This is a genomic window from Amycolatopsis stemonae, from assembly GCF_054781455.1.
Map to the genome: position 1 here is coordinate 723,851 of NZ_BAAGUJ010000001.1, position 111,215 is coordinate 835,065.

Annotated in this window: 111 protein-coding genes (2 of these 111 running past the window's edge); 55 read left to right on the forward strand and 56 right to left on the reverse strand. The window is 71.5% G+C overall.

Going from position 1 to position 111,215, the window contains the following annotated elements:
* Positions 1–527 carry the final stretch of a lipase family protein gene (locus ACYVLJ_RS03600; protein ID WP_460438004.1) on the forward strand. The gene continues 574 nt to the left of window position 1, outside the view, so the window shows 527 of its 1,101 coding nt (coding positions 575–1,101); its start codon lies beyond the left edge, outside the window; its stop codon occupies positions 525–527.
* A 48-nt stretch (positions 528–575) separates the two neighbouring features.
* On the opposite strand, the gene ACYVLJ_RS03605 is transcribed toward ACYVLJ_RS03600, so the two are convergent.
* The 6 genes from ACYVLJ_RS03605 to ACYVLJ_RS03630 are packed head-to-tail and all read right to left on the reverse strand — an operon-like array spanning position 576 to position 4,950.
* Positions 576–1,268, reverse strand: coding sequence for an urease accessory protein UreD (locus ACYVLJ_RS03605; RefSeq protein WP_460437734.1), 693 nt, complete (start codon positions 1,266–1,268; stop codon positions 576–578).
* Positions 1,265–1,954, reverse strand: coding sequence for an urease accessory protein UreG (gene ureG, locus ACYVLJ_RS03610; RefSeq protein WP_451968787.1), 690 nt, complete (start codon positions 1,952–1,954; stop codon positions 1,265–1,267). The genes ACYVLJ_RS03605 and ureG overlap by 4 nt, the downstream gene beginning before the upstream one ends.
* Positions 1,944–2,615 (reverse strand): urease accessory protein UreF, encoded by a 672-nt coding sequence (locus tag ACYVLJ_RS03615; RefSeq protein ID WP_451968788.1) that lies wholly within the window; start codon positions 2,613–2,615, stop codon positions 1,944–1,946. Before ACYVLJ_RS03615 ends, ureG begins: the two co-directional genes overlap by 11 nt.
* On the reverse strand, positions 2,615–4,330 hold the full coding sequence (locus tag ACYVLJ_RS03620; RefSeq protein ID WP_460437735.1) for an urease subunit alpha: 1,716 nt from the start codon (positions 4,328–4,330) through the stop codon (positions 2,615–2,617). Before ACYVLJ_RS03620 ends, ACYVLJ_RS03615 begins: the two co-directional genes overlap by 1 nt.
* Position 4,331: 1 nt before the next feature.
* On the reverse strand, positions 4,332–4,637 hold the full coding sequence (locus tag ACYVLJ_RS03625) for an urease subunit beta (RefSeq protein WP_460437736.1): 306 nt from the start codon (positions 4,635–4,637) through the stop codon (positions 4,332–4,334).
* Between the two features lie 10 nt (positions 4,638–4,647).
* On the reverse strand, positions 4,648–4,950 hold the full coding sequence (locus ACYVLJ_RS03630; protein WP_191306846.1) for an urease subunit gamma: 303 nt from the start codon (positions 4,948–4,950) through the stop codon (positions 4,648–4,650).
* Positions 4,951–5,238: 288 nt separating this feature from the next.
* Between ACYVLJ_RS03630 and ACYVLJ_RS03635 the strand changes: the two genes are divergently transcribed.
* Positions 5,239–6,387: a citrate synthase 2 gene (locus ACYVLJ_RS03635; protein ID WP_451968794.1), complete on the forward strand. Its 1,149-nt coding sequence runs from the start codon at positions 5,239–5,241 to the stop codon at positions 6,385–6,387.
* Positions 6,388–6,404: 17 nt separating this feature from the next.
* Here the strand turns inward: ACYVLJ_RS03635 and ACYVLJ_RS03640 are convergent, their stop codons facing one another.
* Together ACYVLJ_RS03640 and ACYVLJ_RS03645 are read right to left on the reverse strand one after the other, a co-directional pair.
* Positions 6,405–6,998 (reverse strand): TetR/AcrR family transcriptional regulator, encoded by a 594-nt coding sequence (locus ACYVLJ_RS03640; protein WP_451969854.1) that lies wholly within the window; start codon positions 6,996–6,998, stop codon positions 6,405–6,407.
* A 14-nt stretch (positions 6,999–7,012) separates the two neighbouring features.
* Positions 7,013–8,701 carry an SDR family oxidoreductase gene (locus ACYVLJ_RS03645; RefSeq protein WP_460438005.1) on the reverse strand — a complete coding sequence of 563 codons (1,689 nt, stop codon included), beginning with the start codon at positions 8,699–8,701 and terminating at the stop codon, positions 7,013–7,015.
* A 245-nt stretch (positions 8,702–8,946) separates the two neighbouring features.
* On the opposite strand from ACYVLJ_RS03645, the gene ACYVLJ_RS03650 reads away from it, so the two are divergent.
* The 5 genes from ACYVLJ_RS03650 (at position 8,947) to ACYVLJ_RS03670 (ending at position 13,880) form a co-directional block, all read left to right on the forward strand.
* Positions 8,947–9,786: an ABC transporter ATP-binding protein gene (locus ACYVLJ_RS03650; protein WP_451968796.1), complete on the forward strand. Its 840-nt coding sequence runs from the start codon at positions 8,947–8,949 to the stop codon at positions 9,784–9,786.
* Positions 9,783–10,592 (forward strand): ABC transporter permease, encoded by an 810-nt coding sequence (locus tag ACYVLJ_RS03655; protein ID WP_460437737.1) that lies wholly within the window; start codon positions 9,783–9,785, stop codon positions 10,590–10,592. Before ACYVLJ_RS03650 ends, ACYVLJ_RS03655 begins: the two co-directional genes overlap by 4 nt.
* Complete coding sequence (locus tag ACYVLJ_RS03660) at positions 10,589–11,746, forward strand: sensor histidine kinase (protein ID WP_460438006.1); 1,158 nt, start codon at positions 10,589–10,591, stop codon at positions 11,744–11,746. Before ACYVLJ_RS03655 ends, ACYVLJ_RS03660 begins: the two co-directional genes overlap by 4 nt.
* Positions 11,743–12,363 carry a response regulator transcription factor gene (locus ACYVLJ_RS03665; RefSeq protein ID WP_460437738.1) on the forward strand — a complete coding sequence of 207 codons (621 nt, stop codon included), beginning with the start codon at positions 11,743–11,745 and terminating at the stop codon, positions 12,361–12,363. Before ACYVLJ_RS03660 ends, ACYVLJ_RS03665 begins: the two co-directional genes overlap by 4 nt.
* A 176-nt stretch (positions 12,364–12,539) precedes the next feature.
* Positions 12,540–13,880: a serine hydrolase domain-containing protein gene (locus tag ACYVLJ_RS03670; protein WP_460437739.1), complete on the forward strand. Its 1,341-nt coding sequence runs from the start codon at positions 12,540–12,542 to the stop codon at positions 13,878–13,880.
* 45 nt (positions 13,881–13,925) lie between these two features.
* On the opposite strand, the gene ACYVLJ_RS03675 is transcribed toward ACYVLJ_RS03670, so the two are convergent.
* Entirely contained in the window at positions 13,926–14,243 is a 318-nt protein-coding gene (locus ACYVLJ_RS03675) for a hypothetical protein (RefSeq protein ID WP_451968804.1), read from the reverse strand.
* Positions 14,240–15,124 (reverse strand): hypothetical protein, encoded by an 885-nt coding sequence (locus ACYVLJ_RS03680; RefSeq protein ID WP_460437740.1) that lies wholly within the window; start codon positions 15,122–15,124, stop codon positions 14,240–14,242. Before ACYVLJ_RS03680 ends, ACYVLJ_RS03675 begins: the two co-directional genes overlap by 4 nt.
* A gap of 142 nt (positions 15,125–15,266) precedes the next feature.
* Between ACYVLJ_RS03680 and serC the strand changes: the two genes are divergently transcribed.
* Positions 15,267–16,391: a PLP-dependent aminotransferase family protein gene (gene serC, locus ACYVLJ_RS03685; protein WP_460437741.1), complete on the forward strand. Its 1,125-nt coding sequence runs from the start codon at positions 15,267–15,269 to the stop codon at positions 16,389–16,391.
* Here serC and ACYVLJ_RS03690 read toward each other — a convergent pair.
* The 6 genes from ACYVLJ_RS03690 to ACYVLJ_RS03715 all read right to left on the reverse strand — a co-directional run bounded on the left by ACYVLJ_RS03690 (position 16,384) and on the right by ACYVLJ_RS03715 (position 22,895).
* The gene (locus ACYVLJ_RS03690; protein WP_460437742.1) at positions 16,384–17,628 is read right to left on the reverse strand and encodes a glycosyltransferase family protein; all 1,245 of its coding nucleotides are present in this window, start codon (positions 17,626–17,628) and stop codon (positions 16,384–16,386) included. The genes serC and ACYVLJ_RS03690 overlap by 8 nt on opposite strands.
* A gap of 50 nt (positions 17,629–17,678) precedes the next feature.
* A complete protein-coding gene (locus tag ACYVLJ_RS03695; protein ID WP_460437743.1) occupies positions 17,679–19,205 on the reverse strand; it encodes an amidohydrolase family protein in 1,527 nt (508 codons plus the stop codon).
* A 174-nt stretch (positions 19,206–19,379) separates the two neighbouring features.
* The gene (locus ACYVLJ_RS03700) at positions 19,380–20,585 is read right to left on the reverse strand and encodes an ABC transporter permease (protein ID WP_460437744.1); all 1,206 of its coding nucleotides are present in this window, start codon (positions 20,583–20,585) and stop codon (positions 19,380–19,382) included.
* Positions 20,582–21,268, reverse strand: a complete 687-nt coding sequence (locus ACYVLJ_RS03705; protein ID WP_460437745.1) for an ABC transporter ATP-binding protein — start codon at positions 21,266–21,268, stop codon at positions 20,582–20,584. Before ACYVLJ_RS03705 ends, ACYVLJ_RS03700 begins: the two co-directional genes overlap by 4 nt.
* Entirely contained in the window at positions 21,265–22,359 is a 1,095-nt protein-coding gene (locus tag ACYVLJ_RS03710) for a peptidoglycan-binding protein (protein WP_460437746.1), read from the reverse strand. Before ACYVLJ_RS03710 ends, ACYVLJ_RS03705 begins: the two co-directional genes overlap by 4 nt.
* The gene (locus tag ACYVLJ_RS03715; RefSeq protein WP_460437747.1) at positions 22,356–22,895 is read right to left on the reverse strand and encodes a hypothetical protein; all 540 of its coding nucleotides are present in this window, start codon (positions 22,893–22,895) and stop codon (positions 22,356–22,358) included. Before ACYVLJ_RS03715 ends, ACYVLJ_RS03710 begins: the two co-directional genes overlap by 4 nt.
* 113 nt (positions 22,896–23,008) lie before the next feature.
* On the opposite strand from ACYVLJ_RS03715, the gene ACYVLJ_RS03720 reads away from it, so the two are divergent.
* The 3 genes from ACYVLJ_RS03720 (at position 23,009) to sepH (ending at position 25,854) form a co-directional block, all read left to right on the forward strand.
* Positions 23,009–23,671: a response regulator transcription factor gene (locus tag ACYVLJ_RS03720; protein ID WP_460437748.1), complete on the forward strand. Its 663-nt coding sequence runs from the start codon at positions 23,009–23,011 to the stop codon at positions 23,669–23,671.
* Complete coding sequence (locus ACYVLJ_RS03725; protein WP_451968822.1) at positions 23,668–24,819, forward strand: sensor histidine kinase; 1,152 nt, start codon at positions 23,668–23,670, stop codon at positions 24,817–24,819. The genes ACYVLJ_RS03720 and ACYVLJ_RS03725 overlap by 4 nt, the downstream gene beginning before the upstream one ends.
* A gap of 189 nt (positions 24,820–25,008) precedes the next feature.
* A complete protein-coding gene (sepH, locus tag ACYVLJ_RS03730; RefSeq protein ID WP_460437749.1) occupies positions 25,009–25,854 on the forward strand; it encodes a septation protein SepH in 846 nt (281 codons plus the stop codon).
* Here sepH and ACYVLJ_RS03735 read toward each other — a convergent pair.
* Positions 25,851–26,204: an MmcQ/YjbR family DNA-binding protein gene (locus ACYVLJ_RS03735; RefSeq protein ID WP_460437750.1), complete on the reverse strand. Its 354-nt coding sequence runs from the start codon at positions 26,202–26,204 to the stop codon at positions 25,851–25,853. The two genes, sepH and ACYVLJ_RS03735, sit on opposite strands and share 4 nt — an antisense overlap.
* A 57-nt stretch (positions 26,205–26,261) precedes the next feature.
* Between ACYVLJ_RS03735 and ACYVLJ_RS03740 the strand changes: the two genes are divergently transcribed.
* Positions 26,262–27,707: a hypothetical protein gene (locus ACYVLJ_RS03740; protein ID WP_460437751.1), complete on the forward strand. Its 1,446-nt coding sequence runs from the start codon at positions 26,262–26,264 to the stop codon at positions 27,705–27,707.
* Here ACYVLJ_RS03740 and ACYVLJ_RS03745 read toward each other — a convergent pair.
* A complete protein-coding gene (locus tag ACYVLJ_RS03745) occupies positions 27,704–28,315 on the reverse strand; it encodes a DUF2537 domain-containing protein (RefSeq protein WP_451968830.1) in 612 nt (203 codons plus the stop codon). The genes ACYVLJ_RS03740 and ACYVLJ_RS03745 overlap by 4 nt on opposite strands.
* Before the next feature lie 43 nt (positions 28,316–28,358).
* A complete protein-coding gene (locus tag ACYVLJ_RS03750; RefSeq protein ID WP_460437752.1) occupies positions 28,359–29,165 on the reverse strand; it encodes a TrmH family RNA methyltransferase in 807 nt (268 codons plus the stop codon).
* 211 nt (positions 29,166–29,376) lie between these two features.
* On the opposite strand from ACYVLJ_RS03750, the gene ACYVLJ_RS03755 reads away from it, so the two are divergent.
* The 6 genes from ACYVLJ_RS03755 (at position 29,377) to ACYVLJ_RS03780 (ending at position 35,182) form a co-directional block, all read left to right on the forward strand.
* Complete coding sequence (locus ACYVLJ_RS03755) at positions 29,377–30,876, forward strand: glutamate--cysteine ligase (protein WP_460437753.1); 1,500 nt, start codon at positions 29,377–29,379, stop codon at positions 30,874–30,876.
* Between the two features lie 16 nt (positions 30,877–30,892).
* On the forward strand, positions 30,893–31,489 hold the full coding sequence (locus ACYVLJ_RS03760) for a TetR/AcrR family transcriptional regulator (protein ID WP_451968836.1): 597 nt from the start codon (positions 30,893–30,895) through the stop codon (positions 31,487–31,489).
* Between the two features lie 73 nt (positions 31,490–31,562).
* Positions 31,563–32,222 (forward strand): biliverdin-producing heme oxygenase, encoded by a 660-nt coding sequence (locus ACYVLJ_RS03765; protein WP_460437754.1) that lies wholly within the window; start codon positions 31,563–31,565, stop codon positions 32,220–32,222.
* A 189-nt stretch (positions 32,223–32,411) separates the two neighbouring features.
* Positions 32,412–33,035 carry a superoxide dismutase gene (locus ACYVLJ_RS03770; RefSeq protein WP_003088226.1) on the forward strand — a complete coding sequence of 208 codons (624 nt, stop codon included), beginning with the start codon at positions 32,412–32,414 and terminating at the stop codon, positions 33,033–33,035.
* A gap of 102 nt (positions 33,036–33,137) precedes the next feature.
* Positions 33,138–33,947, forward strand: a complete 810-nt coding sequence (locus ACYVLJ_RS03775) for an arylamine N-acetyltransferase family protein (RefSeq protein WP_460437755.1) — start codon at positions 33,138–33,140, stop codon at positions 33,945–33,947.
* Positions 33,948–34,159: 212 nt separating this feature from the next.
* A complete protein-coding gene (locus ACYVLJ_RS03780; protein ID WP_460437756.1) occupies positions 34,160–35,182 on the forward strand; it encodes a hypothetical protein in 1,023 nt (340 codons plus the stop codon).
* On the opposite strand, the gene ACYVLJ_RS03785 is transcribed toward ACYVLJ_RS03780, so the two are convergent.
* Positions 35,179–36,435: an MFS transporter gene (locus ACYVLJ_RS03785; protein WP_451968845.1), complete on the reverse strand. Its 1,257-nt coding sequence runs from the start codon at positions 36,433–36,435 to the stop codon at positions 35,179–35,181. The two genes, ACYVLJ_RS03780 and ACYVLJ_RS03785, sit on opposite strands and share 4 nt — an antisense overlap.
* 113 nt (positions 36,436–36,548) lie before the next feature.
* Complete coding sequence (locus tag ACYVLJ_RS03790; protein ID WP_451968846.1) at positions 36,549–36,980, reverse strand: MarR family winged helix-turn-helix transcriptional regulator; 432 nt, start codon at positions 36,978–36,980, stop codon at positions 36,549–36,551.
* Positions 36,981–37,083: 103 nt separating this feature from the next.
* On the opposite strand from ACYVLJ_RS03790, the gene ACYVLJ_RS03795 reads away from it, so the two are divergent.
* Positions 37,084–37,644 (forward strand): hypothetical protein, encoded by a 561-nt coding sequence (locus ACYVLJ_RS03795; protein WP_451968847.1) that lies wholly within the window; start codon positions 37,084–37,086, stop codon positions 37,642–37,644.
* Here the strand turns inward: ACYVLJ_RS03795 and ACYVLJ_RS03800 are convergent, their stop codons facing one another.
* Positions 37,645–39,114, reverse strand: coding sequence for an NCS2 family permease (locus tag ACYVLJ_RS03800; protein ID WP_460438007.1), 1,470 nt, complete (start codon positions 39,112–39,114; stop codon positions 37,645–37,647). It lies immediately after the preceding gene.
* An 82-nt stretch (positions 39,115–39,196) separates the two neighbouring features.
* Between ACYVLJ_RS03800 and ACYVLJ_RS03805 the strand changes: the two genes are divergently transcribed.
* Positions 39,197–39,424: a DUF2530 domain-containing protein gene (locus ACYVLJ_RS03805; protein ID WP_451969860.1), complete on the forward strand. Its 228-nt coding sequence runs from the start codon at positions 39,197–39,199 to the stop codon at positions 39,422–39,424.
* Positions 39,425–39,440: 16 nt separating this feature from the next.
* Here the strand turns inward: ACYVLJ_RS03805 and ACYVLJ_RS03810 are convergent, their stop codons facing one another.
* Both ACYVLJ_RS03810 and ACYVLJ_RS03815 read right to left on the reverse strand, forming a co-directional pair.
* A complete protein-coding gene (locus ACYVLJ_RS03810) occupies positions 39,441–42,260 on the reverse strand; it encodes a sacsin N-terminal ATP-binding-like domain-containing protein (RefSeq protein WP_460438008.1) in 2,820 nt (939 codons plus the stop codon).
* Positions 42,241–43,788 (reverse strand): DUF3027 domain-containing protein, encoded by a 1,548-nt coding sequence (locus ACYVLJ_RS03815; protein WP_460437757.1) that lies wholly within the window; start codon positions 43,786–43,788, stop codon positions 42,241–42,243. The genes ACYVLJ_RS03810 and ACYVLJ_RS03815 overlap by 20 nt, the downstream gene beginning before the upstream one ends.
* A gap of 51 nt (positions 43,789–43,839) precedes the next feature.
* Here ACYVLJ_RS03815 and ACYVLJ_RS03820 point away from each other — a divergent pair, with 51 nt between their 5' ends.
* The 3 genes from ACYVLJ_RS03820 to ACYVLJ_RS03830 are packed head-to-tail and all read left to right on the forward strand — an operon-like array spanning position 43,840 to position 47,042.
* Positions 43,840–44,607 carry a glutaminyl-peptide cyclotransferase gene (locus tag ACYVLJ_RS03820; RefSeq protein WP_460437758.1) on the forward strand — a complete coding sequence of 256 codons (768 nt, stop codon included), beginning with the start codon at positions 43,840–43,842 and terminating at the stop codon, positions 44,605–44,607.
* A 49-nt stretch (positions 44,608–44,656) separates the two neighbouring features.
* Complete coding sequence (locus ACYVLJ_RS03825; protein WP_460437759.1) at positions 44,657–46,555, forward strand: MFS transporter; 1,899 nt, start codon at positions 44,657–44,659, stop codon at positions 46,553–46,555.
* Positions 46,556–46,565: 10 nt separating this feature from the next.
* Positions 46,566–47,042: a DUF2771 family protein gene (locus ACYVLJ_RS03830; protein ID WP_460437760.1), complete on the forward strand. Its 477-nt coding sequence runs from the start codon at positions 46,566–46,568 to the stop codon at positions 47,040–47,042.
* 3 nt (positions 47,043–47,045) lie between these two features.
* Here the strand turns inward: ACYVLJ_RS03830 and ACYVLJ_RS03835 are convergent, their stop codons facing one another.
* Positions 47,046–47,432, reverse strand: coding sequence for a cold-shock protein (locus ACYVLJ_RS03835; protein WP_086861937.1), 387 nt, complete (start codon positions 47,430–47,432; stop codon positions 47,046–47,048).
* 132 nt (positions 47,433–47,564) lie between these two features.
* Here ACYVLJ_RS03835 and ACYVLJ_RS03840 point away from each other — a divergent pair, with 132 nt between their 5' ends.
* Positions 47,565–47,801, forward strand: coding sequence for a hypothetical protein (locus tag ACYVLJ_RS03840; RefSeq protein WP_460437761.1), 237 nt, complete (start codon positions 47,565–47,567; stop codon positions 47,799–47,801).
* On the opposite strand, the gene ACYVLJ_RS03845 is transcribed toward ACYVLJ_RS03840, so the two are convergent.
* Entirely contained in the window at positions 47,737–48,402 is a 666-nt protein-coding gene (locus ACYVLJ_RS03845) for an HAD family hydrolase (protein ID WP_460437762.1), read from the reverse strand. The two genes, ACYVLJ_RS03840 and ACYVLJ_RS03845, sit on opposite strands and share 65 nt — an antisense overlap.
* A 95-nt stretch (positions 48,403–48,497) precedes the next feature.
* Between ACYVLJ_RS03845 and ACYVLJ_RS03850 the strand changes: the two genes are divergently transcribed.
* Both ACYVLJ_RS03850 and ACYVLJ_RS03855 read left to right on the forward strand, forming a co-directional pair.
* A complete protein-coding gene (locus ACYVLJ_RS03850) occupies positions 48,498–49,097 on the forward strand; it encodes a TetR family transcriptional regulator (protein WP_451968860.1) in 600 nt (199 codons plus the stop codon).
* Positions 49,094–50,062, forward strand: a complete 969-nt coding sequence (locus ACYVLJ_RS03855; RefSeq protein ID WP_451968862.1) for a R2-like ligand-binding oxidase — start codon at positions 49,094–49,096, stop codon at positions 50,060–50,062. The genes ACYVLJ_RS03850 and ACYVLJ_RS03855 overlap by 4 nt, the downstream gene beginning before the upstream one ends.
* A gap of 63 nt (positions 50,063–50,125) precedes the next feature.
* Here the strand turns inward: ACYVLJ_RS03855 and ACYVLJ_RS03860 are convergent, their stop codons facing one another.
* The gene (locus ACYVLJ_RS03860) at positions 50,126–50,689 is read right to left on the reverse strand and encodes a hypothetical protein (RefSeq protein ID WP_460437763.1); all 564 of its coding nucleotides are present in this window, start codon (positions 50,687–50,689) and stop codon (positions 50,126–50,128) included.
* Positions 50,690–50,850: 161 nt separating this feature from the next.
* Positions 50,851–52,509: an AMP-binding protein gene (locus ACYVLJ_RS03865; protein WP_460437764.1), complete on the reverse strand. Its 1,659-nt coding sequence runs from the start codon at positions 52,507–52,509 to the stop codon at positions 50,851–50,853.
* A 107-nt stretch (positions 52,510–52,616) separates the two neighbouring features.
* Here ACYVLJ_RS03865 and ACYVLJ_RS03870 point away from each other — a divergent pair, with 107 nt between their 5' ends.
* The 12 genes from ACYVLJ_RS03870 to ACYVLJ_RS03925 all read left to right on the forward strand — a co-directional run bounded on the left by ACYVLJ_RS03870 (position 52,617) and on the right by ACYVLJ_RS03925 (position 62,052).
* Positions 52,617–53,522, forward strand: a complete 906-nt coding sequence (locus ACYVLJ_RS03870; protein ID WP_460437765.1) for an SMP-30/gluconolactonase/LRE family protein — start codon at positions 52,617–52,619, stop codon at positions 53,520–53,522.
* Between the two features lie 29 nt (positions 53,523–53,551).
* Positions 53,552–55,165 (forward strand): AAA family ATPase, encoded by a 1,614-nt coding sequence (locus ACYVLJ_RS03875; RefSeq protein ID WP_460437766.1) that lies wholly within the window; start codon positions 53,552–53,554, stop codon positions 55,163–55,165.
* On the forward strand, positions 55,162–55,377 hold the full coding sequence (locus ACYVLJ_RS03880; protein WP_460437767.1) for a DUF2997 domain-containing protein: 216 nt from the start codon (positions 55,162–55,164) through the stop codon (positions 55,375–55,377). The genes ACYVLJ_RS03875 and ACYVLJ_RS03880 overlap by 4 nt, the downstream gene beginning before the upstream one ends.
* Positions 55,365–55,940 carry a 4Fe-4S single cluster domain-containing protein gene (locus ACYVLJ_RS03885; RefSeq protein ID WP_460437768.1) on the forward strand — a complete coding sequence of 192 codons (576 nt, stop codon included), beginning with the start codon at positions 55,365–55,367 and terminating at the stop codon, positions 55,938–55,940. The genes ACYVLJ_RS03880 and ACYVLJ_RS03885 overlap by 13 nt, the downstream gene beginning before the upstream one ends.
* Positions 55,937–56,374: a hypothetical protein gene (locus ACYVLJ_RS03890; RefSeq protein ID WP_451968873.1), complete on the forward strand. Its 438-nt coding sequence runs from the start codon at positions 55,937–55,939 to the stop codon at positions 56,372–56,374. Before ACYVLJ_RS03885 ends, ACYVLJ_RS03890 begins: the two co-directional genes overlap by 4 nt.
* Positions 56,371–57,561 (forward strand): hypothetical protein, encoded by a 1,191-nt coding sequence (locus ACYVLJ_RS03895; RefSeq protein ID WP_460437769.1) that lies wholly within the window; start codon positions 56,371–56,373, stop codon positions 57,559–57,561. Before ACYVLJ_RS03890 ends, ACYVLJ_RS03895 begins: the two co-directional genes overlap by 4 nt.
* A 33-nt stretch (positions 57,562–57,594) precedes the next feature.
* Positions 57,595–58,284: an ESX secretion-associated protein EspG gene (locus tag ACYVLJ_RS03900; RefSeq protein WP_460437770.1), complete on the forward strand. Its 690-nt coding sequence runs from the start codon at positions 57,595–57,597 to the stop codon at positions 58,282–58,284.
* 72 nt (positions 58,285–58,356) lie between these two features.
* Positions 58,357–58,854 carry a hypothetical protein gene (locus ACYVLJ_RS03905; RefSeq protein WP_460437771.1) on the forward strand — a complete coding sequence of 166 codons (498 nt, stop codon included), beginning with the start codon at positions 58,357–58,359 and terminating at the stop codon, positions 58,852–58,854.
* On the forward strand, positions 58,851–59,402 hold the full coding sequence (locus tag ACYVLJ_RS03910) for a DUF3558 domain-containing protein (protein ID WP_460437772.1): 552 nt from the start codon (positions 58,851–58,853) through the stop codon (positions 59,400–59,402). The genes ACYVLJ_RS03905 and ACYVLJ_RS03910 overlap by 4 nt, the downstream gene beginning before the upstream one ends.
* Before the next feature lie 14 nt (positions 59,403–59,416).
* Positions 59,417–60,877, forward strand: a complete 1,461-nt coding sequence (locus tag ACYVLJ_RS03915) for a hypothetical protein (RefSeq protein WP_460437773.1) — start codon at positions 59,417–59,419, stop codon at positions 60,875–60,877.
* A 51-nt stretch (positions 60,878–60,928) separates the two neighbouring features.
* Positions 60,929–61,678: a PhzF family phenazine biosynthesis protein gene (locus ACYVLJ_RS03920; RefSeq protein ID WP_460437774.1), complete on the forward strand. Its 750-nt coding sequence runs from the start codon at positions 60,929–60,931 to the stop codon at positions 61,676–61,678.
* Positions 61,678–62,052, forward strand: a complete 375-nt coding sequence (locus ACYVLJ_RS03925; RefSeq protein ID WP_451968886.1) for a YccF domain-containing protein — start codon at positions 61,678–61,680, stop codon at positions 62,050–62,052. Before ACYVLJ_RS03920 ends, ACYVLJ_RS03925 begins: the two co-directional genes overlap by 1 nt.
* Here ACYVLJ_RS03925 and ACYVLJ_RS03930 read toward each other — a convergent pair.
* Positions 62,049–62,849 (reverse strand): metallophosphoesterase family protein, encoded by an 801-nt coding sequence (locus ACYVLJ_RS03930; protein WP_460437775.1) that lies wholly within the window; start codon positions 62,847–62,849, stop codon positions 62,049–62,051. The genes ACYVLJ_RS03925 and ACYVLJ_RS03930 overlap by 4 nt on opposite strands.
* Before the next feature lie 37 nt (positions 62,850–62,886).
* Entirely contained in the window at positions 62,887–63,681 is a 795-nt protein-coding gene (locus tag ACYVLJ_RS03935; protein ID WP_451968889.1) for an HAD-IIA family hydrolase, read from the reverse strand.
* Positions 63,682–63,871: 190 nt separating this feature from the next.
* Between ACYVLJ_RS03935 and ACYVLJ_RS03940 the strand changes: the two genes are divergently transcribed.
* Entirely contained in the window at positions 63,872–65,644 is a 1,773-nt protein-coding gene (locus ACYVLJ_RS03940; RefSeq protein WP_460437776.1) for a multicopper oxidase domain-containing protein, read from the forward strand.
* A gap of 1 nt (position 65,645) precedes the next feature.
* Here ACYVLJ_RS03940 and ACYVLJ_RS03945 read toward each other — a convergent pair whose 3' ends face one another.
* The 5 genes from ACYVLJ_RS03945 to ACYVLJ_RS03965 all read right to left on the reverse strand — a co-directional run bounded on the left by ACYVLJ_RS03945 (position 65,646) and on the right by ACYVLJ_RS03965 (position 69,322).
* On the reverse strand, positions 65,646–66,713 hold the full coding sequence (locus tag ACYVLJ_RS03945) for a sulfate/molybdate ABC transporter ATP-binding protein (protein WP_460437777.1): 1,068 nt from the start codon (positions 66,711–66,713) through the stop codon (positions 65,646–65,648).
* The gene (locus ACYVLJ_RS03950) at positions 66,710–67,474 is read right to left on the reverse strand and encodes an ABC transporter permease (RefSeq protein WP_451969862.1); all 765 of its coding nucleotides are present in this window, start codon (positions 67,472–67,474) and stop codon (positions 66,710–66,712) included. Before ACYVLJ_RS03950 ends, ACYVLJ_RS03945 begins: the two co-directional genes overlap by 4 nt.
* A 61-nt stretch (positions 67,475–67,535) precedes the next feature.
* The gene (modA, locus tag ACYVLJ_RS03955; protein ID WP_460437778.1) at positions 67,536–68,345 is read right to left on the reverse strand and encodes a molybdate ABC transporter substrate-binding protein; all 810 of its coding nucleotides are present in this window, start codon (positions 68,343–68,345) and stop codon (positions 67,536–67,538) included.
* A 59-nt stretch (positions 68,346–68,404) separates the two neighbouring features.
* Positions 68,405–68,809: a TOBE domain-containing protein gene (locus tag ACYVLJ_RS03960; protein ID WP_451968895.1), complete on the reverse strand. Its 405-nt coding sequence runs from the start codon at positions 68,807–68,809 to the stop codon at positions 68,405–68,407.
* Between the two features lie 33 nt (positions 68,810–68,842).
* Positions 68,843–69,322: a MarR family winged helix-turn-helix transcriptional regulator gene (locus ACYVLJ_RS03965; protein WP_451968896.1), complete on the reverse strand. Its 480-nt coding sequence runs from the start codon at positions 69,320–69,322 to the stop codon at positions 68,843–68,845.
* Between the two features lie 151 nt (positions 69,323–69,473).
* Between ACYVLJ_RS03965 and moaA the strand changes: the two genes are divergently transcribed.
* From moaA to ACYVLJ_RS03980, 3 genes are all read left to right on the forward strand, one after another.
* Positions 69,474–70,481, forward strand: coding sequence for a GTP 3',8-cyclase MoaA (gene moaA, locus ACYVLJ_RS03970; protein WP_460437779.1), 1,008 nt, complete (start codon positions 69,474–69,476; stop codon positions 70,479–70,481).
* Between the two features lies 1 nt (position 70,482).
* A complete protein-coding gene (locus ACYVLJ_RS03975; RefSeq protein ID WP_451968900.1) occupies positions 70,483–70,743 on the forward strand; it encodes a MoaD/ThiS family protein in 261 nt (86 codons plus the stop codon).
* A gap of 940 nt (positions 70,744–71,683) precedes the next feature.
* On the forward strand, positions 71,684–72,313 hold the full coding sequence (locus ACYVLJ_RS03980) for a LysM peptidoglycan-binding domain-containing protein (RefSeq protein ID WP_451968901.1): 630 nt from the start codon (positions 71,684–71,686) through the stop codon (positions 72,311–72,313).
* A 102-nt stretch (positions 72,314–72,415) separates the two neighbouring features.
* Here ACYVLJ_RS03980 and ACYVLJ_RS03985 read toward each other — a convergent pair whose 3' ends face one another.
* The 4 genes from ACYVLJ_RS03985 to ACYVLJ_RS04000 all read right to left on the reverse strand — a co-directional run bounded on the left by ACYVLJ_RS03985 (position 72,416) and on the right by ACYVLJ_RS04000 (position 75,533).
* Positions 72,416–73,336, reverse strand: coding sequence for a molybdenum cofactor biosynthesis protein MoaE (locus tag ACYVLJ_RS03985; protein ID WP_460437780.1), 921 nt, complete (start codon positions 73,334–73,336; stop codon positions 72,416–72,418).
* Positions 73,333–73,803: a cyclic pyranopterin monophosphate synthase MoaC gene (gene moaC, locus ACYVLJ_RS03990; protein WP_086852742.1), complete on the reverse strand. Its 471-nt coding sequence runs from the start codon at positions 73,801–73,803 to the stop codon at positions 73,333–73,335. The genes ACYVLJ_RS03985 and moaC overlap by 4 nt, the downstream gene beginning before the upstream one ends.
* Before the next feature lie 53 nt (positions 73,804–73,856).
* Positions 73,857–75,248 (reverse strand): NAD-dependent malic enzyme, encoded by a 1,392-nt coding sequence (locus ACYVLJ_RS03995; protein ID WP_460437781.1) that lies wholly within the window; start codon positions 75,246–75,248, stop codon positions 73,857–73,859.
* 99 nt (positions 75,249–75,347) lie between these two features.
* Positions 75,348–75,533, reverse strand: coding sequence for a hypothetical protein (locus ACYVLJ_RS04000; protein ID WP_451968904.1), 186 nt, complete (start codon positions 75,531–75,533; stop codon positions 75,348–75,350).
* Positions 75,534–75,679: 146 nt separating this feature from the next.
* Here ACYVLJ_RS04000 and ACYVLJ_RS04005 point away from each other — a divergent pair, with 146 nt between their 5' ends.
* Positions 75,680–77,917: a helicase-associated domain-containing protein gene (locus ACYVLJ_RS04005; protein ID WP_460437782.1), complete on the forward strand. Its 2,238-nt coding sequence runs from the start codon at positions 75,680–75,682 to the stop codon at positions 77,915–77,917.
* On the opposite strand, the gene ACYVLJ_RS04010 is transcribed toward ACYVLJ_RS04005, so the two are convergent.
* The 6 genes from ACYVLJ_RS04010 to ACYVLJ_RS04035 all read right to left on the reverse strand — a co-directional run bounded on the left by ACYVLJ_RS04010 (position 77,914) and on the right by ACYVLJ_RS04035 (position 84,650).
* The gene (locus tag ACYVLJ_RS04010) at positions 77,914–78,831 is read right to left on the reverse strand and encodes a DUF742 domain-containing protein (protein WP_460437783.1); all 918 of its coding nucleotides are present in this window, start codon (positions 78,829–78,831) and stop codon (positions 77,914–77,916) included. The genes ACYVLJ_RS04005 and ACYVLJ_RS04010 overlap by 4 nt on opposite strands.
* 6 nt (positions 78,832–78,837) lie before the next feature.
* Complete coding sequence (locus tag ACYVLJ_RS04015) at positions 78,838–79,254, reverse strand: roadblock/LC7 domain-containing protein (protein ID WP_364452140.1); 417 nt, start codon at positions 79,252–79,254, stop codon at positions 78,838–78,840.
* A 379-nt stretch (positions 79,255–79,633) separates the two neighbouring features.
* A complete protein-coding gene (locus ACYVLJ_RS04020) occupies positions 79,634–80,242 on the reverse strand; it encodes a GTP-binding protein (protein WP_086676271.1) in 609 nt (202 codons plus the stop codon).
* Entirely contained in the window at positions 80,223–81,011 is a 789-nt protein-coding gene (locus tag ACYVLJ_RS04025; protein ID WP_451968911.1) for a DUF742 domain-containing protein, read from the reverse strand. Before ACYVLJ_RS04025 ends, ACYVLJ_RS04020 begins: the two co-directional genes overlap by 20 nt.
* Before the next feature lie 25 nt (positions 81,012–81,036).
* Entirely contained in the window at positions 81,037–81,498 is a 462-nt protein-coding gene (locus ACYVLJ_RS04030; protein ID WP_143168868.1) for a roadblock/LC7 domain-containing protein, read from the reverse strand.
* A 20-nt stretch (positions 81,499–81,518) separates the two neighbouring features.
* Positions 81,519–84,650 (reverse strand): sensor histidine kinase, encoded by a 3,132-nt coding sequence (locus ACYVLJ_RS04035; protein WP_460438009.1) that lies wholly within the window; start codon positions 84,648–84,650, stop codon positions 81,519–81,521.
* A gap of 726 nt (positions 84,651–85,376) precedes the next feature.
* Here ACYVLJ_RS04035 and ACYVLJ_RS04040 point away from each other — a divergent pair.
* The 5 genes from ACYVLJ_RS04040 to ACYVLJ_RS04060 are packed head-to-tail and all read left to right on the forward strand — an operon-like array spanning position 85,377 to position 89,863.
* A complete protein-coding gene (locus ACYVLJ_RS04040; RefSeq protein WP_451968914.1) occupies positions 85,377–86,384 on the forward strand; it encodes an ABC transporter substrate-binding protein in 1,008 nt (335 codons plus the stop codon).
* A gap of 12 nt (positions 86,385–86,396) precedes the next feature.
* Entirely contained in the window at positions 86,397–87,167 is a 771-nt protein-coding gene (locus ACYVLJ_RS04045) for an ABC transporter permease (RefSeq protein WP_451968917.1), read from the forward strand.
* Complete coding sequence (locus tag ACYVLJ_RS04050) at positions 87,164–87,997, forward strand: ABC transporter permease (RefSeq protein ID WP_451968919.1); 834 nt, start codon at positions 87,164–87,166, stop codon at positions 87,995–87,997. Before ACYVLJ_RS04045 ends, ACYVLJ_RS04050 begins: the two co-directional genes overlap by 4 nt.
* Positions 87,998–88,017: 20 nt before the next feature.
* On the forward strand, positions 88,018–88,881 hold the full coding sequence (locus ACYVLJ_RS04055) for an ABC transporter ATP-binding protein (protein ID WP_460437784.1): 864 nt from the start codon (positions 88,018–88,020) through the stop codon (positions 88,879–88,881).
* A gap of 19 nt (positions 88,882–88,900) precedes the next feature.
* Positions 88,901–89,863, forward strand: a complete 963-nt coding sequence (locus ACYVLJ_RS04060) for an ABC transporter substrate-binding protein (RefSeq protein WP_460437785.1) — start codon at positions 88,901–88,903, stop codon at positions 89,861–89,863.
* 16 nt (positions 89,864–89,879) lie between these two features.
* Here the strand turns inward: ACYVLJ_RS04060 and mdlC are convergent, their stop codons facing one another.
* From mdlC to ACYVLJ_RS04090, 6 genes are all read right to left on the reverse strand, one after another.
* Positions 89,880–91,466, reverse strand: a complete 1,587-nt coding sequence (mdlC, locus tag ACYVLJ_RS04065; protein WP_460437786.1) for a benzoylformate decarboxylase — start codon at positions 91,464–91,466, stop codon at positions 89,880–89,882.
* 81 nt (positions 91,467–91,547) lie between these two features.
* Positions 91,548–93,194 (reverse strand): S53 family peptidase, encoded by a 1,647-nt coding sequence (locus tag ACYVLJ_RS04070; protein ID WP_460437787.1) that lies wholly within the window; start codon positions 93,192–93,194, stop codon positions 91,548–91,550.
* A 169-nt stretch (positions 93,195–93,363) separates the two neighbouring features.
* Positions 93,364–94,326 carry a tetratricopeptide repeat protein gene (locus tag ACYVLJ_RS04075; RefSeq protein ID WP_451968927.1) on the reverse strand — a complete coding sequence of 321 codons (963 nt, stop codon included), beginning with the start codon at positions 94,324–94,326 and terminating at the stop codon, positions 93,364–93,366.
* Between the two features lie 46 nt (positions 94,327–94,372).
* Positions 94,373–94,585: a hypothetical protein gene (locus ACYVLJ_RS04080; protein ID WP_460437788.1), complete on the reverse strand. Its 213-nt coding sequence runs from the start codon at positions 94,583–94,585 to the stop codon at positions 94,373–94,375.
* 505 nt (positions 94,586–95,090) lie between these two features.
* Entirely contained in the window at positions 95,091–95,768 is a 678-nt protein-coding gene (locus ACYVLJ_RS04085) for a copper homeostasis protein CutC (protein WP_451968932.1), read from the reverse strand.
* 12 nt (positions 95,769–95,780) lie between these two features.
* The gene (locus ACYVLJ_RS04090) at positions 95,781–98,516 is read right to left on the reverse strand and encodes a sensor histidine kinase (RefSeq protein ID WP_460437789.1); all 2,736 of its coding nucleotides are present in this window, start codon (positions 98,514–98,516) and stop codon (positions 95,781–95,783) included.
* A 187-nt stretch (positions 98,517–98,703) separates the two neighbouring features.
* Here ACYVLJ_RS04090 and ACYVLJ_RS04095 point away from each other — a divergent pair, with 187 nt between their 5' ends.
* On the forward strand, positions 98,704–99,669 hold the full coding sequence (locus ACYVLJ_RS04095; protein ID WP_460437790.1) for an ABC transporter substrate-binding protein: 966 nt from the start codon (positions 98,704–98,706) through the stop codon (positions 99,667–99,669).
* A 6-nt stretch (positions 99,670–99,675) separates the two neighbouring features.
* On the opposite strand, the gene ACYVLJ_RS04100 is transcribed toward ACYVLJ_RS04095, so the two are convergent.
* Entirely contained in the window at positions 99,676–100,275 is a 600-nt protein-coding gene (locus ACYVLJ_RS04100) for an LppU/SCO3897 family protein (RefSeq protein WP_460437791.1), read from the reverse strand.
* Positions 100,276–100,337: 62 nt separating this feature from the next.
* On the opposite strand from ACYVLJ_RS04100, the gene ACYVLJ_RS04105 reads away from it, so the two are divergent.
* The 3 genes from ACYVLJ_RS04105 (at position 100,338) to ACYVLJ_RS04115 (ending at position 104,130) form a co-directional block, all read left to right on the forward strand.
* Positions 100,338–101,984, forward strand: coding sequence for a DEAD/DEAH box helicase (locus ACYVLJ_RS04105; RefSeq protein WP_460437792.1), 1,647 nt, complete (start codon positions 100,338–100,340; stop codon positions 101,982–101,984).
* 300 nt (positions 101,985–102,284) lie between these two features.
* Positions 102,285–103,046 (forward strand): DUF4253 domain-containing protein, encoded by a 762-nt coding sequence (locus ACYVLJ_RS04110; RefSeq protein ID WP_451968945.1) that lies wholly within the window; start codon positions 102,285–102,287, stop codon positions 103,044–103,046.
* A 238-nt stretch (positions 103,047–103,284) separates the two neighbouring features.
* Complete coding sequence (locus ACYVLJ_RS04115; protein WP_460437793.1) at positions 103,285–104,130, forward strand: DUF72 domain-containing protein; 846 nt, start codon at positions 103,285–103,287, stop codon at positions 104,128–104,130.
* Positions 104,131–104,241: 111 nt separating this feature from the next.
* Here ACYVLJ_RS04115 and ACYVLJ_RS04120 read toward each other — a convergent pair whose 3' ends face one another.
* A complete protein-coding gene (locus tag ACYVLJ_RS04120) occupies positions 104,242–107,040 on the reverse strand; it encodes an AfsR/SARP family transcriptional regulator (protein WP_460437794.1) in 2,799 nt (932 codons plus the stop codon).
* A gap of 72 nt (positions 107,041–107,112) precedes the next feature.
* Between ACYVLJ_RS04120 and ACYVLJ_RS04125 the strand changes: the two genes are divergently transcribed.
* Entirely contained in the window at positions 107,113–108,042 is a 930-nt protein-coding gene (locus tag ACYVLJ_RS04125) for an o-succinylbenzoate synthase (protein WP_460437795.1), read from the forward strand.
* A 4-nt stretch (positions 108,043–108,046) separates the two neighbouring features.
* Here ACYVLJ_RS04125 and ACYVLJ_RS04130 read toward each other — a convergent pair whose 3' ends face one another.
* Positions 108,047–108,175 carry a hypothetical protein gene (locus ACYVLJ_RS04130; protein ID WP_460437796.1) on the reverse strand — a complete coding sequence of 43 codons (129 nt, stop codon included), beginning with the start codon at positions 108,173–108,175 and terminating at the stop codon, positions 108,047–108,049.
* Between the two features lie 274 nt (positions 108,176–108,449).
* Between ACYVLJ_RS04130 and ACYVLJ_RS04135 the strand changes: the two genes are divergently transcribed.
* Both ACYVLJ_RS04135 and ACYVLJ_RS04140 read left to right on the forward strand, forming a co-directional pair.
* A complete protein-coding gene (locus ACYVLJ_RS04135) occupies positions 108,450–108,668 on the forward strand; it encodes a PspC domain-containing protein (protein WP_451968952.1) in 219 nt (72 codons plus the stop codon).
* A gap of 202 nt (positions 108,669–108,870) precedes the next feature.
* Positions 108,871–109,194: a hypothetical protein gene (locus ACYVLJ_RS04140; protein WP_451968953.1), complete on the forward strand. Its 324-nt coding sequence runs from the start codon at positions 108,871–108,873 to the stop codon at positions 109,192–109,194.
* Positions 109,195–109,261: 67 nt separating this feature from the next.
* On the opposite strand, the gene groL is transcribed toward ACYVLJ_RS04140, so the two are convergent.
* Together groL and ACYVLJ_RS04150 are read right to left on the reverse strand one after the other, a co-directional pair.
* Positions 109,262–110,890: a chaperonin GroEL gene (groL, locus tag ACYVLJ_RS04145; protein ID WP_003085442.1), complete on the reverse strand. Its 1,629-nt coding sequence runs from the start codon at positions 110,888–110,890 to the stop codon at positions 109,262–109,264.
* A gap of 224 nt (positions 110,891–111,114) precedes the next feature.
* Positions 111,115–111,215, reverse strand: the final stretch of a protein-coding gene (locus tag ACYVLJ_RS04150) for a serine/threonine-protein kinase (protein ID WP_460437797.1). The gene runs 1,381 nt beyond the window's last position; 101 of the gene's 1,482 nt are visible here — the last part of the coding sequence; the start codon falls outside the window, past its right edge — the gene reads right to left on this strand; it ends in the stop codon at positions 111,115–111,117.

Sequence of the window (111,215 nt, forward strand, 5' to 3'; positions counted from 1 at the left end):
ACGCACCTTCGCTGCACGTCGTCGGTGTCGCGGCGGGCGGGGTGCCGGCGGACCTGAACGCGGTGTTCCGCGCGAACGACGGCGGCGCGGCGTTCGGCCTGGTCCTGGGCGCGGCAACGGGTTTCGCGGCGGCGTACCCCGACGTGCCGTTCGCGTCGATCCTCAACGACCGCGGCCGCGAAGCGGTGGCCCGGGTGTCCCGGGCGTGCACGATCGAACTGGGCGCGGCGGCACCGTTCGCGCACCTGCAGGACTTCGTGACGGTCCCGGACCCGATCCACGAGCCGCACTGGCAAGCGCGGCTCGCCGCGAACCACCTCGGAACGGTGGCGCCGAAAGCCCCGGTGTTCCTGTACCACGGGACACTGGACGAGCTGATTCCGTTTTCCGTGGGCGAAGAGCTGCGCGACCGCTGGAAGTCGTTGGGCGCGTCGGTGACCTGGCAGGAATTCCCCCTGCTGGAGCACATCGGCGGCGTCTCGGTGGGTGGCCCGGTCGCGCTGACCTGGCTGGGCACGAAGTTCTGAGGCCTCCGCTCGCCGGAGACGGCGCAGGGGGCCTTCTCCGGCGAGCGGTCAGAACACCTTCAGCGCGGTGACGGCGTCGGGCGCCAGCGAAGTCGTGAGGGTGCCCCCGGCGGCGAGCGGCGTCCGGGACCACCAGTCACCCGAGGCCGGTGGGAGATCGGGGCCGCCGACCACCAGGTCCGTCGCCAGCACCCGGCGACCCGCCAGCACCGCCAAGCTCCCGTCCAGGTCCGAGCCGATCGACAACGTCTGCCGCAGCACCGGCACCGAACCCCGCGTGACGTGCTGGGACGTCGTCAACGACCCGGGACACTCGCCCGCGCGGCCCAGCACGAGCACTTCCCGTGTGTGCAGGTGGGCGTCCGACGCCACCTGCGCGCGGAACTCCGCCGTGTGCCGGGCGCGCGACGTGATCACCGTCGGCTCCGGCAGGAACTCCAGCGACCCGCCCGCCTCGACCACGACGTCCACTGTGGACACCGATGGCTCGCCGTGCAGGCCGGGCAGCGCCAAGGTCGCCGCCACGCCGGACAGCCGCAGTGAAGCGCCCGGGCCGACGTGCACCGTGAGCAGCAGTTCGTCGCCGCCCAGCGGCGAAGTCGCCGAGTTGACGAGGTGCACCACCGCCGTCGAGCCGGACCGGCGGCGCGGGAACAGCGTCAACGGCGCCATCGACCGGAGTTCGCGCAGCACCGTGCGCGTGCCGTCGAAGCACGCCGTCAACCGGGCGTGGGCCTTCACAGCAGGGAACGGACCCAGGCGGCCACGTCCGGCGCGTCCGGGGTGTCCACCAGGGACTGCGTGACGACCGGCAGGTCGCCGCGCATCCGGTGCGCGTCCGACGTCATCACGTCCATGTCCGCGTTCACCAGGTGCGCGATGTCGATCTTGTTGATCACCAGCAGGTCCGCGGTCGTGACGCCGGGGCCGCCCTTGCGCGGCACCTTGTCGCCGCCGGCGACGTCCACCACGAAGATCTGGCTGTCGGCCAGCCCGCGGCTGAACACCGCCGTCAGGTTGTCGCCGCCGCTCTCGATGATCACCAGGTCCAGGCCCGGGAACTTCTCCTCCAGGCGCTCGACCGCGTCCAGGTTCGCGGTGATGTCGTCGCGGATCGCCGTGTGCGGGCACGCTCCCGTTTGGACGGCCTCGATCCGCGCCGGGTCGAGCACCCCCGCGCGGCGCAGGAAGTCCGCGTCCTCGGTCGTGTAGATGTCGTTCGTGACGACCGCGAGGTTCACCTCGTCGCCCAGCGCTCGGCACAGCGCCGCGGTCAGCGCCGTCTTGCCGGAGCCGACCGGGCCGCCGATGCCGATCCGGTACGCGCGGCCCGTCGTGGGCGCCGCGTCGTAGTGGTCGGGTTCGGCGGCCGTCGGGTCGAAGTTGACCTCGTGGAAGTGACCGTGGCCATGGCCTTCAGCTGGCAAAGAGACGCACCTCTTCCTGGTGGTGCCGGGCGTGCGCCTCGGCGAACAGATCCAACGCGGGCGACCCCGGCGACGGCAGCGAGACCGGGTCGTCCCCGGCCACGGCCGCCGCTTCCGCCGCCACCGACCGCAGGTCGAGCCGGGCCACGACCGCGTTGACGGCGAAGGGATCCAGCCCCAGCAACCGCACGGCCGCGCTCGCCGGGCCACTCACCCCGAGGTAGGCGGCGGCCATCGCGGCGTCGTACGGCGACCCGCCCGCGACGCCGACGAGCGCGCCCAGCACGATCGGGTGGTGCGGACGCGGGGTTTCGGCCAGTAACGCGTCCAGCACCGGGGACGGCCAAGCGATCCGGCCCGCCCGCGCGGTTCCCCGGCCCTGCGCCCGCGAAGCTTCGCGCTGCGCGAGCGATGGAGTGCGCGCCTCCAGCTCACTGTCCAAAAGCGACCAGTTCCCGCGGGTGACGGCCGCGTGGGCCGAGGCGGCGGCGAACACCGCCGCCAGGGCACCCGCCGTGCGCAACCGGCCGGACAGGAACCCGGGCAGGTCGCGCACGGACGTCACGAGCCGCCGGGCGACGACTTCCTCCATCCCGCCACTGTGGACGTGCCCGCCGCCGGGGAAGCGGGAGTCCGCGAGGATCAGCGCCGAGAGGTCCATCAGAACAGGAAGTACCGTTGGGCCATCGGCAGTTCCGTCACCGGCTGCGGCTCGACGAGCTCGCCGTCGACGTGCACCGCGAAGCTGTCGGGCTCGACGCGGACGTCCGGCGTGGCGTCGTTGAGGACCATGTCGGCCTTGGTGCGTGCCCGCGTGTTCGCCACCGCGACCAGCGGTCGCGTGATGCCGAACGTCTCGCGCAGGCCGCTGTCCAAAGCGGACGGTGCGACGAAGTGCAGGCTCAGGGCCGCCCCGATGTTCGCGCCGAACATCGGCCGCGCCAGCACCGGCTGCGGTGTCGGGATGGACGCGTTCGCGTCGCCCATCGCCGCCCACGCCGGGAAGCCGCCCTTCAGCACCACGTGCGGGCGGACGCCGAAGAACTTCGGCTCCCACAGGACGAGGTCGGCGAGCTTGCCGACCTCGACCGAGCCGATCTCGGTCTCCATGCCGTGCGCGATGGCCGGGTTGATCGTGTACTTGGCGACGTACCGCCGGGCGCGGAGGTTGTCGGCCGCGCCGTCGCCCGGGAGTGCGCCGCGACGGCGTTTCATCACGTGCGCCGTCTGCCACGTCCGGATGATCACCTCGCCGATCCGGCCCATCGCCTGCGAGTCCGAGCTCATCATCGAAATGGCGCCCAGGTCGTGCAGGACGTCTTCGGCGGCGATCGTCGACGGCCGGATCCGGCTCTCGGCGAACGCGAGGTCCTCCGGCACCGACGGGTTGAGGTGGTGGCAGACCACCAGCATGTCGAGGTGCTCGTCGAGGGTGTTGGCGGTGTGCGGCCGGGTCGGGTTGGTCGAGGACGGCAGGATGTTCGGCAGCGAGACGACCTCGATGATGTCCGGCGCGTGCCCGCCGCCGGCCCCTTCGGTGTGGTAGGCGTTGATCGAGCGGCCGCCGATGGCGTCCACAGTGGACTCCAGGAACCCGGCTTCGTTCAGGGTGTCGGTGTGGATCGCCACCTGGACGCCCGATTCGTCGGCCACCGTGAGACACGCGTCGATGGCCGCCGGTGTCGTGCCCCAGTCCTCGTGCAGCTTGAAGCCGCCCGCACCGGCGGCGAGCTGCTCGCGCAGCGCCTCCTGCCGGACGGTGTTCCCCTTGCCCAGCAACAGGACGTTGACCGGGTAACCGTCCATGGCGGACAGCATCCGGCCGAGGTTCCACGCGCCGGGCGTCACCGTCGTCGCCTTCGTGCCCTCGTTGGGTCCGGTACCGCCACCGACCAAAGTGGTCAGTCCCGAGGCCAGCGCCGTGTCGACGAGCTGCGGGCAGATGAAGTGGACGTGGCAGTCGATGCCGCCGGCGGTGAGAATCTTGCCGTTACCCGCCAGCACCTCGGTCGACGGCCCGATGACCAGGGCCGGGTCGACACCGTCCATCGTGTCCGGGTTGCCCGCCTTGCCGATGCCGACGATCCGGCCGTCGCGCACGCCGACGTCGGCCTTGACGACACCCCAGTGGTCGAGGATCACCGCGCCCGTGATGATCAGGTCGGGCGCGCCCTCGGCCCGGGTCGCCATGCCCTGGCCCATGGATTCGCGGATGACCTTGCCGCCGCCGAAGAGCACCTCGTCACCGGAGCCGCCGGCACCCATCGAGCGGTCCTCGGTGACCTCGATCAGCAGGTCGGTGTCGGCGAGCCGGATCCGGTCGCCGGTGGTCGGGCCGAACAGCTCGGCGTAGCGCTCGCGGTCGATCTGCGGCATTTCAGAACTCCCCGGAGAATTCGGACCGCAGGCCCGGAACACGGCGCGCGCCGGCGAGTGGCACGAGATCGACTTCCCGTTCGACACCCGGCTCGAACCGCACCGACGTCCCCGCCGGGACGTCGAGCCGGCGGCCGCGGGCGGCGTCGCGGTCGAACTCGAGGGCGGGGTTGACCGCGGCGAAGTGGTAGTGCGAGCCGACCTGGACCGGCCGGTCGCCGAGGTTGCGCACGAGCAGCGTGACGCGCTCGCGGCCGGGGTTCAGCTCCACCGGCTCGGCACCGGGGATGATTTCGCCAGGATGCATTCGGCGTCCCTCACACGATCGGGTCATGCACGGTGACGAGCTTGGTGCCGTCCGGGAACGTGGCCTCGACCTGCACGGAGTCGACCATCTCGGGCACGCCGTCGAGGACCTGCGCCCGCGAGAGCACGGTCCGGCCGCTCGCGACCAGCTCGCTGACCGTGCGCCCGTCGCGGGCCCCTTCGAGGACGTGGTCGGTGATCAGCGCCACCGCCTCCGGGTAGTTCAGCTTGACGCCGCGGTCCAGCCGCTTCCGCGCGACGTCGGCCGCCACGTGGATGAGCAGCTTGTCGCGCTCCTGCGGGCTGAGGTGCATGCGCTAGGTCTATCACCCGGACCACGCGGCCGCCCGGTTCGGAAACACAGGTTTTACCTGGGCTTCGTCACACTGAGTGGCGAAAATTCTCCTGTGCGACGGCTCCGGTGACTGAATCGTTCTCGTAATCGTGACCGAAACCACCGCATCTTTCGATTGCCCCCCGGCGATCGAGGGAGCAAGGTCTATCCATCCGTGCGATGGTGCGCGCTTTCCGTGCGCTATTCCGTCCGCGCGACACCACCACCAAGACGGGGAAAAAAGCGCACCGAAAGGTTCCGCGAAACAGTGACTACCTCCACGATCAGCAAGCCACAGCCGTCCGGCCAACCCGACGACGGCTTCCGACCGGGTCTGGAGGGCGTCGTCGCCTTCCACACCGAGATCGCCGAACCCGACCGGGACGGCGGTGCGCTGCGCTACCGCGGCGTCGACATCGAAGACCTCGCCGGCAAGGTGACCTTCGGCGACGTATGGGGACTTCTCGTGGACGGCCGGTTCGGCCACGGCCTCCCGCCCGCCGAGCCGTTCCCGCTGCCGGTGCACACCGGCGACGTCCGGGTGGACGTCCAGGCCGCGCTGGCCATGCTCGCGCCGATCTGGGGCTACCGCCCGCTGCTCGACATCACCGACGAAGAGGCCCGTGAGCAGCTGGCCCGCGCCTCGGTGATGGCCCTCTCCTACGTCGCGCAGTCGGCGCGCGGCATCGGCCAGCCCGCCGTGCCGCAGACCCGCGTCGACGAGGCCCACTCGATCACCGAGCGGTTCCTCATCCGCTGGCGCGGCGAGCCGGACCCGGCGCACGTCAAGGCGCTGGACGCCTACTGGGTGTCGGCCGCCGAGCACGGCCTCAACGCCTCGACCTTCACCGCCCGCGTCATCGCCTCGACCGGCGCGGACGTCGCGGCGGCCATGTCGGGTGCCATCGGCGCGATGTCGGGCCCGCTGCACGGCGGCGCCCCGGCGCGCGTGCTGCCGATGATCGAAGAGGTCGAGCGCACCGGTGACCCGGCCGGCCTGGTCAAGGGCATCCTCGACCGCAAGGAACGCCTGATGGGCTTCGGCCACCGCGTCTACCGCGCCGAGGACCCGCGGGCGCGCGTGCTGCGCCGCACCTGCCAGGAGCTCGGCGCCGCCCGCTTCGAGGCGGCCGCCGCGCTGGAGCAGGCTGCCCTGAAGGAGCTGCGCGAGCGGCGCCCGGATCACCCGATCGAGACGAACGTCGAGTTCTGGGCCGCGGTCATCCTGGACTTCGCCCAGGTCCCGCCGCACATGATGCCCGCGATGTTCAGCTCGGCCCGCACCGCCGGCTGGGCCGCGCACATCCTGGAGCAGAAGCGCACCGGACGCCTGGTGCGGCCGTCGGCCAAGTACGTCGGCCCGGAGCCGCGCAGCCCCGAGGACGTCGAGGGCTGGGAACTGGTCACCAAGCACTGACCCCCTCGGAGAGGCCGTCACTTTCCCGGGAAAGTGACGGCCTCTTCGTGTGCGGTGGTCGCGCCGAGCATGGCCGTGAGCTGGTCGACGAGCCAGGTGTCCAGGGTTTCGCGTGGGACGCCGCCCTCCTGCAGCCAGCTCAGCAGCGCGCCTTCGACGACCGCCGTCCAGCAGCGCAGGGTCAGCGACAGCAGCGGTGACGGGTCCTCGACGCCGAGGGCGTCCAGGATCAGGGCCACCGCGCGGTTGCGGACCTCGTCGATCGCCGCGTCCGTCTCCGACGTCGCGATCACGGAACCAGTGCGCAGCAGGGCGATGTACCCCGCGCGGTAGTGGTCGGCGACGTCGATCAGGCCGCGGACGGCCCCCTTCAGGCGCGTTTCCGGCGGGCCTTCCTCGAGCCCGGCCAGGCCGTCGGTGAGCCCGTCGGTGACCGTGCGCAGGGCCTGCACTTGCAGTTCGCGCAGGCTGGAGAAGTACCGGTAGAACAGCGGCCGCGACACCTCGGCGCGCGCGACGATGTCGTCGACCGTGACCAGCTCCGGCGCCCGCGAGCCGAAGAGGTCGAGCGCGGCCCGGATGAGGTCGTCGCGGCGGGCCTGCGGCGACATCCGCCGCGGCCGGCTCACGGCGTCAGGTCCAGCTTCGCGGCCTGGCGGAGGAGACCGGGCGTCAGCCGCGAAAGGACCAGCGCGACCTTGGCCTCCGGTGTGGACGGTGCGATCGCGGTGTCCTTTTCCACGGCCCGCAGGATGTCCCTGGCGACGCCTTCCGGACCGAAACCCCGTCGGGCGTACAGCTTCGAGCTTTCCTTCTGCCGGCGCCGTTGCTCCTCTTCGGACACTCCGACGAACCGCGTCGTGTTCGTGATGTTCGTCTTGACGATGCCCGGGCACACCGCGGTGACGCCGATGTGGTGCGCGGCCAGCTCGGCCCGCAGGCAGACGCTCAACGTCAGCACGGCGGACTTCGTCGTCGCATAAGCTGTGAGGATCTTCGACGGCAGATAGGCGGCCGCGGAAGCCAAGTTGACGATCTGGCCGCCTTCGCCGCGCTCGGCCAGCATCGGCGCGAACGCGCGGCAGCCGTGGATCACGCCCCAGAGGTTGACGTCGATGACACGCTCCCAGTCCTCGACGGACGTGTCGAGGAACGGGCCGGACATGCCGATGCCGGCGTTGTTGACCACGATGTCCGGGACGCCGTGCTCCTTGCGGACCTGCTCGGCGAAGCGGTGCACGGCGTCGCCGTCACTGGAGTCCACTGTGTACTCGCCGAGGCCGTGACTTCCCAGCAGTTTCAGGGTTTCGGCGGCGCTCGCGGGGTCGATGTCGGTGACGATCACGTCGGCACCCTCGGCCGCGAAGGCGAGCGCGGTGGCGCGGCCGATCCCGCTGCCGGCACCGGTCACGACGACGAGCTTGTGCTCGAACTTCGTCGCTTTCGCCTGCTTGAGCGCGCGGCTTTCGACGCCGGTTTCGGCGTACTCGATCAGCTCGGCCGCGGCTCCCGCGACCACCGCGGGCTTGGCGCGGGTGACCCAGTGCGTCCCGACGATCCGGCGGATCCGCAGGTCCGGCACCCAGCGCACGACCTCGGTCTGCAGCGGCGTGGTGACGTAGGCGTCGCCGGTCGGGGCCAGGACCTGCACCGGGACGTCGGCGGGGCGCGGCGCCGGGCGGGAGAGGCGGGTGAACATGTTGGCGCGGTAGAGCTCGAGGCCGTGGATGCCGTCTTCTTTGTCCGGCCTCGCGGCGTCGGGTTCCATGCGCTGGATCTGCTTGCCCAGCAGGCCGGTGCGCCAGAGCAGCTGCGGGATGAGCGGGATCTGGAACGCGAGGATGTACCAGGAGTGGAGGAACTGGCTCAGGGCGTTCTTGAGGCGTTTCGGCGTCGGACGGGTGAGTTGCGCGCGGAACCAGGCGCCGGCGTGGTCGAGGCTCGGACCGGAGATGGACGTGTAGGACGCGACCCGCCCGCGCAGCCCGTCCCCGGTGACGGCGTGCCAGGTCTGGATGGACCCCCAGTCGTGCGCGACGAGGTGGACCTTCCCTTCGGGCTGGACAGCGTCGACGACCGCTTTGAGGTCGTCGGCCAGCTGGTCCAGCCGGTAGGACGAGCGTCCCGACGGCTTGTCCGACTGTCCGGCCCCTCGGACGTCGTAGGTGACGACCCGGTGGTCGTCCCGCAACTCGGCGACCACGCCGGCCCACATGGAGCTGTTGTCGGGATAGCCGTGCACGAGCACGACGGTGGGCCGGTCGTCCCGCCCCTCGACGTGCGCGGAGAGGCGGACACCGTCACTGGCGGTCACCCACTTGTGAGACATTCTGTCATGTTAGACAAGTTGTCAATAGCACGGTTCACTCGCGCGGCGGCTGGCGGCGGTCCGGCCTTCATGCATTCGCCGTGTTTTTGCTTGTATGACGGCGTTTTCGTGGTTCCACGGGAAACCACGGCTGGTCTGGGCATGGGTGGCCGTGTCCACCGATCGATGGACACCGGGATTCAGCTGAGCGTTGCTCCCGATCAAGCCGCCGCCGGACCAGGCTGTAACCCATGACCACAGCAGTGAGCGTGCGCGGCTTGCGCAAGCAGTACCCCGGTCACCTCGCGGTGGCCGGCCTCGACCTGGACATCGCCCAGGGTGAGGTCTTCTCCCTGCTCGGCCCGAACGGGGCCGGCAAGACCACGACCGTCGAGATCCTCGAAGGGCACCGGCAGCGCACCGCCGGCGAGGTCAGCGTGCTCGGTGAGGACCCGGGCAGGGCGGGCCGTGCCTGGCGGTCGAAGATCGGGATCGTCCTGCAGACCGCCAACGACGCCGCCGAGCTGAGCGTCGCCGAGACCGTGCGGCACTTCGCGAAGTACTACCCGGACCCGCGGGATCCCGACGAGGTCATCGAGAAGGTCGGGCTCACCGAGAAGGCCAGGGCGCGGGTCAAGTCGCTCTCGGGCGGGCAGCGGCGCCGTGTCGACGTCGCGCTCGGCATCGTCGGGCGGCCCGAACTGCTCTTCCTCGACGAGCCCACCACCGGCTTCGACCCCGAGGCGCGCCGGCAGTTCTGGACGCTGATCAGCGACCTCGCCGCCGAGGGCACCACGATCTTGCTGACGACCCACTACCTCGACGAGGCCGAGGCGCTCGCCGACCGCGTCGCGGTGATCGCGCGCGGGGCGATCGTCGCGCAGGACACGCCGCGGAACCTCGGGGGCCGCGCCGCCGCCGAGGCCACCGTGCGGTGGTCCGACGAACGCGGTGAGCACGCCGAGCGCACCGCGTACCCGACCAAGCTCGTGAACGAGCTCTCTGCTGGGGGTAGGGAGCTCGCCGGGCTGACCGTGACCAGGCCGAGCCTGGAGGACGTCTACCTGGACCTGATCGGAGACAAGGCATGACCACCCTCGCGCTGCCCGGCCCCCTGTCGCTCGGGCTCGCCCGCGGCGGCACCGAGCTGCGGCAGTTCTTCCGGCACAAGGAACAGGTGGTCTTCACCTTCTCCCTGCCCGCGGTCCTGATGATCCTGCTCGGGTCCATCCTGGACGGTCCGACCGCGCTCGAAGGCGTCACGTCCGGGCAGCTGCTGGCCGCCGGGATGATCGGCTCCGGCATCGTCTCGACGTCGTTCAACAGCATCGCGACCGGCGTCGCCGGCGACCGGGAAACCGGGGCGCTCAAACGGCTTCGCGGCACGCCCATGCCGCCCGCGTCCTACTTCGTCGGCAAAATGGTGCTGGTCGCGGTGTCCAGCCTGGCGCAGACCGTGCTGATGGTCGCCGTCGCCATGCTGCTGTTCGGGCTCCGGCTGCCGACCGCGCCGGACAAGTGGCTGACGCTGGTGTGGGTGTTCGCGCTCGGCATCGTCTCGTGCACACTGCTCGGCATCGCGATCAGCTCGCTCGCGAAGTCGACGAACGGCGCCGTCGCCATCGTCCAGATGCTGTACCTGGTGCTGCAGTTCATCTCCGGCGTGTTCGTCTCGCCGATCACGAACCTGCCGAAAGTTATGGTGGAGATCGCGTCGTTCTTCCCGTTGAAGTGGATCTGCCAGGGTTTCCGGTCGGTGTTCCTGCCGGACGCCGCGGTGAGGATGGAGATGGCTGGGTCATGGGAGCTCCCGCGGGTGGCGCTGGTGCTGGGGATCTGGTGCGTGGTGGGCGCGGTGCTCGCGCGGCTGAGCTTCAGGTGGACCGACGCGAGGTGAAGGACGCCTGGGACCGGTTCAACTGGCTCTGGGAGATCCTCTTCGCGGTCGCGTACGCGGCCACGACGACGCTGGTGCTGCTGGACGAAGCCGATCCGGTGCGCACCGTCGTCGCGGTCGGGGCGCTCACCGCGCTCGCGCTGACCTACCTGCTGTGGGGGCGGCGGGTGGTGCGCGACGACGGCCACCTCAAGCAGCGGTGGCTGCTGGCGGTGGTCGTCGTCGCGCTGGTCGCGGTCGCGATGTTCGCCGACACGACGTCCAGCTTCATCCTGTTCATGGTGTGCCCGCTGCTGTTCTCGACGCTCGGGTTCCGCCCGGCCGCGGTGCTCACCACGCTGGTGATCCTGCTGAGCCCGCTCTCGGCGATCGCCGCGGACGGGCTGAGGGGACCGGCGCTGCACATCCTGCTGCCGATGACCGCGATCCTCGTCGTGTTCGGGATCCTGTCCGGCAAGTTCATCCTGCACGTCATCGAGGAAAGCCGGGCTCGGGCCGATCTGATCGACCGGCTCGAGGAAAGCCAGGCCGAGGTCGCCCGGCTTTCCCGCGAGGCGGGCACCGCGGCCGAACGCGAGCGGCTCGCACGTGAAATCCACGACACGCTCGCCCAGGGCTTCACCAGCATCGTCACCCTCGCCGAAGCCATCGAGTCCGAACTGGACAGCGACCCGGCGGCGGCGCGGCGGCACGTCGAACTCGCGGCCCGGACCGCGCGTGAGAACCTCGCCGAGGCCCGCACGATGGTCGCCGCGCTGGCGCCTGCGGACCTCGCGTCCGGGTCCCTTGTGGACGCCGTCCGCCGCCAGGCCGACCGGCTCGCCGACGAGGCGGGCGTCGCCGTCCGGTACGAAGTGGACGACGCGCTCCCGGCGATCGGCATGGCCGGCGAAGTGGTCCTGCTGCGGGGCGCGCAGGAGGCGCTGAACAACGTCCGGCGGCACGCGGCCGCCTCGTCCGTCTCGGTGCGGCTGTCCGTTGTGGACGACGCCGTGCGGCTGTTCGTGCGCGACGACGGCGTCGGCTTCGACCCCGATGGCGTCAGCGGCTTCGGGCTGCGTGGCATGCGGTCCCGGGCCGAGCAGGTGGGTGGCACACTGAGCGTCCGGAGCGGCCCGAGCGGCACCGAACTCACCCTGGAGGTGCCGGCTTGATCCGCATCATGCTCGTCGACGACCACCCGGTCGTCCGCGAAGGCCTGCGCGGCATGCTCGAAGCCGAACCGGACCTCACGGTCGTCGGCGAGGCGGGTTCGGGCGACGAAGCCGTCGCGCTCGACCGCGTCGCGCAGCCGGACGTCGTGCTGATGGACCTGCGCATGCCGGGCCTCGACGGCGTCGGCGCGACGAAGCGGATCCTGCGCGAGCAGCCGGGCCGCCGGATCGTGGTGCTGACGACGTACGAGACGGACGCCGACATCCTTCGCGCGGTCGAGGCGGGAGCGTCGGGCTACCTGCTGAAGGACGCTTCGCGCGTGGAGCTGGCGAACGCGATCCGCGCGGCGTCGCGCGGCGAGACGGTGCTGGCGCCGTCGGTGGCCGGGAAGCTGGTCAACCGGGTGCGCAACCCGGAGCCGCAGCCCCTTTCGGCCCGGGAGGTCGAGGTGCTGCGGCTGGTCGCGAAGGGCGGAACGAACGCCGACATCGGCCGCGCCCTGCACATCAGCGAGGCCACGGTGAAGACGCACCTGCTGCGGGTGTTCGGCAAGCTCGGCGTGTCGGACCGCACGGCGGCAGTGACCACAGCAATGTCGAAAAACCTCCTGGGCTGACCCGAACCGGGCATCACACGTGATTGAGCAGGCATCACGCGTGATTGAACGGGCATCACGGCGATGCCTCTCCAATCACGCGTGATGCCTCTCCAATCACGTGTGATGCCCGGTTGCGCACGGCGGTGACGGGCCGGGACCTGCCTGGCCGGGGCGTGGGCGGCAGAATGCCAGGCATGCTTGAGTCGACCCAACACGCCCTGCTCCGCCGGATCGCCCACGAGCAGGCGGCCTGCCGGGCTCCTTCGCTCGTCGCCGCCGTCGTGCGGGACGGGGAGATCGTCTGGTCCGGGGGCCGCGGGCGCGTCGGCGGCGAGCGGCCCGGCACCGACACCCAGTACCGGCTGGGCTCGATCACCAAGACCCTCGTCGCGACGGCCGTCATGCGGCTGCGCGACGAAGGCCTGCTCGACCTCAACGACCCGCTCGAAAAGCACGTGCCCGGCACGCCGTTCGGCGCCGCGACCGTCGCGCAGCTGCTGTCGCACACCTCCGGCCTGACGTCGGAGTCGCCCGGGCTCTGGTGGGAGCGCACGCCCGGCGCCGACTGGGACGCGCTGGTCGGCAGCCTCGCCGAAGGCGCCACCAAGCACCGGCCCGGCGCGCGGTTCCACTACTCGAACGTCGGCTACGGCGTGCTCGGCGAGCTCGTCTCGCGCCACCGCGGCAAGGGCTGGCTCTCGGTGCTCGACGAGGAGGTCCTCGGCCCGCTCGGGATGACCCGCACGACGCCGCACCCGGTCGGCGCGCACGCCGACGGCTTCGCCGTGCACCCCTTCGCCGACGTCCTGCTGCCGGAGCCGAGCCCCGACGCCGGCGCGATGGCCCCGGCCGGGCAGCTGTGGTCGACCGCCACCGACCTCGGCCGCTGGACGGCGTTCCTCGGCGGCCACGGCGGCGGCGTGCTCGCCCCGGAGACCATCGACGAGATGCGGACCATGGTCACCGTCGACGACACCGACGTCTGGACGACCGGCTTCGGGCTCGGCCTGATGGTCGTGCGCTACCAGGGCCGCCGGCTGGCCGGCCACACCGGCTCGATGCCCGGCTTCCTCGCCGTGACGCTGGTCGACCCGGCCGCGCAGACCGGCGCGCTCGTGCTCACCAACTCGACGTCCGGGGTCGGCATCACCCAGCTCTGCCTCGACCTCATCACCACGACCGACGAGCGGGAGCCGCGCCTGCCCGCCGAGTGGCGGCCCGCCGCCGTCGACCCCGCGCTGCTCCCCCTCACCGGGCTCTGGCACTGGGGTCCGACGCCGTACCACCTGCGCGTCCAGGGCGACGGGCTGCTCCTGCTCGCCCCGGCCGAGGGCGCCGGGCGCAGCTCACGCTTCCGCGCGACCGGCCCGGACACCTACGTCGGCCTCGACGGCTACTACGCCGGCGAGACGCTCGTGGTGGGCCGGGACGCCGAGGGCGTCGCCACGCACCTCGACCTGGCCACGTTCATCTTCACGCGCACGCCGTACGACCCGGCCGCGCCGGTGCCGGGCGGCGTCGACGGCTGGCGCTGACCCGCCGGGCCCCGCTCACACCCCCAGGGCGGGTGAGCGGGGCCCTCAGGCCTGTGCGGCGGTCCCGGCCGAGAAGGCGACGGCGTCGGCGAACCGGCCGGCGATCCGCTTGCCCTCGCCCCAGTCGAAGAGGCCGAACTTGAGGTTCGTCATGACCGTGAGGGTCGAGCCTCCGGCCGCCGGTGCCACGGTCGCGGTGATCTCCTGGCCCCAGCTCAGCATGCTCATCCCGGTCCGGAACGAGACGAACCCGCGGTGCGCGTCGTAGAACGGGCCCTGCCCGCCGATCGCCGCGACGCCGGCCGGGAGCGCGTTCCACAACGCCTCGGGCGGCGCCGGGAAGCTGAGCTGCACTGTCTTCATGACCGGTGAGCCAACCAGGCGCCGTCCGGTGCGGGAACCGTGTTTTTACCCCCACCGCGGCGGTGGCCGATGACCCCGACGGCGTAGCTGCCGCCGTCCGGAAGGCCCGCGACGAGGTACTCCGAGGGCCAGCCGGCCAGCCAGAGCCGGCGTCGGTCCGCCAGTTCGGCGGCGACGTCGGGCGGTGTGACGGGCAGGTGGAACCGGATCCGGACGTCGCCCGGCAGAACCGCCCAGCCGTCCACCGGTTCGCCCGGGCGCACGTCGAACGACGCGGCCGCGACCGGCGTCCAGTGGTCGCTCGCGAGGCACCGGGCCGGGCCGGCCAGGTCCGACCGCCACGCCGCGAGCGCGAGCACGGCCACGCCGCCGGCCACCGGGACGAACCACGGCAGCCAGCCGCCGACCAGCACGATCGCCGCGACCTCGAGCGCGAGCACGAACGCGCCCGCCGTCCACGCCGCCGCGGTGGCGAACCAGAGGCGCCATCGCAACGCCGCGCGCCGGGTCTGCGGCCCCTTCGGCAGGAGACGGGCCAGGCCGTAAGCCGATCCGCCCAGGAAGGTCGCGGCGAACGCCCCGGCGTAGACGATGTCGGCGCCGTGCGGCGGGTGCAGCACCAGCGAGAAGACGACCAGGGCGTCGACGAGGAGCAGGCCAGCGACACCGGCCACGACGAGCACCCGGCGCCCCCGCGGCAGCTCACCCGTGAGCCACCACGGCAGCCGCCGGACGAACACGAGCACCAGGGTCACGGCCAGCGCGATCGGCAACGCGATCGTGGTCGTCGTCGTCCAGCCGCCCTCCGCGACCAGGTGCACGACGGCGATCCCGCCCAGGTTCCAGAACAACCACCACCGCGGCCGCCACGGCTCCTCCACCACTGCCTCCCCTCGCCGAGCCGAGGTGAAACTACCGACATCCCGGGCATGCCGGACAGCGGTTTTCCCAGCCCCGCTCCCACATACCGGACACTGGCGAACCGCCATCACCAGCCGCGTCCCGACCTGAGAGACTGGCCACATGACCGACGCTGAGTTGACCATCCCCGCAGACCTCAAGCCGGCTGACGGCCGCTTCGGCTGCGGACCGTCGAAGGTCCGCGCCGAGCAGCTGAGCGCCCTGGCGGAGTCCGGCTCCACCTACCTCGGCACGTCGCACCGGCAGAAGCCGGTCAAGTCCCTCGTCGGACGCGTCCGCGCGGGCCTGTCCGAGCTGTTCTCCCTGCCCGAGGGCTACGAGGTGATCCTCGGCAACGGCGGCACCACGGCGTTCTGGGACGCGGCCGCGTTCGGCCTGGTCCGCGAGCGCGCGCAGCACTTCACCTACGGCGAGTTCTCCTCGAAGTTCGCGACCGTGACCAGGGGCGCGCCGTTCCTGGCCGACCCGATCGTCACCAAGGCCGAGCCGGGCAGCGCGCCCGAGATCACCTACGAAGCGGGCGCCGACCTGGTCGGCTGGGCGCACAACGAGACGTCGACCGGCGTCGCGGTGCCGGTCCGCCGCCCCGAGGGCTCCGACGGCGCGCTCGTCGCGATCGACGCCACCTCCGGCGCCGGCGGCCTGCCGGTCAAGGCCGAGGACTTCGACGTCTACTACTTCGCGCCGCAGAAGTCGTTCGCCTCGGACGGCGGCCTGTGGGTCGCGCTGGCCTCGCCCGCCGCGGTCGAGCGGATCGGCGAGATCGGCGGCGGCGACCGCTGGATCCCCGAGTTCCTGTCGCTGACCACCGCGCTGGACAACTCCCGCAAGGACCAGACGTACAACACCCCGGCCGTCGCGACGCTGTTCCTGCTCGCCCAGCAGATCGAGTGGATGAACGGCCAGGGCGGCCTCGAGTGGACGACCTCGCGCACGAAGGACTCGTCGTCGCGGCTGTACGAGTGGGCCGAGAAGACGAGCTACACCACGCCGTTCGTGAAGGACCCGGACCTGCGCTCGCAGGTCGTCGGCACGGTGGACTTCAGCGACGACGTCGACGCCGCCGCGGTGGCGAAGGTGCTGCGCGCCAACGGGATCGTCGACACCGAGCCGTACCGCAAGCTGGGCCGCAACCAGCTGCGCGTCGGCCTGTTCCCGGCCATCGACCCGGACGACGTCACGAAGCTCACGCAGAGCATCGAGTACGTCGTCGAGCGGCTCAGCTGACCTGAGGCTCCTTGGAGGGGACCTTCACCGTCGTTCCGGCGAGGAAGGTCCCCTTCTTCACGCGCAGGCGAGGTGCGGCGAAGGCGGCCACGACCAGCAGTAGCACGCCGAAGAGTTCGTAGGACTCGGTGGCGAGCCACCAGAGGGCGGACGGCGCCGGGCGCGGGGCGAACCACATCGGGCCGACGATGAACAGCGTCAAGCCGGCCACGACGACGGCGCCGGACCACCAGCCGACCACGCGGTCCGTGCGCCGGGCGCGGACGCCGTAGTACCCGGCCAGCACCAGGATCGGCACGCACCACGTCCAGTGGTGGGTCCACGAAACCGGCGAGACGAGCAGGCCGCCGAGCGCGCACGCCGTCAGCGCGAGCACCGGCTCCGCGGCCCGCACGATGACCACCGCGACGACCGCCATCACGGCGAGCGCGGCCAGCACCCAGACGACGTTCCCGGCGGCATCGGACAACCCCGTGCGCGCGATCAGCCCGCGCAGCGACTGGTTGCCGACGTAGTCGCCGCCGCCGATGCGGCCGGCGTCGAACACCAGCTTCGTCCAGTAGGTCCACGACGCCGACGGCCGGATCACCCACAGCAGGGCGCCGGCCGCGACGAACCCGGCGACGACCCGCAGCGCGGACTTGAAGTCCCGGCGGAAGAGGAAGTACACGACGAACACCGCGGGCGTCAGCTTGATCGCCGCGGCCACGCCGATGAGCAGCCCCTTGGTCCGCTTGCGCTCGCCGGGGAGCAGGACGTCGAGCACCACCAGGACCATGAGCAGCGCGTTGATCTGGCCGAAGCCGAGCGTCGAGCGCACCGGCTCGAGCAGCGCGCCGGCGAGCTGCGCGCCGATCGCGACGAGCGCGGCCACGACCCGGCCGTTGCCCTTCGTCGCGTCGGTGAGCGAGCCGTTGAGCGTCGCGACGTAGAGGTACGCGACGACGCCGGTCGCGACGATCGAGGCGATGCTGACCAGCTTCATCGTCACCGCGAAGGGCAGCAGCGTGCCCGGCCAGAACGCGGCCGCGGCGAACGGCGTGTAGGTGAACGGCAGCAGGATCCGGTGGGTGGTCGGCACCCACGCGTCGTACGGCGAGCCCTGCTCGGCGAGCGCCTTCGCGCCGCCGAGGTAGACCTCCAGGTCGAGGCCGTCGAAGCGCTTCAACACCAGAACGAGGACGACAGCGGCGACTTCGAGCACGGCGAGCCCCGCCCAGATTTTCCGCCCCGACACGCCCTACCCCCACTCAGCACGGTGTTCGACCGGCCGAGATTACCGGGCGCTCAGCAGCAGCTGTGCACCGGCAAGCGCACTGACCTGCCGTTCATGGCGGTCAACGGCCGCTTCGCCGCCTCTTCGACGTCGGCCAGCATCCGGTCCAGCCGCGCCCGGCCGAGCACCCGCCCGGCGGTGACGACGGTGTCGATCCGGTGGACCGCGCGGATGTCGGCGAGCGGGTCCGCGTCGAGCAGGACCAGGTCGGCTTCCTTGCCGGGGGTGATCGTCCCGCTGGTCGCGGACCGGCCGAGGAACCGCGCGGCGTCCCGGGTCACCGCCTGCAGGGCGCTGCGCGGCGACAACCCGGCCTCGACGAGGAAGTCCAGCTCGTCGTGGAGGCTGAACCCCGGGAAGACGTACGGGTTGAGGCAGTCGGTGCCGCCGAGGAGGCCGACCCCGGCGCGGTGCGCTTCGCCGACGAGCCGCAGCTGGTCCTCGAAGTAGACGTCCTGCCGGGCGGCCTGCTCGGGCGTGCCGGGGGCGAGCACCGGGAGGCGGTCGGCCCAGTACTGGGAGATGTCCGGCGACACGTACTTGAGCCGCGGGTCGTGCGCGTAGGTGCTCACGGGCTTGGAGATCACCCGGTTGACGGCGAACGTCGGGCTCAGCCAGCTGTCCTGCGCCTTGAGCGCGGCGAAGTGCCACTCCGCGGCGGCCGGGTCGTAGGCGCGCGCCGCCTGCCGGTCGAGTTCCCGGGCGAGGTCGAAGAAGGCGCGCTTCGCGTTCGGGTCGAACGGCGTCGCGTCGAGGCGGGCGAGGAACTCGTCGCGCCGGCTCGACGTGGCGATCGGCAGGCCGAAGAGGTGCTCGAAGCTGCGCTGCCCGGCGGCCGCGGCGTCGGGGATCCGCAGCCGGTACGGCCAGTGCCCGGCGAACGGCAGGCCGTGGCGCCGGCACTCGTCGGCGATCGCCGCGAAGACGTCCCGCGGCAGGTAGAAGTAGACCTTCACGAAGTCGGAGCCCTGCGCGACGGCGGTCCGGACGGCCGCCCGTCCTTCCTCGGGGGTCGCCAGCTGGGTGACGGGCGGGCCGAGCAGGCTGACCGGGCCGTCGAGGATGGTGCTGCCGAGGACGACCCGCGGGCCGAGCAGCTCGCCGCGGAGGATCTTGGCGCGCGTGGCGCGGTTCTCGTCGTAGCCCAGCATCTCGCGGATGCCGGTGACGCCGTTGGCCAGGAACATCGGCGGCCACAGGTGCTCGTAGTCGAGGCCGTGGGTGTGCATGTCCCAGAGCCCGGGCACGACGAACCGCCCGCGGCCGTCGACGACCTCGGCGCCGGCGCAGGGCGGCAGCGCGGCGGTCGGCCCGACCCAGGCGATCCGGTCCCCGACCAGCACGACCGAGGTGTCCGGCCGGGCCGGGCCGTCGGTCCCGTCGACCACGGTGGCGCCGCGCACGACGACGACCCCGGTCCCGGCCGCGGCGGCCTCCTGGGCGAAGACCGCGGGCGCGACCCCCGCCGCGGCGAGCCCCGCCCCGGCCGTCGCCAGCCACCGGAGGAAGTCACGCCTGTTCGCCTCGACCCGCACCACGGCGATCGCCCCTCTCGGCCTCGGTCCGTCCGACATTCAACTCGGCGGCCGGGGGTTGGGGAATCTTCCACCGTGCTCTGTCGGAGACAACGCACAGCGAGAGGTAGCACGGCGCGTGCAGCGTGGTAAGCCCCGGAGGGTGCGGGCGACGACCCCGCACCCTCCGGGCCGGCGTCAGGCCAGCGCCTGCGTCGGCGCGAGCCGGGCCGCCCGGACGGCCGGGTAGGCCCCCGCGACCGCGCCGACCAGCGCCGCGACGCCGACCCCGCCGGCCAGCGCGCCCCACGGCAGCACCGCCGGCCACCCCTGGCTCAGCGCGTAGCCCGCGGTCACCAGCACGCCGACGAGGACCCCGGCGAGCCCGCCGAGCCCCGACAACAACACCGACTCCGCGAGGAACTGCCCGCGGACCTGGCGTTTCGTGGCCCCGAGCGCCCGGCGCAGGCCGATTTCGCGCCGCCGTTCGAGCACCGAGATGACCATGGTGTTGGCGACGCCGACCCCGCCGACCAGCAACGCGACCCCGCCGAGCCCCAGGAACAACGCGCTGTAGGTCGTGTCCGTCAGCTTCTGCGCGGCCAGCGCGTCCGACGGGCGGCGCACCTCGACCTCGTTCGGCGCCTGCGGGTTCAGCGTCGCGCCCAGCACCGAACGCACACTGTCCACTTGGGACTCCTCGGCGCGCACGTACACAGTGGACGGATGGCCGTCGAAGCCGAGCAGCCGCTTCGCGACGTCCCAGCCGACCAGCGCCGAGCGCTCGACCTCCGGCGCCAGGGGCATCGGCGCGAGGATGCCGACCACGGTGAACCACTGCGTGCCGATCAGGACCTGCGGCGGGCGCGCGGGGTCGACGTGGTCGATGCCGAGCCGGGCCGCGGCCTGCGAACCGAGCACCGTCACCGGGTAGTCCCGGTTCCCCGGCGCGAGGAAGGCACCGGCCCGGACCTTCCCGCCGAGCACGCCCAGCAGGTCCGGCTTCGCCGCGTACACGGCGAGCCCGGACGTGTCGTCCGGCGCGATCTTGTCGCTGCGCCGGACGCTCGCGGACGTGTGCCCGGTGCCGCTGGCCGCCTGCACCGGCCCGATCCGCCGGGCCATCGGGACGGCGTCGTCGGGCAGCACGGCGTCCTTCCCGAACAGCGTCTGCCCCGGCCCGGCGGTGAGCAGGTTGGTGCCGAGCGCGGCCAGCCGGTCGTGCAGGGCCTGCGCGCCCGACGCCGGGATCGCCAGCACCGCGACCATCGCCGCGACGCCGATCGCGATGCCCAGCGCGGAAAGCACCGCGCGCACCGGCCGCGTGCGCATGCCGTGGGCGCCGAGCGCGACGACGTCCGGCGGCTTGAGCCGGGCCGGTTCCGGCAGCGTCACGAGGGTCATCGCGCACCGACCAGGCCGGTGTCGAGGCGCAGGCGCCCGTCGAGCAGCTCGATCCGGCGCGGCATGCTCGCGGCGATCTCCCGGTCGTGGGTGATCACGACGATCGTGGTGCCCTCCGCCGACAGCTCGCCGAGCAGCCCGAGCACGGACGCGCCGGTGCCGGTGTCGAGGTTGCCGGTCGGCTCGTCGGCCAGCAGGATCGCCGGGTCGTTGACCACGGCCCGCGCGATCGCGACGCGCTGGCGTTCGCCGCCGGACAGCTCGCCCGGCCGGTGCCACGCCCGGTGCCCCAGCTTGACGCGGTCGAGCGCGGCCAGTGCCCGCCCGCGCCGCTGCCGCCGCGGCACCCCGGCGTAGAGCAGCCCGGTGCACACGTTGTCCACGGCACTCATCCCTTCGTCGAGGAAGAACTGCTGGAACACGAACCCGATCCAGCGCGACCGCAGCGCGGAGACCTTCCGGTCCGACAGCGCCGCGACGTCGTGGCCGTGCAGTTCGACGCGGCCCGACGACGGCCGGTCGAGCGTGCCCATCAGGTGCAGCAGGGTCGACTTCCCCGACCCGGACGGCCCGACGATGGCGACCATCTCGCCGTCTTCGAGGGTCAGCGAGACGCCGTCGAGCGCGGCGACCCCGCCGGGGTAGGTGCGCGTCACCTCGTGCACGCGCAGCACGGGCGTCACGACGTCGTCACCACCCGCATGCCCGCGGTCAGGCCATTTCCGCTGACTTCGACCTTGCCGCCGCTGAACAGTCCCGTTTGGACACCGATGAGCCGCCGCTGCCCGTTTTCGTCGACCTCGACGGCATACCCGCCTTCGGCGAGCGCGAGCAACGCGCCGACCGGAACGGCGAGCACACCGGCGTGGACGTCCTTGGTGAACCGGACGCTCGCCGGCGCCGAGTCGAGCGTGCCCCCGGCGGCCGGGTCGTCCAGCTTCACGGTCACCGTGATCTTCGGCTTGCCGTCGTCCTGGCCGGAGGCGTCCTTGCCGTCGACGGCGGTCCGCCCGACATCGGTGATCGTGCCCGGCGTCGTCTTGCCGTTGATCGTCACGGACGCCTTCGCGCCCTGCTGCGCGAGGTCCTGCTTCGCCGCGTCCAGCTTCACCTGCACCGAACGGACGGTCCCGGTCGTCTTGAGCACCTCGCCCTGGGCGGGCGCCCCCGGCTTGGCCGCCAGCGCCGACACGCGGACCTCGCCCGCCGCGAGCACGACGTCGCCCTGGCCGAACGCGCCGGTCTGCGCCAGCCCCAGCGACTTCTGCCACTTCTTCAGCGCGGCCGCCGTGGCCGCGGTGAACTTCTTGTCCGGCGTGCCGAAGCCGCCGAACCCGCACGCCTTGAGGTTCTCCTCGAGCTGCTTGACGTCGGCGCCGTCGTCCGCGCCGGTGGCGAGGTCGCGGTAGAACGGCAGGGTCCCGTAGAACAGCGGCACCGGCTTCGCGTCCACTCCGTACACCGCCTGGCACCGGGTGATCGTGGCGCCGGCGGCCGGTAGCGACGTGATCGTGCCCGGCTTGCGGCCCTGGACACTCGATTCGTCGCCGTAGCCGAGGGTGCCGTCGGCTTCTTCCTCTTCGCTGAGGTCGGTCTTGACGACCTCGGCCGTTTCGACCGGCGGCGGCGCGGCCTCCTTGACCGGCGTCGCGCTCGAGACGCGGGTCAGGACCACGACGGAGCTGGTGCCGAGCACCACGACGAGGACCGCGCCCGCGACGAACCAGCGCGTCCGGCCGCGACGGCGCGGCTTCAGGTGGGTCACGTCGTTCACTTTCCGGCCTCGCTGCTGACGCTCATGCCGAGCCCGCACGCCTTCGCGGCCGCTTCGAACTTCTTCGGGTCGTCGCCCGGCCCGCCGATCCGCATGGTGCCCTTGCCGCTGGGATCGGGGTCCGGCATGTCGATGCCGTGGTCACGCATGCACTTGGCGTCCTTGCGCATCTTGTCGAGCTCCTCGGCGCTCGGCGGCTTCATCTCGCCGCCGTTGGGCATGAGGTGCTTGCACGCGTTCTGCGCGGCGTCGAGTTTCCCGCTGTCCTTGGCGTCGCCGCCCAGGGTGACCGACATGCCCTTGCCGTCCCCGGCGGGTTTGGGGTCGGGCATGTCGACGCCGTGCTCGCGCATGCACTTGGCGAAGTCGCGCATCTTGTCTTCGTCGCTCTTGCCGCTGTTGTCCGCGGCGGTGGGGCCGCCCGACTTCTGCGGCGTCGAGATCGACGCGACCTTGTCGCCGTCGTCACCCTTCGCGCCGCAGCCCCCGAGCAGCAACGCCGCCCCGAGCGCCGCGACGAGGATCCGTGTCCGCATGGCTCGCTCCTTTCGTGTCCGGATGGGTGCCAGGTCTACGGACCGGGGGATTCGGGCGCGCTAAGCGACGTCGCTTATGCGGTCCTTATGGCCTGCCTGCGCAGACTGGGCGGGTGCGCGTGCTGGTGGTGGAGGACGAGCGGCTGCTGGCCGACTCGGTGGCCGAGGGGCTGCGGCGGTTCTCGATGGCCGTCGACGTCTGCTACGACGGCGAGCAGGCCCTGGAACGCGTCGGCGTGCACGGCTACGACGTCGTGGTCCTCGACCGCGACCTGCCGAAGGTGCACGGCGACGCCGTCTGCGCCGCCGTGGTCCGGGCGGGCGGCGAGGCGCGCGTGCTGATGCTGACCGCGGCCGCCGACGTCACCGACCGCGTCGCGGGCCTGGGCCTCGGCGCCGACGACTACCTGACGAAGCCGTTCGCGTTCGCCGAGCTGGTCGCCCGGGTGCAGGCGCTGTCGCGGCGCGCGCGGCCCGCGTTGCCGCCCGTGCTGGAGCGCGACGGCGTCGTCCTCGACCTGCCGCGTCACCAGGCCGCCCGCGACGGCCGGTTCCTGCTGCTCTCGCCGAAGGAGTTCGCCGTGCTGGAGGTGCTCATGCGGGCCGAAGGCGCGGTGGTCAGCGCCGAGGACCTGCTCGACAAGGCGTGGGACGAGCACGCGGACCCGTTCACCAACGCGGTGCGCGTCGCGGTGATGACGTTGCGCCGCAAGCTCGGCGACCCGCCGGTGATCGAGACCGTCCCCGGCGCCGGCTACCGGTTCGGCACGCCGTGAACGCGCTGTCGGTCCGGACGAAGCTGACGGCCTGGTACGGCGGACTGTTCCTGCTCGCCGGGCTCGTCCTGGTCGTCATCGACTACCTGCTGGTGCAGAGCACGCTGCCGGACCCGGCCCGGGTCGCCTCGACGACGATCGGCTCGGCCGACGCGCTCTACGGCGGCCAAGCCGACACCGTCGCCGGCTCCCCGGGGGTCGCGGTCCGGCTGCTCAGCGGCTCGCTGGCGGACTACCGCTCGTCGACCCTGTCCACTTTGGTCGTCGGCTCGGCGATCGCCCTGGTCGCGACGGCCGCGTTGGCCGTGCTGTTCGGCTGGCTGATGGCGGGCCGCGCGCTGCGGCCCCTGCACGACATCACGTCGACGGCGCGGCGCCTGGAGGCGGGCAAGCTCGACCGCCGGATCAACCTCGACGGCCCGCCCGACGAGCTGAAGGAGCTGGCGGACACGTTCGACGGCATGCTCGACCGGCTGGCGGAGTCGTTCGACAGCCAGAAGCGGTTCGTCGCGAACGCGTCCCACGAGCTGCGGACGCCCCTGGCGGTGCAGCGGACGCTGATCGAGGTGGCGATGGCCGACCCCGAGGTGCCGCCGGAGCTGCGAAAACTGGGTACGCACCTGCTGCACACCAACGAGCGCAGCGAGCGGATGATCGAGGGCCTGCTGGTCCTGGCCCGCACCGACCGCGGCCTGCAGGCCCGCACGCCGGTCCGGCTGGACGAGGTCGCGGCGTCGGTGATCCGGGCGACGGCCGCCCAAGCCGCGTCGGCGGGCGTGACGGTGGAGACGCGCCTGCGCCCGCGCACGGTGGCGGGCGACCCGGTGCTGCTGGAGCGCCTGGTGACGAACCTGGTGGTCAACGCGATCACGTACAACGCGTCGGGCGGCTGGGTGTACGTCGAGGTCCGCGGCGACCCGGCGGTGGAGATCCGGAACTCGGGGCCGGTGGTCCCGCCCGAGGCCGTGCCGACGTTGTTCGAGCCGTTCCGGCGGATCGGTGGCGCGGAGCGGACGGGAGACACGCGCAACGCGGGGCTGGGGCTGTCGATCGTCCGCTCGGTGGCGACGGCGCACGGCGGCCACGCGGAGGCCCAGCCCGGCCGGCGCGGCGGCCTCACGGTGACGGTCCGTCTGCCGCCTTCATGATCCACTCGATCGTGACTTTGCGTGTTCGGCGTGTCACAGGTAGGGCGCCGACCTGCGTGACCGATGATGCGGGGGTCGCGAAATGAACAGTGGGCAGTTCTGCACGGACTCGGCGCGCCTCGCACGTCAAGCCGACGCGCCGTTCTAACGTGGGCACCCACAACGGTGAAGCATCGGGGAAGGCGAACAATGCGCACGCTTCGAGTGGTCGGGTTGCACGAGGACGGTAAGTCCATCGTGTGCGAAGACCCGGCGAGCCGTACGCGTTTCCTCCTCCCGGCCGATGAGAGACTGCGCGCGGCGGCGCGGGGGGACATCACCCGCCTCGGCCAGATCGAAATCGAGTTGGAGAGCCAGATGCGGCCACGCGAGATCCAGCAGCGCATCCGCGCCGGCGAGTCCGTCGAGCAGGTGGCGAGCAGCGCCGGCGTCTCGGTGCAGCGCGTCGAGCGGTACGCCTACCCCGTGCTCCTCGAGCGGTCGCGCACCGCCGAGCTCGCGCAGAGCGCCCACCCCGTCCGCGAGGACGGGCCCGACGTCCAGACGCTCGGCGAGGTCGTCGCGTACGGCTTCGGCGTCCGCGGGCACGACTACTCGCAGGCCACCTGGGACTCGTGGAAGGGCGACGACGGCCGCTGGGTCGTCGTGCTGCGGTGGAAGGCCGGCTGCTCCGACAACCGCGCGCACTGGGCGTTCTCGCCGGGCGCGCACGGCGGCACGGTGACGGCGCTGGACGAGAACGCCGAGGTCCTCCTCGACCCGAACGCCTACCGCGCGCCCCGCACGGTCCGCGCCCTCGACCCGGCCCGCGACGCGGAGTTCCAGCCGACGCTGGACTCGGTGCCGCCGGAGCACGCGGAGCTGCCGCCGGCCGAGCCGGACCCGGACGACGACACCCGCGAGATCCCCCGCGTCCCGGCGGACCCGGAGGAAGACACCGCGGCCGAGCAGCCGCGGCCGAAGGCCAAGAAGAACCACCCGATCGTGCCGTCCTGGGAGGACGTGCTGCTCGGGGTCCGTTCCCAGCGCGGCTAGTCCACCAGCGCGGCGAGCGTCTTCGGGGCGACCTGGTGGTAGGCCTCGCGCACGATCCGGTCGACCTCGGCCCAGTCGAGGTCGACGTCCAGCCGGACGCCCAGCCACCCGCGGTGCCCGACGTACGCGGGCCGGAAGAACCGCTCCGGCTCGGTGCGCACCAGCTCCTCCTGCGCACCGGGCGGCGCCGGGCACCAGAAGGCGAGCCGGCCGTCGCCGTGGTGGTCGTCGGCGAACATCACGAACGTCTTCTTGCCGCGCACGAACCACGCCGGCGACCCGTGGCTGAGCCGTTCGGTCGCTTTGGGCAGGGCCAGGCACAACTTCCGCAACGCGTCGAGCTGCTCCATCCCGTCAGGCTACGATGTCACGCTGAGGGAGGGATCGATCATGCAGTGTGACGACGGATGATCGCGACGGCCGGCAACACCTTGTACGTCCGGCTGGGCGAGCTGCGGTTCCGCGTGTTCACCGGCACGCCGGTCGTCGAGGTCGCGCCCGCGCAGTGGGGCCTGGACCCGACCGTCGTCCGGCAGGCCGCGTTCTCGCGCCGGTACCGCGAAATCCCGGCCGCCCAGGCGGGGACCCTGCGGTTCGAGTTCGCGCCCGGCCTCTTCCCGCGGCACTTCGACCGCGGGCCGGGCACGGACGCCGACCGCGGCCGGCTGGCGAAGCTGCTCACCGGGCAGGACCAGTTCTGGGCGAGCTCGCGACGGCTGCGGCTCGGCCGGGCCGACGTCGGCGCGGTCGCGGCGGCCGCCGGGCTGGCCGTCGTCGCCGAGGTGGCCGACTCGACCGACCGGCTCTGGCTGCTGCGCCGTCCCACGCTGCCCGCCGAAGAGCTGCGGCCGCGCACCCACGGGCCGCGCTTCGGCTTCGCCGCTGTCCAAGGCCTGGTCGCGTTCGTCGCGCTGCTGGCCGTGGTCGCCGGGACCTGGTTCGCGAGCACCTCCGAGCACAAGTGGCCGCTCCTGCTGGTCCCGGTCGGCGTGGTCGTCCCGCTCGGCGCGATCTTCGTCGTCCGCGCCGTCGCCGGCCGGTCACCCCGGATGCCGTGGCTCGACGAGGAGTTCACCGGCGGGTGGCAGGTCGTCGTGCCGCCACCGCCGTCGGTTTCCACCGAACTGCTCGGCGAAGTCGCTTCGCTGTACGGCTACTTCTACGCCGGCCAGTACTCCGCCGGCCGCACCAGCACGAACCTCCTCTTCACGAAGACCCGCCCCGGCTTGACGTTCGGCACGCCGGCGCCGGTGCCGCCGCCCGTCTTCGAGCCCCCGGCCGAGTCGCCCGGGCGGGAGCAGTGGCTGCGGAACAGCCTCGACGGCCAGGACGAACTGTGGGTCAGCGTCCGGCACGCGAAACTGCCGCCCGCCCGGATCGCCGAGATCGCCGGCACCGAGGGGCTGGTCCCCGTCGCGGAGTTCGCCGACGTCACCGACCACATCCTCGTGCTGCGCCGCCCGTCGGCACCGCGGCCGGCGACCGTGCGGAAGTTCCGGATGTCCTTCGCCGGCTTCATCGCCCCGGCGGTGTGGGCCCTGCTGTGCTTCGGCGGTGGCGGGCTGACGGCCGCGCTCACCGGCGAGGACCGGCTCTTCGAGATCGGCTTCGGCCTGACCGTCCTCGGCGTGCCGCCGCTGCTGTGGGTGCTGCGGATCTTCCCCCGCTCGACGCGCGTCGGCTGGCTCGCGAAGGAGTTCACCGGCAAGCCCGGCGTCACGTTCTTCTCGGGCCAGTTCGACGTCTCACCGGACCTGGTGCGCCAGATCGCCGGCTACCACGGCTACTTCTTCGGCGGCCAGACCGCCACGCGGGCGCAGGGCGCGCTCGTCACGTACGTCCGGCGTCCCTAGAAGGCGATCACCAGCACACCGATCCACGCGATCACGACGCCGCCCGCCGCGCCGTACGCGGCCCAGCGCAGGATCGGCGTGCGGCGGATCAGCCACAGCGAAGGCGTGATCCCGGCCGTCACGACGACCGAGGCGACCAGGGCGAGCCAGCCGCTCGTCTCGCGGGCCAGCGTCGACGCCAGCGCCAGCATGGCCACCACGACCACGGCCGCGATGAACGCCGAGACCGTCAGGCCGGTCAGCCACGGCGTCGGTTCCCCGGGCGGGCCCGGCGGGCCGAGCACCGTCCGCACGAACCGGCGCCCGGGTTCGTCGGCGCGCGGAGGTGGCTCGACGACGGTGTCGGCGCCGGTCACCGGGTCCACGAACCGCACCGTCGTGCCCATCACCGACGCGAGCCGGCCGGCCAGCTGACGTCCGCGTTGCGAGACGACGGTGGCCGCCTCGGCGCCGGAATCGGCCGCGACCGCCGACGCCACGCGGGCCCATTCGTGCAGCGCCTGCGCCAGGTCGGCGCCGATCGCGAGCTTGTACGGGTCGACCTCGCGCGCGTGTTCCCCTCCGGGTCCGGCCAGCACGGCACGATCACCGCGGATCCGCAGCTCCATGGGGTCCCTTCACCGGCCGACTCCCCGAACACTTAGAGGCACTTTAGTCACCCGGGGCCAGTTCGTAGAAGGCGACAGCGGCGGCCGTCGCGATGTTGAGGGAGTCGACACCCGCCGGCATGGGTATCCGCACCGCGTGATCAGCCGCCGCGAGCGCCGTTTCGGTCAGTCCGGGACCTTCGGCGCCGAACAGCAGGGCCACCCGGCCGGGCGCGTGCTTCCTGAGTTCGCGCAGCGGGATCGAGCCCGGGCGCGGGGTGAACGCCGCGACGGCGAACCCGCGCGCCCGCAGGTCGTCGAGCCCGCCCGGCCACTCCGGCAGGTGCCCGAACGGCACGCGCAGGACGTGCCCCATCGATACGCGAACGCTGCGCCGGTACAGCGGGTCGGAACAACCGGGGCCGAGCAGCACGCCGCCGACGCCGAGCGCGGCGGCGTTGCGGAAGAGGGCGCCGAGGTTTTCGTGGTCCCCCACCCCCTCCAGCACGGCGATCGTGGCCGCGTTCTCGACGACTTCGGAAACCGTGAGGGGCTCGGGACGGTCGGCGACGGCGAGGATCCCGCGGTTGAGGTGGAACCCGACGACGTCGGCCATCGTCTCCGCGGAAGCGACGTACCGGGGCACGTCGAGGCCCTCGAGTTCGCCCGCCAGTTCGGCGAACCGCCGCTCCACGCCCAGCAACGCCCGTACCGGGTAACGGGACGTGAGCAGCCGGGACACCACGACGGTGCCCTCGGCGATGACGAGTCCCTTGCCGCCCGGGCGGTCCGGGCGGCGGTCCGCAGTGGACAGGTCCCGGAAGTCGTCCACGCGGGGGTCGCCGCGGTCGTCGATGTGGATCACTCCCATCCGCCCAGTCTGTCATCCGCTTGCCGGGCGCCGCACTGGTCCGATCGTCCCGCGAACCTTGGTACGAACGGGTTCATTTTGCTGTCGGTTAACTCGTCGTGACGGAGAGCACCAGTTTGGCCGCTAGCCCGGCATCAGCGGCTGTGTAACGGTTGTCCGCCGGGACCTGAAACACGTCCTAGTTCCACGACGACGCAAAGCAGGGATGGTCATGGGGATGGACCTCGCGGCTCAACCGTTCAACACGCTCGACCGGGGACGGTACCGCCGCAAGGTGCAGCGTTGCCTGGACACGTTGGCCCGCATGCTCACGGACGGCAGTTTTTCGTTCCCCCGCAAGAACATCGGTCTCGAGGTCGAGCTGAACCTGGTCGACCGCGAGCTGCGCCCGTCGATGACGAACACGGCCGTGCTGGAGGCGCTCGACGACCCGTCGTTCACCACGGAGCTGGGCCAGCACAACATCGAGCTGAACGTGCCGCCGCGGCCGCTGGCCGGCGATTCGGCCCTCCACCTCGAAGACGACCTGCGCGCGTACCTCGGCACGGCGGCGGCGAAGGCCCGTGACACCGGGTCGATGCTGGCGATGATCGGCATCCTGCCGACGTTGAAGCACGAGCAATTCGACCAGAAGTGGCTCACCAACAAGGCGCGCTACGCGACGCTGAACGACCAGATCTTCGCCGCCCGCGGCGAACGCACGGTGCTCGCGATGGAAGGCGCGGCCCTGCCCGGCCAGCAACCGGAACGCCTGCGCAGCTACGCCGAATCCATCCTGCCCGAGGCCGCGTGCACGAGCGTGCAGCTGCACTTGCAAGTGGCGCCGGAAGAGTTCGCCGCGCACTGGAACGCGGCACAGTGCCTGGCCGGCCCGCAGATCGCGCTCGCGTCGAACTCGCCCTTCCTGCTGGGCAAGGCGTTGTGGCACGAGACGCGGATCCCGTTGTTCCTGCAGGCGACCGACACCCGGCCCGAAGAGCTGAAGAACCAGGGCGTGCGGCCGCGGGTGTGGTTCGGCGAGCGCTGGATCACGTCGATCTTCGACCTGTTCGAGGAGAACGTCCGCTACTTCCCCGGCCTGCTCCCGGAAACCGACGCCGAGGACCCGATCGAGGCGCTCGACGCGGGCCAGGCCCCGAAGCTCACCGAACTGCGCATGCACAACGGCACCATCTGGCGGTGGAACCGGCCGGTGTACGACGTCGTCGACGGCCTGCCGCACCTGCGCGTGGAGAACCGGGTGCTGCCGGCCGGGCCGACGGTCGTCGACACGGTGGCGAACGCGGCGTTCTTCTACGGCGCCCAGCGCGCGCTCGCCGAGGCGGAACGCCCGGTGTGGAGCCAGATGTCGTTCCAGGCGGCCGAGGAGAACCTCTACGCGGGCGCGCGCCGCGGGTTCGAGGCGCAGCTGTACTGGCCGGGCATCGGCTGGATCCCGCCGGACGAGCTGGCGCTGCGCGTGCTGCTCCCGCTCGCCCACGAAGGACTGCGCCGCTCCGACGTCTCCGACGAAGCGCGGGAGCGCTACCTGGGGATCATCGAGCGCCGCTGCCTCGCGCGGCGGACCGGGGCGACCTGGCAGCGCGACTTCGTCGTACGCGCGCAGGAACGCGGGCTGGACCGCGAAGAGGCGCTGCACCGGATGCTCGGGCGGTACCTGGAGCTGTCGGAAGCGGGCGAGCCGGTGCACACCTGGCCGTTGGCGGACTGACCGCTAACCTGGACCGATGCCGAAGATCCTCGGTGAGTCGCTGGAGGCGCACCGGCGCGAGGTGCGCGCGCGGGTCTTCGACGTCCTGCGCACCCAGCTCTACGAACGCGGTTTCGACGCGATCACGCTCGCCGGGGTCGCGTCGGCGGCCGGGGTGGGCCGGACCGCGCTGTACAACCACTTCCCCGACAAGGAAAGCCTGCTCGTCGCGTTCGTCGAGGACGAAGCGGCCCAGTACGTCACGCGGCTGACCGAAGCCGTCGAAGCGCAGACCGACCCGGCCGACCAGCTGGCCACGTTCGTCCGGCTGCAGCTGCGCGTGCTGGCCGAGTACCACATGCCGCCGGGCACGGCGCTCGCGTCGGCGCTGGCGCCCGCCGCGTACCGCCGGATCAGCGCCCACGCCGACCCGATCACCGACCGGCTGCGCGCGATCCTCGCCGGCGGCGTCGACCTGGGGCGCTGGCCCGCCGAGGACCCGGACGTCCTGATCCCGATGATCACCGCCGCGCTGGGCAACCGGACGCTGGTCGACGGGCCGCCCGAGCAGCTGGAAGACGTCGTCGAGGCCGCCGTTCGCTTCGTGCTCCGGGCGGTGGGAGCCTCGATTTAGGGTAGCCTAAGCCGAACTTGTGCCCTACGATCTTTCTGACAGCGTGTCAGATCGATCGCCGGGAGGCCTGCCCATGTCGGTGACCACGGACGCCCGCCCGTTCTCGGCGACGCTGCGCGCGTCGACGCTCGAGGTGCACGAGAAGGCGAACTACTCGGAGTACATGCGAGCCCTGCTGGGCGGCGAGCTGTCCCAGGAGGGCTACGCCCAGCTGGCGATCCAGTACTACTACGTCTACGGCGCGATCGAAGCGGCGAGCGACGCGATGGCCGGTCACCCGGTCGGGGGCGAGTTCGTCTTCGACGAGCTGCGGCGGCTGCCCAACCTCGAGCGCGACCTGGCCCACCTGGTCGGCCCGGACTGGCGCACGACGATCTCACCGCTGGTCTCGACGCAGGCGTACGCCGAGCGGATCCGCGAAGCGGCTTCGTGGGCGGGCGGGTACGTGGCGCACCACTACACGCGCTACCTCGGCGACATCGCGGGCGGCCAGGCCATCCGCCGCCTGCTGGAGCGCCAGTACGACGTCGCCGAGGCGGGCGCGCTGTTCTACCACTTCGACGGGATCGGCAGCGCGCCCCGCTTCCGCGACCAGTACCGCGCGAAGCTGGACAACGCGCCGTGGGACGAAGCCGAGCGCGCCCGGGTCATCGACGAGACGCTGGTGGCGTTCGAATGCAACGTCGCCGTCTTCGCCGAGCTGGCCACGCGGCTGGACGAGTTCCGTGCCTGATCTCACAGCCCGTTGACCTCCAGTTAAGTCCAGGTAGCAGGCTCGGTTTCGGGCGGCGGACCCTCGGGTACGCCACTCACGAGCCGGTCATCCCAGGCGGTGATCACGATGCGCCCCCGCTCGCCGCGGAGGGGCGTGTGCTACTAGGTTCGGTACCGGAAACTTGTGTCGAAGACAGAAGGAGGGCCAATGGCCCGCTACGAGCTGCCCGATCTCGACTACGACTACGGCGCCCTCGCGCCGCACATCTCCGGCGAGATCAACGAGCTGCACCACAGCAAGCACCACGCGACCTACGTCAAGGGCGCGAACGACACGCTCGACAAGCTCGAAGCCGCCCGCGAAGCGAACGACTTCGGCTCGATCGTCGGCCTGGAGACCACGCTGGCCTTCAACCTGGCCGGCCACGCCAACCACGTCGTGTGGTGGAAGATCCTGTCGCCGGAAGGCGGCGACAAGCCGACCGGCGAGCTGGCCGCGGCGATCGACGAGGCGTTCGGCTCCTTCGACAAGTTCAAGGCGCAGTTCACCGCCGTCTCGACGACGATCCAGGGCAACGGCTGGGGCGCGCTGTCCTGGGACCCGATCGGCAAGACGCTGATCACCCAGCAGCTGCGCGACCACCACAACAACCTGATCCTGCCGACCGTGCCGATCCTGCTGGTCGACGTCTGGGAGCACGCGTTCTACCTGGACTACAAGAACGTGAAGCCGGACTACGTCAAGGCCCTGTGGAACATCTTCAACTGGGCGGAGATCTCCAAGCGCTTCGACAACGCCGTCGCCGGCGGCAACGGCCTGCTGCTGGGCTGAGCTCGTCCGGGAACGGGGTCCTCCTGCACGGGAGGGCCCCGTTTTTCGTCGTCGGCTGAATTCGCTTGACCTCGAGTGCGGTCGAGGTGTTTGGCTGGACGCATGGACGTCGACGCGTATCTGGACCGGCTGGGGGTGCGGCGGCCCGCCGCGGCCGACCTCGCGACCCTGCGCCACCTGCAGGAGCGGCACCTGGCCACGGTGCCGTTCGAAAACCTGAGCATCCACCTGGGCGAGCCGATCGAGCTTCGCGAAGACGCGTTGGCCGACAAGATCGTGCGCCGGCGCCGGGGTGGCTTCTGCTACGAGCTCAACGGACTCTTCGCGGCACTGCTGCGCGAACTCGGGTACCCGGCCTCGCTGCACGCCGCGCAGGTGTACCGCCCGGACGGCACGCTCGGCCCGCCCCTGGACCACGCGGCGATCGTCGTCACCCTGGACGAACCCTGGCTGGTCGACGTCGGCTTCGGCCGGTTCTCCCGGCACCCGCTGCGGCTCACCGGCGTGGACGCCCAGCTCGACCCGGACGGCGAGTTCCTCGTCCTGGACGCGCCCCACGGCGACCTGGACGTCGTGCTGGACGGCAAGCCGCAGTACCGCCTGGAGCGCCGCCCGCGCCCGCTCGCCGACTTCGTCCCGATGGCGTGGTGGCAGGCGACGTCCCCGGAGTCGCACTTCACGAAGTCGCTGACGTGCTCACGCCCGACGTCCCAGGGCCGCGTGACGCTGTCGGGCAGCAAGCTGATCGAGACGGTCGACGGCGTGCGCAACGAGGTCCTGCTGCCGACCGAAGCCGCGATCCGGGCGGCCTACCGCGTCTACTTCGGCCTCCCGCTGTCGCGGCTGCCCACGCCACCGGGTGAGAGTCCCTTGACGAGCGGGGCGCTCAGCCCGACACTCCCACTGAAGTGAACGAAGCCCCGGCCTGGGGTTCCCAGGGCCGGGGCTCCGTCCGTTCCCGAACTGACTGCCGCTCCCACCACGAAGCGGACATGTATGAGGTTAGCCTAACCTCACCTCTCGGGCAAGACCCTCCTCGCGGAGACCCCGATCTCACTCTTTCGAGTGGCTTCAGCTGTGCGAAACCGCCGGATTCTGTCGGTGCGTGGCGCTACGGTCACTCCGTGAACACGAGGGGGATGTACCCACCGAAGAAAGACCACACGGTGCTGATCGCGCTGTCCGTGCTGGCCGCGGTGAGCCTGCTGTCCACGGCGGCCTGGTTCTTCACGCGGGACTCGCCGGAGCCGGCCCCGCGGCGGCTGCCGGTCTTCTGGCCGTCCCCGGGCGGCGAGCAGGTCCGGCGGGTGCCGATGCCGACCGGAGAGATGGCCGTGGCGCTGCCGAACCGGACGAGCGGCCACGTGCTCTGCGGCGCGGTGCCCGAGCCGACGTGGTCGAGCGTGCTGGGCGGTCCGGTGCTGCGAGAGGTCGACCAGAACGGCCAGTGCCACGTCGTCTCGGCCACCCTCGACGTCTCGGCCACCCTGTGGTCCGACCCGGTGCCGGCGCCTCGTCCGGCCCCCGAGCCGGTGACGGTCGCCGGCCGCGCGGGCACCGTGAGCCCGTACAGCTCCGGCGCGGTCCTCACCGTCCGGCTGAGCGACTCCGCCGAGCAGTGGACGCGCTCGAACCTCCAGGTGACCGTGAACCAGGTGGCGGGCGACCGGGCCGAACACGACTACCGCGGGATGGCGCTGTCCCTGGCCGGCACGATGGTCGGCGCGATCACCACGCCGGGACCGGCCTTGCCGGCCACCGGCGAGAACCGCGAGATGACCCCGCCACCCGGCACGGGCATCACCGACGCGCCTTACCCGTTCATCACCTGGCAGCTGTGCACGCAGCTGTCCAAGGCCCTGGGCGTCCCCCTGGACCAGCTGAAACCCGGTGCGTTCGGGTCGTGCGAACGCGAGAACGACGGCACGACCGTCTCGCTCACCTACAACGACGAAGGCAAGAACGCCTTCCCCGACCGGCTCGCGGGGCGCCCCGCCCACGCCGACGGGGCGGGCAACACCGTGGAGATCCGGCTCCTCGACGACTCGCGGCAGATCCTCGAGGTGTCCTGGATCGACCCCGCCAAGCCCGCCGACGCCCTGCGCGACCTGGCCGAGAAGGTGGTGCCGCCGCTACTCGGCCGTTAGACCTTCGCCCGCTTCAGCACGCGAAGCCCGAACCCGCGCTGAACCGGCCACGACACCCCACCCCGCCGGATCAGCACGACCGCACAGACCACCGCGGCGACGGCCGAAACCGCGCCCCCGATGTAGAAGGGAGACCGCCCGCCGAAGGCGTCCGCCATCCAGCCGACCATCGGCCCGCCGATCGGGTTGCCGCCGATGAGGACCAGCACGTACAGGCCCATCACACGGCCCCGCATCTCGGGGCTGACCGACGTCTGCACCAGCGCGTTCGCCGTGTTGAGGAAGGTCATCGTGGCGAAGCCGAGCGGGATCAGGCCGAGGCCGAACGTCAGGTACGTCGGCATGAACGCCGTGATCAGCTCGAACACGCCGAGGAAGAACGCCGACACCAGCATCAGCCGGACGCGCGGGCGCCCCTTCGTGCCCCGGCGGGCGGACATCACCGCACCGGTGAAGGTGCCGACCGCGACCAGCGTCGAGAGGAGCCCGTAGCCGTCGGCCGCCGTGTGGAAGACGTTCGCCGCGACGATCGGGAGCGAGCTGAAGTACGTGATGCCGAACGTGCTGACGAACAGCACCAGCACCATGACGGTCATCAGGTCCGAGCGACGCCGGACGTAGCGCAGGCCCTCGGCCAGCTGCCCCTTCTCGCGCGGGACCGCCGCGACGCGGAACAGCTTGTCCGGGTTCATCAGCACCAGCCCGGTGATCACCGCGACCGTGCTGAGCGCGTTCGCGATGAACAGCCAGCCCGTGCCGATCCAGGTGATCGCGAACCCGGCGATCGCCGGGCCGACGATCCGCGCCATGTTGAAGATCGACGAGTTCAGCGCGACGGCGTTGGCGACCTGGTCGCGGCCCACCATCTCGGCGACGAACGACTGCCGCGTCGGCACTTCGAGCGCCGCCGTCACGCCGAGCGTGAAGCACAGGACGTAGACCTGCCACAGCGCGACGATCCCGCTCAGGTCGAGCACGCCGAGGATCACCGCCTGGGTGCAGGCGATGGCCTGGATCCAGGTGAGCAGCCGCCGCTTGTCGACCCGGTCGGCGAGGACGCCGGCCCACAGCGAGAGGAACAGCGTCGGCGCGAACTGCAGCGCGACCGCGATCCCGAGCGCGATCGGGTTGTTGCCGCTGAGGGTGAACACCAGCCAGTCCTGGGCGATGCGCTGCATCCAGGTGCCGATGTTCGAGATGACCTGGCCGGTGAAGAACAGCCGGTAGTTTCGGACCCGCAGCGAGGCGAACATGCTGCCGCGCTTCGAAGGGGAGGGCGGCGAGGCGGACGGCGGTGAAGCCGTTTCCCGGGTAGCAGTGGTTTGGATCGAACGCTTCGTGTCGCTACCCGTGGCCGTCACCGTGGTTAGTTCCCCGCCATCCTGTCGATTATTTCGGCGGCTTTCGAGAGCACTTCGAGCTCGTCGTCGCCGAGTTCCGCCAATTGCCGGTCCAGCCAGGCCTCCCGCACGGAGATGGCCTTCTGCACGTAGGCCAGTCCGCTCTCGGACAGCTCGACGATGGCCTGCCGGCCATCGGTCGGGTGCGGGCGCCGCTCGACGAACCCCATCTCCTCGAGCGCGGCGATCACCCTCGTCATCGAGGGCGGCTGGACGCCTTCCTTCGCGGCGAGCTGCCCCGGGGTCAGCGCGCCGCACTTGTGCAGGGTGGACAGCGCGGCGACCTGGGTCAGCGTGAGGTCGTCCCCGACGCGCTGTGCCCGCAGCCGGCGGTTGAGCCGGACCACCGCGAGACGCAGACGGCTCGCCAAGGAGCGTTCGTGCGTGTCGCCGGACATATAGTTAGCATACCTTACGAAACTTCAGGCGAACGGGTGATCTCCGTCAACCGCAACCTGGGACACCTCCAGGCGTCCTCTCACGGAGAAACCTGGGGGTTCGATGAACAAGAAGCTGGTGGGCTCGGCCGTGGTCGGCGCGGCGGTCCTGGCGATCGTGGCGGCGCAGCTCCTGAGCGGCGGCGAGGACGCCCCCGCGGCCGCGCCGACCACCACGACGCTCCCGTACCAGCAGACGAAGGAGATCTACGACTTCCCCGCCGAGCCCGGCAGCGAGACCGGCGGCTGGGACTTCGAGATCCCGGTCCCGACCGGCTGGGCCGTCGCCCACGACAAGGACCGCGCGACCTACCGCAGCGGGGAGCTCGTCCTGGAGACCGACCGCGTGCCGATCACGCAGGAGGACACGCTGAGTGCCCTGCAAGCCATCGCGAACGCGAGCCCCCACCCGGGCACCGTCGCGAAGCACGCGGACGTCGGCTACCGGGAGGCCGCCGAATGGGACTACACCTACGTCCGCGACGGCGTGGTCCGGCAGGCGAACCTGGTGGGCGTCGGCGCGGGCGACGTGCTGATCACCATCCGCTACGAAGCTCCCCAGCCGGACTTCCTCGGCCACCTGAACGTGCTGGCGGAAGCCCTCGAGGTCAGCAGCGCCGGCTGATCACTTGAACGCCGCCTGGATCGGCCCGACCGCGAAGTAGGCGATGAAGGCCAGCGCGATCACCCACATCAGCGGGTGCACCTGGCGGGCCTTGCCGGTCGCCGCGCGGATCACGACGTAGCTGACGAAGCCGGCGCCGATGCCGTTGGCGATCGAGTACGTGAACGGCATGACGACGATGGTCAGGAACGCCGGCAACGCGATCGAGTAGTCCGTGAAGTCGATGTCGCGGACCTGCGACATCAGCATCGCGCCGACCACGACGAGCGCCGGCGCGGCCGCCTCGACCGGCACCACCTGGTAGAGCGGCGTCAGGAACATCGCGGCGATGAACAGCACGCCGGTGACGATGTTGGCCAGGCCGGTCCGCGCGCCCTCGGCGATACCGGAAGCCGACTCGACGAACACCGTGTTCGAGCTGGCGGAGCCGAAACCACCGGCCGCGCCCGCGAGGCCCTCGACGAACAGCGCCTTGCCGACGTTGGGCAGCTGGCCGTCCTCCGGCAGCAGGTCGGCCTCCTTCGCGAGGCCGGTCATGGTGCCCATCGCGTCGAAGAAGTCGGCCAGCACCAGCGTGAACACCAGCAGGCAGACGGTGATGATCGGCAGCCGCGTCCAGGCGCCGAACGAGACGTCGCCGACCAGCGACAGGTTCGGCAGGCCGACGACCTGGTCCGGCAGCGCCGGGTAGCCGAGGTTCCAGCCCTTCGGGTTCGTGCCCTGCGACGGCCCGGCCTTGACGATCGCCTCGACGACGATCGCCAGCACGGTCGAGGAGAGGACGCCGATCAGGATCGCGCCCTTGACCTTGCGCACGACCAGGATGCCGGTGACCAGGAGGCCGACGACGAACACCGCGGTCGGCCAGGACGCGATCGAGCCGTTGATGCCCAGGCCCACCGGGACCGTCGTGTGCGCGGCGTCCGGCAGGCGCCGGACGAACCCGGCGTCGACCAGCCCGATCAGGCAGATGAACACCCCGATGCCGACGGCGATCGCGGACTTCAGCGCGGCCGGCACGGCGCGGAACACCGCGGTCCGGAAGCCGGTGAGCACGAGCAGCACGATGATGACGCCCTCGATGACGACCAGGCCCATCGCTTCGGGCCAGGTCATCTGCGGGGCGATGGTGACCGCGACCAGGCTGTTGATGCCCAGGCCGGTGGCGATCGCGAACGGGTAGTTCGCGACCAGGCCCATCAGGATCGTCATGACGCCGGCGACCAGCGCCGTCACCGCGGCGACCTGCGGCACCGGCAGGATGCCGCCGAGCAGGTCCTTGTGCGCGCCCGCGTCGTCGGCCGAGAAACTGCCGATGATCAGCGGGTTCAGCACCACGATGTAGGCCATCGTGACGAACGTGACCAGGCCGCCGCGCAGCTCGCGCGGCACGGTCGAACCCCGTTCGGTGATCTTGAAGAACCGGTCCAGTGTGGACGTCCCGGTACGGGTCGTCTCCTGCTCCGCCATTCGCCTGCCCATTCTGTCGCTGCTGCGGAGTACCCTTCACCACGTGAGTGAACCGATCAATCCACCGGACGTTACGGGTGCGTTGCGGCACACGCCGGAGCTGCCCAAGAGGCTGACCGACCTGACTCCGGTGGTGATCGTAGGCACCACGATCTGGGCTGTCGCGTTGGTGGTGCTGTTCTTCACGACTTCGGGGCTGTGGGTGCAGACGGCGCTGTCCGGGTTCGTGCTCGGTTTCATCGGGATGGCGATCATCGGCTGGCAGCGTGCCGCCGCCCGCCGGGGCTCGAAGTCGGCGCAGCGGCTCTGAGGTCTGCCGGCCCTGCTTACGCGAGGAGTGTCCGCGGCGAGGGGTCGTCGAGCAGCGCCGTGATGAGGTGCCGGTCGGGCCACCGCTCGGCCGCCCAGGCGAACGCCCTCGCGAGGCCCTCGGACGTGTCGGCCGCGTGCAGCCGGCCGTCGGACCACCACTGGACGTCGCGTTCGGCGTCCTGGATCCGCACGGTGAGCGGGTCGTGCACGAGGACGCCGCCGCCGGGCAGCCGGATGCCGAGCTGGTCGGCGACGAGCTTCAGCGCGGGCAGCTCGGCCCAGGGCGCGTACTCGCCCTCGCTGACCACCCGGGCTTCTTCCGAGCTGGCGAGCGGCAAGTCGACCAGGAACGAGAGCCGGCCGGGGTCCGCGGGCGCGGCGACGAACCGGTCCGGCTCCAGCGCCCCGGCGACCCACGGCACGTCCAGCACCAGTGCACCGTCCACGACGGACCCGTCGGCGGCCCGCACCGCGTCCGGCGCATCGGGTTCGAACCCGGATTCGACGACCGCGTCGTAGGCCCGCGCGGCGAGCCCCGGCGTGATCCGCCGGTCCCGTTCGCCGAGCCTCGCCAGTACGTCGAACGCCTCATCCACAGTGGACAGACTCAGCCCGGTGCGCACACCGGCGATCTCGAGAAGTTCCTCGCTCAGGCCGACTTCGGGGACTTCGTCGAAGAGCCCGGCTAGGTCGGCGCCGGGGAGGCGCCACTCGTGGGGCGCGGCCCCGCCGAGCACGGCGTACTGCGAGATCCACCAGCGGGCGTGCCCGTCGGGCGTGCGCAGGGCGTGCCAGGTCTCCGGCCGCGCGGCGAGCAGCCTCAATGCGGCGGGCCAGGCATCGTCGTCCACGAGATCGAGGTCCCGGATGGCGACGAGCGTCGACGGCGGTTCCGCCAGCGAGTCCCACCAGGCTTCCTCGTCGGGCAGGTCGTGATCGGGCTCGTGCGGCTCGTCGTCGACGACCAGCGCGAAGGAGTCGAGCACGCCCGCGGCTTTGAGCGTCTCGACGGGCCAGTCTTCGGCGAAGTCCTCGTCGAGGACGTCGAGCGCACCGTCCTCTTCGAACACTTCCGCGTCGAAGATGTCCAGCAGCGGCGAGGTGGGAAGCGCGAGTTCGTCGGCACGGCGCCACGAGTCGGTGGCGGGCAGCGCGAGCGCGCCGACCCAGCGCGGGGCGTCGTCCCCGCAGTCCGCGATCAGCCTGAGCACCGCGCCCGCGAGCGTCGTACCGTCCAATCCGGACCTGACGTCGTCGACACTGCGCTCGACGGCGTCGCGGAGCTGATCGGCGTTGAGCAGCTCACGCGCGTCGGCTTGCTTGGCCCCCAACCGTTCCAGCAGCGGGTGCGACGCGGCGGGATGCACGAGCCGCAGCCCTGGAATGTCCACATCGGACAACAGTTCGAGGAGTTCAGTCGACCCTTCGACCAGCAAGCAACCCCTCGCACCGGGCAGCGTACGACCGTCGGAGAGCGGGACAGGCAGACCGTCGAGCCTTTCCGCGGCGAGCGCGTGGGACTCGACAGCCTTCGCCAGTGCGGCGTAGACGTCCCGCCACCAGCCAGGCTCACGAGTGACGCCGGTAAGCGTTTCCAGCACTTCTTCGATGCTGACCACTTGCACGGCAACGGCTTTCAGCACGCCGACGGGCGCTTCCCCCTTGATCAGCCCAGGAACGACGTCGGCGATCAACGCCGCCAACCCGGGGACGTCGACGTCGAGCACCTTCGCCTGACGGCCCGAGACCTCGCTGTCGTCCTGAGTGGACAGCCAAGGCTCTTTGCTCAGGTTCGCCAGCACTTCGTCCCGCAGCTTGGCATCCACAGTGGACTTGGGAAACCCGGGTTCGGGCACGAGCGCGAACCGCCGTTCCGGCGGCAGCAGCCGAACAAGCCGAACATACTCGGCGGCGGCGTCTTCCAGGGCTTTGTTCAGCTCGGGCCCGGGCAGCGCACGACGCCGGGAAGGCTCGACGGGAACGGCCGCGAGCAGCCGGGCAGGCAGCGACAGCCCGTCGTCGGTGGGAGTGGGCGCGTGCAGAACGTCCGACCCGAGCGGCTTCGGAACACCGTCGACATCGACGGGCACGGCCCATACGACGTCACCACGATGAACCAGCCACCTGTTTTCCGTTACCGGCCCCCGAATCTCGACGACATCACCCGCGGCCCGGCGCGTCCAAACGCGACCCTCGATGTCTACTTCGGACAGCCAAGGCAAGGCGAGCAGAAGATCACTGACGTCTTCGGCGAGCTGCTCCAGCAGCGCGCGTCCGTCAACCTCGTCCCGCAACGGGAGCCGAACCTCGGTGTCGAACCCCTCGGGTACGTCGGCGTCGACCGGCCAGGGCAGCCGCAGCACGGGAACGTCGCCTTCGATACCGGCGGCTTCTCGGGTCTTTTCGGCGGAAAAGACCACTCCGCCGGTCCGGGAAACGACGCTGGGCGCGTCGGAAACGGTGCGGACAGCGGCAAACCCGACCCCGAACCGCCCGACGGTTGCCCCGGTCTTCCCGGAAGCCCGCAGCGACGCGAGCGAGGCAACCCCACGCGCGTCGAGGGGCGCGCCGGTGTTGGCGAACCGCAGTTCACGGTCCACAAGGGACACCCGCACCTTGGCGGGCGTCCCGGCGGCCATGGCGGCGTCGGCGGCGTTCTGGGCGAGCTCGACGAAGAGCCGGTCCCGATAGGCACCGACGCGCAGGTCCCGCTCGACGTTGGTGTCCTCGAGGAGCCGGGTGGGCGAGTCCTGCCAGGCGCGCAGGGTGGCATCCCGGAGCCGCGCGGTGCCGAAGGGATCGGCCCCGTGCGGCTCAGAACCCGCGCTGCCCACGCTCGTCGTCTTCGCCGGCTTCGGACTCACCCGGCGCGGCGGTGCCGGTCTCCGCACCGGCGGCCGACGCCTCGGTGACAACCTCATCGGTGAGCGCGACGACGGGAACCTCGGCTTCCGCCTCCGCCCCACGCCCGCCTTGCTGCGCGTCGCTCTCGGCGACCACCTCGACGGGAGCCGGCTGGCCCTCGGGCGCAGTCTCTTCTGACTGCACGGCATCGACCGACCCGGCAACCTCGGCCGAAGCGGCCTGCTCGGACGTTGTCGTCGTCTGCTCGGCAGCAGCCGGCTCACCGACCGCGGCGTGTTCGGCAACCGCCTCGCTCTCGGGCTCGGTCTGCGTCGGAGCCTCCGCTGCGACCGGTTCCGCGTGTCCGGGCACCGGGACCTCGGCAACACCGGCGGCAGCATCGGGCTCCGCCACCACGTCAGCCTCGACCGGCTCGGCAACAACACCAGCCGCAGGCGACTCGGCATCGGCGGGTTCGGCCGCAACCTCCGGCTCGACCTCGGCGGGCGCCAAATCGGCTTCCGCAATCCCGGTCTCCGGCTCGGCCGCCGCCGACTCCGGCTCGGCCGCCGCCTCCGGCTCCACAGTCTCCGCGGCCGCCGCCTCCGGCTCCGCCTCTGCGGTCTTCGCCTCCGGTGCCGCGGTCTTCGCCTCCACGGCCTCCGGCGCTGCCTCCGCCTCCGCGGCCGACTCCGCAGGCTCCGCCACCGCGGCCTCCGGCTCCCCGGCCGCCGCGGCCGACTCCGGCTCCGCACCCTCCGCCACCGGCTCGAAGTCCAGCAGCGAATCGTCGTACACCAGCTCGGCCACCGGGACCGACGATGTCACCTCGACCTCGACCTCCGAGTGCGCTCCGCAGCCGTACTCCACGTCCACGACGTGACCGTCCGCCGGGGAGATGTCGTTGCTGCACACCCCGAACACCCCGCGCAGCGAACCCGCCAGCGGCACGAAGAACCCGCACGTCCCGCACACGTCCGGCGCGCTGCGGGCCATGTCGGAGCGCGGGCCGAACTCGCCCGAGTGCCAGCGGGTTGCCGCGTCCGTGCGGCCGAAGCGGGACAACACGTGCACCCGGCCCAGGCCTGCCTCGTGCGAGACCTCCTCCACCGCCGGGTCGTCCGACTGCAGGTACGCCGGGGCCAGGCGGGGGTCGTTGTCGTCCGTGGGGAAGATGTCGCCGACGCCCAGGTCGCCCGCGCGGACTCGGCGCTCCCACGGCACCCAGGCCGGGGCGATCAACGCCGACGGGCCCGGCACCAGGACGACCTCGCTCGTCGTCACCGGCTCGTCGTCGCCGGCCAGGGCCACCGTTACCGACCAGCGCCAGCCGCGGTAGCCCGGGACCTGGGCCTCGAACAGGTGACTCGCCGTGACCGCGTCCTCACGGGAGACCCCCACGTGGGCACCGATCTGCTCCTCCGGGGCGTCTTCGAGCACCGCCGCGCGCGCGAACTCCACCGCATCGGCGAGCTTGCGCTGCACGGAACCGTCGTCGAGGGTCAGCAGCAGCGTCATGCGGCCAATTGTGCCGCACGCATCTCCGGCGCCCGTGCCAGGCTGTTCCTCGTGCGCACGCCGATCGTCACCACGCTGCTGCTGGCCGCCGCCCTGGGCGGCTGCGCCGGGGCGCCCGCCCAGGACACCGGCCCCGAGCAGCTCACCGTGCAGGTGGTTTCGACGCTGCCGCACGACCCCGCCGCCTTCACCGAAGGCCTCGAGTTCGCCGGCGACACCCTCTACGAGAGCACCGGCCTCGCCGGCCAGTCGACGCTCACCGCGGGCCCGGCCGGCGGGCCGCCGAAGACCACCGCCACGCTCCCCTCGCCGCTTTTCGGCGAGGGCGTCACCGTCCTCGGCCCGACGCTCTGGCAGCTCACCTGGCAGGACGGCTTCGCCATCGAACGCGACTCGAAAACCCTCGCCGAGCTGCGGCGGGTGCCGTTCCAGGGCGAAGGCTGGGGGCTCTGCCACCAGGCCGGCGGACGTCTGGTCATGAGCAACGGCTCCGCGCAGCTGACCTTCCGCGACCCGAAGACGTTCGCCGTCACCGGCGGCGTCGACGTCGGCCGCGACCAGCTCAACGAGCTCGAGTGCGTCGGCGGCGACGTCTACGCAAACGTTTGGCACACCGACACCATCCTGCGGATCGACGCCGCCACCGGGCACGTCACCGGGAGCATCGACGCAGGTCGGCTCCGTGCCCAGCTGAACGAAACCGGCGCCGAAGACGTGCTCAACGGCATCGCGGCCGTGCCGGGCACCGACGAGTTCCTCCTCACCGGCAAGCAGTGGCCGGTCACGTTCCGGGTGAGGTTCGTCCCGAAGCACGACTGAAGCACGGATGAGCAGGCGGAACCGACCCCCGGTAAGGCAGGATTGAGACGTGGCACTCTTCGGCTCCCGCTCCGGCTCCGACGGCCCGCGCCCCGAGCGCGGCCGCAAGTCGAAGCGCCGCTGGACGCCGGAGCCGGGTGGCACGCAGGCCAAGCCCTGGCGGGAGGCGGTCGCGCCGCCGCAGGGCCACACCCGCGTCGAGCACCACAGCCCGCCGCCGCCGACCCGCGTCGAGCACCAGAGCGCGCCGCCGCCCCGCGTCGAACGCCCGGTGCCGCCCCGGCAGCCGCCGCCGCGCGTGCCCAACGCGAACGAGGCGCCGACGGCCGCCGCCCCGATGGGACAGCGGCCGCCGCGTGGCGCGCGCCCCTACCCGCCGCACGACCCGAACCGCACCGACCGGATCCACCGGGAGCCGCCCGGCTTCTACCAGGGCGAACGGCCCGGCAGCGGGGAGTACGAGCACTACGACACCGGTGGCTACGCGGGTGAGCCGCGGCCGCCGGAAGAGGCGCCGCGCGAAGAACCGCGGACGCCGGGCGGCACGCCGAAGCTGCCGAAGAAGATCACCGTCACGCGGGTCGCGGCGATGCGCAGCCGGCAGCTGACCGGCCAGGCCGTCGGCGCCTTCCAGCGCGCGACGAAGGCCGACGGCGCCGAGAAGTCCGGCCTGACCTCGCTGACCTACGCCGTGATGCTGAACTACGCCAGCGACGCGGCGATGGCGATCGCGCTGGCCAACACCCTCTTCTTCGCCGCGACCAGCGGCGAGAGCAAGGGCAAGGTCGCGCTCTACCTGCTCATCACGATCGCGCCGTTCGCGCTGGTCGCGCCCGTGATCGGGCCCGCGCTCGACAAGGTCCAGCGCGGGCGGCGGCTGGCGATGTGCGCGTCGTCGATCGGTCAGGGCCTGATGGCCGTCGTGATGGCGCTGCACTTCGACGACTGGCTGCTCTACCCCGCCGCGCTCGGGATGATGGTGCTGTCCAAGTCGTTCACCGTGCTCAAGGCCGCGGTGACGCCCCGGGTGCTGCCCTCGGAGATCACGCTCTCCAAGACGAACGCCCGGCTGACGACGTTCGGGCTGGTCGCGGCGGGTGTGTTCGGCGCGCTGGCCAGCGGCGTCAACGCCATCTCCGGCTCGGCGGGCGCGCTGTGGTTCACCGCGCTGATCTGCGTCGCCGCCGCCGTCCAGTCCATGCGGATCCCGGCCTGGGTGGAGGCGACCGAGGGCGAGGTCCCGACGTCGCTTTGGGCGCACCCCAAGGAGAAGAAGCGCCGCCAGCCGATGGGGCGCCACATCGTCGTCGCGCTGTGGGGCAACGGCTCGGTGCGCGTGCTCACCGGCTTCCTGATGATGTTCGCCGCGTTCGCCGTCAAGGCGCAGACGGAAGGCAGCGGGCACAGCCCGTTCATGCAGCTGCTGCTGCTCGGCGTGATCGGCGCCGCGGCCGGCGCCGGCGGCTTCCTCGGCAACGCGCTGGGCTCGCGCCTGCACTTCGGCAGCCCGGACCAGGTGATCGTCGGCTGCGTCGCGGGCTGCGTGCTTGCCGCGCTGGTCGCGACGATCCTGCCTGGCCTGGCCACGGCCGCGATCGTCGGCCTGGTCGGCGCGACGGCCAGCGCGCTGGCCAAGATCAGCCTCGACGCCGTCATCCAGGAAGACCTGCCCGAGGAGTCGCGCGCGTCGGCGTTCGGCCGCTCGGAAACCGTGCTGCAGCTGGCCTGGTGCCTCGGCGGTGCGGTCGGCCTGCTGCTGCCGCCGACGTACTGGATCGGCTTCCTGGTGATCACGGTCGTCCTGGTGGTCGGCCTCACGCAGACGTACCTGGTGCGCCGCGGCGGCTCGCTCGTGCCGGGTCTCGGCGGCGACCGGCCGCTGCGTCCCGAACCGACCGGCAGCTTCCCGGCCCAGGGCCTGCCCAGGGACCCGGCACCCCGCCGGTAGGCTCCGGCGCATGCGAAGTTCCCGGGTGGTGGCCCTCCTCGCGGCCGGTGGGTTCACGGTGGCCGGCTGTTCGGCACCCGGCCCGGCGGAGGTCACGTTCTACGCCGACGGCCACACGATCACCACCACGCCCGTGCTGACTTGCGACTACTCGCGGCAGCTCGCGCAGCCGTGCAGCGCGAAGGGCGACACGCGGACGCTGAAGGTCCGCCCGGGCAAGCCCGTGCAGATCTCGGTGCCCGGCGAGGTCGCCGACGCGCCGTGGCAGATCGTCTACGAGTACGTCACGCCGCAGGGCGAGTACAAGCAGAGCGACCCGATCCCGTTCACGTCACTGGACCGCTACGCGTACACGGTCACGCCGCCGACGCCCGCCGACCGCATCTCGGCGGTCGACGTGCAGAAGTACACGGCCGTGCTGAACGCGGGCACCGGCGAGTCGGGCCTGCTGCCCAGTGACGTGTGGGGTCTCCGGCTCGAAGCCTGAGGCTCAGGGATCGAGGTCCCGGGCGACCGCGCGCATGATCTCGCCGATCTGCTTGGTGTGCTTGCGGTCCGGGTAGCGGTTGCGCCGCAGGTCCGGCTGCACCTTCAGCTCGAGCAGCTTGATCATGTCCTCGATCAGGCCGTGCAGCTCCTCCGCGGGGCGGCGGCGCGCCTCGGCGACGGACGGCGGCGGGTCGAGCAGCCGGACGGAAAGCGCCTGCGGCCCGCGGCGGCCGTCGGCGACGCCGAACTCCAGGCGTTGCCCGGCTTTGAGCCCCTCGACGCCCTGCGGCAGCGCGGCCTTGCGAATGTAGACGTCGGCGCCACCGTCCTGCGTGACGAACCCGAACCCCTTCTCCGCGTCGTACCACTTGACCTTGCCGGTCGGCACTTCCCTCACCAATCCTTCTGCTGTCCCGCTCACGACGAACGCGCCCGGGGGCGTACCCAGGGCGCGCTCCTGAAAGGGTATCTCGCCACACGCCCTGGGGAGAAGTCGATACTGCCGGATACGCTCTGCTTCATGAGTAAGGCGACGAAGGAGGCCGCCGTGGCCACCCCCGGCAAACCGTTCCTGATGCGCATCGGCATCGGCTTGTTCGGCATCGGCATGCTCGCCGTGCTGACCGTCTTCATCATGTTCGCCGCCGGCCTGGAGAACCTGCCGATCTGGCTGTCCGTCGCCGCCGGCGTCATCACCCCGCTGGGCCTGCTGCTCGGCCTGATCGCGCTGGTCCGCGAAGCTCGCGCCAAGAACTGAGGGTCTTCTCGAACCAGGCGGGAAACTCCGTCAACGAGTCGAACACCACTTCGGCGCCTTCGCTCAGGAGCAGCGCCCGGTCGCACGGCCCGGTCGTGACGCCGACCGCAACCGCTTTCGCGGCGAGCGCACCCCGGACGTCGCCGGCGTGATCTCCGACATACACCCGCGCGTCGTGCGCCAGGAGGGCCTCCGCCTTCCGCGTCGACCACAGCTCGCCGACGACCTCGTCGACCTCCAGGCCGAGCGCGTCGACGTGCAGTTGCGCGTTGGGCCCGTACTTCCCGGTGACGACGAGCGTGCGCCCGCCCGCGGCCCGGACCGCGCGCAGCGACTCGACCGCGCCCGGCAGCGCGACCGTGCTCGGCACGACCATGTCCGGGTACAGCGCGCGGAACCGGTCCACGAGCCCGGGAATGCGCTCCTCCGGCGCTTCGAAGCCGCGCAGGATGTCGTCGAGCGGCGGGCCGAGGTTGGCCGCGAACGCGTCGCCGTCCAGCGGCAGGCCGGATTCGACGCCGAGCGCGTTCATCGCCGCGGCCATGCCCGGCCGCGCGTCGATCAGTGTCATGTCGAGGTCGAACCCCACCGTGATGCCCACGCTCCACACGGTACTGGCCACCACCGACAGTTTTACACGTCAACCGATCATGTACAGCATCTTGACAGTGGAGCAATCCGTGTCAAGGTGAGTGTGTGACCAGCTTCACCGACCGGACGAAGGCGTCCCTGCGGGTGGCCCTGCTCGACGCCGCCGCCGACCTGCTGCCGGACCGCGGGCACGCGGGCCTGCGGATGGCCGACGTCGCGGCCCGGGCCGGGGTGAGCAGGCAGACGGTCTACAACGAGTTCGGCAGCAAGGCGGCGCTGACCCAGGCGGTGGCGCTGCGCACCGCGTCGGAGTTCCTCGACGGGATCCGGCAGCGGTTCGAAACGGCGGACGGGCTCCTGGCGGGCATCCACCACGCCGTCGTCTACACGATCGAGCACGCGCGGGAGAACCGCCTGGTCGCGGCGGCGCTCGGCACCGAAGCCGGCGAGGACCTGCTGCCCCTGCTCACCACGAAGGGCGAGCCGATCCTCACCGCGGCCGCCGACCTCGCCGCGGAGCAGTACCGGGAGTTCGAACCGGGGCTGTCCGCCGAATCCGCCGCCCTGCTCGCGGAGACCGTCGTGCGGCTTTCGCTGTCGCACCTGGTGCTCCCGACGCACTCGGCCACGGAGGCCGCCGACTCCGTCACCGCCGTGCTGGCACCCGCCATCCGCCAATTCGTCCACAATGGAGTGACACGATGACCGACACCCGCGCCGAGCTGCGCACCGGTTTCTCCTCGCTGCGCAAGGGCGGCCTGAACTGGGACTCCTTCCCGCTGCGGCTGTTCGTCAAGGGCAACAAGAAGTTCTGGAACCCCGCCGACATCGACTTCAGCCGCGAACGCGAAGGCTGGGACACCCTCAACGACGAGCAGAAGCGCAGCACGACGTACCTGGTCGCGCAGTTCATCGCCGGCGAAGAGGCGGTCACCGAGGACATCCAGCCGTTCATGCGGGCGATGTCGGCGACCGGCCGGTTCGGCGACGAGATGTACCTGACGCAGTTCTGCTTCGAAGAGGCCAAGCACACGGAAGTGTTCCGGCGCTGGATGGACGCGGTCGGGCTGACGCAGGACCTCCACCCCTTCGTCGCGGAGAACCCGCACTACCGGAAGTTGTTCTACGAAGAACTGCCACAGTCGCTGCGCGCGCTGGAGGAGGATCCCAGCCCGCTGAACCAGATCCGCGCGAGCGTGACGTACAACCACGTGATCGAGGGCAGCCTGGCGCTGACGGGCTACTACTCGTGGCAGCTGATCTGCACCCAGCACGACATCCTGCCGGGCATGCAGGAGCTCGTCCGCCGCATCGGCGACGACGAGCGCCGCCACATGGCGTGGGGCACGTTCACCTGCCGGCGGCACGTCGCCGCGGACGACTCCCTGTGGGACGCGGTGCAGCAGCGGATGGGCGAGCTGCTGCCGCACGCGCTCGACATGATCCAGTGGGTGCAGGACCAGTTCGAGGAAATCCCGTTCGACAACGACCCGCAGGAGATCATCCAGTACGCGGCGGACCGCGCCCAGCGCCGCCTGGGCGCGATCGAGTCGGCACGCGGGATGCCGGTGGAGCAGATCGACCTCGACTACTCCCCCGAGCACCTCGAAGAGACCTTCGGCGAAGAAGACGCGAAGGCGATCGCTGAGGCCGCCGCCGCGGTGTCCTGATCCGCGCCACGAGGGGCACCTTCACGGCTGCTGAAGCCGTGAAGGTGCCCCTCGTGGTTTCGATCAGAGGCCGACCGCGCCCAGGGTGCCGCTCAGCACGCCCTGGCCGGCGCCGTCGTCGTGGCTGCCGGTGCTCGAGTGCGTGTCGCTCGAGCCCGCGCCGTCCGGGGTGGCCCAGCCGGCGTGCTGGCGGTACTGCGCACCGCCGTCACGGCTGGTCTTGGCCGACGTGTCCCGGTTGGCCGCGCCGTCCTTCGAGGCGACGCCCTCGTGCTGCGAGAACCGGCTGTCGCCGTGCTTGCCGGTCTTCGCCGACGTGTCCTGCGTGGTCACGCCGTCCTTCGAGGCGCTGCCTTCGTGCTGTTGGAACCGGCTGTCGCCGTGGCGGTCGGCGCTCGCCGACGTCCCGCTGGTCGCGGCGCCGTCCGGGCCGGCCGCGGTGGAGTTCTCGTCGAACGAGCTCCCGCCGTGGTTCGTGCCGGCCTGCACCGAGTGCGTCGCGGCGCCGTCCGGTCCGGCCTGGACCTCGGTGCTGCCGAAGCTGTCCGCCGAAGCGATTCCGGCGGCGCCGAAAGTCAGCGGCAGGGCCAGTGCCCCGGCGGCCATGGTGCGGCGGATCGTGCGCATGAAGCTCCCCTTTTCGTTGACGGATACGGGGTTTCGGGTCCGGGACGCTCTCACCGTCCCAGAGCCCGGTTGCCCGCCGCCACGAAGATCATGCGTGCGAAAACCTGTGGTCCACCCCACCGCCGCGGTGACCAATCCGGACCGGACGGGCCACCGAAGCGTCACGCGTGCTTCGTCGACGCCGCCTTCTCCAGCCCGAGCAGGCTGATCGACTTCTCGCGCATCTCGACCTTGCGGACCTTGCCGGTGACCGTCATCGGGAACTCCTCGACGACGTGCACGTACCGCGGGATCTTGTAGCGCGCGAGCTTCCCTTCGCAGAACTCGCGCACCTTCTCCACGGTCAACGGCGAAGCGCCCTCGCGCATCCGGATCCAGGCCATCAGCTCCTCGCCGTACTTCTCGTCCGGGACGCCGATGACCTGCGCGTCGAGGATGTCCGGGTGCGTGTAGAGGAACTCCTCGATCTCACGCGGGTAGAGGTTCTCGCCACCGCGGATGACCATGTCCTTGATGCGGCCGGTGATGTTGACGTAACCGTCGCCGTCCATGATGGCCAGGTCACCGGTGTGCATCCAGCGCGCCGCGTCGATCGCGTCGGCCGTCTTGTCCGCCTGCTCCCAGTACCCGAGCATCACCGAATAGCCGCGCGTGCACAGCTCGCCCGGTTCGCCGCGCGGCACGGTCAGCCCGGTCTCCGGGTCGACGACCTTGACCTCCAGGTGCGGCCCGACGCGCCCGACCGTCGAGACGCGCCGCTCGATCGAGTCGTCCGAGCGCGTCTGCGTCGACACCGGCGACGTTTCGGTCATGCCGTAGCAGATCGACACCTCGCTCATCCCCATCCGGTCGATGACCTGCTTCATCACCTCGACCGGGCACGGCGAGCCGGCCATGATGCCGGTGCGCAGCGACGAAAGGTCGAAGCTCGCGAAGTCCGGGTGGTTGAGCTCGGCGATGAACATCGTCGGCACGCCGTAGAGCGACGTGCACTGCTCCTCCGCGACGGCCTCGAGGGTGGCGCGCGGGTCGAACGCCGGCGCCGGGATCACCATGCAGGAGCCGTGGCTGGTGCACGCGAGGTTGCCCATCACCATGCCGAAGCAGTGGTAGAAGGGCACCGGGATGCAGACCTTGTCGTACTCGGTGTAGCCGCAGAGCTCGCCGACGAAGTAGCCGTTGTTCAGGATGTTGTGGTGGGACAGCGTGGCGCCCTTGGGGAAGCCGGTCGTCCCGGACGTGTACTGGATGTTGATCGGGTCGTCAGTCGAGAGGGCGGCCTGCTTCTCGGCCAGCACCGCGGGGTCGCCCTGCCAGCCCGCGTCCAGCAGCGCCTGCCAGCTCTCGCCGCCGAGGATCACGACGTGCTCCAGCGCGGCGCACTTCTCGCGCACCTCGTCGACCATGGCCGGGTAGTCGGACGTCTTGAACGCGTCCGACGCGACCAGCATCCGGATGCCGGCCTGGTTCAGCACGTACTCCAGCTCGTGCGAGCGGTAGGCCGGGTTGATGTTGACCAGGATCGCCCCGATCTTGGCCGTCGCGTACTGCAGGCACGTCCACTCGGCCCGGTTCGGCGACCAGATCCCGACGCGGTCGCCCTTGCCGATGCCCCGCGCGAGCAGCCCCAGCGCGAGCGCGTTGACTTCGGCGGCCAGCTCCCGGTAGGTCCACCTTCGCCCGGCGTAGCGGTCGACCAGGGCGTCTCGATCACCGAACGCGGCCACCGTCCGATCGAAGTTGTCCCCGATGGTGTCCCCGAGCAGCGGCTTTTCGGAGATCCCCGAGGCGTAGCTCGGCAGGGCGGGCGCGTCAGGCATGGTGCCTCCTGAAGTCGGCGGTGACTGCCGCCGAGTCTAAGAACCGAGGCACCGGGGAGCCAGTTCGGTGAGAAGATGACCGGCAGGGACGACTGGGGAGGAACCCGATGCGAAGAATCCTGGCTCTGCCTTTCGCGCTCCTGCTGCTCACGCTCGCGGTGGCCGCGCCGGCGACGGCGGCGACCCGGGTGATCGTGCTGCCCGGCGCCAGGTCCGCCGAAGGGATCACCGCCGCAGGTGGCGGCAAGTACTACACCGGCGACCTCGTCGCCGGCACGATCTTCCGCGAAGACCTCGGGCGCGGCACGGCCGAACGCTTCATCGAAGCGCCACCCGGCACCACGGCGGCCGGTGTGGACCTCGACCGGCGCCACGACCTGCTGTTCGTCGCCGGCGGGAACGGCGGCAAGGCCTACGTCTACAACGTCCGCACCAAGACGAAGGTCGCGGACTTCACCTTCGGCGACCCGCGGACCTCCTACGTCAACGACGTCGTCGTGACGCCGCAGGGCGCGTGGTTCACCGACTCGTACCACCCGCAGCTGTTCTTCGTGCCGGACGCGGCCGGCGTGCTCGGCACGCCGCGCACGCTGCCGCTGACCGGGCCGGGCGCGGGTGGTTCCCCGGGGAACTTCTTCATGAACGACGTCATCGCCACGCCGTCCGGCGACACCCTGCTGGTGGCCGCCACGACACCCGGCAAGGTGTACACGATCGATCCGCGCACGGGAGCCAGCAAGGAGATCGCGGGCGTGAACTCGCCCAGCGTCGTCAGCCTCGTGCTCGAAGGAAACCGGCTCTGGGCGGTACAACTGGACGACAGGATCACCCGGTGGTGCCTCGACGGCGACCTGAGCCACGGCACCGCGGCCGGCACGATCACCGACCCGCTGTTCGACCAGCCGGTCTCGGCGATCAAGGTGGGCAACCGGCTGGCCGTCGTCAACTCCCACATCTACAGCGGCTACCCGCCCACCAGTCCGACCTACGAGGTCCTCGTCGTCGGCGCGTAAGGTTCGAGCGGACTTCGAGGGGGCGATCGATGGCCGGGTTCCGCGACGAGCTGACACAGCTGCTGCAGGCGCGTTACCCGCTGCTGGTCGTCGAGACGCACGAAGAGCAGCGGGTCCTGCGGGAGATCCGCGCGGTCGCGGAGGACCAGCAGCGGCTGCGGACCCCGCGCCGCGTGTACGTCTGGTCGTCCACCACCGGGCTGGCGCCGGCGGGCGGCCCGCCGATCAACGAGACCCGTGCCGCGTCCGCCGCGCTCGAGCGGGTCTACGGCTGGGGCGAGCCCGCCGTGTTCGTCTTCGCGGACCTGCACCCGTCGCTGGTCTCCGAGGGCGGGCACCGGCCCGACCCCGAGGTCGTCCGCCGGCTGCGGGAGCTCGCCGCCGCGTTCAAGACGCGCCCGGTGCCGCTGAGCCTGATCCTCGTGTCGCCGTCGCTGCCCGTGCCGCCGGAGCTGGAGCACGACGCGACCGTCGTCGACTTCCCGCTGCCCGACGAGCGCCAGATCGGCGAGCTGCTCGACGGCATGGTGGCCGCCCACCGGCAGCACGTCCGGATCAGCATCGACCACGAGGACCGCGACCGGATCATCGCCGCGGCGCGCGGGCTCACGTTGCCGGAAGCCGAAAACGCGTTCGCCAGGGCGCTCGTGGAAGGCGGCGGGCTCGACCCCAGCGACCTCGAGCTGATCCTCGCCGAGAAGCGCCAGGCCGTGCGCCGGTCCGGGATGCTCGACATCGTGCCCGCGGAGACGAGCTTCGACGCCGTCGGCGGCCTCGACCGGCTCAAGCGCTGGCTCACCAAGCGCACCGGCACCTGGACGCCCGCGGCGTCGGCGTACAACCTCGCGGCGCCGAAGGGCCTGCTGCTCACCGGCGTCCCCGGCTGCGGCAAGAGCCTGTCCGCCGTGTGCGTGGCGAACATGTGGCGGCTGCCGCTGCTGCGGCTGGACCTCGGCCGCGTCTTCGCCGGGCTCGTCGGGTCCAGCGAGAAGAACATCCGCACGGTCATCCGCACCGCGGAAGGCATCGCGCCCTGCGTGCTCTGGGTCGACGAGATCGAGAAGGGCCTCGCCGGCGCGGGCGGCGGAGGCGACGGCGGCACCGCGCGGCGCGTGTTCGGCACCTTCCTGTCCTGGATGCAGGAGAAGTCGGCGCCGGTGTTCGTGATGGCCACCGCGAACCAGGTCGGCTCACTGCCGCCGGAGTTCCTGCGCAAGGGCCGGTTCGACGAGATCTTCTTCGTCGACCTGCCCTCGGCGCCCGAGCGCGCCGCGATCTGGCGGATCCACTTGCGCCGGCGCGTCACGGACGCGTTCGTGGCGAGCGAACTGCGGCTGGACGACGCGCTGTTCGCCGAGCTCGCCGACGTCAGCGCGGGCTACAGCGGCGCCGAGATCGAGCAGGCCGTGCTGGCCGGGCTCGTCGACGCGTTCGCCGAGAAGCGGCCGCTGCGCCGCGACGACCTGGTGCGCGCGGTGAAGTCGACCGTGCCCCTGTCGGTCACCCAGGCCGACGAGATCCTGGCCATCCGGAACTGGGCGGAGACCCGGGCCGTCGCGGCGACGGACACATCGGTTCCGGTTCCGGAGCCCGCCGCGGCACCGCCCCCGCCGGCCCCGAACGGGAGGACGATCGACGTATGACGCACCGCGTGACCGTCACCATCGGCAAGGACGGCTCGATCAGCGCCGAGACGCACGGCGTGACCGGGTCGAAGTGCCTCGACTACATCCCGCTGCTGGAGGACCTGCTCGGCGCGGAAACCGTGACGTCGGAGTTCACCGAGGACTACCGGCGCACGTCGTCCGGCGTGGAGAACACGGCGTCGCAGCAGCAGTCGCAATGGAACTCCTGAACCTCCACCGGATCGTCGACGTCACCGCCGCCGAGGGCCCCGGCCTGCGGTGCGCGGTGTGGACGCAGGGCTGCTCGGTGCGCTGCCCGGGCTGCTTCAACCCGCAGACGTGGACGACCCGCGGGGGCTCGCTCATGCCTTGGCAGGACCTGGTTTCGCGGGTGCTCGCGATCTCGGGGATCGAGGGCGTCACGCTGCTCGGCGGGGAGCCGTTCGACCAGGCCGGGCCGTTGGGGCTCTTCGCTTCCGCTGTCCGTGCAGCGGGACTTTCGGTGATGACGTTCACCGGGCACGTCCGGGAGGACCTGCCGCCGTCGAAGCTCCTGGACGCCACGGACCTGCTGGTCGACGGGCCGTACCTGGCCGACCGGCCGGAACCGTCCCGGCCCTGGGTCGGCTCGGTCAACCAGCGGTTCCACTTCCTGACCGATCGCTACGACGAAGCGATCTTCCGCACCCCGAACCGCCTGGAGCTGCGGATCGCGCCGGACGGCGAGATCGAGCTGAACGGGTTCGCCACCACCGAAGTACTCGAAGCGCTGCTCGAAGGGGACCACCGATGAGCGTCACGCTCAAGCTGCGCAGCGAGGCGCTCGCGCAGCTCAACGCGGCCACGATCGCCGCGCACACGCAGGCCGGCGTCGTCACCGTCCGGACCCGGATGCGCCACCGCGACCTGCTGGCCCGCGCGCTCACCGGGCTGCGGGCGCAGGTCACCGACGACGGCACCTCGGTCGTCGCCGCGTGGGAGGGCCGGCGGATCACGTTCGGCTACGGCCCCGACGGCGTCCAGGTGGCCCACGTCGACGGCCCCGGCCTCGCCGAGCCGGAAGCCCAGCGGCTGGTGCTCTCGGTCGACGAGGCGTACGCCGCCCAGGTGCAGCAGGCGGTGCTCGCCCGGCTGAAGCAGCGCGCGGCGTCGAACGGGATGGTCGTCGAGTCCGAGCGGGTCAACGCCGACCAGTCGATCAGCGTCACCCTGGCCGCCACGTCGTGACCGAGGTCAGGGTCGGGCTGATCGAGTTCGGCAAGGCGCTCAACGACTCGGTTTCCCTGCCCGGCCTCGGGGAACTGCCCGGCGGGCAGGTGAGCGCCGGGCGCGCGGTGCGAGGCGCGCGAGCGCGGCTGAAGCGCGGCGACCGGATCCTGGCGGACAACCTGCGCCTCGGGATCATGGTGCGGAAGAAGTTCTTCTCCAGCGACGTCGAGCCGGTGACCGACGCCGGGTTCCTCAAGGACGTCTTCGTCGCGGTCGGGCGGCACGACCTCGGCAACGGCGACGCGCTGGAGCTGTACACCGACGAGCAGGCCTGGCCCGACCTCAGCCGTCAGGAGGGCCGTTCGCAGGTCGTCGCGCCCGGGTACGACCCGCTGACCGGGTTCCACGTGCAGGTGGTCGTCCGGGAGGGCGTCCTGCGGTTCGGTGCGCTCACCGCGTTGTCGCGGGGCGGCCGGCCGATGCGGGTGCTCGGGTTGTTCGGGCCCGGCCCGGTGGAGGAACTGCCGGCCGGACGGCAGGGCACGGTGCTGCTGGGCTTCCAGTGCGACGCGCCGCCGATGGCGGGTGACGCGCTGACCGCGTTCTTCGAGCCGGCGCACGACCACCTGGAGCGGCGCGAGGGCGTCGCCGTCGTGCACGGGCTGACCGACCTGGGCAACGGCTCGGTGGTGGCGGCGGTGGAGGTCCCGGAGGGGCGCGGTTCGCTGTTCACCGTGGGCACGCGGGCGCGGGTGCTGCGGCCGCTGGGCACGACGTTCAACGAGCGGAGCACGGTCGTGGCGTCCGGCCTGCGGATCCTGTCGCTGGCCACGAACGGGGTGGCGGGCCGGACGAACGGCGGCGCGCGGGCGTTCACCCTCGGGCTGGGGTTCCGCGACCTGCGGCAGAACGACACCATCGAGGCTTATGTGCCGGTGGACGCGCCCGCGCCGGCTCCGCCGCCCGTTTCGGTTCCTCTTGTGGATGTCAACGCGGCTTCGGGGCCGGAGCTGGCGCAGCTGCTTTCGCCGGAGCAGGTGGCCAAGGCCCTCGAGGTGCGGCAGCGGCAGGGCGGGTTCCCGGACGTGGAGGCGTTCGGCGTCGCGATCGGCCTGCAGCCGCACGAAATCGTCCGCCTGCGCAAGCGCGCGACGGCCGGCCGGGTGCCGCTGCGCGAGACCGGGGTGCGGCAGCTCGACATCTGAGCCGGCGGTGGCGGGTCCGCTACGCTTCGAGACGTGCCGGAGGAATTTTCACTGGGCGTGGCTGAGGTCGACACGGCGGTCCGGCGTACCGGTCTCCCGGCGAACTGGCACCCGTTCGAGATCCGCAGCCCGGGCCGCACGATCGCGGAGCACGAGCAGATCGCGGCGGCGTCCTGGGAGTCGATGCGCGCGCGAGGCCTGGCGGGCCCGGACAAACTGGACATCGAGGTGGAGCAGACGCTCCGCGCGTGGACCCAGCCGGACGTGCTGATCATCGTCCGCGCGGCGGAGGAGGGCCGCCAGGTCTTCTACCGAGCGGCGATCGGCCACGGCCTGGGCGTGTTTTCGGAGCAGTCGGGCGAGGAGATCCTGTTCGCCCAGACCCGGCCCGACCGCCTGGTCGACCTGGTGGTGGGCATGCTCCCGGCGTACCGCCCGGTACCCCTGGCGGAGCTGACGTTCGTCGCACCCCCGTCCCGCCAGGACGCGTCGGCGGCGGCGGAGTTCTCGTCGTGGCCGCTGCACCGCTACGGCACGTTCGAGCTGTCGGTCCGCCGAGATTCCCTCCACCCGGCGGGAACGGTGACGTTCATCGACAACGACGGCGGCCGGTTCCTGATGTTCAGCGAGCCCCTACCAGGCGGCGAGACCCGCGTGCGGTTCACCCCTTCGGATGGTTCTCACCTGCGAACCTGGCTCCACGAGCGTGGCCGGAACCACTGACGCACCGCCATCGTCACTAGTACAGTGCGAGGGACCACGCAGGGTGGTCCCGGACGACTTGGGAGGGGCGTCATGGACGGTTCGCACTTCGGCGCACCAGGCTCGTTCACACCCCCACCAGCAGCCGGGGACGCGGGGTCGAACTTCCTGTCGGGAGTGGTCGCGGGTCCGGTCGACTCCGAGGCCGCGAGGAAGGTCAGCGAGGGCGGCAACCACCTGAAGGACCTCGCCCAGAGCGGCCAGTTCGCGGTCAACGAAGAAGGCTTCCAGGCGTACATGAAGGCCTGCGACTTCTTCCTTGACGGCTACGACACCATGATTCGCGAGGTTCAGTGGCTGGCGACCAAGGCGGAAATGGGCGGCAGTGCCTACGCCAAGGCCATCGCCGACTTCAACGTGAAGGTCGCCAACGGCGACGAAGCATCATTGATCCCCAACCTCGTCAAGATGCGCGACGGTGTCCAGCAAGCCCGCGAAGCCATGGTTATCGCGCGAAAGAACTACCGCGAAACCGAAGACGCGCACAGCAAGACCTTCGCCGAATTGAACAAGGGACTTCAAGAGCAGTGAACGCACGACGCGTACTGGTCCCGTTCGCCGCGCTGGCCATCATCTTCGGCTCAGCCGCGTGCACGAGCGAGGTCGGAGGACAAGCGAGCTCCAGTTCGACCACGGAGCCCGCTGCACCGAGTACCAGCAGTACGGCCAGTGGTCCCTTCGCGGGTCTGAACCCGTGCACCATGATCGACCAGGTCCTCGCAGGAGAAGGGTTCCCTCCGGCTGCGCCCACGTTGGCCCGCTCGAAGGAGAGCTGCGGCTCCAACAAGCTCACGTCGGGGAACACGCCCGGCATGGACGTATCGGTGTCTTTGCAGGCAGGCCAGAACTACAAGGACACAGTGGGTAAAGGCCAGGCGGCCGAAGGCGACGTCAACGGGCGCCCGGCGATCGAGGAACGCGAACCGCAGAACTCCTCCGGCCAGTGCGGCGTGTGGATGGAGGTCAAGCCCAACTCCCGGGCCCTGGTTCTGGTCAGTTCCGGCTCGGATACCCCGACTGCTTGCAAGAAGGTCGAAGACGTCGCCGCGAAGATCGAACGTTTGCTGCCGAAGAACTGAGACGGAGTCCAGCCATGAGTCAGCCGCACCGGGCGCAGCATCGGCAGTCCGAGGGTGACTACTACGCGACGACGGCCCAGAAGCTCCAAGGCCACGGTCCGGACGGTCAGCACCTGACCGAGAAAGCCGCGTCGGACTACTCGGTTGCGCAGGGGAAGGTTCTGCAAGAGGGCCAGAACCTGCGGGGTGACTCACCGGCTCCCGGCGAGAACTATGCGAACAGCCCGCACGAGGTGCTGTACGACATGGTCCACAAGGACCTCGACATCGAGGGCATCAACGACCGCAGCCGGGTGGCCAACGTCTACGGCAACTGGCTGGCCGACGCCTCCAACCAGTTCCGCGACGCGGCCACCGCCGCCGGCGGCTCCTGGCAGGGCCCCGCAGCCGACCAGGCGAACACCTTCTTCCAAAGCACCGCGGGTCACACCGAGCAGACCGGCAACGCGATGCAGCTGGTCTCCAACCACTACTCCCAGCAGTCGGCCGCGGCTTACTACGCCAAGACCAACATGCCCGAGCCCACCGGCTTCAACCAGCAGGCCGAGATGGACAAGGCTCGGCAGCAGTACAACTCCGGTGATCTCGTCGGCATGAACACCACCATGACCGGCATCCAGGCCAAGCAGCAGCAGGCCGACGCCGCGCACCAGCAGGCCGTTCAGGTCCTCCACGGCCTCGACGGCACCTACCACGAGACCGCCAGCTCCCAGCCCACCTACTCGCCGCCGCCGCAGCTGGGGCAGGGGGACTCCACCTCCGTCTCCGGCTTTCACGGCACCAGCGGCACCGGCTTCACCGGCACCCCGACCATCGGCGGCGGCGGTGGTGGAGGAGGCGGCGGCGGTGGCGGCACCAACCTCGTCGGGCCAGGTGGGACCGCGGCCGTGCCGCCGGGGTCGACGCCGCCCGGTGCGCCCTCCTACGTTCAGCCCGGGACCACCAGCGGGGTCGGCGGGACCACCTTCGGCGGCGGCAACACCGGCTTCCGCGGCGCGCCCGCGCCGAGTGCCTTCCCGCGGGTGGGGCCCGACGGGCTCGCCATGCCCGGAACGGCACCCGGTGCCGGTGGCTCCGGCGGCGACATCACGCGCGGCAAGTCCGGCATCGGACGGGCCGGGAGCGGGTTCGCCGGGTCGCGCGTCTCCGGGGGCGGCTACACCGGCGGCCCGAAGGAGGCCGCGGGCGAGAGCGCCAAGACCGGCGGCAAGGTGCCCGGCGAACGGCTCGAGCGTGGTGCCACCGCCGCCGCGGCCGCCAAGGGCAAGGGCGGCGGGGCCGCGGGCGCTGCCGGGGCCGGCGGCAAGAAGAAGGAAGACGACAAGGAGCACAAGAACAAGTACGCCGTCGAGGAAGACGTCTTCGACCTCAAGCCCGAACGCGGTCCGGACGGCGAGAAGCTCGTCAAGCCCGTCATCGGCGAGACGGCCGAAGCCCCGCGGCAGGACCGGCAGGACCTCGGGGAGAACCCGTAAATCTCCCTGAGAAATGATCACCACGCCCAGGTCGCGGGCTAGATTGGGGTCATGCGCTTCTTCGTCGTCGACGCCTTCACCGACCGGGCTTTCTCGGGCAACCCCGCCGGGGTCGTCCTGCTGGACGAGCCGGCCGACCCCGGGTGGATGCAGGCCGTCGCCGCCGAGATGAAGCACGCCGAGACCGCCTTCGTCGTGACCACCCAGGAGGGCGCGAAGTCGCTTCGGTGGTTCACCCCCGAGGTCGAGGTCGCGCTGTGCGGCCATGCGACCGTCGCCGTCACCCACGTCCTCGGCGGCGAACAGACCTACACCACCAAGAGCGGCGAGCTGCGCGCCAAGGCCGACGGCGGCTGGGTGGAGCTGGACTTCCCCTCCGACCCGCCGACGCCGACCGAGGACGATCTGTCCGAGATCCTCCCCGGCGTCGAGCTCGAGTACGTCGGACGCGGCGTCGAGAACCTCTTCGCCGTCGTCCCGGACGCGAAGACCGTCGAAAACCTCGAGCCCGACCTCGCGAAGCTCAGGACCACCTGGACCGGGCGGCTGCTGGTCACCGCGAAGGGCGACGACTACGTCAGCCGCTTCTTCGCGCCGGGCGTCGGCATCGGCGAAGACCCCGTCACGGGCTCGGCGCACTGCATCCTGTCGCCGTACTGGTCCGGGCAACTGGGGAAGACCGAACTCACCGGCCACCAGATCTCCGCGCGCGGCGGGGTCGTCCGGACGCGCCAGGACGGCGACCGCGTCCACCTCGCCGGCCAGGCCGTCACCGTCGTGAGCGGGGAGCTGCACGTCTGATGCGCACGCTGCTGAACATCATCTGGCTCGTCCTGTGCGGCTTCTGGATGGCCGTGGGCTACCTGGTCGCGGGCGTGATCTGCTGCGTCCTGATCGTGACGATCCCGTTCGGGCTGGCGTCGTTCCGGATCGCGAACTACGCGCTGTGGCCGTTCGGCCGGACGGTCGTCGACCGGCGCGACGCCGGTGTGGGGTCCTTCCTCGGCAACGTCATCTGGTTCCTCTTCGCCGGCCTGTGGCTGGCGATCGGGCACGTCCTGACGGGCGTCGCGCTGTGCGTCACGATCGTCGGCATCCCGCTGGGCGTGGCGAACTTCAAGATGATCCCGGTGTCCCTGATGCCGCTGGGCAAGGAGATCGTCGACGCCCCCTAGGACTCCGGCTCGTACGGCAGCTCCACGACCAGGCAGGGCCCGCCGACGAACAACCCGCCGTCGACACCCAGTGCCTTTCCGCCCGCGTAGAGGAACGGGCCCTCGATCTGCGTGGGGTGGATGCCGAGCTGGTCCGCGATGACGCTGTGGCCGTGCACGATCCGGGACCCGCCGAGCGCGTCCATCAGCTTCTGCGCGTTCTCCTCGCCGTCCGGGCCGCGGAACGCGTAGCGGGTCGTCATGCGGCGCCAGACGTCCCACCACGACTCCAGGTCCGAACCCGCCAGGATCTCGGCCGCGGTTTCGTTGATCTCCTCGACCGTCAACCCCCAGTCGAGGTACTCCAGGGTGTCCGAGTGCAGCAGCAGGTGGTCCGCCGCCAGCGCGGCCAGGGGCCGCGCCGCCAGCCACTCGATGTGCTCGGGCGTCAGCCGGTCCTGGTCCGACAGGAGCCCGCCGTTGATCTCCCAGCTGCGGGCGAAGCTGCGGGGCCCGAAGTCGGACGGCACCGGCTCGTCGCCGAAGTGGTACATCCCCAGCGCCAGGATCTCGTGGTTGCCCAGCAGCGTCTGGACCTGGCCGCCGGCCTCGGCCGCCTGCGCCTCCAGCCGCATCACCAGGTCGATCGCGCCGACGCCGTCCGGCCCGCGGTCGACGAAGTCCCCCAGGAACCAGAGCTGGTCCTCACCACCGGACCAGTTGTCCTCGTCGTCCACCAACCCCTCGGCGCGCAGTGCCTCGACCAGCTCGTCGCGGTGGCCGTGCACGTCGCCGACAACGTACGTGGAGTTGTTCATCCGGTGACGATAAGCCCTGCTCGCACCCGGCCGACCGTCAGCCTTCGCCGAACGGGTCCTGGGTCCGCCCGATCAGGTCGGCGACCGAGTCGATCACCCGGGTGGGCCGGTACGGATAGCGGTCGGCCGACTCCCGGGTGGAGATGCCGGTGAGCACCAGGATGGTCTGCAACCCGGCTTCGATGCCCGAGTGCACGTCGGTGTCCATCCGGTCGCCGATCATCAGCGTCGACTCCGAGTGCGCGCCCAGCCGGCGCAGCGCCGAGCGCATCATCAGCGGGTTCGGCTTGCCGACGTAGTACGGCGAGCGCCCGGTGGCCTTCTCGATCAGCGCCGCGACGGACCCGGTGGCCGGCATCGAGCCCTCCAGGCTGGGGCCGGTCGCGTCGGGGTTCGTCGCGATGAACTTCGCGCCGCCCTCGATGAGCCGGATCGCGCGGGTGATCGCGCTGAAGCTGTACGTCCGGGTCTCGCCGAGCACGACGTAGTCCGGGTCGCGCTCGGTCAGCACGTAGCCGACCTCGTGCAGCGCCGTCGTCAGGCCCGCTTCGCCGATGACGTACGCCGAGCCGTTCGGCCGTTGCGACGAGAGGAACTTCGCGGTCGCCAGCGCCGACGTCCAGATCGACTCCTCCGGGATGTCGAGCCCGGTGCGCTCGAGCCGGGCCCGCAGGTCGCGCGGGGTGTAGATCGAGTTGTTGGTCAGCACCAGGAAGTCGGTGCCGTTCGCCTTCAGCTCGGCGAGGAACTCGTCGGCCCCCGGGACGAGGTGCTCCTCCTTCACCAGGACGCCGTCCATGTCGGAGAGGTACGTCCACCGGCCTTCGCTCATGCGCGAAACCTATCACGCGCGTGAGCCCCCTGCGGGGCACGCCGAAAAGGGCTACAGTGGGAATTGCCGGTATCGCGAGGGGAGTCGCGTGCCGGCCACCGAGGGGGTTCGGGGGAATATCTTTCGACGTCGCCTGCGTAATCGCCGCGGCGCAATTCGTCCTGCCCCCGGAAACGAAGGGGGAAACCGCATGACCGACATCATCGAGCGTCCGGCGGCCGCCGGGCCGATCACGGGCCCGAACTGGGGACTCACCAAGTTCCTCGACCCACTGCCGGTTCCGCCGCTGTTCCGCGCCCGCGGCCGGGAAACGATCACCATTCCGATGGTGGCGAAGAAGCAGCGACTGCACTCACAATTGCCCGAAAGTGCATTGTGGACGTACGCCGGACATTTCCCGGGGCCGACGATCGAGGTGCGCAGCGGCGACCGGCTGCGGATTTCGTGGTCGAACGAAATCGACGGCGACTTCCCGTTGGTCGCCGTTCAGGGCCCGGTCACCGACGGGCCCACGAGCCGTCCCGGCCGCGAGCTCGACCGGCCCGGCTACTCGATCCTCGACGGCGTCGCCGAGCTGCCCGCGTGGACCGTCGTGCACCTCCACGGCGCCCGCACCAACGCGGGCAACGACGGCTGGGCGCACAACGCGGGCCTGAAGGGCACGTCGCAGCTGACCGAGTACCAGAACCGCCAGCAGGCGATGCCGCTCTGGTACCACGACCACGCCATGGCGATCACGCGCTTCAACGTCCACACCGGTCTCGCCGGGATGTACCTGATCCGCGACGACGAAGAGGACGCCCTCGGCCTGCCGCACGGCGACCGCGAGGTCCCGCTGATCCTCACCGACCGCAACCTCGACACCGACCCGGTGACCGGCGCGCTCACCGGCCAGCTGCTCTACAAGTTCCCGTACGTGCCCAACGGCCCGATGATCCCGTTCTCGGGGCCGTTCAACCTGGTCAACGGCGTGATCTGGCCACACCTCGACGTCGACGCGCGCTGGTACCGCTTCCGGGTGCTGAACGCGGCGAACTCGCGGTTCTACACGCTGAACCTGGTCGACGAGAACAACACCCCGGTCAACGACGCCGTCCGGCTGATCGGCACCGACGGCGGCCTGCTGCCCGCGCCCGCCGTGCTACCGGGCGCCGGCCTGACCGTCGCGCCGGCCGAGCGGTTCGACGTGCTGATCGACTTCAGCCGCTTCAAGGGGCAGAAGCTCAAGCTGCGCAACGGCGACCCGCGGCTCGGCGGGATCGAGCCCGACCTGATGGAGTTCCGGGTGGACGGCCGCGCGAAGCACGACTCCTTCGAGCTGCCGGAGAAGCTGTCGACGTCGTACGTCCGGCTGGTGCACGGCTCGACCCTGCCGGAGGACCACGACCACGTCTGGGTCGCGCTGCTGCTCGGCAAGGACGGCCACCCCGAGATGTGGGACCTCGAGCAGGTCGAGGCGGACCCGGGCGGCGCGGGGATCATCCAGCTCCAGGACCCGGCGGGCGGGCTGAAGACGTTCCGGATGAACGGGCGGCTCTTCGACGACACCACGGGGATCTTCATCGACCACGACCGGTACGCGGTGTGGAACCTCCTGCACGTCGCCAACGGCGGCCCGGCGCACCCGGTCCACATCCACCTGACGGAGTTCCAGGCGCTGTTCCGGCGGGGCTTCACCACGACGTTCGACCAGGCGTCGGAGCGGACGACGGCGCCGATCAGCGGGTTCACCGACGTCCCGCTGGAGAGGTACGAGGAGGGCTGGAAGGACACGATCATCGTGAACCCCGGCCAGTGGGTGAGCGTCGCCGGGCAGTTCGGCGGGGGCACCGGCGAATTCATGTTCCACTGCCACATCCTCGACCACGAAGACGAGGGCATGATGCGGCCGTTCGTCGTGCACCCGCCGGAGGTGGCGAAGTTCCACGTCCACCCGGGCGGCGGCCACCACCACGACGGCTGATTCAGGAGGCCGCGGCCGGGTGCACGGTCACGGTCGCGGCCTTCACCGACAGCGTCACCGCCGAGCCGGGCTCCAGCGCGAGCTCGGCCACGGCGGCCGGGGTCAGGTCGGCGGTCAGGCCGTGGGCCCAGCCGTCGGCCTCGGCCCGGACGCGGATCACCGGCCCGTGCGGTTCCAGCGCCGCGACGACGGCGTCGGCGGTGTTGCGCGGGCTGCCGCGGTGCTCGCCGTCGTGCGGGTAGACGGCGACGGCGTTCGGCGCGAACACCGCCACCGCGGGCTCGCCCACCACGACGTCCTCGGCCGGGAGGCCGCTCACCACCTCGCCCGACGCCGTCCGCAGGCCGTCGGCGACCGCTGTCCCGGCGACGAGGTTGAGCCCGGCGATCCGCGCGGTGAACGCCGTTCTCGGCGCGGAAAGCACTTCACGGGTCGGGCCGCGTTCGACGATCCGGCCGCCGTTCATCACCGCGACGTGGTCGGCGAGCGCCAGCGCGTCGAGCGGGTCGTGCGTGACGAGCACGGTCGTCGGCCCGGTCTTGAGCACCCGCCGCAGCAGGCCGCGGATCGCGGGCGCGGCGTCGACGTCCAGGGCGGCGAACGGCTCGTCGAGCAGCAGCAGGTCCGGCTCCGCGGCGAGCGCGCGGGCGATCGCGACGCGCTGGGCCTGGCCGCCGGACAGCTGCCCCGGCCGGCGGTCGGCGAGCGCGACGGCGTCCACTTCGGCCAGCCAGTAGAAGGCCCGCTCACGCGCGGCGCGACGGCCCGCGCCGGTCGAGCGCGGCGAGAACGCGACGTTGTCCACCGCGGACAGGTGCGGGAAGAGGAGCGCGTCCTGCGACAGCAGGCCGATCCCCCGCCGGTGCGGGGCCGTGCCGGCCAGCGCGCGGCCGGCCACGGTGATCTCCGCCGACGTCGGCGTGATGAGCCCCGAGAGGCAGCCCAGGACCGTCGACTTGCCGGAGCCGTTCGGGCCGAGCAGGGCCAGCACGGTCCCGGTCGGCACGTCCAGGTCGACGTCCAGCGTGAACGAGCCGCGGACGGCCTCGATGCGCGCGGTCAGGCTCACCGCAGGCCGCCTTCCCACGAGCGCGGCCGCGCGACGGCGATGACCAGGACCGCCACGACGATGAGCAGCAGCGAGAGCGCGACGGCGCTGTCGATGTCCACTTCGGCCTGCGTGTAGACCTCGAGCGGCAGGGTGCGCGTGACGTCTTCGAGGCTGCCGGCGAACGTGATCGTCGCGCCGAACTCGCCGAGCGCGCGGGCGAAGCTGAGGACGACGCCGGAGCCGAGCGCGGGCAGCAGCAGCGGGAGCGTGACCCGCCGGAAGACGGTCCACGGGCGCGCGCCGAGCGTCGCGGCGACCTGCTCGTAGCGGTCACCGGAACCGCGCAGCGCGCCTTCGAGGCTGACCACCAGGAACGGCATGGCGACGAACGTCTGCGCGATCACCACCGCCGTCGTCGTGAACGGCACCGATTCGCCGGTCAGCGTGGTGATCAGCATGCCGAGGAAGCCCTTGCGGCCGAGCAGGTAGAGCAGCGCGAGGCCGCCGACGACCGGCGGCAGCACCAGCGGCAGCAGCACGATCGAGCGCAGCAGCCGGACCCCGCGGAACCGGGCGCGCGCCAGCACGACGGCCAGCGGCACGCCGAGCAGCACGCAGGCCAGAGTGGACAGCGCGGCCGTGATCAGCGACAACCGCAGCGCGTGCCACGACGACGGCGTGACGATCAGCGACGGCAGCCGCGTCAGGTCCGAGCGGACCAGCAGGCCGACGACCGGCAGCACGACGAGCGCCAGCGCCAGCGTCGCGGGGATGCCCAGGACCCACGGGACGCGCGAACGGCCGGCCGGGACGGATCCCGGCCGGCCGTTCGCGAGCCGCTTACTGCGCAGGGCCGAACCCGACCTTCGTCAGCTCGTTCTTCCCCTCGGTGCCGAGGACGAAGTCGTCGAACTCCTTGGCCAGCGCGGTCTGCCCGCCCTTGACCACGGCGATCGGGTAGTCGTTGATCGCGCCGCTCGCCTCGGGGAAGTCGACCTTGTCGACCTTGCCCGCGGCCGAGGTGGCGTCGGTGACGTAGACCAGGCCCGCGTCGGCGTCGCCGGAGGAGACCTTGTTCAGCACCTGCTTGACGTCCTGCTCCTCGCTCTTCGGCTTGAGCGTGACGCCGGTGGCGGTCTCCACCTTCTTGGTGGCCGACCCGCACGGCACCTGCGGCGCGCAGGTGACCATGGTCAGTCCGGGCTTGTTCAAATCGGCGAAGGTCTTGATGCCCTTCGGGTTGCCCGGGGCGACCGCGATGGCGAGCTTGTTGGTCGCGAAGACCGTCGGCTGGCCGTCGATCACGCCACCCTGGACCGCTTTGTCCATGTTGGCCTGGTCGGCCGAAGCGAAGACGTCGGCCTTCGCGCCGTTGGTCAGCTGCTGCACCAGGCCGGACGAGCCCGCGAAGCTGAACTTCACGGTGACGCCGGGGTGCTGGGCCTCGAACTCCTTGCCGAGCGCGGTGAACGACTCGGTGAGGGACGCGGCGGCGAACACGGTGAGCGTGCCGGTGCCGGCGTCGCCGCTGCCCTTGGGCGCGGGCGCGGTGACCGACGACCCGCCGGTCTGCGTGCTGGGCTGGTCCGAGCTGCTGCACGCGCCCGCGAACAGGGCGACGGCCGCCACGGCGAGAGCAAGCTGTGACAAGCGGGGCTTCGCCCCGGGCCGGGGGCTTCGCCACCCGGACCCCCGAAAAGCGAGGTTCTTCATTTACTTCCTTCCGGTGTTTCCACCACGACAGTGGTCGCTTTGACCACCGCGACCGCGAGCACCCCCGGGCGCAGGCCCAGCTCGCGGACGGCTTCCGTACTCATCAGGGACACCACCCGGTGTGCCCCGCACTGCAGTTCCACCTGGGCCATCACCTTGTCGGCGACGACCTCCGTGACCAGCCCGACGAACCTGTTGCGGGCGGAGCGGCCGACGGCGGAGGGGTCCTCGGGGCCGGTGGCCTGGGCCCGGGCGAAGCCCGCGAGCTGGGCGCCGTCGACGACCTTGCGCCCGGCGGCGTCGTCGGTCGCGGTCAGCTGCCCCGCGCGCACCCACCTCCGGACGGTGTCGTCGCTGACGCCGAGCAGGCGCGCGGCCTCGGACAACCGAAATTGCGGCATGGCGCAGACATTATCTCCGCAGTTGAGGAAAAGCTACGCGGGGCGGGAATTGTGCATGATCTCGGCACGCAGCTGTTCGAGCATGACATTCTGATAACGCTCGATGGCTTTTCGCTCGGCCGGGGAGAACTGCGCCAGCGTGTCGCGGAGGGCGTCGAAGGCCGACTGGAAGAGCGGCGCGAAGCGCTCGGCGGCCCCGGGCACGACCTCCACGAGGACCTTGCGGCGGTCCTCCGGGTCGCGGACCCGGCGGACCAGCCCGACCTTCTCCAGGCGGTCGATGACGCCGGTCACAGCGCCGGTCGAGAGGCCCGTCAGCTCGGCGATCCGCCCCGCGGTCAACGGTCCGCCCGATTGGATGACCAGGTCGAACGTCTTGTGGTCGGTGCCGGACAAGCCCATCTGCTCGGCGATCCTCGCGTGCCGGAGGACGGTGAGCGTGCTGCCCGCGCGGCCCAATTCCGCGAAGCGGAACAGCTCCTCTTCCGTGACCGCGTAGGTCTTTTCCGTCACAGGCCCTCGTTAGTTCGGCAACTGAACCACTCACTCCGCAAAGTATCCTACTCGGCACGGTGGGATCCCGCCTTCGCGAGATACCCTGTGCGTAATGACGGCAGTGGATCTCGGGTTTCCTCGCGTCCCCGGTACACGAGGGTCATCTCGCGTGCCCAGGCCCGAGAACCCCGCACTCATCGACACGTTCGGCCGGGTGGCCACCGATCTGCGGGTTTCCCTGACGGATCGGTGCAATCTCCGCTGTACCTACTGCATGCCCGCCGAAGGCCTCGACTGGATGCCGGGCGAGCAGGTGCTGACCGACGACGAGCTGGTCCGGCTGATGCGGATCGCCGTCGAACGGCTCGGCGTCACCGACATCCGGCTCACCGGCGGCGAGCCGCTGCTGCGGCCGGGCCTCGAGGACATCATCGCGCGGGTCACGGCGCTGTCGCCGCGGCCGCGGCTGTCCATGACCACCAACGGGATCGGGCTCGCCAAGCGCGCGTCCGGGCTCGCGGCGGCCGGGCTGAACCGGATCAACGTCTCGCTCGACACCGTCGACCCCGAGACGTTCGTGAAGATCACCCGCCGCGACCGGCTTTCGCACGTCGTCGCGGGCCTCGCGGCGGCGCGGGACGCCGGGATGACGCCGGTGAAGGTCAACGCCGTGCTGATCCGCGGGGTCAACGAGGCCGAGGCCGTGCCGCTGCTGAAGTTCTGCCTCGACGAGGGCTACCACCTGCGGTTCATCGAGCAGATGCCGCTGGACGCCCAGCACGGCTGGAACCGCGGCGAGATGATCACCGCGGCGGAGATCCTCTCGATGCTGGAGGCGGAGTTCACGCTCACGCCGTTCCCCGTGGCCCGCGGCGGCGCGCCGGCCGAGCGTTGGCTGGTCGACGGCGGCCCCGGCGACGTCGGCGTGATCGCGTCGGTGACCCGGCCGTTCTGCGCCGCCTGCGAGCGGACGCGCCTGACCGCGGACGGCGCGGTGCGCTCCTGCCTGTTCAGCAACGACGAGACGGACTTGCGCGCCCTCGCGCGCGCGGGCGCGCGCGATGAAGAGATTGCCGACGCCTGGCGCGCGACGATGTGGGGCAAGCTCGCGGGACACGAGATCAACGACGCCGGCTTCGCGCAGCCGATCCGGCCGATGAGCGCGATCGGCGGCTGAGATGACCACTTCGACGATCGTGGTGCGCTACTTCGCGGCGGCGCGGGCCGCGGCGGGCTCGGAAGAAGAGAAGGTGCAGCTGCCTTCGGGCGCGTCGGTCGGCGACGCGGTCGCCGAGCTGCGCCGGCTGCACCCCGCGGACCTCCCGCGAGTCCTCGACGCGGCCAGCTACCTCCTGGACGGCATCGCGGTGCGCGACCTCACCCGCCCCCTGCACGACGGCGCCGAGCTGGACGTCCTCCCGCCCTTCGCCGGCGGCTGACGCCCCCGAACAGCCGACACGCGTGATCCAAGGGTCGACACGACGCGCGGCCGCGGTTCCCCCGTGTCGCCCCTCCAATCACGCGTGATGCCCCTCCGATCACGCGTGATGCCTCTCTGATCACGTGTGATGCCCGGCGTGTCGTCCGTGGGGACGCGGGGTGGGTGGTTCGGCGCTCCGGTGGGCGGCTGACCGTTCGAGGACGGCAGGGGACCGCTTGGCGAAGCCGGTTCGCGGTCCTCGGCGTGGCGCGTCACCGGATCCGGGTGTTCGCGAGAAGCTGATCGCGACCGGCCGCAACGCCATCCGGTGACGGGTCCGGCCTGGTCGGTCGCGGTGCGTTGCCCCACCCGGGCACCGGGTGCGGGCGTCGCGACTCCGGCCGTGCGGTCAAACCGCCCGAACAGGTGGGGCTGGTGTGACTCAAGGGGCACTTGGGGCACAGTTGTCAAGTCTGGCGCACTTCGGGGGCCCGTCATAAGATGCGCGCTTCAATCGCTGAGCGGACGCCGCGAATGGTCCATTCGCTACGCAAAACACGTGATGCAAGCCTCACGATCCGTGTTTTATCTCGGCAAGGAAACGGGCAGATAACGGCCCTCTGACCTGCACAAACACCCGCATCGACGGGGGTTGCGTGCTGTTACTGTGACGTAGGTCACGCCCCGAATAATTTCCGATCACGGCTCTCGTTACGTACCGTCGCTTTTCGGTTGGCCCCGACCAGCCGAGCAAGACCGGGAATCCGTAGCGCCTAGCCCTGTCCGACGGATCCCGGACCCATACCCCGAGCGAAAGCATTTCCGGACAGGGACGAGGGGACGACGAAGACGCGCCGTGCGTCGGACTCGTCTGCCGGCCTGAGACGGCCGGCGCCAGGACCCCGAATCCTGACCCTCAGCACCGGCTCGTAGGCGCAGGGAAACCGAGAAGCATCCAAATGTCTTACCGAGGCAAGCACCGCAAGATGTCCGCTGCCACCCGCACCGTCGCTCGCGTCGCCATCGCGGGCATTGCGGTCGGCGCGCCCCTCGCCATCGCCGCGACCCCCGCGTCGGCGACGAACTGGGACGCCATCGCGCAGTGTGAGAGCGGCGGCAACTGGAGCACCAGCACCGGCAACGGCTACTACGGCGGCCTGCAGTTCACGCAGAGCACCTGGAAGGCCTACGGCGGCACCGGCAGCCCGCAGGGCGCGTCCCGCGAGCAGCAGATCGCCGTGGCCGAGCGCGTTCTGCAGGGCCAGGGCATCGGCGCCTGGCCGGTCTGTGGCAAGAAGGGCGGCGGCTCGTCGGCCCCCAAGGCCACCCACAAGAGCACCACGACCACCAAGAAGTCGACCGCGCCGAAGCAGAGCACCGCCCCGAAGCTGGCGGCGGCTCCGGCGGCGACCGGCGTGGCGAGCTCCAACCCGGCCGGTGACTACACCGTCGTGGCGGGCGACAGCCTGTCCAAGATCGCCAAGCAGTTCAACGTCCAGGGCGGCTACCAGAAGCTGCAGGAGCTGAACGCGAAGTACATCCCGAACGCGGACCTGATCCTCGTCGGCCAGAAGATCGCCACCAAGTGACGATCGCGCGCACTGATGCGTGAGTCCGGCCTCGAGCCGTGACACCCAAGCCCTCCACCGCCGATCCCCCGGGCGGTGGAGGGCTTGTGCGTCGCCCCGCGGTCAGGGCGAGTTGACCCACTCGTCCGTGCCGTCGGTGAAGTGCTGGTGCTTCCAGACCGGCAGGCGGGCCTTGACCTCGTCCACGAGGTCCGAGCACGCCGAGAACGCCTGGCCGCGGTGCTCCGCCGCCACGGCGCACGCCAGCGCCACGTCGCCGATCGTCAGGTGCCCGACGCGGTGGCTGACCGCGACCGCCCGGACACCCGTCCAGCGGGCCGCCAGGTCCGCCACGACGTCCGCGATCACCTGGCTCGCCGAAGGGTGCCCCTCGTAGGTCAGGTCGCGGACGCCCTTGCCGCCGTCGTGGTCGCGGACCACCCCGGCGAACGTCACCACCGCGCCCGCGGCGTCGTTCTCGACCAGGCGGGCGTGCTCCTCCACCGAGAGCGCGTCCTCGGTCACCAGCGCCCGCGCAACGCGCACTGAGGGCGCCGAAGCGGAGGGACGCGGGTGGTCGCCGCCGGCCAGCTGGTCGACCGCGTGGTCCAGGATGCCGTCCAGCACGCCCAGGCCGTCCTTCACGCCGCCGCTGGAGCCCGGGAGGTTGACGACCAGGGTGCGGCCCGCCACGCCCGCCACACCGCGCGAGAGCACCGCCGTGGGCACCTTCGGCAGCCCGGCCGCGCGGATCGCGTCCGCGACGCCCGGCAGCTCGTGGTCCAGGACCGCCCGCGTGACGTCCGGGGTGCGGTCGGTCGGCGAGATGCCGGTGCCGCCCGTCGTGAGCACCACGGCCACCTCGTCGGCCAGCGCGGCCCGCAGCGCCACGCCCACCGGGTCGCCGTCCTCGACGACGACCGGCGCCGGCACGTCGTAGCCGCGGCCGGCCAGCCAGCCGGCGATCACCGGGCCCGTCTTGTCCTCGTACACGCCCTTCGCGGCGCGGTTCGACGCCACGATCACCCGCGCGGTGCGCTTCACGGCCGTTCCCAGGTCCCGGTCTTGCCGCCGTCCTTGCGGAGCAGGCGGACCTCGTCCAACGTCGCCGCCGGGTCGACGGCCTTGATCATGTCGTGCAGGGTCAGCCCGGCCACGGCCACCGCGGTCAGGGCCTCCATCTCGACGCCGGTGACGTCGGTGGTCTTCGCCGTCGCGCGGATGCCGACCTCGGCCTCGCCGAGGGTGAACTCGACCTTGACCCCGGACAGCGCGATCTGGTGGCACAGCGGGATCAGCTCGGGCACCCGCTTCGCGCCCATGATCCCGGCGATCCGGGCCGTGGCCAGCGCGTCGCCCTTGGGGAGGCCGTCGGTGGCCAGCAGCCGGAGCACCTCGGCGGTGGTCCGCACGGTGCCGGCCGCGAGCGCCGTGCGCGCCGTGGCGGTCTTGCCGGAGACGTCGACCATCCGGGCGGCGCCGGTTTCGTCGACGTGGCTGAGTTCACTCACACGCCGAGGCTACTTCCGCCGGCCGCCGCCGGTGACGCTGCCTCGGAACGGGCTCAGCCCCGCTCGGCGCGCACGGCCTTCCGCACGGCTTCGGCGACCGCGGGCGCCACGGCGCTGTCGAACACGCTCGGCACGATGAACGACGCGTTGAGCTTGCCGTTGTCGACGACGTCGGCGATCGCGTCGGCCGCGGCCAGCAGCATCGTGTCGTCGATGTTGTGCGCGTTCGCGTCGAGCAGGCCGCGGAAGACACCCGGGAAGGCCAGCACGTTGTTGATCTGGTTCGGGAAGTCGCTGCGGCCGGTCGCGACGACCGCGGCATGCTTCTGCGCTTCCAGCGGGTCGATCTCCGGGTCCGGGTTGGCCAGCGCGAAGACGACGGCGTCGGACTTCATCGTCGCCACCTGCTCGGCGCCGAAGAGGTTGGGCGCGGAGACGCCGATGAAGACGTCCGCGCCGGCCAGCGCCTCGTGCAGGGTGCCGCTGACCTGGTCCTTGTTGGTGTGCGACGCGATCCAGGTCAGGTTGTCGTCGAGGTTGCCGCGCGCGGAGTGGACGATGCCGTCGATGTCCGCGGCGACGATGTCGCCCGGGTTCTTGCGCAGCAGCAGCCGGATGATCGCCGAGCCGGCCGCGCCGACGCCGCTGACCACGATCTTGCAGTCCTCGATGTTCTTCCCCACCACGCGCAGGGCGTTGCGCAGCGCGGCGACGACGACGATCGCGGTGCCGTGCTGGTCGTCGTGGAACACCGGGATGTCGAGCTGCTCGCGAAGCCGTTTCTCGATCTCGAAGCAGCGCGGCGCGGCGATGTCCTCGAGGTTGATGCCCGCGTACACCGGGGCCAGCGCCTTCGCGATCATGATGATCTCTTCGGTGTCCTGGGTGTCCAGGCAGACCGGCCACGCGTCGACGTCGGCGAACTTCTTGAACAGCGCCGCCTTGCCCTCCATCACCGGCAGCGCGGCGGCCGGGCCGATGTTGCCCAGGCCGAGGACCGCGGAGCCGTCGGTGAGCACCGCGACGGTGTTGCGCTTGATGGTCAGCCGGCGCGCGTCCTCGGGGTTGTTCGCGATGGCCTGGCAGACGCGGGCGACGCCCGGGGTGTAGGCGCGGGAGAGGTCGTCACGGTTGCGGAGCGCGACCTTGGGGGTGACCTCGATCTTGCCGCCGAGGTGGATCAGGAACGTCCGGTCGGAGACCTTGCGGACCTTGACGCCGGGCAGCGAGTCGAGCGCCTGCGTGATGTCGTTCGCGTGGTTCTCCGACAGCGCGTTGGCGCTGATGTCGACCACGATCGAGTCGGAGTGGGACTCGACGACGTCGAACGCGGTCAGGACGCCACCGACGCGCCCGACGGCGGTGGTGAGGTCACCGGCCGCGCTGGACGAGGCCGGGGCCTCGACCCGGACGGTGATCGAGTATCCGGGACCGGGAACCGGCATGGCACTTACCCCCGCATGGGAAAGGTCGGGTGGGACGGGTGCGAACCTACTCCCGTGACCGCCCTCACGAGGGGCCGATACCGGTACTGACCAGTAACTCTAGGGTCGGGTGTTGATCTCGGTTTCCGGGTGCACGTAGGGCACCGAGTCGAGCGGGAAGGTCACGTCGCCGAACGGCGAAAGCGCGCCCTGGCGGTCCGACGCGAGCTCGGTCACGGGGTGCTCGCCGGCTTCGCCCGGCCAGGTCGGGTCGACGCCCTTGTGCTTCTTCTCAGCCTTGGCCACAACGTCCTCCACACCGTGCTCGGTTCTGTGACACGCGGGGCTGCGCCCCGGCCGGGGGCTCCGCCACCCGGACCCCCGAAATATGTCGGGGACAGTCTGCCTGAGCCGAGACGGCCTGTCGCAACCGCCCGGTATCCTGGCCTTCTATGCCCGCGACCTCTTTGGCGGACTGGCTGCGCGCGGAGCCCGACGACGCACTGACCGAGCTCCTCCGCACTCGGCGCGACCTGTCGACGCCGCCGCCCTCCGACAGCACGGTGCTGGCCACCCGGGCCGGCACGCCGGGCTCGGTCGCGCGCGCCTGCGAGGACCTGGACACCTTCACCCTGGCCGTCGTCGAGGCGTGCCTGCTGGCCGGGGCCGACCGCGATCCCGTGCCGGTCGAGGACGTGGCGAAGCTGGTCGGCGCCGACATCGCCGTGCCGCTCGCCCGGCTGCGGGCGCGGGCGCTGGCCTGGGGGCCGGACGACGCGCTGCGCGTGCCCCCGGCGGCCCGGGAGGCGCTCGGGCCGTTCCCGGCCGGGCTCGGCGCGTCGTCGCCGCCGCTCGCCGGCGAGGACCTCGAGGCGCGGCTCGCGGAGCTTCCCGACGACGAACGCGCCGTCCTGAACGCGCTGGCCGCCGGCCCGCCGATCGGCCGCACCCGCGACGCCGGGCTCGACCTGACGCTCGCGAAGGCCGCGACACCGGTGCAGAAGCTGCTGGCCCGCGGGCTGCTGCTGCGGCGTGACGACCAGACCGTCGAGCTGCCGCGCGAGATCGGCGTCGCGGTGCGCGGCGGGGTCTTCGCGCCCGGTTCGCTGACCGAGCCCGAGCTGCCGGTGCACCCGCACCAGCCGTCCACTTTGGACGAAGCCGCGGCCGGTGAGGCGATGGAGTTCCTGCGCCACACCGAATCCCTGCTGCGCTCGTGGTCCGCCGCGCCGCCACCGGTGCTCAAGTCCGGCGGCCTCGGCGTGCGCGAGCTGAAGAAGCTCGCCAAGGACCTGGAGATCGACGAGACCCAGGCGACGCTGCTGGCGGAGCTCGTCGTCGGCGCCGGGCTCGTCGCGGACAGCGAGACGACGGCGCCGGAGTGGGTGCCGACGACGCTGACCGACTCGTGGCTCGCGTCGCCGACCGCGCAGCGCTGGATGACGCTCGCCCAGGCCTGGCTGGAGCTGCCGCGGCTGCCGGGACTGGCCGGCGGGCGCGACGCCAAGGACAAGCCGATCGCGCCGCTGTCGGAGGACCTGCGCCGCCCGCTGGCGCCGGTCGCGCGGCGGCGGGTGCTGGCGACGCTGGCCGGCCTGCCCGAGGGCGCCGGGGTGAAGAGCGTCGACGAGCTCGTCGCCGTGCTGGCCTGGCGGGCTCCCCGGCGCGGCGGGCGGCTGCGCGACGAGACGGTCCGCTGGACGATGGCCGAGGCCGCCGCGCTGGGGATCGTCGGGCTCGGCGGCGTCACGACGGCGACGCGCGCGCTGCTGGCCGACGACCGCCCCGGCGCGGTCGAGGCGATCCTCGACGCGCTGCCCGCGCCGGTGGACCACGTGCTGCTGCAGGCCGACCTCACGGTCGTCGCGCCGGGCCCCCTGGAGCCGGAGCTGGCCGCGGAGATGGACGCGGTCGCGGACGTCGAGTCGGCCGGGCACGCGACCGTCTACCGCATCACCGAGGCGTCGGTGCGGCGGGCGCTGGACACCGGCCGGACGGCCGACGAGCTGCACGCGCTGTTCAAGGCGAAGTCCGCGACGCCGGTGCCGCAGGGCCTGAGCTACCTGGTCGACGACGTCGCGCGGCGGCACGGGCGGCTGCGCGGCGGCGCGGCGGCGTCGTTCCTGCGGTGCGACGACGAGGCGCTGCTGGCGGAGGTGCTGGCCAACCCGGTCGCGGCGGAGCACGACCTGCGGCTCATCGCGCCGACGGTCGTGGTCAGCCCGGACCCGCTGCACGAGGTCCTCGCGGGACTGCGGGCGGCCGGGTTCGCGCCGGCGGCCGAGGGCCCGGACGGCCGGGTCGTCGACATCCGGCCGGGCGGGCGGCGGCTGCCCGCGAAGGCCAGGGCGGCCCGGCGCAGCCCGGGTGAGCAGGCGGTGCTCACGCCCGACCAGGCGGCGCGGATCGTGTCGAACCTGCGAGCCGGGGACGCGGCTTCGGCCCGGCGTCGCGGATCGGCCGTGCGGGCGCCCGTCGGCGGCGGGGCGGACACGTCGGCGACGCTGGAGCTGCTGTCCCGGGCGACGCTCGAACGCCGTGAGGTGTGGATCGGGTTCGTCGACTCCCGCGGCACGGCCAGCCAGCGCGTGGTCCGGCCGGTGCGCGTCGGGGGCGGGATCCTCGAAGGCGACAACAACGAGCGGTACTCCCTGCACCGCATCACGTCCGCCGCGATCGTCGAGGACTAAAGCGCGCGCAGGCCCGCCAGCACCCGCTCCATGAACTCCCGCGACGAGCGGTCGCCGAGGATCAGCTCGGTCTGGTGGATCAGCACCAGGCCGATGTCCGACATGTCGCCGACCAGGACCTTCACCACGCCCAGCGGCAGCCTCAGGTGGGCGGCGATCTCCGCGACCGACCGGGTGTCCAGGCACAGGTCGCAGATCCGGCGGTGCTCGACCGACCGCACGCCGCGGTACCGGCGGCCGTCGTCGGACGTCGAGACCAGGGCCTCCAGCGCCAGGTTGTGGTCCGAGCGCGTGCGGCCGCCCGTTCGCGTGTACGGCCGCACCCGCGACCCCGTCGAGGCCGGCGGGGCCGGGCTCGCGACCCGCGCCGGCTCGTAAGCCGGTTCTTCCCACGGCTCCGGCTGTGGGATCCAGCGGGTCTCCGGGTCCGGCGGGGGCGTCCAGTTCGTCCGGGGGTCGACCGGCGGCGCCCACGACTGCGGCGGGGCGTGCCGGGGCGACGGCGGCCGGGGCGGGGCCGGGGGCCGGGGCGCCGGCGGACGGGCGCCGCGCGGCGGCGTCCACGCCGGCTCCAGGGCCGGGGGCTCCGGGGCGAACCGCTCCTCGTCCTGCCATTCGGGCGCGGCCGGGTCGTAGCCGTCCTCCGGCCCGCCCGGCGGCTCCCACTCGCGCGCCGCGGTCTCGTAGTCCTCGGGGACGTACCCGTCGCCGTCCGACGGACCCCACTCGCGCGTGTCCTCGTCCGTGTAGCCCTGCGGGTCCGGCTGGGGCCGGGCCGGCTTGCGCTTCGGCATGATCATCGACAGTGTCGACATGTCGAACTTGCTGGGCGAATCGAAACCCTCGCGCTCGGTGCCCCGGTGCAGTGCGTCCCAGCCGCTGGAGTCCGGATCGTCGAATCCCGAAATCCTCATCTCGTCCTACCCACGCACGCCGCCCTGGAGCTGGGCGCGCAGTTCGGGGGTGATCTGCTGGCCGACCCGCTCGACGAGCAACGTCATCTCGTACGCGACCGTCCCGATGTCGCACGTCGGCGCGGCCAGCACCGCCAGCGACGAACCGTCCGAAACGGACATCAGGAACAGGTAACCGCGCTCCATTTCCACCACGGTCTGGTTGACGCCGCCCGCCTCGAAGCAGCGCGCGGCCCCCTGCGTCAGGCTGATCAGCCCGGACGCGACGGCGGACAGCTGCTCGGCGCGTTCCTGGGGCAGCCCTTCCGACGGCGCCAGGAGCAGCCCGTCGGCGGACACCAGAACGGCGTGCGCGGCGCCGGGTACCCGGCGCACGAAGTCCGTGATGAGCCAGCCGAACGAACCCTGGCCGGAAGCCGTCACTACTGCCCCTCCTTGCTCCTGCGGCGCCGCACGCCGCACCCCGGAGTGGCCGGCACAGCCGGTCGACGACGCCAAAGTAGAGCGTATTCGCCGCGCCGACGGTGTCGAGTACACCTCCGGCGGACCGCTGCGCACCCTACGTGTGCGGTCGGCCGCGCTCCGCGCCGGGCCAGTCCGGTCGGCACGGGCGAAGCGCACCCCGCGAGCCGCGACGGCGTCGTGTCCGCGCAGGTCAGCGCGGTGGCCGGCGGAGCGGGCCGTCACCGGTACCGAACGGCGGCCCGTGTTCCGTCCACCGGACGGCGGCGAGGCTCCCCGAAGTGGGTGAAGCACGCGGAGTTCACTCCAACGGCCGCACCTGGTCCGCGAAGCCATGGCCTCAGCCCGCGCGCAACGCCGTATCGTGCGCGATCGCGTGCTGGACGACCGAGATCAGCACCTGCTTGGCGGAGTCGCGCTCGCGCGCGTCGCACGCCATGATCGGGACCGACGGCGCGATGGTGAGCGCGTGCCGGACGTCCTCGATCTGGTGGTGCAGGAGCCGGTCGAAGCAGTTGATGGCCACGACGTAGGGCAGCTTCCGGTTCTCGAAGAAGTCGATCGACGGGAACGCGTCGGCGAGCCGCCGCGTGTCCACCAGCACGACCGCCCCGATGGCGCCGACCGCGAGGTCGTCCCACATGAACCAGAACCGGTGCTGACCGGGCGTGCCGAACACGTACAGCACCAGGTCCGAGTCCAGCGAGATGCGCCCGAAGTCCATCGCCACGGTAGTGGTGGTCTTGTTGGGCGTGGCCGAGGTGTCGTCGTGTCCGACGCTGGCCTCGGTCATCATGGCCTCGGTGGTCAGCGGGTCGATCTCGGAGATCGCCCCGACCAAAGTTGTCTTCCCCGAACCGAACCCGCCGGCGACCACGATCTTGGCCGACGAGGTCGGACCCGTCACCTGCGGCGCGTTCGCGTCGGAGTCAAATTCTCCGAAGCCCACTGAGCACCCTTTCCATGAACTCGATACTCGGGCGGTCGCCCACGGTCGGGCTGCTGGAGTGCACCAGCACCAGCCCGAGGCCCGCCACGTCACCAATCAACACCCGCACCACGCCGAGCGGCAGCCGCAGCAGCGCCGCCACCTCGGCCACCGACCGGGTGTCGAGGCACAGGTCGCAGATCGACCGGTGCTCGGGCACCCGGACCCGGTCGAGCATCCGGCCCTGTTCGCTGGTCGAGATCAGCGCCTCGATCGCCAGGTCCAGCGTCGCCTTCGTCCGGCCGCGGGTCCGGAAGTACGGCCGGACCAGGCCGGAGGTCTCCATCTCCGTCGGCGCCGGCGCGTCGACGTACTCCTGGTGGGCCTGCTGCGGCAGCGCCGCCGCGAGCTCACCGGAGTCCGGCCCCGCCGAATAGTCGCGATCGCGGCCGTTGCTGTACGCGGCGAACTCCGCCGCGTCGTACAGCGGCCCGCTCGAACCGCCGAACAGCTCCGCACCGGGGCCGCCGAGCAGCCGGTCGCGGTATTCGCCGCTCCCGGGCTGGATCGGCCGGATCGGCTCCTGACCCGCGTTGCTGTCCGTCAGCCAGTTCGGGGGTTCGCGCACGGGGTCGTTGTCGGACGCCTGCACGCGACGCGACCGCCACTCGCGGTCGACCCGTTCCCGGAACGACTGCCAGTCCTCGCGGCCGTCGTCCGGTTGTTCGGACCACCCGCCGGAGAAGTCGTCACCGAGCCGGCCATCGCCCCTCAAGCGCCCGTCGTCCACGGCTCTCTCCTCGGTTCCCGGGTCCTCAGCGGCGGACCGCTGCTCCCTGCAGTTGCGCCCGCATCTCCGGGGTCAGCTGCTGGCCGACCCGCTCCACCAGCAGGGTCATCTCATAGACAACCAGGCCGATGTCACTTTCCGGCGAACCGAGCACCGCCAGACAGGAACCGTCGGAAACCGACATGAGGAAGAGGAAGCCGTTGGCCATCTCGACCACGGTCTGCGCGACCGGACCACCTTCGAACACCTTGGCCGCGCCGCGCGCGAGGCTGGTCAGCCCCGACGCCACGGCGGCCAGCTGGTCGGCCCGGTCCTTCGGCAGCCCGCGAGAGGCCGCCAGGAGCAGGCCGTCCGCCGAGACCACGACCGCGTGGGCCGCGCCGGGCACCCGGTGCACGAAATCCGTGATCAGCCAAGCGAAGCTGCCGGCACTACCCGCCTTCGCCTGCGCCTGGCCGTTCGGCTGCGCGGCGCCACCCGGCTGCATTGCACCCGCCCGTGTCACTTTCACTCCTCACTGCTGTCTGTGGTGTTGCCACTCACCGGAACCTCTTCATGCTCCTTCAGCGCATGACGTCCGGAGGTGTAGCCACGCTGGAAGCTTGCCATCCGGCTCCGCGCGGCGGACGCCGAGCGGGTGATCGCACCCGTTCCGGGCATACCCGCACCCGCGTCCGCGAAGTGGCTCTGAGCCGGTGCCTCCGCCGTTGCGGGGCTGCTGATCGACCCCGGCACCAGGTAGGCGTTCGGGACGCGCTTGGGCAGCCCGGCCGGGGTGATCTCCTCGTTCTTGGACTCCAGGAGCGACTGCGCCGCGCTCCAGCCGTCGTCGGAGGCGCTGTGCCAGCCGTCGTCGGCGGGGAGCAGGGGGTGCCGCGTCGCCGCGGTCGGCTGCAGCTCGTCCGCCGGCCGCTCGCGGTGCTCGGCCACCGGCGCGGCCGGTGCCAGCGGCTCGTCGGAGCCGGTGAGCGGAGGCAGGTTCGGGTCCTCGCCTTCGCCCTGCGGAGGCACCGGGTCGGCCGCCGAGTCGTCGCCCTCACTGAACCAGCGTGACAGCACCGACTGGTAGATGGGCAGCCGCCGGGTGGGTACATCGTCTTCGAGCGCCGACGGGCCGTTGTCCGCCGCGGGTGGCGGCGGCGGGGGCGGCTCCTCCGGCGGGACGAACTTCGGCTCGCGCTTCGGCAGCACCAGCGGCGCGAACTGCGTGTCGCCGGCGTGGGAGCTGGCTCCGTCGCCGTTCGACGACGGGGCCAGCGGCGCGAGGTCTTCGGCGGTCGGCCAGGCCGGCGTCTCCGGCTTCGGCAGCTCGGGCGACAGGAACGGGCCCGCCGCGCGGCCGCCGCTGACCAGGTCGTCCAGGCTGATCGGCTGGTCGAGCGGGACCAGCCCGCCCTGGTTCGCCACCGGCTCGTGCACCGGCGGGGCCGGGGGCGGCGGAGGCGGCGGGGCCGAGGGCGGCACCGGCGTGTGCGCCTGCGTCTGGTCCCAGTCGGTGCGCGCGGCCGGGATCGGGATGCTCGGCATCGACATCGACGTCTCGGACCGGTTGGCCGGCGGCGGGGTCTGCCGCGCCATGCCCGGGCGGAGCTGGGTGAGCAGTTCGGCCGGGACGACGACGCGGGCGATCACGCCGCCCTCGATGTCCTCGTTCTCGCGCAGCCGGACCTCGATGCCGTGCCGCTTGGCCAGCCGCGAGACCACGTACAGGCCCATCCGCCGGGTCACGGACACGTCCAGGTCCGGCGGCTCGGCGAGCCGGCCGTTGACCTCGGCCAGCCGCTCCTCGCTCATGCCGACACCGTGGTCGGTGACCTGGATGGCGAGGGCCTTCCGGCGGGTCACCACGGCCCGGACGATGACCTTCGTCTCCGGCTCGGAGAAGTAGGTCGCGTTGTCGAGCAGCTCCGCGAGGACGTGCACGAGGTCGTGGATCGCGAGCCCCTGGACCGCGACGTCGGGCACGATGCCGACCTCGATCCGGGCGTACTGCTCGATCTCCGACACCGCGGCGCCGATGACGTCGGCGGCGGGCACCGGCTTGGGCACCGACTTCGCCAGGCCGGCGCCGGAGAGCACCAGCAGGGACTCACCGTTGCGCCGGAGCCGGGTGGCCAGGTGGTCGAGCTCGAACAGGCTCGCCAAGTGGTCCGGGTCCTGCTCGTCGGCTTCCAGGCGGTCGATGACGCCGAGCTGGCGTTCCACCAGCCGCTGCGACCGCCGGGAGAGGTTGACGAAGATGCCGTTGACGTTCTCGCGCAGGAGGGCCTGCTCGGCGGCCATCTTGACGGCCTGCTCGTGGACGATGTCGAACGACCGCGCGACCTCGCCGATCTCGTCGCGGGAGGTGACGGGCACCGGCGTGACGGCCTTCTTGGAGGCGCCGACCGGGTCCGGGTCGTCCAGGATCGACTGCACCGTCTCCGGCAGCCGCGTGTACGCGACGTCCAGCGCGCTCTTCCGCAGCACCCGCAGCGGGCGCAGCATCAGGCGGGCGACGACGAGCATCAGCGCGATCGCGGCGGCCAGCGCGGCGAGCACCACGGCACCGCCGACCCAGGCCGAGTTGACCGCCGCCGTGGCGAGGTCGTCGGCGCGGGTCTTCAGCTGGGCCAGCAGGTTCGACTCGACGGCGTGCAGCTTGTCCGCCGACACCGTGCTGTCCTTGCTGAGCGCCGTCGTGTCGATGCTCGGCGCCTGCCCCAGCTGGGCGAAGGAGAACGCGGCGGTCTGGATCCGGCGGCGGTCGTCGACCTCCGGGCCGGAGTAGGTGTCGTTGTAGAGCTGCCGCTGGTCGTCGTCGGCGTTCGCGAGGAAGGCGATGACGGAGGCGTCCGCGCTGGAGGCCGACGCGCGCGTCTGGTCCAGGAGGTCGCCGGGGAAGCTGCCGCGGAAGGCGGCGATCTGCAGCTCGGCGTCGGAGCGGGTGGTGAACTCCTTGGCCTCGCTGATCGCCTGCGTGCTCGTGCCCAGCCGCAGCACGTCCCGGTCGGTGACCGCGGTGGTCACCTCGCGGCCGAGCTCGATGAGCGAGTCGAGGATGCCCGAATAGGCGGTCAGCACCGTGATGTCGGGCAGGCCGTTCTGGGCGTTGAACGCCGCGCGCAGCGGCCGCAGGGCGTCGAGGCGCTGGAGACCGCGGGTGTAGCGGTCCTTCGTCGCCTGGTCGTCGAAGCTCAGGGTCGCCGCCGCGTTGCGCAGGTCGGTGACCTCGCGGTCGACCTTGGCGATCTGCGCGTCCAGCCCGGTCTGCAGGAGCTGGTTCGAGGACGAGATCCGGGCGACGGCCAGCGAGCGCTCGTTCTGCAGCTCGTGCACGACTGTGGTGACCTTGACCGCGAACGCGACCTGGTCCGCCGTGTGCTGGAACTCCGTCGCGTTGCGGGCGTCGTCGACCACGCGCAGTGCCCCCAGCACCGCGGCGGTCAGGGTCGGGATGATCAGGACCGCGGCCAGCTTGGACCGCAGCCGCCAGTCACGCATGCCGGAAAAGAACCCGGCCTTCCGGCCCGGATCGTCTCCGGGCAGCCGCGCAGGGGCCCCTCCCACCCCCGCGGTGTCTTCATTCGGCACCGCCGCACCACCATCGTCGTTCGTGCTCGTAAAGCCCTGGTCGGTCCAGCGCCCGCCAGGGCGCATCGCGTTGTCCTCAGCCACTCGTCTGCACGCTCCCGGCGCTCCGGCTCACCGGCCGGTCGGTAGGAGCCCAGCGCGAGACGGTACCCGTACGGGTGAAAAGATCGTCTTCAGTGTCGGCCTTCGGGGTTCCTGAACCCCGTCCGGCCGGACGGAATCGGTTCAGCTCGAGCATCACGGTCGGGTCCCTGCGCTGGTCGTGCATGGTCTGTTCGGTCGTTCTAACCCACCGGCGCGGCGGCTGAGCCCGGCCCGGAAGTGGTCTCTGCGAGGAAGCTTCTCTCAGGAAAAGCACAGCGTGCCCTGGTAGACCGAACTGGGTCGTCTTGATCGGCCATCCAGGCACTCTCTCTCACTACATCGGAGGTTGATACCTCCCCGCAGGTGCAGAGGGTAGCGAACGGCCGGGGAAGATGTAACCCTCCCGACAAGGACGTGCATGATGTTGCACAGCGTTCGCTCAGTCGGCTCACAGCTGGACATACCGGATTCCGGAACTGCGTCTTACGCTGGGTGAACGCTTACGGCGAGTGGAGCAGTGGGTCTAGACCAGAGGCCTAAAGAGTGACGTGCGCCACCCTCCTGGGTATTGATTCCACCCGTTGTGAGCAAGCTGTCACGTTCTCTACAGTGACCCGCGTGGCTCCGGAGAATGAGTCACGCACTCCCATCGGATTCGGTTCACGAACCGTCACTTTCTTCAAGGAGCAGGCCTTGCTTGGAAATGCCATGAGCAGTGGCCGGGTTCGCACTCGCCGCGCCGCGCTCGGGCTCGCCCTCGCCGTCGCCGCTGTCACCGCCGCCAGCGGCTGCAGCGCGCTCGGATCGGACAGCTCGAACGCCTCGTCGAACGGGGGCGGCCTGGAGAAGTCGAAGATCAAGGTCTCCATCATGCCGACCACGGACCTGGCACCGTTCTGGCTAGCCATGGACGGCGGTTACTTCAAGGCCGAGGGTCTCGAGGTCGAGCAGATCGTCGCGCCGAGCGGTCAGGCGTCGATGACGAAGGCGATCTCCGGCGAGGCCGACATCGCCCTCTCGACCTACACGCCGTTCTTCGTCGCCAAGAGCACCGGCGCCGCGGACGTGCAGCTGGTCGCCGACGGCACGTCGGTGAACGCGAAGAGCAACGCCATTGTCACGGTGCCGAACTCGCCGGTGAAGACGGTCAACGACCTCCAGGGCAAGCGCATCGCCATCACCGCCAAGAACACCGCGTCCGACATCCTCACCAAGTCGGTCATGAAGGACCACGGCGTCGACTTCAGCAAGGTCAACTGGGTGCCGATGCCGCTGCCGAACATGGCGGCCGCCCTGCAGCAGGGCCAGGTCGACGCGGCGTACATGCCGGAGCCGCAGCTCTCGCAGGCGGCGAAGATCGCCGGCGCCACGCCGGTCATCGACATCAACACCGGCGCCAGCCAGGACTTCCCCCTGACCGGCTACGGCGCGGCGACCAAGTGGGTGCAGGCGAACCCGAAGACCCTCGCGGCCTTCCAGCGCGCCATGAAGAAGGCCACCGTCGACGCGATCAACGACCGCTCGAAGGTCGAGCCGCTGCTCGTCAAGTACGCGAAGATCGACGAAGACACGGCCAAGCTGCTGACCCTGCCCGGCTACGGCTCCACGCTGGACGCCCGGCGCCTCCAGCGGGTCCCCGACCTGCTGCTGCAGATGGGCGTCATCACCAGCAAGGTCGACGCCGCGCCGATGATCGCCCCGCAGGCGACCAGCTGACGTGACGCTGAAGTGACAAAGCTTCTCCGCGGCCTGGCCGGCCTGGTCGGCTTCCTCCTGCTCTGGGAGGTCGTCGTCCAGGTCGGCCTGGTCAGTAAAACCTTCATCCCGCCGCCGAGCGTCGTCCTGGTCACCGTCGGGCACCTGCTCGGCGACCCCGAATTCGTCCGCGACGTCATCGCGACCATGCTCGCCTGGCTGATCGCCATCGCGATCGCCATCGCGATCGGCGTGCCGGCCGGGCTGCTGCTGGGCAGCATCCCGGTGCTGCGCACCGCCACCGCCGCGATCGTCGAGTTCCTCCGCCCGATCCCGGTCACCGCGCTGGTGCCGCTGGTGCTGCTGGTGATCGGCTCCGGCCCGGACGCGAAGATCACCCTCGCGGTGTACGCGTCGCTGTGGCCCATCATGTTCAACACCATCTACGGCATGGGCGAGATCGACCCGGTGCTGATGGAGACCGCGCGCGCGTGCGGGACCAGCCGGTTCCGCATCCTGTCGTCGGTCGCATTGCCGCAGACCGCGCCGTTCGTCTTCACCGGCGTCCGGCTGTCGGCGACCATCGCCCTGATCGCCGTCGTCAGCGTGGAGTTCCTGGCCGGGTCCGAAGTCGGGCTCGGCAGCTTCATCCTCGTCTCCAGCACCGGCTCGGTCCGGTTCGACCTGGTCCTGGCCGGTACCGTGGTGGCCGGGGTGCTCGGCTACCTCATCAACGAGGGGCTCGAACAGCTCGGCAAGCGGCTGTTCCGCTGGAGCAGCGTCGACCGGGAGGCGATCGCGTGAGCACGGCGACTCTTTCCGGGCGGGTGGGCCGCCGGGCCGCCCGCGGCGCCGCCACCGTCGCGCGCAACTGGCTGCTCTTCGCGATCCTCGTGGTCGTCTGGGAGTTCGCCGCCCGGGCCGGCGGCAGCAAGTTCTTCCCGCCGCCCACGGAGATCGCGACCTCGGCCGCGAAGCTGTGGTTCACCGGGCCCGCGTCACACCTCTTCCTCACCGACGCGGTGTTCGACAACGTGTTCCCCAGCCTCGGCCGGATGCTCGGCGGCTGGGTGCTGGCCGCGGTCGTCGGCGTCGCGCTGGGCGTGCTCGTCGGCCGGTCGGCGAAGGCGATGGACTACCTCGGCCCGCTGTTCGCGTTCTTCCGCTCGATCCCGCCGCCCACGCTGATCCCGGTGTTCGCGGTGCTGTTCGGGCTGAGCTCGGGCATGCAGATCGGGTCGATCATCTTCGGCGCGGTGTGGCCGGTGCTGCTCAACGCGGTCGACGGCGTCCGCTCGGTCGACCAGGTGAAGGTGGAGACCTCGCGGTCCTTCCGCACGCCGAAGCGGTACTGGGTCACGATGGTGGTCCTGCCCGCGGCGGCGCCGAAGATCTTCGCCGGGCTGCGCGTGAGCCTGTCGATCTCGCTGCTGCTGATGGTGGTTTCCGAACTGGTCGGCGCCTACAACGGCATCGGCCGGTCGCTGCTGAACGCCCAGCAGGACTTCGACTTCCCGACCATGTGGTCGTGGCTGGTGCTCCTGGGCATCCTCGGCTACGTCTTCAACACGATCTTCCTGGCCGCGGAACGGCGGGTGCTGGCCTGGCAGCCGGCCCGCCTGGGCCGCGACTGACGCTGGAAAGGCCTCTCCCCATGTCAACCATGCTCGAAGTGTCCGGCCTCAGCCACACCTACGGCACGGGCGCCAAGGCGCACACCGCGGTGAACGAGCTGACGTTCACCGTCGAGGCCGGGCAGCTGGCCAGCATCGTCGGCCCGTCGGGCTGCGGGAAGTCGACGCTGCTGCGCTGCATCGCCGGGCTGACCAAGTCCACCGCAGGCACGGTCAGCCTGCACGGCGATCGCGTCGACGGCGTGCCGGACGACCTCGCCGTCGTGTTCCAGGACTACAGCCGCTCGCTGTTCCCGTGGCTTTCGGTGCAGAAGAACGTCGAGTTCCCCCTGCGCTGGCGGCCGATCTCGAAGGCCGAGCGGCGGAAGCGGGCGGCCGAAGCGCTCGAGCACGTCGGGCTTTCCGGCGTCGGCGCGAAGTACCCGTGGCAGCTGTCCGGCGGCATGCAGCAGCGGGTGTCGATCGCCCGCGCGCTGGCCAGCCGGCCCGCGCTGCTGCTGATGGACGAGCCGTTCGCGTCGGTCGACGCGCAGACGCGCTTCGAGCTCGAGGACCTGACCCGCCGCGTGCAGCGCGAGCAGGGCAGCACGATCCTCGTCGTCACGCACGACATCGACGAGAGCGTCTACCTGTCCGACCGCGTGCTGGTGCTGTCGAAGTCGCCGGCGTCGATCGTGGCGGACCTGCCCGTGGCGCTGCCGGCCGAACGCGACCAGATCACCACCCGCGAGTCGGCGGAGTTCGTGACGCTGCGCGCCGAAGTGGCCCGGCTGCTGCACGGCGGGACCGCCGCTCCGGAAGCGGCCACGGCCGCGTCCGACGCCGCGGAGTGGGAGCTGGCCGAGCAGGCCAAGGCCGTGACGGAGACCAAGACCGGGAGCTGATTTTCGTTCAGGGGGGACCATGAAGAGGGCGCTACTGGCCGGGCTGACGGCCTTGCTGCTGGCGGGGTGCGGGGCGTTGGGCGGCTCTTCTTCGGAGCCGTCGGCGCCCCCGGGTTCGGTGGAGAAGCCGAAGATCCGGGTGTCGATGATGTCGACCATCGACACCGCCCCCTTCTGGCTGGCCAAGGACGGTGGGTACTTCCAGCGTGAAGGCCTCGACGTCTCGACGACCGACGCAGCCACCGGGCAGGCTTCGCTGACGAAGCTGCTCGGCGGCGAGGCCGACATCGCGTACTCGAGCTACACGCCGTTCTTCGTGGCGCAGAGCAAGGGAACCGCGGACATCCGGCTGGTCGCGGACGCGTCGTCGGCCGGCCCGAAGTCGACCGGCGTGGTCGCGCTGCCGTCGTCCGGGATCCGGTCGGTGGCCGACCTCGCGGGCAAGCGGATCGGCATCTCGGCGCCGAACACGATCGCGGACACGCTGACGAAGTCGGTGCTGGCGGACAACCACGTCGACGCGTCGGGCGTCAAGTGGGTCCCGATCCCGCTGCCGAACACGGTTTCGGCGCTGAAGAACGGCGACATCGACGCCGGCTTCCTGACCGAGCCGTTCATCACCCTGGCTTCGCGCACGGCCGGGGCGGTGCTGGTGGCCGACACGGGCACCGGGTCCACAGTGGACTTCCCGACGGCGGGCTACGGCGCGCTGGGATCGTTCGTCTCGTCGTCACCCCGCACGCTGGCGGCGTTCCAGCGCGCGATGGCCGCGGCGACGCGCGACGCCTCGGCGGACCGCAAGAAGATCGAGCCGCTGATGGTGAAGTACGCGAAGATCGACGCCGACACGGCCGCGCGCACGGGCCTGCTGACACTGAAGTCCACTTTGGACGCGAAGCAGCTGCAGCGGGTGCCGGACCTGCTGCTCAAGACGGGCGTGCTGGCGAAACCGGTCGACGTCTCGGCGATGGTGGCGCGCTAGCCGCGTCTGCCACCGGTCAGTACAGCGTCGTGTCCGAGGGGGCGACCCGGATGTGCACCAGCGTCGGGCGCGCGTCCGCCAGTGCCGCCGTCAGGCCGGGGACCAGGCCCGACGGCTCGGTGATCGTCACGCCCTGGCAGCCCATGCTCGCCGCCAGGGCCGCGAAGTCGATGCCGCCCAGTGCCGTTCCCGGGATCTTCTTGCCGCCGATCGCGTCACCGAGGATGCGGACCGCCGCGTACTCCGTGTTGTCCAGGATCAGGATCGTCACCGGGAGGTCCTGGCGCGCGGCCGTCCAGAGGGCCTGGATGCCGTACATGCTGGAGCCGTCGCCGACCACGCCGACGACCTTGCGGTCCGGGCTCGCCAGCGCCGCGCCGACCGCGCCCGGGACGCCGTAGCCGAGCGTGCCGCTGGCCATCGTCAGGAAGCCCGTGTCGGTCGAGGTGATCGGCAGGTGGTCGTGCAGGACGCCGCGGTGGCTCGGGGTCTCTTCGACGACGATCGCGTTGTCCGGCAGCAGGTCCGCGAGCGTCGAGTAGACGAATTCACCGGTCAGCTTGTCGCCGCCCGGCTTCGCGGGCCGCCGGAGCGGCGCCGGGGCCGGGCGGGTGCTGCGCGGGACCGCGTTCAGCAGCGCGCGGACGGCGTGCTTCGGCGTGACCCGGATGCCGGTGCCTTCGAAGGCGCGGGCGAGGATCTGCTCGTCGTCGCTGATGACGAACAGCGGCGGCAGCGGAGCTTCGTCGCGCCCGCGGTCGACGTGGTAGGTGAAGGCCGGCGCCCCGAGCACGACGACGAGGTCGTGCTGCGCCAGCTTGTCCGAGACGGCGCCGCGTTCGGGGTCGAGGAACCCCTGGAACAGCGGGTGGTCCTCGGGGAACGAGCAACGGTAGGACATCGGCGCGACCCACACGCCGGCGCTGAGGCGCTCGGCGAGGGCGACGGTCTCCACGACGGCGGCGTCGTGGTCGACGGCTCCCCCGACGACGATCGCCGGCCGTTCGGCGGCCTCGAGCGCCGCGGCGAGCTCCTCGATCGCCTCGGGATCCGGTGCGAAACCCCGGATCCGCGGCCGGGAGATGGCGGGCCGTTCGGTGGTGACGGTCCAGTCGTCGGCCGGCACGGAGACGAAGACCGGCCCGGACGGCGCCTGCGTCGCGACGTGGTAGGCCCGGGAAAGCGCGGCCGGGACGTCTTCGGCGGTGGCCGGCTCGACCGACCACTTCACGTACGGCTTGGGGAAATCGGGCGCGTCCGTGGCGCCGAGGAAGGGATCGTGCGGCAGGAGCGCGCGGTTCTGCTGCCCGGCGACGATGATCAGCGGCGTCCGGTTGCGGTAGGCGTTGAAGAGGCTGCCGAGCCCGTGCCCGACGCCGCCCGCGGAGTGCAGGTTCACGAGCACGGCCTGGCGCGTGACCTGCGAGTAGGCGTCGGCCATCGCCACGACGGCAGCTTCCTGGAGGCCCAGGACGTAGTCGAAGTCGTCCGGCCAGTCGGTGAGGAAGGGGACCTCGGTGGTGCCGGGGTTGCCGAACACCGTGGTGAGGCCGAGTTCGCGGAGGAGTTCGCGGGTGGCGTCCAGCACCGTGCGCTTGATCATGGCACCAGGCTAACGCTTAGCCCTGCGAAAGAAACCCCTTCGGGCGGCGGATCACGCCGCCGCCCGAAGGGGTCAAGTGGATCAGCCGATCAGGCCCGAGAGGCCGCTGCCCTTGAACGAGCCCCAGCCGGTGACCTGGTCGTACCCGGTTCCCGCGGTGAAGCCGGTCGTGCCGTGCAGGGTGTTGTTGCCGGTCGTCACGTCGTGGAAGCCCGTGCCGTACGACGACCCGTTGCCGATCGAGTAGAACTTCGGGTTCAGGTTGCCGAGACCGCCGCCGTGGACCTGGTTCTGCAGCGTGGCGAACGCCGCCCACAGCGGGGCCGCGCCCGACGTGCCCCACACCGTCTGCCACGCGCCCGCGGTGTAGATGTAGTAGCCCGAACCGCTCGCCGCGTCCGCGGAGACGTCCGGGACCTTGCGGTAGGTCGTGCTCTGCGAGGACTGCCACGACGGCGCGGTGAACACCGTCGAGATGCCGCCGCCGGTCGAGCCGTTCGACGCGCCGTCGTTCCACGCCTTCTCGCTGCTGTAGGCGTTCGACGAGGTCACCGTCAGCTGCGTGCCGCCGACGCCGGTCACGTTCGGGCTGGACGCCGGGAAGTCCACGGCCTTGGCCGTCGACCCGGTCTGGCGGTAGCAGTCGGTGGTGCCGTCGTCGCCCGCGGCCGCGAAGTAGGAGATGCCCTCCGCGGTGCCGGTCGCGATCGCGTTGCTGACGCTCTTGGCCGCGCTCGAACCCTCGGCGGATTCGCAGGCGCCCCAGGAGATCGAGACGACGTTGACCGTGTGGTCCGACGCGATCTTCTGGTACATCGCCAGCTCGCCGGCGCTGGTGTTCGGCGCCTCGTACACGTAGTCGTTCGCCGCGGCGGCGAGCGCGTGCACGACCTCGATGTCGAGCTCGACCTCGATCTGGCCGTCGCCCGGGCTCGAGTCGTAGTTCTGGCCGCTCACCGGGACGGTCGTGACCGAGCCCGCCGAAAGGCCGTACGTGCTGTCGTACTTGGTGATGTTCGACTTCTGGTAGCCGTCGAACTCGACGAAGCCGACCTTGACGCCGCTGCCGGTCGCCGACAGGCCGCTGGTGCCGTAGGCGGTCTTGAGGACGGGCGGCGTGACGGCCTTGACGACGTTGGGCTTCGCGACGGCGGTGGTGTGCGTCCGCAGCGCGTGGTTGTCGAGGCCGACGACGTTGCCGACGACGTCCGAAACCCCGGCGGGCACGGCCGGCGCCGCGTCGTTGGCGAAGAAGGTCCGGCCGGAGGCCTGGTCGTGGTAGGTGCCGATCCGGGTGCGGAACGCCGATTCCAGCTGGGCCGCCGAGCCGGTGAACGTGACGGCCTGGCGGTTGCCGGAAACCTCGATCCCGGTGAGCCCGGCTTTCCCGAGGAATGAGACGGCCTTGTCGACATCGGCTTGCGTCGGGCCGAACTCGGCATTGAACTGCGCCGGGGTCAGAAAGTGGTGGTATTGCGGCGAAGCCGGGTTCTGCACGTCGGCGAGGAACTTTTCCAGCGCCTGCTGGTTGTGCAGTTTCAGCGACAGTGCCGCGGTGATCGGCTGCCCGGCCGCGACGTCGCCGGTGCGGGCGCTGTTGACGAGCGGAGCAGCACTGTCGGCCAGCGTGACCAGGGGTTCCGACGCCGCGGCGGCCGGGACGGCCACGGCGAGGCCGAGCAACGCAGGCAGCGGCACGGCGGCCGCGACGAGCTTGCGCAAGCGCATGGGGAATTTCCTCTCGGCGGTGGGGACCGGGCCTGCGCGCTTCAATACTCGCCGCAGGTTGCCGAGAAGCATAAGAAGCCGCGAACGCGCCGAGGAACCTACTTTTGGCTGCCCTTTCGCGGTTCCCATTTTCGTTTTCCGAACGTTTTACCTTTTCATGGTCGTTCGATTATCGTCCGTATTGTCCGAGATCGTCGATGCGGTCGACGATCTCCTGCGCGTCCGCGCTGCCGGAAAACCGCCGCGCGGCCGCCGACAGCGAGTGCAGCCGCTGCCGGGCCCGCGGCGACCGCAGGGCGCCGACCAGTTCGATCGCCTCCTCGCCGACCGCGGTGGCGACGTCGAGGTCGCCGTCGAGGGCGTGCACGGTGGCCAGCCAGATCAGGGTCAGCGACCGGCTGCGCGCCATTCCCCGCGGGTACCCGGCGATCGCCTCGGTGAGGGCGGGGATGCCGTCGCGGCCGTGCCGGATGTCGACCATCTGGGCCAGTTCGGCGTGCACCGTGCCGACCATCGCCGCCATGTCGGTGGTCCCGAAGAACGCCGCCCACGGCGACGGTTCGCGCCCCTCGGACTCCGCGAACTCCTGCCGGGCGCGGCGCAGGTAGGTCAGCGCCCCGGTGACGTCGGCCTTCTTGGCGAACGCCCACGCCTGGTTCGCCGAGAGGATCGCCTGCGCGAGCTTGGAGTGCGCCAGCAGCGCCGCGTCCCGGCCCTGCTCGAACTCCGTCAGCGCCGCGTCGACGGCCCCGTAGTGCAGGTGCAGCCGCCCGACGCGGTACCGGATGTTGGCCTGGAGATCGTCGTTCCCGGCCTGGACGGCGAGCTCCAGCGCCCGCTCGAACGCGGCCAGCGCGGCGTTCGGCCGGTCCTGGTCGAAGTTCGTCCACCCGGCGAGGTTGTAGATGTCGGCGACGGCCGTGAAGAGCCGCGCCAGGACGACGGTCTTGGCCGCCCCTTCCAGCAACGCCGCGGCGGCGGGCAGGCGCGCCTCGACGGCCGCCCGGCAGGCGCCGCCGCCGTAGCGGTAGTCCAGGCCCCTGAGCTCCGCGACGACGTCCTCGAGCCGCCGCACGTCGGCGAGACCCACGCGGGTTCCCCGCGGTTCGCCCCGCCCTTCACTGCCGGTCATGGCAGCCCTCCGTCCGTTGAGGGCTGCCGGCACGGGCAGCCCCCGGTTATTCCCCACCGGGCCGGGCCGGAGCGCGGTCCTTCGAGGGACTGGCGCCGGGCAGCACCCCGGCGGCGGTCAGCACCACACCCGTGGCCGTTTCCGCGATCTTGACGGCGGCCAGCAGGCCGGTGAGGGCGAGCGAGCCGCCGAGCCCCAGTTTGGCGAACTCGTCTTCGGAGGTTTCGGTTCCGCGTTGACGCGGTATCGTGCTGGTCACGATTCAGCCTTCCGGCTTGTTCCGGACGCACTCGGGCGATATCCGCGGGGAATCAACCGCTCCCACGTGACAGAAATCCACCGGATGGTCGACATCCTGGTTTCCTGATGACTTCTCATCGAATTGACCGCGAACCGAATACGCGCGCCCACAGCGCCGCCTCCCGTGCTGGCCGAACAATTCTTGAGACCATCCGGGTGAACGGCGACCGTGCCCGTCGCACCGAGCCCACCCCGACGGAAACGCCACCGTTTCACGACTTCTCGACCACGATAGCCAGCAGCTGCCGAGCCTTCAGCCGCCAAGCAGCCCAACAACGATAACGCACGTGCAGGTGCACAACCGACGGCGAACGGGCATTCGCAAGCCCCGAATGCAATTTCAGGATAACGATTCAAAAGCCGGTAATACTGGTATGACCGGCCGGCGGATCACGCAATTGCCCGCCGGCCGGCTGCGGATTTGGAAACGGGGGCGCCGTACTCCGTACGACTTCCGCAGCCCCTCAGGATTTGACGAGCTCCACCCAGGTGCGCACCGTTTCGGCGGCCACCGGCGCCTGCCAGCCACCGGGCCGGACGGCGCTTCCGACATGGAACCCGCGCACCCCGCCCGCGCGCAAGAGGTGCACCTGCTGCGCGCGCAGCCCGCCGCCGACGAGCAGTTCCGGCCCGCTTTCGCGCTGTGCCAGGCGCTGTAGCACGGAAAGCCCACTGCCTACACCGTTCGGGTGGCCGGCCGCGAGCACGGTGTCACACCCGATCGCGGCCAGCTGGTCGTACGCGCGCAACGGGTCCCGCGTGCGGTCGATCGCGCGGTGGAACGTCCACGGCAGCCCGTCGATCTCCTTGATGAGCGCCTCGCAGGCGTCCAGGTCGATCTCGCTGTCGACGGTGAGGAAGCCGAAGACGAACTCGCGCGCACCCGCGTCGACCAGCCGGGCGGTGTCCGCGCGCAGCCCCTCGAGGTCGCCGACGGCGAAGGAACCGTTGTCCCGCAGCATGACCCGCACCGGGAGGTCGGTCGCCGAAAGCACGTCACGCAGCGTCTCGACCGACGGCGTGAGGCCGTCCTGCGCCATGTCCGTCACCAGTTCGAGGCGGTCGGCCCCGCCCGCCTGCGCGCCTTCGGCGTCCGCCGCGTCCAGCGCGATCACTTCCAGCAGGGGCGTCTTCGAGCTCATGCCTCATCCGTTTCACTGGTTCCGGGTGTCGTCTCCCCTCGCGTGCCGCCCTCGCCGGAAGCCGCCTTGAAGGCTCGTCATCCGCTCGCGTACCGCTTCCGGGGAAAGAGAGAGTATCGGCCGCTGCTCCGGCACCGCTCCGGGGCTCGCCGCGGAATCCGCGGGCTGCAGGAACGGCCAGGTGTCCTCGGCGCCGTCCTCCTGCTCCAGTTCGGCCGGGGTCGGCCACTCGTAGGCGGGCTCGATCGCGGCCGGCGGCGTGACGGGCCGGATCTGCGGCTCGGTGTCCTCGTCGTCCGGCCCCACCTCGGCACTTTCCCGGGAAAGCTCCGCCCCCAGGCGGTCGCTTTCCCGGGAAAGCGGCGGCGGAGGGGGCGGGGGCGGCGGCGCGGCGAGCGCGTGGCGCGGCTCGGGTTCGGCCGGCCGCGGCTCCTCCGCGACCGGGCGCGGCTCGACGGCCTTGCGCGCCGCCTCGGGCGCCGCCGACGCGTCGAACCAGCGCGACAGGACGTCGCGGTAGGCGGGCATCCGCTCGGTCGGCGCGTCGAGGTCCAGGTGCGAGTCGTCGTCCGCGGTCGGCCACTCCGGCGCGTGCTCGCGGGCCACCACGGGGGCCCGGCGCGGCGGCCCGGCCTCGATCGACGGCGGCGAAAGCTCCTCCGGCTCCGGCTCGGGCTCGGGTTCCGGCGGCGTGAGCGGGGCCAGCGGTGCCAGCAGCTCGGGTTCCGGGGCCGCGGCCGGCTCGGCGGGCGGGGGCGGCGCGGGCATCGGCGGCAGCTCGACGATCAGGCCGGCGGGCACCAGCACGGTCGCGACGAGCCCGCCGTCCCGGCCCGCGCTCAGGCGGACGTCGATCCGGTGCCGGGTGGCCAGCGTCGCGACCACGAACAGGCCCATCCGGCGCGAGACTTCGACGTCGACGTCCGGCGGGTGCGCGAGCCGCGCGTTGGTGCGGTCGATCTCGGCCTGCGGCATGCCGGCGCCGTGGTCGACGATCTCGATCTCCCAGTCGCCGTCGTGGGTCTCGGCACTGGACACGGTGACGGTCTCGTCGCCGGAGTAGCTCGTCGCGTTCTCCAGCAGCTCCGAAACGACGTGCACCAGGTCGTTGACGGCCTCCCCGCGCACCGCGACCTGCGGCGCCGGGCCGAGCTCGATGCGCTGGTAGTGCTCGACCTCGGAGAGCGCGGCGCCGATGATCTCGTCGGCCGAGACGGCGCCCGCGTCCTCCCGCGCCGAGTCGTGGCCGGACAGGACCAGCAGGTTTTCGCTGTTGCGCCGCATCCGCGTCGCCAGGTGGTCGAGCTCGAACAGCCCGGCCAGGGTGTCCGGGTCCTGCTCGTCGGCTTCCATCCGGTCGAGCACCGACAGCTGCCGCTCGACGAGGTCCTGGCTGCGCTGGGACAGGTTGACGAACATCGCGTTGACGTTTTCGCGCAGCATCGCCTGCTCGCCGGCCAGGCGGACGGCTTCGCCGTGCACCGCGTCGAACGCGCGGGCCACCTGGCCGACCTCTTCGCGGGTGAACACCGGCACCGGCGCGACCGCCAGTCGTTTCCGCAGGTTCTCCGGCGCGGGCTCGGGGTCGGTGAGCAGGTTCTGCACGGCGGCGGGCAGCCGGTGTTCGGCCACTTCCAGCGCCGTCCGGCGCAGGATCCGCAGGGGGCGCAGCAGGGACCGCGCGATGACGACCGACAGCACGCCCGCGACGAGCAGTACGCCGAGCACGACCCCGCCGTCCCAGATCGCCGCCGTGCGCGCCTGCGCCGCCAGGGCGTCCGTGCGTTCCTGCAGCTGGACCAGCAGGGCTTGCTGCACTTGGTGGGCGAGGTTCACGGTGTGCGTCGCCGAGACGTCCCACTGGTTCGGGTCGAGACCGGAGAGGTTCTGGCCGTTTTCGGTGCGGGTCAGCGCGGACTCGACCATGTCGTTGCCGATGTCGACGACCAGGCCGATCACGGTGTCGTCGAACATGCGCTGCTGGTCGGGCGTCGCGAAGGTGCGGTAGTCGTTGCGCGCGGCGGCGAGCTCCGCTTCGGCGCCGAGCAACGCGCGCGTGCGGTCGCGGTTGAGGCTGCCCGCGGCGAGCGCCTCGGCCAGCACCGCGCGCTTGACCGACATCTGGTCCTTGATCCGGGCGAGCGCGTTGCCGGCCAGGCGCAGCCGCGCGAGCTCGGGGTCCGAGACGTCGGCGGCGGCCGAGTCGCTGATGTCGAGCAGGCCGGAGATCAGCTCGCTGTAGGAGCGCAGCACGGCGTCGGCGGGGAACGCCGAGTGCTCCGCGGAGAACCGGAGGCCGCCGAGCACGCGCAGGCGGTCGTCGGTCTGCTGCAGGCTTTCCCCGGCCTTCGCGTCCAGCCGGGGTCTACTGTCGGCGAGGGTCCGTTCGAACGTGCCGATCGCCTGGTCGACGCGTTTGCGCTGACCGGTGAGGTCGGCCGTGTCGCCCTGGCGGTCCTGGGCGACGAACCGGACGGTGAGGTCGCGCTCGCGCTGGAGCTCGTGGATGGCTTCGGCGACCGTGCTGTCGACGCGGCCGCGGGTGGCGAACTCCGCGAGCTGCCGCGCGTCACGGAGGTCCGAGCTGATCCGCAGGCCGACGAGGGCGATCACCGCGAGCGCGGGGATGAGGAGGACGGCGAAGAGCTTCGTGCCCAGGCGCCAGTTCCGGAGCCGCCACCGGCCGCCGGCCGGACGTGGATCCGCCGCGTCGCCGCCCTTGCGGGGACGCTGATCGCGACGGGTCACCTGGTTTCCTTTTCCGCCGCGGGAGGGAACCCGCGGATCCGACGACACCTCGAACCTACTGGACGGTAGCCCGCCCGATGAAGATCCGAAAGCCGCGCTGGCACGATACGGCCCTGCCCGCGATCGTATGGGGCGCGGACCATACGATCCAGCACGAGAACCAGATTCTCGCGGTAGGTGAAGGTTCATGATCAGACGCGGACTGACGATTCCGCTGGTGGCGGCGTTGCTGACGACCGCGGGCTGCAGCCTGTTCGGATCCGGATCACCGGCCTCGCCACCGCCATTGGAACGGACCACTCTGCGTGTCGGTGTGGGCAACGCCATCGACACGGCCCCGCTGCGGATCGCCGTCGCGGCCGGGAAGTTCGGCGCCGCGGGCCTGAACGTCCAGCTCGTCGAGCTCGGCGCGGACGACGGGCTGGCCAAGCTGGCGGCCGGCGACCTCGACGTCACCTTCGCCTCCGACATCGCGGTCTTCCGCGCCGCGGCGGGCGGGACGGCCCTGCAGCTGCAGGGCGAGGCCTACACGTCCGGCCCGAACACCATGGCCCTGGTCACCCTGCCCGGCTCCGACTACACCGTGCCGACGACGAAGAAGTCCCCCGACATCGCGGTGAACATGCTCGACGACGTCGGCGCCCTGGCCGCGCGCTCGGTGCTCGGCACCGCGGGCGTCGACGTGGCGAAGATCAAGTTCAAGCAGGTCGCGTTCGACCGGATGCCGCAGGCCCTGCAGGCGGGCGACGCGGACGCGGCGCTGATGATCGAGCCGTACATCACGCGCGCGGAGAAGGACCTCGGCGCGCACATCCTGGCCGACGGCGCCCGCGGCGCGACGCTCGACTTCCCGCTGTCGTCCTACTCGTCGGCCAAGCCGTTCGCCCAGGCCAACCCGCGCACGCTGGCGGCGTTCCGCACGGCGCTGGGCGCGGCCCAGCAGAGCGCGACGGACCCGGCGGTGGTCCGCGACGCGCTCCCGAAGTTCTCCGACATCGACACGACGACGGCGGCCCTCATCTCGCTGGGCTCGTACCCGACGTCGCTGAACGGCATCCGGCTGCAGCGCGTCGCCGACCTGATGCACAACTCGGGCCAGCTGGCCGACCGCCTCGACGTCCAGAGCCTGCTGCCGGACCAGAACGGTTACTGACTCCGGCTAGATGCTCTCGCCCGGCGGCGTCAGGCACACCGCGCGCGTCGGCGGGCCGGCGTAGTACCGGATGTCGTCGGCCTTTCCGCAGGTGTCGGGATCGTGCGGGCCGGTGATGACCTGGACGCGTTCCGTCGCCGCCGGGTCGGTGCAGCTCACCTTGGCGACCTTGACCTCGTCGTCGGCGTCGCGCAGGCAGTCGCCGGTGCTGACGTTCAGCGCCAGGCAGAGCGTCCGCCCGGCCGCGATCTTGAACCGCACGTACCCGTTGGAGGCGCAGGTCGAGGACCCGCTGTAGCTCTGTTCGACCTGGTACGCGGCGCTGTCCGAGCCGCAGCCGACGCGGTGGTAGACGATCTTGTCGCCGCTTTCCCGCGACAGGTACACGCAGTCACCGCTCCCGGGCGGGCCGGCGCGATCGGCCCAGTAGATGCTCAGCGCGCCCAGCGAACCCAGGGCCAGCGCCAGGACGACGCACACCGCGAGGGTGATCTTCACCTTCGTGGTGAACCAGTGCGGGATGGGCTGCCGACCGGGCACCGGCGCGGACGGGGCCGCGTGGTCCGGCGACCGGAACGGGTTGTCGTCGAACGGTGGTGTGGTCAACGTGCCCTCCAGTGATCCCCTCGGCACCTCGTCCCACGAGCGAGGCACGTATAACAGTAGTTGTGACTGATGGCCCGCTGATCGTCCAGTCCGACAAGACCGTGCTCCTGGAGGTCGACCACCCCCAGGCCGATGACGCGCGCGTCGCGATCGCGCCGTTCGCCGAGCTCGAACGCGCCCCGGAGCACGTCCACACCTACCGGATCACGCCCCTGGCGTTGTGGAACGCGCGTGCCGCGGGGCACGACGCCGAGCAGGTCGTCGACGCCCTGACGACGTATTCGCGCTTCCCCGTGCCGCAGCCGCTGCTGATCGACGTCGTCGACGTGATGGGCCGGTTCGGCCGGCTGCAGATCGCGAACCACCCGGCGCACGGCCTGGTCATGTCGACCACCGACCGCGCGGTGCTCACCGAGGTCGTCCGGAACAAGAAGATCAGCCCGATGCTCGGCGCGCGGATCGACGAGGACACCGTCATCGTCCACCCGAGCGAGCGCGGGCGGCTCAAGCAGGCGCTGCTGAAGGTCGGCTGGCCCGCCGAAGACCTCGCCGGGTACGTCGACGGCGAAGCGCACCCGATCGCGCTCGACGAGCGCGACTGGCACCTGCGCGACTACCAGCGGATGGCCGCGGAGGCGTTCTGGGCGGGTGGCTCGGGCGTGGTCGTGCTGCCGTGCGGCGCGGGCAAGACGCTGGTCGGCGCGGCCGCCATGGCGAAGGCGCGGGCCACGACGCTGATCCTGGTGACGAACACGGTCGCCGGGCGGCAGTGGAAGCGCGAGCTGATCGCGCGGACGTCGCTGACCGAGGAGGAGATCGGCGAGTACTCCGGCGAGAAGAAGGAGATCCGGCCGGTCACCATCGCGACGTACCAGGTGATCACGCGCAAGACCAAGGGCGAGTACCGGCACCTGGAGCTGTTCGACTCGCGCGACTGGGGCCTGGTCGTCTACGACGAGGTGCACCTGCTGCCGGCGCCGGTGTTCCGGATGACGGCGGACCTGCAGTCCCGCCGCCGCCTCGGTCTCACCGCGACGCTGGTGCGCGAGGACGGCCGCGAAGGCGACGTCTTCTCGCTGATCGGGCCGAAGCGCTACGACGTGCCGTGGCGCGACATCGAGGCGCAGGGCTGGATCGCGCCGGCGGAGTGCACCGAGGTCCGCGTGACGCTGACCGACGCCGAACGCCTGGAGTACGCCACGGCCGAGGCCGACGAGCGCTACAAGCTGGCGGCGACGGCGCAGACCAAGACCCCGGTGATCAAGTCCATTGTGGAGCGTCACGCGGGCGAGCCGACCCTGGTGATCGGCGCCTACCTCGACCAGCTGGAGATGCTGGGCGACGAGCTGGACGCCCCGGTGATCCAGGGCGCGACGAAGAACAAGGAACGCGAAGAGCTCTTCGACAAGTTCCGCCGCGGCGAGATCCGCACGCTGGTCGTGTCGAAGGTCGCGAACTTCTCGATCGACCTGCCCGAGGCGTCGGTGGCGATCCAGATCTCGGGCACGTTCGGCTCCCGCCAGGAGGAAGCCCAGCGCCTGGGCCGCCTCCTGCGCCCCAAGGGTGATGGCCGTCAGGCGCACTTCTACTCGATCGTCTCGCGCGACACGGTCGACACGGAGTACGCGGCGCATCGGCAGCGTTTCCTGGCGGAGCAGGGGTACGCGTACCACATCGTCGACGCGGACGACCTGCTCCGGCCGCTCTAGCCGGGTCCTTGCCGCCGCTCCCTCGCCGCCACGTCACGATCGCGGGCGAGGCTTGCCGATCCGCGGCTTCATCGCGGCCACGCCCAGCCCGCTCAACGCGGCCTGCTCCGGCGCGCTAACCCCTTCGGCCCAGCGGATCGTCACAGGAACAACTTCCGCCACAGCCGTTTCAGAAGCGGCTCTGACCTGCGGATTTGCAGATTCACTCGAACGGATGAGCGGCCCGAACGCTGGAAATTGTCAGACCCTCGAACTACTGTTCGACATGCACCAGCCGAACACAAGTTCGAGGGGACGTCCATGACGATCGCACCGCTCCGCCCCGGTACGCCCGCGCCGCCGGTCCAGACCCTGCCACCGGGGTCGTGGCACGGCCGGCTGTGGGTGTCCGACCTGCCGCTGACCCGGCCCGAGCGCTACCTCGGCTGCGTGGCCGAGTTCGAGCGGTCGGGGCTGTGGCCGGTGCTGATCCCGCACGACCAGCGCTTCGCGGCGAACGGCGAGGACTGGATCGACGACCGCGGCCGCCTGGCCCCGGCCGGCCACCGGGTCGCGACGGCCGACGCGGCGGGCGCGCTGGACCGCTGGTGGGACGCGTCGTGCTGCGACGGCGCCTGCCTGCGGCCGTTCGGCGCGCGTTTCCCGGGGCTGGCCAAGCGCAGCCCGCGCAGGTCCGACCCGCTGGCGGAGGCGGGCAACACGGGCTCGATCCTGGCGACGCGCGCCCCGCACCGGCTCGGCCTGGTCCAGACCGAGCGGCCGGCCGACATCCCGGCCCTGCTGGGCTGGACGGGCATGATCAAGTACACCGACCAGGTGGCCGAGCTGTCGGCGGTGCTGCGCAGCTGGGAGGAGCGCTTCGGCGCGACGCTGGTGGTGCTGGGGTTCGACACGCTGGAGCTGTCGGTGTCGGCGCCCCCGCGCAACCAGGCCCGGGCGCTGTCGGTCGCGGCGGAGCACCGGGCGTTCAGCCTGCCCACCTTCGCGGGACAGCCCGGAAACCTGCGCGAGTACGCGTCGGATCTGGTGCAGTCGCGGGTCTGGCGGTTCTCCTGGGCGTGAGGAACGGGGTCCGGCGGCCGGAGCGGGGGTTCCCCGTGCGCAAGGGAATCGCCGCACCCACCCCCTGGGTGCGGCCGGCCGGAGGCCACCCGTGAGCAAGCGCTTCAAGGGCCTCGTCAGACGAGCGTCCGCGAATCTGGGTCGGTTGTCCCGTCCGGCGGTCCACCCGTCCGGACGGCGGCCTCGCGGCCGCGTTTGTCCCCGCCCGGGAGCGGGCATCACCCACCGCGGGAAGGCGGTGAGCACGATCGCCGAGATCCGGATCGGCACGTCGGGGTGGCGTTATCCGCCGTGGCGCGGGGAGTTCTACCCGGCGGGACTCGCGCAGCGGCGGGAGCTCGAATACCTGTCGCGGCGGATGAACGCGGTCGAAATCAACGGCTCGTTCTACTCGCTGCAGCGCCCGGAACGGTTCCGCGCCTGGTTCGACGAGACCCCGGCGGACTTCCTCTTCGCGGTGAAGGGCGGCCGCTTCATCACGCACATGAAGCAGCTGCGCGACGTCGAGACGGCGCTCGCGAACTTCTACGCCTCCGGCGTGCTGGCGCTCGGCGCGAAGCTGGGCCCGTTCCTCTGGCAGCTGCCGCCGAGACTGACGTTCGACCCCGACCGCCTCGCGACGTTCTTCGCCCTGCTGCCCCGCACGACGACCGACGCGGCCCACCTCGCGGCCAAGCACGACGACAAGCTGAAGGGAACGCCTCATCTCCAGGCCGGCCCGCGGAAGCGGCTGCGGCACGCGCTGGAGGTCCGGCACCCGAGTTTCGCGCAGCCCGCGGCGGCGGCGCTGCTGCGCAAGCACGGGATCGCGTTGGTCGTCGCGGACACCGCGGGCCGGTGGCCGCTCATCGAAGAGCAGGCGGCGGACTTCTCGTACGTCCGCCTCCACGGCGACGAGGAGCTTTACGTCAGCGGCTATTCGGACCGGGCGCTGCGTGCCTGGGCCGACAAGATCCGCGCCTGGCACGAAGACGGCACCCGGGACGTCCACGTCTACTTCGACAACGACGTGAAGGTCGAGGCACCCCGCAACGCGGAGACCCTGGCCGGCCTGCTCGGCGTGGCCCCGCCGACCGGACAGTGAGCGGACAGTGAGCGCGATCGGGTTGGGTGACAAGGCGGGCCGGACCGGCTTGCGTGCTGTCGCTGGGGGTCGGCACGCGGGCGGTCCGCCCTTCCGCCCCCGGCGCCGCGGTCAGCCCGCGCCCACCAGGGCCGCCAGTTTCGAGCGCACGTCGTCCGCGTCCGGGTGGCCCAGCTCCGTCAGCAGCCGGACCGAGCGCAGCCAGCACTCCCGCGCCAGGCCGCGATCCCCGTGCCGCAGGTGGATCGTGCCGAGCTGGGCCAGCACGTCCGCGGCCTCGTCCTGCTCGCCCATCGCGAAGAACATCTCGACCGAGTCGCGGATGCACGCGATGCCCTCGTCCACGCGGCCCAGCCCCACCAGCGCCAGGCCGCGCGTGTGCACCGTGAACCGCGTGTCCACCGGCTCGCCGTCCGGGCCCGGCACCGCCAGCGCCGCGTCGGCGAGGCGCAGGGCCTGCTCGTGGTCGCCCATCGAGGTGCAGATGTCGCCCAGCGCCCGCAGCACGCTCGCCTCGAGCGCCCCCAGCCCCAGCTCGCGGACGATCTCCAGCGCCTGCATCCCGTGCTCGTAGGCCCAGGCGTAGTCGTCGAGGTTGTGCGCCGCCATCGCCAGGTTGTACTGCGCCCGCGCCTCGCCCTCGCGCGCGCCGAGGTCGCGCTGGATCGCGAGCACCTGCTCCAGGTAGCGCCGCGACTCGTCGTACTGCCGCGCGACGCCGTTGACCACGCCGAGCCCGCTCAGGATGCCCGCCTCGCCCGGCCGGTGGCCGCTCGCGCGCGCCGCCTCGAGCGCCACGGCGAAGACCGAACGCCAGTCGTCGAGCCGCGAGCGCGTGACGAAGTAGCTCTGCAGCAGCCAGGCCAGCTTCCAGCAGACGTCGTCACGCCGGCGCCGCGCCAGGTGGACCGCGGCGATCAGGTTGCCGGACTCCTCGCCGAACCAGGCCAGCGCCTCGTGGTACTCGGAGAACGCCAGACCACCGGCGAGGTCGTCGAGCTCCAGCAGCCGGTAGTAGCGCTCCGGCCGCATCCGCCGGGACGCGTTCAGCGCCGACGCCAGGTACCAGTCCAGCAGCCGGTCCAACGCGGCGTCGCGCTGCGAAGGCGTGTCGACCCGCGAAGCGACTTCGCCGGCGTACGCCCGGATGAGGTCGTGGAACTGGTAGCGGCCCGGCCACGGCTGTGCGAGCAGGTGCGCGGCGGCGAGGGTCTCCAGCATCGGCCGGGTCGTCGCGAGGTCCAGGCCGGCGACCGCGGCGGCCGCCGGCGCGGTGAAGTCGACGCCGGTGGGCAGCCCGAGCAGGCGCAGCAACCGTGCCGTCGACGGCTCCAAAGCCTGGTACGAGTACGAAAACACCGAGCGGATGTTCGTGCCTTCGCCGTCGGCGAGGTCGAACGAGCCGAGCAGGTCGCTGTCGAGCGAGTCGACGAACTCGTCGAGCGGCAGGTCGGGGAACTGCGCGGCCCGGACCGCGAGGATCCGGATGGCCAGCGGCAGCCCGCCGCAGTAGCGCACGAACCGCTCGGTCGCCGCCGGGTCGCGCGCGACGCGCTCGATACCGATCGTGGACGCGAGCAGCTCGACGGCGTCCTCCTCGCCGAGCTCCTCCAGCGCGATCCGCCGCGCGCCGTGCGTCGCGACCAGCGCGCGCAGCTGCCAGCGGCTGGTGATCACGACCAGGCAGCCCGGCCCCGGCAGCAGCGGGCGCACCTGCTCGGTGCGGTTGGCGTTGTCGAGCAGGACCAGCAGCCGCCGCCCCGCGCTGTGCGTGCGCCAGCTCGCGGCGCGGCCGTCGAGGTCGTCCGGGATCTGGTCGCAGGGCACGCCGAGCGCGGTCAGCACCGCCTCCAGCGCGGCCGCCGGCTCGACCGGCTCGCCGGGCCCGTAGCCGCGCAGGTTGACGTAGACCTGCCCGCCGGGGAACCGGTCGGCGACCTCGTGCGCGAAGTGCACGGCCAAGGTCGTCTTGCCGATGCCGCCCATGCCCTCGACGGACGCGATCGGCGTCGACGTGTCGGCCTCGATCGCCTCCGGCAGCAGGGCGTGCAACGCCTTGAGGTCGCACTCGCGCCCGGAGAAGGTCGGCAGGTCGGCGGGCAGCTGGTGCGGCACCTGCGGCTCGACGCCGAGCCGGTAGCGCGCCAGCCGCGCGCCGCCGGCCGGGTCGTCGGCGGCGGCTCCGGTCAGGATCGCCTGACGGGTGCGCTGCAGCGAGAGCCCGGGGTCCAGCCCGAGCTCCTCGGCCAGGACCCCGCTGATCCGCCGGTAGACGTCGAGCGCCTCGGCCTGGCGACCCGACCGGTAGAGCGCGACCATCAGCTGCTCGTGCAACCGCTCCCGCAGCGGGTTTTCCCTGGTCAGCCGGGCCAGTTCGGGCACGACGGTGCCGTATTCGCCGACGTCGAGCAGGGCGTCCGCCCACTGCTCGCGCACGCGCAGCCGTTCTTCGGCCAGCTGGCCGACCTCGTCGCGGTGCAGGGCGTCCGACTCGACGTTCAGCAGCGCCGGGCCCCGCCACTGCGCGAGCGCCCCGGCGAAGTGCGCGGCCGCCTGGCGGCTCTCGCCGCGGTCCATCGCGGCCTTGCCGCGGGTGGCGAGACCGCGGAACCGGGCGAGGTCGAGCAGGTCGTCGTCGAGCTCGATCAGGTAGCCGCCGCTCTCGGTGCGGATCGCGACCTGGTCGCCCAGCGCCCGGCGCAGGCGCAGCACGTACGTCTGGAGCGCGCCCTTCGAGCGGCGGCGATCGTCGTCCCAGAGCCAGCGGCCCAGCTCGTCGACCGGCACGACCCGGTTCGCGCGCAGCAGCAGCCCGGCCAGCACGATCAACGGCCGGCTCCCCCCGAGCGGCACCGGGTGGCCATCGGCCGTGACCTCGGCCGGACCCAGCACGCGGAAGTCGAGGACCACGGGGTCATTCTGACGGGAACCGCACTGATCGGCAGCCGTTTGCCGAAGGTCGGGATGGCATGATCGGCGACGATGAAGGTCTACGCGATCCCCCTGCGCAACCGGTTCCGCGGCATCACGGTCCGGGAAGGCGTGCTGCTCGGCGGCCCGGCGGGCTGGGGCGAGTTCTGCCCGTTCGCCGACTACTCGGACGCCGAAAGCGTGCCCTGGCTGCAGGCGGCACTGGAAGCGAGCGAGGCCGGCTGGCCGGCGCCGGTCCGCGACCGGGTCGAGGTGAACACGACCGTGCCGGTGGTCTCGCCGGAGAAGGCGTACGAGCTGGTGCGCGCCTCCGGCTGCCGCACGGCGAAGGTGAAGGTCGCGGACCCGAGGTCGTCGATCGCGGACGACTGCGACCGCGTGGCGGCGGTCCGCGACGCGCTCGGCCCGGCGGGCGCCATCCGCGTGGACGCGAACATGGCCTGGGACGTCGACACGGCGGTCCGCGCGATCACGGACCTCGACAAGGCGGCGGGCGGCCTGGAGTACGCGGAGCAGCCCTGCCCGACGATCGACGACCTGGCGGCGGTACGCCGGCGGGTGCGGGTCCGCATCGCGGCCGACGAGTCGATCCGCCGGGCCGAGGATCCGTTGAAGGTGGCGGTCGCGGGCGCGGCGGACATCGCGGTGCTGAAGGTGGCGCCGCTGGGCGGGGTCCGCCGGGCCCTGGAGGTCGCGGAGGCGTGCGGGCTGCCGTGCGTGGTGTCGTCGGCGGTGGAGACGAGCGTGGGCCTGGCGGCCGGCCTGGCACTGGCGGGCGCGTTGCCGTCGTTGGACTTCGCGTGCGGACTGGGCACGATCTCGTTGCTGGAGGGCGACGTCTGCGCGGACTCACTGTCCCCTGTGGACGGCCACCTGCCGGTGCTGCGCCAAGCACCCGAGCCCACGGAGGCATACCCGGCACCGCCCGACGTCGAAGCGGCGTGGACGGCCCGGCTCGACCGGGTGCGCGGCTTGTCGTGAGTGGTCACGCAGCCTGCCAGGCCTGGCCGTAGGCGCGCACCAGCCACTGGTCGGCCCAGGCGCGGTCCGGGTGTTCCGGCAGCGGCGACGCGCCCCGGACCAGCTGGTCTTCGAGCTCCCTCGCGGCTGCCACCGCCTCCTGCTGCGTGTGCTTCCCGCGCCGCAGGTCGCGCAGCCAGGACAGCCACGGCTCGGCGATCGGGCCGTGCAGGCCGGACCGACCTGACAGCGCAGGATTGTCCCCCGCTCGGCGATCGCGGCGAACTCGGGCGTGTCGTGTTTCACGGTCCGACGTTGGACCGGCGCGCCCGGGTGCGGGCACCTGGTTTTCCCGGAGGCGGAGTTCAGGGTCGGGGTCCGGGCCGTTCCCGATGTGGCGGGACCCCGGCCGGAGCCACTATTGAGCCATGACGAACAGCGTGTACACCCCGGAAACCACCAAGAAGCTCCGCCGCAGCAAGACCGACAAGATGCTCACCGGCGTCTGCGGCGGCTGGGCGACCTACCTCGGCATCGACGCCAGCGTGCTGCGCATCGGCATGGTCGCCGCCGTGTTCCTTTCCGTCGGCATCGCCATCCCGGTCTACGTCGCCGCCGCCATCCTGACGCCGGAAGAGGACTCCTGACGCGGGCGGGCGCCGGCTCGCAGGGGGAGCCGGTGCCCGCCGGACGACGGGGGTGTGACGCGGGCGTCGGGGGACGCCCGCGCGGGGGTACGAGAACGGCCCGGACGCCAAGGGGACGTCCGGGCCGTTCGGCCTACTGTGCTGCGCTGAGCGGCGCAAAACCCGGACGCGAATCCCGTTCGAGGGGTTAGGGTTCGCGGTCGTGGATCAAGGGAGCAGGACGGCCGCGAAGGTCGTCGTCGGGATCCTCGGCGGGCTCTACCTGATCGCCGGGCTGGGGCTGACCGCCTTCTCCGCTTTCTTCGCGCTCGCCTTCGACGACACCGGCAGCGCGACCGTCACCAAGACCGTGCTCTACACCGCCGCGGCCCTGGCCATCTGGATCCTGCTCACCGGGATCGGCGCCATCGTCGTCGCGCTGGAGGCGGAAGAAGCGAGCACCGCCTGGCTCGGGGGCCTCGGCGTGCTCGCGCTCGGCGTCGTCATCCTCGGCGCCTACGCGGTCTGGTTCTTCACGAAGCCATGAGCTGTGTGCACAAGGAGAAAGCCCGGCCCGCCGAAGCGGACCGGGCTTTCCGGGAAAGCGACCGGACTCAGAAGTCCATGCCACCCATGCCACCGGACGGGTCGGCGGGAGCGGCCGAAGCCTTCTCCGGCTTGTCCGCCACGACGGCCTCGGTGGTCAGGAACAGCGCCGCGATGGACGCGGCGTTCTGCAGCGCGGACCGGGTGACCTTCGTCGGGTCCGGCACGCCGGCGGCGAGCAGGTCCTCGTAGACACCCGTGGCGGCGTTGAGGCCGTGACCCTGCGGCAGGCCCTTGACCTTCTCCACCACGACGCCGCCCTCGAGGCCGGCGTTGATCGCGATCTGCTTGAGCGGGGCCTCGACGGCCACCTTGACGATGTTGGCGCCAGTGGCCTCGTCGCCCTCGAGCTTCAGGCCCGCGAACGCGGCTTCGGCGGCCTGGATCAGGGCCACGCCACCACCGGCGACGATGCCCTCTTCCACGGCGGCCTTCGCGTTGCGCACCGCGTCCTCGATGCGGTGCTTGCGCTCCTTGAGCTCGACCTCGGTCGCGGCGCCGGCCTTGATGACGGCCACGCCGCCGGCCAGCTTCGCGAGCCGCTCCTGCAGCTTCTCGCGGTCGTAGTCCGAGTCCGAGTTGTCGATCTCGGCGCGGATCTGGTTGACGCGACCCTGGATCTGGTCGGCGTCGCCCGCACCCTCGACGATGGTCGTCTCGTCCTTGGTGATGACGGCCTTGCGGGCCTTGCCCAGCAGGGACAGGTCCGCGTTCTCCAGCTTGAGGCCGACGTCCTCGGAGATGACCTGGCCACCGGTCAGGATCGCGATGTCCTGCAGGATCGCCTTGCGGCGGTCACCGAAGCCCGGGGCCTTGACGGCGACGGACTTGAAGGTGCCGCGCATCTTGTTGACGATGAGGGTGGCCAGGGCCTCGCCCTCGACGTCCTCGGCGATGATCAGCAGCGGCTTGCCGGACTGGATGACCTTCTCCAGCAGCGGCAGCACGTCCTTGACGGTGGAGATCTTGGAACCGAAGAGGAGGATGTACGGGTCCTCCAGCTCGGCTTCCTGACGCTCCGGGTCGGTCACGAAGTAACCGGAGATGTAGCCCTTGTCGAAGCGCATGCCCTCGGTGAGCTCGAGCTCGAGGCCGAAGGTGTTGCTCTCCTCGACGGTGACGACGCCTTCCTTGCCGACCTTGTCCAGCGCCTCGGCGATCAGCTCGCCGATGGTGCGGTCAGCGGCCGAGATCGAGGCGGTAGCAGCGATCTGCTCCTTGGTCTCGATCTGGACGGCGGCCTTGTGCAGCTGCTCGGTGACGGCCTCGACGGCCGCCTCGATGCCACGCTTGAGGGAGATGGGGTCGGCGCCGGCGGCGACGTTGCGCAGCCCCTCGCGGACGAGGGCCTGGGCGAGCACGGTGGCGGTGGTGGTGCCGTCACCCGCGACGTCGTCGGTCTTCTTGGCGACCTCCTTGACGAGCTCGGCCCCGATCTTCTCCCACGGGTCCTCGAGCTCGATCTCCTTGGCGATGGAGACACCGTCGTTGGTGATGGTCGGCGCGCCCCACTTCTTCTCGAGCACGACGTTCCGGCCCCGCGGGCCGAGGGTCACCTTGACGGCTTCGGCGAGGGTGTTCAAGCCGCGCTCAAGACCGCGGCGGGCGTCCTCGTCGAACGCGATCAGTTTGGCCATTGCGGTGTGGTCCTCCGGTATTGGGCGCCACCGCCACGTGGTCTACAGCGGCGGCGGCAGGACTCTTCCTCGGCCAGGCTCGGTGCCCGCGACGGACGACTGGACCCGGGTGGGGGTCAGCCTCACCGTCCCGACCTTTGGCACTCGACGGCGTCGAGTGCCAAGACCGTGTTTAGCACTCTCCGGGTGAGAGTGCAAGAAGACCTGCTCAGCGCCGCACGGATTCAGCTGCTCGGCTTGATGGAGATCGACGGCGGCGGCGTCTTCAGCGACGACGTCGGGTTGCTCTGCGAGTCACCGGGGCCGACCGGGATGTTGGGGGCCG

Excerpts from the sequence above, each read along its gene's own strand:
- ACYVLJ_RS03615 (WP_451968788.1), bottom strand. The coding sequence starts at position 2,615 with ATGGACCTCTCGGCGCTGATCCTCGCGGACTCCCGCTTCCCCGGCGGC.
- ACYVLJ_RS03620 (WP_460437735.1), bottom strand. The coding sequence starts at position 4,330 with ATGCCGCAGATCGACCGCGAGCGCTACGCCGAGCTGTTCGGCCCGACC.
- ACYVLJ_RS03625 (WP_460437736.1), bottom strand. The coding sequence starts at position 4,637 with ATGCATCCTGGCGAAATCATCCCCGGTGCCGAGCCGGTGGAGCTGAAC.
- ACYVLJ_RS03630 (WP_191306846.1), bottom strand. The coding sequence starts at position 4,950 with ATGCACCTCAGCCCGCAGGAGCGCGACAAGCTGCTCATCCACGTGGCG.
- ACYVLJ_RS03640 (WP_451969854.1), bottom strand. The coding sequence starts at position 6,998 with ATGTCGCCGCAGGCCCGCCGCGACGACCTCATCCGGGCCGCGCTCGAC.
- ACYVLJ_RS03650 (WP_451968796.1), top strand. The coding sequence starts at position 8,947 with ATGACCACAGCAGTGAGCGTGCGCGGCTTGCGCAAGCAGTACCCCGGT.
- ACYVLJ_RS03655 (WP_460437737.1), top strand. The coding sequence starts at position 9,783 with ATGACCACCCTCGCGCTGCCCGGCCCCCTGTCGCTCGGGCTCGCCCGC.
- ACYVLJ_RS03670 (WP_460437739.1), top strand. The coding sequence starts at position 12,540 with ATGCTTGAGTCGACCCAACACGCCCTGCTCCGCCGGATCGCCCACGAG.
- ACYVLJ_RS03675 (WP_451968804.1), bottom strand. The coding sequence starts at position 14,243 with ATGAAGACAGTGCAGCTCAGCTTCCCGGCGCCGCCCGAGGCGTTGTGG.
- serC (WP_460437741.1), top strand. The coding sequence starts at position 15,267 with ATGACCGACGCTGAGTTGACCATCCCCGCAGACCTCAAGCCGGCTGAC.
- ACYVLJ_RS03700 (WP_460437744.1), bottom strand. The coding sequence starts at position 20,585 with ATGACCCTCGTGACGCTGCCGGAACCGGCCCGGCTCAAGCCGCCGGAC.
- ACYVLJ_RS03715 (WP_460437747.1), bottom strand. The coding sequence starts at position 22,895 with ATGCGGACACGGATCCTCGTCGCGGCGCTCGGGGCGGCGTTGCTGCTC.
- sepH (WP_460437749.1), top strand. The coding sequence starts at position 25,009 with ATGCGCACGCTTCGAGTGGTCGGGTTGCACGAGGACGGTAAGTCCATC.
- ACYVLJ_RS03735 (WP_460437750.1), bottom strand. The coding sequence starts at position 26,204 with ATGGAGCAGCTCGACGCGTTGCGGAAGTTGTGCCTGGCCCTGCCCAAA.
- ACYVLJ_RS03740 (WP_460437751.1), top strand. The coding sequence starts at position 26,262 with ATGATCGCGACGGCCGGCAACACCTTGTACGTCCGGCTGGGCGAGCTG.
- ACYVLJ_RS03745 (WP_451968830.1), bottom strand. The coding sequence starts at position 28,315 with ATGGAGCTGCGGATCCGCGGTGATCGTGCCGTGCTGGCCGGACCCGGA.
- ACYVLJ_RS03750 (WP_460437752.1), bottom strand. The coding sequence starts at position 29,165 with ATGGGAGTGATCCACATCGACGACCGCGGCGACCCCCGCGTGGACGAC.
- ACYVLJ_RS03755 (WP_460437753.1), top strand. The coding sequence starts at position 29,377 with ATGGGGATGGACCTCGCGGCTCAACCGTTCAACACGCTCGACCGGGGA.
- ACYVLJ_RS03760 (WP_451968836.1), top strand. The coding sequence starts at position 30,893 with ATGCCGAAGATCCTCGGTGAGTCGCTGGAGGCGCACCGGCGCGAGGTG.
- ACYVLJ_RS03765 (WP_460437754.1), top strand. The coding sequence starts at position 31,563 with ATGTCGGTGACCACGGACGCCCGCCCGTTCTCGGCGACGCTGCGCGCG.
- ACYVLJ_RS03770 (WP_003088226.1), top strand. The coding sequence starts at position 32,412 with ATGGCCCGCTACGAGCTGCCCGATCTCGACTACGACTACGGCGCCCTC.
- ACYVLJ_RS03775 (WP_460437755.1), top strand. The coding sequence starts at position 33,138 with ATGGACGTCGACGCGTATCTGGACCGGCTGGGGGTGCGGCGGCCCGCC.
- ACYVLJ_RS03785 (WP_451968845.1), bottom strand. The coding sequence starts at position 36,435 with ATGTTCGCCTCGCTGCGGGTCCGAAACTACCGGCTGTTCTTCACCGGC.
- ACYVLJ_RS03790 (WP_451968846.1), bottom strand. The coding sequence starts at position 36,980 with ATGTCCGGCGACACGCACGAACGCTCCTTGGCGAGCCGTCTGCGTCTC.
- ACYVLJ_RS03795 (WP_451968847.1), top strand. The coding sequence starts at position 37,084 with ATGAACAAGAAGCTGGTGGGCTCGGCCGTGGTCGGCGCGGCGGTCCTG.
- ACYVLJ_RS03800 (WP_460438007.1), bottom strand. The coding sequence starts at position 39,114 with ATGGCGGAGCAGGAGACGACCCGTACCGGGACGTCCACACTGGACCGG.
- ACYVLJ_RS03815 (WP_460437757.1), bottom strand. The coding sequence starts at position 43,788 with ATGACGCTGCTGCTGACCCTCGACGACGGTTCCGTGCAGCGCAAGCTC.
- ACYVLJ_RS03830 (WP_460437760.1), top strand. The coding sequence starts at position 46,566 with ATGCGAAGTTCCCGGGTGGTGGCCCTCCTCGCGGCCGGTGGGTTCACG.
- ACYVLJ_RS03840 (WP_460437761.1), top strand. The coding sequence starts at position 47,565 with ATGAGTAAGGCGACGAAGGAGGCCGCCGTGGCCACCCCCGGCAAACCG.
- ACYVLJ_RS03855 (WP_451968862.1), top strand. The coding sequence starts at position 49,094 with ATGACCGACACCCGCGCCGAGCTGCGCACCGGTTTCTCCTCGCTGCGC.
- ACYVLJ_RS03860 (WP_460437763.1), bottom strand. The coding sequence starts at position 50,689 with ATGCGCACGATCCGCCGCACCATGGCCGCCGGGGCACTGGCCCTGCCG.
- ACYVLJ_RS03865 (WP_460437764.1), bottom strand. The coding sequence starts at position 52,509 with ATGCCTGACGCGCCCGCCCTGCCGAGCTACGCCTCGGGGATCTCCGAA.
- ACYVLJ_RS03870 (WP_460437765.1), top strand. The coding sequence starts at position 52,617 with ATGCGAAGAATCCTGGCTCTGCCTTTCGCGCTCCTGCTGCTCACGCTC.
- ACYVLJ_RS03875 (WP_460437766.1), top strand. The coding sequence starts at position 53,552 with ATGGCCGGGTTCCGCGACGAGCTGACACAGCTGCTGCAGGCGCGTTAC.
- ACYVLJ_RS03880 (WP_460437767.1), top strand. The coding sequence starts at position 55,162 with ATGACGCACCGCGTGACCGTCACCATCGGCAAGGACGGCTCGATCAGC.
- ACYVLJ_RS03885 (WP_460437768.1), top strand. The coding sequence starts at position 55,365 with ATGGAACTCCTGAACCTCCACCGGATCGTCGACGTCACCGCCGCCGAG.
- ACYVLJ_RS03890 (WP_451968873.1), top strand. The coding sequence starts at position 55,937 with ATGAGCGTCACGCTCAAGCTGCGCAGCGAGGCGCTCGCGCAGCTCAAC.
- ACYVLJ_RS03905 (WP_460437771.1), top strand. The coding sequence starts at position 58,357 with ATGGACGGTTCGCACTTCGGCGCACCAGGCTCGTTCACACCCCCACCA.
- ACYVLJ_RS03915 (WP_460437773.1), top strand. The coding sequence starts at position 59,417 with ATGAGTCAGCCGCACCGGGCGCAGCATCGGCAGTCCGAGGGTGACTAC.
- ACYVLJ_RS03920 (WP_460437774.1), top strand. The coding sequence starts at position 60,929 with ATGCGCTTCTTCGTCGTCGACGCCTTCACCGACCGGGCTTTCTCGGGC.
- ACYVLJ_RS03925 (WP_451968886.1), top strand. The coding sequence starts at position 61,678 with ATGCGCACGCTGCTGAACATCATCTGGCTCGTCCTGTGCGGCTTCTGG.
- ACYVLJ_RS03930 (WP_460437775.1), bottom strand. The coding sequence starts at position 62,849 with ATGAACAACTCCACGTACGTTGTCGGCGACGTGCACGGCCACCGCGAC.
- ACYVLJ_RS03935 (WP_451968889.1), bottom strand. The coding sequence starts at position 63,681 with ATGAGCGAAGGCCGGTGGACGTACCTCTCCGACATGGACGGCGTCCTG.
- ACYVLJ_RS03940 (WP_460437776.1), top strand. The coding sequence starts at position 63,872 with ATGACCGACATCATCGAGCGTCCGGCGGCCGCCGGGCCGATCACGGGC.
- ACYVLJ_RS03960 (WP_451968895.1), bottom strand. The coding sequence starts at position 68,809 with ATGCCGCAATTTCGGTTGTCCGAGGCCGCGCGCCTGCTCGGCGTCAGC.
- ACYVLJ_RS03975 (WP_451968900.1), top strand. The coding sequence starts at position 70,483 with ATGACCACTTCGACGATCGTGGTGCGCTACTTCGCGGCGGCGCGGGCC.
- ACYVLJ_RS03980 (WP_451968901.1), top strand. The coding sequence starts at position 71,684 with ATGTCTTACCGAGGCAAGCACCGCAAGATGTCCGCTGCCACCCGCACC.
- ACYVLJ_RS03995 (WP_460437781.1), bottom strand. The coding sequence starts at position 75,248 with ATGCCGGTTCCCGGTCCCGGATACTCGATCACCGTCCGGGTCGAGGCC.
- ACYVLJ_RS04005 (WP_460437782.1), top strand. The coding sequence starts at position 75,680 with ATGCCCGCGACCTCTTTGGCGGACTGGCTGCGCGCGGAGCCCGACGAC.
- ACYVLJ_RS04010 (WP_460437783.1), bottom strand. The coding sequence starts at position 78,831 with ATGAGGATTTCGGGATTCGACGATCCGGACTCCAGCGGCTGGGACGCA.
- ACYVLJ_RS04030 (WP_143168868.1), bottom strand. The coding sequence starts at position 81,498 with ATGCAGCCGGGTGGCGCCGCGCAGCCGAACGGCCAGGCGCAGGCGAAG.
- ACYVLJ_RS04035 (WP_460438009.1), bottom strand. The coding sequence starts at position 84,650 with ATGCGCCCTGGCGGGCGCTGGACCGACCAGGGCTTTACGAGCACGAAC.
- ACYVLJ_RS04040 (WP_451968914.1), top strand. The coding sequence starts at position 85,377 with ATGAGCAGTGGCCGGGTTCGCACTCGCCGCGCCGCGCTCGGGCTCGCC.
- ACYVLJ_RS04055 (WP_460437784.1), top strand. The coding sequence starts at position 88,018 with ATGTCAACCATGCTCGAAGTGTCCGGCCTCAGCCACACCTACGGCACG.
- ACYVLJ_RS04060 (WP_460437785.1), top strand. The coding sequence starts at position 88,901 with ATGAAGAGGGCGCTACTGGCCGGGCTGACGGCCTTGCTGCTGGCGGGG.
- mdlC (WP_460437786.1), bottom strand. The coding sequence starts at position 91,466 with ATGATCAAGCGCACGGTGCTGGACGCCACCCGCGAACTCCTCCGCGAA.
- ACYVLJ_RS04070 (WP_460437787.1), bottom strand. The coding sequence starts at position 93,194 with ATGCGCTTGCGCAAGCTCGTCGCGGCCGCCGTGCCGCTGCCTGCGTTG.
- ACYVLJ_RS04075 (WP_451968927.1), bottom strand. The coding sequence starts at position 94,326 with ATGACCGGCAGTGAAGGGCGGGGCGAACCGCGGGGAACCCGCGTGGGT.
- ACYVLJ_RS04085 (WP_451968932.1), bottom strand. The coding sequence starts at position 95,768 with ATGAGCTCGAAGACGCCCCTGCTGGAAGTGATCGCGCTGGACGCGGCG.
- ACYVLJ_RS04095 (WP_460437790.1), top strand. The coding sequence starts at position 98,704 with ATGATCAGACGCGGACTGACGATTCCGCTGGTGGCGGCGTTGCTGACG.
- ACYVLJ_RS04110 (WP_451968945.1), top strand. The coding sequence starts at position 102,285 with ATGACGATCGCACCGCTCCGCCCCGGTACGCCCGCGCCGCCGGTCCAG.
- ACYVLJ_RS04125 (WP_460437795.1), top strand. The coding sequence starts at position 107,113 with ATGAAGGTCTACGCGATCCCCCTGCGCAACCGGTTCCGCGGCATCACG.
- ACYVLJ_RS04135 (WP_451968952.1), top strand. The coding sequence starts at position 108,450 with ATGACGAACAGCGTGTACACCCCGGAAACCACCAAGAAGCTCCGCCGC.
- groL (WP_003085442.1), bottom strand. The coding sequence starts at position 110,890 with ATGGCCAAACTGATCGCGTTCGACGAGGACGCCCGCCGCGGTCTTGAG.